The 84,215-nt window shown below is 67.7% G+C and carries 73 protein-coding genes, 1 tRNA gene and 1 pseudogene; 15 read left to right on the top strand and 60 right to left on the bottom strand.

Going from position 1 to position 84,215, the window contains the following annotated elements; translation table 11 throughout:
• The first annotated feature begins 454 nt into the window (after positions 1–454).
• Complete coding sequence (locus AC5RVS_RS17815) at positions 455–652, top strand: hypothetical protein (protein ID WP_493987452.1); 198 nt, start codon at positions 455–457, stop codon at positions 650–652.
• A 38-nt stretch (positions 653–690) separates the two neighbouring features.
• Here the strand turns inward: AC5RVS_RS17815 and AC5RVS_RS17810 are convergent, their stop codons facing one another.
• From AC5RVS_RS17810 to AC5RVS_RS17790, 5 genes are all read right to left on the bottom strand, one after another.
• Positions 691–1,023 (bottom strand): cupin domain-containing protein, encoded by a 333-nt coding sequence (locus AC5RVS_RS17810; RefSeq protein ID WP_494109129.1) that lies wholly within the window; start codon positions 1,021–1,023, stop codon positions 691–693.
• Positions 1,024–1,146: 123 nt separating this feature from the next.
• Positions 1,147–1,875: an amino acid ABC transporter ATP-binding protein gene (locus AC5RVS_RS17805; protein WP_493987454.1), complete on the bottom strand. Its 729-nt coding sequence runs from the start codon at positions 1,873–1,875 to the stop codon at positions 1,147–1,149.
• A complete protein-coding gene (locus tag AC5RVS_RS17800; protein ID WP_494109128.1) occupies positions 1,872–3,338 on the bottom strand; it encodes an amino acid ABC transporter substrate-binding protein/permease in 1,467 nt (488 codons plus the stop codon). The genes AC5RVS_RS17805 and AC5RVS_RS17800 overlap by 4 nt, the downstream gene beginning before the upstream one ends.
• 107 nt (positions 3,339–3,445) lie before the next feature.
• The gene (locus AC5RVS_RS17795) at positions 3,446–6,463 is read right to left on the bottom strand and encodes a bifunctional [glutamine synthetase] adenylyltransferase/[glutamine synthetase]-adenylyl-L-tyrosine phosphorylase (protein WP_494109127.1); all 3,018 of its coding nucleotides are present in this window, start codon (positions 6,461–6,463) and stop codon (positions 3,446–3,448) included.
• Positions 6,464–6,472: 9 nt separating this feature from the next.
• A complete protein-coding gene (locus tag AC5RVS_RS17790; protein ID WP_493977944.1) occupies positions 6,473–7,813 on the bottom strand; it encodes a glutamine synthetase family protein in 1,341 nt (446 codons plus the stop codon).
• Between the two features lie 166 nt (positions 7,814–7,979).
• On the opposite strand from AC5RVS_RS17790, the gene panB reads away from it, so the two are divergent.
• Positions 7,980–8,852: a 3-methyl-2-oxobutanoate hydroxymethyltransferase gene (gene panB / locus AC5RVS_RS17785; RefSeq protein ID WP_494109126.1), complete on the top strand. Its 873-nt coding sequence runs from the start codon at positions 7,980–7,982 to the stop codon at positions 8,850–8,852.
• A gap of 79 nt (positions 8,853–8,931) precedes the next feature.
• Here the strand turns inward: panB and AC5RVS_RS17780 are convergent, their stop codons facing one another.
• Positions 8,932–9,093: an SPOR domain-containing protein gene (locus AC5RVS_RS17780; protein ID WP_493967355.1), complete on the bottom strand. Its 162-nt coding sequence runs from the start codon at positions 9,091–9,093 to the stop codon at positions 8,932–8,934.
• Between the two features lie 94 nt (positions 9,094–9,187).
• Between AC5RVS_RS17780 and map the strand changes: the two genes are divergently transcribed.
• A complete protein-coding gene (gene map, locus AC5RVS_RS17775) occupies positions 9,188–10,066 on the top strand; it encodes a type I methionyl aminopeptidase (protein ID WP_494109125.1) in 879 nt (292 codons plus the stop codon).
• Between the two features lie 89 nt (positions 10,067–10,155).
• On the top strand, positions 10,156–10,974 hold the full coding sequence (gene ppgK / locus AC5RVS_RS17770) for a polyphosphate--glucose phosphotransferase (RefSeq protein ID WP_493987459.1): 819 nt from the start codon (positions 10,156–10,158) through the stop codon (positions 10,972–10,974).
• Between the two features lie 75 nt (positions 10,975–11,049).
• Here ppgK and nrdR read toward each other — a convergent pair whose 3' ends face one another.
• From nrdR to dinB, 25 genes are all read right to left on the bottom strand, one after another.
• Positions 11,050–11,550, bottom strand: coding sequence for a transcriptional regulator NrdR (gene nrdR / locus AC5RVS_RS17765; RefSeq protein ID WP_493987460.1), 501 nt, complete (start codon positions 11,548–11,550; stop codon positions 11,050–11,052).
• A 99-nt stretch (positions 11,551–11,649) separates the two neighbouring features.
• Entirely contained in the window at positions 11,650–12,999 is a 1,350-nt protein-coding gene (gene hisD, locus AC5RVS_RS17760; protein WP_494109124.1) for a histidinol dehydrogenase, read from the bottom strand.
• A 34-nt stretch (positions 13,000–13,033) separates the two neighbouring features.
• Complete coding sequence (gene dnaE / locus AC5RVS_RS17755) at positions 13,034–16,513, bottom strand: DNA polymerase III subunit alpha (protein ID WP_494109133.1); 3,480 nt, start codon at positions 16,511–16,513, stop codon at positions 13,034–13,036.
• 110 nt (positions 16,514–16,623) lie between these two features.
• Positions 16,624–17,559, bottom strand: coding sequence for an RluA family pseudouridine synthase (locus AC5RVS_RS17750; protein ID WP_493987462.1), 936 nt, complete (start codon positions 17,557–17,559; stop codon positions 16,624–16,626).
• Positions 17,552–18,163, bottom strand: coding sequence for a signal peptidase II (gene lspA, locus AC5RVS_RS17745; RefSeq protein ID WP_493987463.1), 612 nt, complete (start codon positions 18,161–18,163; stop codon positions 17,552–17,554). Before lspA ends, AC5RVS_RS17750 begins: the two co-directional genes overlap by 8 nt.
• 131 nt (positions 18,164–18,294) lie before the next feature.
• Positions 18,295–18,960 carry a DivIVA domain-containing protein gene (locus tag AC5RVS_RS17740; RefSeq protein ID WP_493987464.1) on the bottom strand — a complete coding sequence of 222 codons (666 nt, stop codon included), beginning with the start codon at positions 18,958–18,960 and terminating at the stop codon, positions 18,295–18,297.
• A 149-nt stretch (positions 18,961–19,109) separates the two neighbouring features.
• The gene (locus AC5RVS_RS17735; RefSeq protein ID WP_493987465.1) at positions 19,110–19,397 is read right to left on the bottom strand and encodes a YggT family protein; all 288 of its coding nucleotides are present in this window, start codon (positions 19,395–19,397) and stop codon (positions 19,110–19,112) included.
• 69 nt (positions 19,398–19,466) lie between these two features.
• Complete coding sequence (locus AC5RVS_RS17730; RefSeq protein ID WP_494109123.1) at positions 19,467–19,982, bottom strand: cell division protein SepF; 516 nt, start codon at positions 19,980–19,982, stop codon at positions 19,467–19,469.
• Positions 19,983–20,071: 89 nt separating this feature from the next.
• On the bottom strand, positions 20,072–20,821 hold the full coding sequence (locus AC5RVS_RS17725; protein ID WP_494109122.1) for a YggS family pyridoxal phosphate-dependent enzyme: 750 nt from the start codon (positions 20,819–20,821) through the stop codon (positions 20,072–20,074).
• On the bottom strand, positions 20,818–21,537 hold the full coding sequence (locus tag AC5RVS_RS17720; RefSeq protein WP_493987468.1) for a purine nucleoside phosphorylase YfiH/LACC1 family protein: 720 nt from the start codon (positions 21,535–21,537) through the stop codon (positions 20,818–20,820). Before AC5RVS_RS17720 ends, AC5RVS_RS17725 begins: the two co-directional genes overlap by 4 nt.
• Before the next feature lie 21 nt (positions 21,538–21,558).
• The gene (gene ftsZ, locus AC5RVS_RS17715; RefSeq protein WP_493987469.1) at positions 21,559–22,746 is read right to left on the bottom strand and encodes a cell division protein FtsZ; all 1,188 of its coding nucleotides are present in this window, start codon (positions 22,744–22,746) and stop codon (positions 21,559–21,561) included.
• Between the two features lie 217 nt (positions 22,747–22,963).
• A complete protein-coding gene (locus tag AC5RVS_RS17710; RefSeq protein ID WP_494109121.1) occupies positions 22,964–24,232 on the bottom strand; it encodes a cell division protein FtsQ/DivIB in 1,269 nt (422 codons plus the stop codon).
• The gene (gene murC, locus AC5RVS_RS17705) at positions 24,229–25,653 is read right to left on the bottom strand and encodes a UDP-N-acetylmuramate--L-alanine ligase (RefSeq protein ID WP_494109120.1); all 1,425 of its coding nucleotides are present in this window, start codon (positions 25,651–25,653) and stop codon (positions 24,229–24,231) included. The genes AC5RVS_RS17710 and murC overlap by 4 nt, the downstream gene beginning before the upstream one ends.
• On the bottom strand, positions 25,640–26,758 hold the full coding sequence (gene murG, locus AC5RVS_RS17700) for an undecaprenyldiphospho-muramoylpentapeptide beta-N-acetylglucosaminyltransferase (protein WP_494109119.1): 1,119 nt from the start codon (positions 26,756–26,758) through the stop codon (positions 25,640–25,642). The genes murC and murG overlap by 14 nt, the downstream gene beginning before the upstream one ends.
• Before the next feature lie 49 nt (positions 26,759–26,807).
• Positions 26,808–28,118 carry a putative lipid II flippase FtsW gene (gene ftsW, locus AC5RVS_RS17695; RefSeq protein ID WP_493987473.1) on the bottom strand — a complete coding sequence of 437 codons (1,311 nt, stop codon included), beginning with the start codon at positions 28,116–28,118 and terminating at the stop codon, positions 26,808–26,810.
• Entirely contained in the window at positions 28,118–29,650 is a 1,533-nt protein-coding gene (murD, locus tag AC5RVS_RS17690) for a UDP-N-acetylmuramoyl-L-alanine--D-glutamate ligase (protein ID WP_493987474.1), read from the bottom strand. The genes ftsW and murD overlap by 1 nt, the downstream gene beginning before the upstream one ends.
• Complete coding sequence (gene mraY, locus AC5RVS_RS17685) at positions 29,647–30,759, bottom strand: phospho-N-acetylmuramoyl-pentapeptide-transferase (protein WP_493987475.1); 1,113 nt, start codon at positions 30,757–30,759, stop codon at positions 29,647–29,649. The genes murD and mraY overlap by 4 nt, the downstream gene beginning before the upstream one ends.
• Entirely contained in the window at positions 30,756–32,279 is a 1,524-nt protein-coding gene (locus AC5RVS_RS17680; RefSeq protein ID WP_494109118.1) for a UDP-N-acetylmuramoyl-tripeptide--D-alanyl-D-alanine ligase, read from the bottom strand. Before AC5RVS_RS17680 ends, mraY begins: the two co-directional genes overlap by 4 nt.
• A gap of 6 nt (positions 32,280–32,285) precedes the next feature.
• Complete coding sequence (locus AC5RVS_RS17675) at positions 32,286–33,944, bottom strand: UDP-N-acetylmuramoyl-L-alanyl-D-glutamate--2,6-diaminopimelate ligase (protein ID WP_494109117.1); 1,659 nt, start codon at positions 33,942–33,944, stop codon at positions 32,286–32,288.
• A complete protein-coding gene (locus AC5RVS_RS17670) occupies positions 33,941–35,719 on the bottom strand; it encodes a peptidoglycan D,D-transpeptidase FtsI family protein (protein ID WP_493987478.1) in 1,779 nt (592 codons plus the stop codon). The genes AC5RVS_RS17675 and AC5RVS_RS17670 overlap by 4 nt, the downstream gene beginning before the upstream one ends.
• 27 nt (positions 35,720–35,746) lie before the next feature.
• Entirely contained in the window at positions 35,747–36,412 is a 666-nt protein-coding gene (ftsL, locus tag AC5RVS_RS17665) for a cell division protein FtsL (protein ID WP_494109116.1), read from the bottom strand.
• Positions 36,409–37,398 carry a 16S rRNA (cytosine(1402)-N(4))-methyltransferase RsmH gene (gene rsmH / locus AC5RVS_RS17660; RefSeq protein WP_493987480.1) on the bottom strand — a complete coding sequence of 330 codons (990 nt, stop codon included), beginning with the start codon at positions 37,396–37,398 and terminating at the stop codon, positions 36,409–36,411. The genes ftsL and rsmH overlap by 4 nt, the downstream gene beginning before the upstream one ends.
• A gap of 200 nt (positions 37,399–37,598) precedes the next feature.
• Positions 37,599–38,030 carry a division/cell wall cluster transcriptional repressor MraZ gene (gene mraZ / locus AC5RVS_RS17655; RefSeq protein WP_493987551.1) on the bottom strand — a complete coding sequence of 144 codons (432 nt, stop codon included), beginning with the start codon at positions 38,028–38,030 and terminating at the stop codon, positions 37,599–37,601.
• Between the two features lie 416 nt (positions 38,031–38,446).
• Positions 38,447–38,821 (bottom strand): SCO2097 family morphological protein, encoded by a 375-nt coding sequence (locus tag AC5RVS_RS17650; protein ID WP_493987481.1) that lies wholly within the window; start codon positions 38,819–38,821, stop codon positions 38,447–38,449.
• Between the two features lie 172 nt (positions 38,822–38,993).
• A complete protein-coding gene (gene dinB, locus AC5RVS_RS17645; protein WP_494109115.1) occupies positions 38,994–40,238 on the bottom strand; it encodes a DNA polymerase IV in 1,245 nt (414 codons plus the stop codon).
• Positions 40,239–40,417: 179 nt separating this feature from the next.
• Between dinB and AC5RVS_RS17640 the strand changes: the two genes are divergently transcribed.
• Entirely contained in the window at positions 40,418–41,518 is a 1,101-nt protein-coding gene (locus AC5RVS_RS17640) for a polyprenyl synthetase family protein (RefSeq protein WP_494109114.1), read from the top strand.
• Positions 41,519–41,580: 62 nt separating this feature from the next.
• Here the strand turns inward: AC5RVS_RS17640 and AC5RVS_RS17635 are convergent, their stop codons facing one another.
• A complete protein-coding gene (locus AC5RVS_RS17635; protein WP_493987484.1) occupies positions 41,581–41,934 on the bottom strand; it encodes an Rv2175c family DNA-binding protein in 354 nt (117 codons plus the stop codon).
• Between the two features lie 217 nt (positions 41,935–42,151).
• Here AC5RVS_RS17635 and AC5RVS_RS17630 point away from each other — a divergent pair, with 217 nt between their 5' ends.
• Both AC5RVS_RS17630 and pknB read left to right on the top strand, forming a co-directional pair.
• Complete coding sequence (locus AC5RVS_RS17630; RefSeq protein WP_494109113.1) at positions 42,152–43,912, top strand: LysM peptidoglycan-binding domain-containing protein; 1,761 nt, start codon at positions 42,152–42,154, stop codon at positions 43,910–43,912.
• A gap of 76 nt (positions 43,913–43,988) precedes the next feature.
• On the top strand, positions 43,989–45,971 hold the full coding sequence (gene pknB, locus AC5RVS_RS17625; protein ID WP_494109132.1) for a Stk1 family PASTA domain-containing Ser/Thr kinase: 1,983 nt from the start codon (positions 43,989–43,991) through the stop codon (positions 45,969–45,971).
• Between the two features lie 123 nt (positions 45,972–46,094).
• On the opposite strand, the gene AC5RVS_RS17620 is transcribed toward pknB, so the two are convergent.
• Both AC5RVS_RS17620 and AC5RVS_RS17615 read right to left on the bottom strand, forming a co-directional pair.
• Positions 46,095–47,480 (bottom strand): class II 3-deoxy-7-phosphoheptulonate synthase, encoded by a 1,386-nt coding sequence (locus tag AC5RVS_RS17620; RefSeq protein ID WP_494109112.1) that lies wholly within the window; start codon positions 47,478–47,480, stop codon positions 46,095–46,097.
• Between the two features lie 528 nt (positions 47,481–48,008).
• A pseudogene (locus AC5RVS_RS17615) lies at positions 48,009–48,681 on the bottom strand (lysophospholipid acyltransferase family protein); the annotation flags it as partial.
• 159 nt (positions 48,682–48,840) lie between these two features.
• Between AC5RVS_RS17615 and AC5RVS_RS17610 the strand changes: the two are divergent.
• Both AC5RVS_RS17610 and AC5RVS_RS17605 read left to right on the top strand, forming a co-directional pair.
• The gene (locus AC5RVS_RS17610; protein WP_494109111.1) at positions 48,841–49,629 is read left to right on the top strand and encodes an alpha/beta hydrolase; all 789 of its coding nucleotides are present in this window, start codon (positions 48,841–48,843) and stop codon (positions 49,627–49,629) included.
• Positions 49,616–50,086: a hypothetical protein gene (locus AC5RVS_RS17605; RefSeq protein WP_494109110.1), complete on the top strand. Its 471-nt coding sequence runs from the start codon at positions 49,616–49,618 to the stop codon at positions 50,084–50,086. The genes AC5RVS_RS17610 and AC5RVS_RS17605 overlap by 14 nt, the downstream gene beginning before the upstream one ends.
• Before the next feature lie 15 nt (positions 50,087–50,101).
• Here the strand turns inward: AC5RVS_RS17605 and AC5RVS_RS17600 are convergent, their stop codons facing one another.
• Positions 50,102–51,061: an ROK family glucokinase gene (locus AC5RVS_RS17600; RefSeq protein WP_494109109.1), complete on the bottom strand. Its 960-nt coding sequence runs from the start codon at positions 51,059–51,061 to the stop codon at positions 50,102–50,104.
• A gap of 176 nt (positions 51,062–51,237) precedes the next feature.
• On the opposite strand from AC5RVS_RS17600, the gene AC5RVS_RS17595 reads away from it, so the two are divergent.
• Positions 51,238–53,046 (top strand): AMP-dependent synthetase/ligase, encoded by a 1,809-nt coding sequence (locus AC5RVS_RS17595; protein WP_494109108.1) that lies wholly within the window; start codon positions 51,238–51,240, stop codon positions 53,044–53,046.
• 75 nt (positions 53,047–53,121) lie between these two features.
• On the opposite strand, the gene AC5RVS_RS17590 is transcribed toward AC5RVS_RS17595, so the two are convergent.
• On the bottom strand, positions 53,122–56,553 hold the full coding sequence (locus AC5RVS_RS17590; RefSeq protein ID WP_494109107.1) for a pyruvate carboxylase: 3,432 nt from the start codon (positions 56,551–56,553) through the stop codon (positions 53,122–53,124).
• Positions 56,554–56,856: 303 nt separating this feature from the next.
• Between AC5RVS_RS17590 and AC5RVS_RS17585 the strand changes: the two genes are divergently transcribed.
• Positions 56,857–57,696 carry a ParA family protein gene (locus AC5RVS_RS17585; RefSeq protein ID WP_494109106.1) on the top strand — a complete coding sequence of 280 codons (840 nt, stop codon included), beginning with the start codon at positions 56,857–56,859 and terminating at the stop codon, positions 57,694–57,696.
• 132 nt (positions 57,697–57,828) lie between these two features.
• On the opposite strand, the gene AC5RVS_RS17580 is transcribed toward AC5RVS_RS17585, so the two are convergent.
• The 13 genes from AC5RVS_RS17580 to AC5RVS_RS17520 form a co-directional block, all read right to left on the bottom strand.
• Positions 57,829–58,425, bottom strand: a complete 597-nt coding sequence (locus tag AC5RVS_RS17580; RefSeq protein ID WP_493999446.1) for a MerR family transcriptional regulator — start codon at positions 58,423–58,425, stop codon at positions 57,829–57,831.
• Positions 58,426–58,653: 228 nt separating this feature from the next.
• Positions 58,654–59,157 carry a bifunctional nuclease family protein gene (locus AC5RVS_RS17575; protein WP_493987494.1) on the bottom strand — a complete coding sequence of 168 codons (504 nt, stop codon included), beginning with the start codon at positions 59,155–59,157 and terminating at the stop codon, positions 58,654–58,656.
• Positions 59,158–59,168: 11 nt separating this feature from the next.
• On the bottom strand, positions 59,169–59,846 hold the full coding sequence (ftsR, locus tag AC5RVS_RS17570) for a transcriptional regulator FtsR (RefSeq protein WP_493987553.1): 678 nt from the start codon (positions 59,844–59,846) through the stop codon (positions 59,169–59,171).
• Positions 59,847–59,921: 75 nt separating this feature from the next.
• A complete protein-coding gene (locus AC5RVS_RS17565) occupies positions 59,922–60,401 on the bottom strand; it encodes an FHA domain-containing protein (protein WP_493987495.1) in 480 nt (159 codons plus the stop codon).
• A gap of 75 nt (positions 60,402–60,476) precedes the next feature.
• Positions 60,477–60,863: a glycine cleavage system protein GcvH gene (gcvH, locus tag AC5RVS_RS17560; protein ID WP_493977985.1), complete on the bottom strand. Its 387-nt coding sequence runs from the start codon at positions 60,861–60,863 to the stop codon at positions 60,477–60,479.
• 141 nt (positions 60,864–61,004) lie between these two features.
• Positions 61,005–61,078, bottom strand: a tRNA-Pro gene (locus AC5RVS_RS17555).
• 126 nt (positions 61,079–61,204) lie between these two features.
• On the bottom strand, positions 61,205–62,758 hold the full coding sequence (gene der / locus AC5RVS_RS17550) for a ribosome biogenesis GTPase Der (RefSeq protein WP_494109105.1): 1,554 nt from the start codon (positions 62,756–62,758) through the stop codon (positions 61,205–61,207).
• 273 nt (positions 62,759–63,031) lie between these two features.
• A complete protein-coding gene (gene cmk, locus AC5RVS_RS17545; RefSeq protein WP_494109104.1) occupies positions 63,032–63,736 on the bottom strand; it encodes a (d)CMP kinase in 705 nt (234 codons plus the stop codon).
• Positions 63,733–64,851, bottom strand: coding sequence for a prephenate dehydrogenase (locus AC5RVS_RS17540; protein WP_494109103.1), 1,119 nt, complete (start codon positions 64,849–64,851; stop codon positions 63,733–63,735). The genes cmk and AC5RVS_RS17540 overlap by 4 nt, the downstream gene beginning before the upstream one ends.
• 3 nt (positions 64,852–64,854) lie before the next feature.
• Positions 64,855–66,147: a pseudouridine synthase gene (locus AC5RVS_RS17535; protein WP_494109102.1), complete on the bottom strand. Its 1,293-nt coding sequence runs from the start codon at positions 66,145–66,147 to the stop codon at positions 64,855–64,857.
• Between the two features lie 59 nt (positions 66,148–66,206).
• Positions 66,207–66,833 carry an SMC-Scp complex subunit ScpB gene (gene scpB / locus AC5RVS_RS17530; protein ID WP_494109101.1) on the bottom strand — a complete coding sequence of 209 codons (627 nt, stop codon included), beginning with the start codon at positions 66,831–66,833 and terminating at the stop codon, positions 66,207–66,209.
• Positions 66,826–67,779, bottom strand: coding sequence for a segregation and condensation protein A (locus AC5RVS_RS17525; protein ID WP_494109100.1), 954 nt, complete (start codon positions 67,777–67,779; stop codon positions 66,826–66,828). The genes scpB and AC5RVS_RS17525 overlap by 8 nt, the downstream gene beginning before the upstream one ends.
• Positions 67,779–68,669: a ParA family protein gene (locus tag AC5RVS_RS17520; RefSeq protein ID WP_493987502.1), complete on the bottom strand. Its 891-nt coding sequence runs from the start codon at positions 68,667–68,669 to the stop codon at positions 67,779–67,781. Before AC5RVS_RS17520 ends, AC5RVS_RS17525 begins: the two co-directional genes overlap by 1 nt.
• Before the next feature lie 263 nt (positions 68,670–68,932).
• Here AC5RVS_RS17520 and AC5RVS_RS17515 point away from each other — a divergent pair, with 263 nt between their 5' ends.
• From AC5RVS_RS17515 to AC5RVS_RS17500, 4 genes are read left to right on the top strand one after another with little or no spacing between them, the layout of a single operon-like run.
• On the top strand, positions 68,933–69,604 hold the full coding sequence (locus AC5RVS_RS17515; protein WP_494109131.1) for a GntR family transcriptional regulator: 672 nt from the start codon (positions 68,933–68,935) through the stop codon (positions 69,602–69,604).
• Entirely contained in the window at positions 69,605–71,125 is a 1,521-nt protein-coding gene (locus AC5RVS_RS17510) for an MmgE/PrpD family protein (protein ID WP_494109099.1), read from the top strand.
• Positions 71,126–72,031 (top strand): methylisocitrate lyase, encoded by a 906-nt coding sequence (prpB, locus tag AC5RVS_RS17505; RefSeq protein ID WP_494109098.1) that lies wholly within the window; start codon positions 71,126–71,128, stop codon positions 72,029–72,031.
• Positions 72,032–72,052: 21 nt separating this feature from the next.
• Positions 72,053–73,213: a bifunctional 2-methylcitrate synthase/citrate synthase gene (locus AC5RVS_RS17500; protein WP_494109097.1), complete on the top strand. Its 1,161-nt coding sequence runs from the start codon at positions 72,053–72,055 to the stop codon at positions 73,211–73,213.
• On the opposite strand, the gene AC5RVS_RS17495 is transcribed toward AC5RVS_RS17500, so the two are convergent.
• The 11 genes from AC5RVS_RS17495 to AC5RVS_RS17445 form a co-directional block, all read right to left on the bottom strand.
• Positions 73,210–73,713, bottom strand: a complete 504-nt coding sequence (locus AC5RVS_RS17495) for an 8-oxo-dGTP diphosphatase (RefSeq protein ID WP_494109096.1) — start codon at positions 73,711–73,713, stop codon at positions 73,210–73,212. The two genes, AC5RVS_RS17500 and AC5RVS_RS17495, sit on opposite strands and share 4 nt — an antisense overlap.
• Positions 73,714–73,791: 78 nt before the next feature.
• Positions 73,792–74,685, bottom strand: a complete 894-nt coding sequence (gene xerD / locus AC5RVS_RS17490; protein ID WP_494109130.1) for a site-specific tyrosine recombinase XerD — start codon at positions 74,683–74,685, stop codon at positions 73,792–73,794.
• 93 nt (positions 74,686–74,778) lie between these two features.
• Positions 74,779–75,456, bottom strand: a complete 678-nt coding sequence (locus AC5RVS_RS17485; protein ID WP_494109095.1) for an NUDIX domain-containing protein — start codon at positions 75,454–75,456, stop codon at positions 74,779–74,781.
• On the bottom strand, positions 75,457–77,178 hold the full coding sequence (gene pyrG / locus AC5RVS_RS17480; RefSeq protein WP_494109094.1) for a CTP synthase: 1,722 nt from the start codon (positions 77,176–77,178) through the stop codon (positions 75,457–75,459).
• 120 nt (positions 77,179–77,298) lie between these two features.
• A complete protein-coding gene (gene recN, locus AC5RVS_RS17475) occupies positions 77,299–79,011 on the bottom strand; it encodes a DNA repair protein RecN (RefSeq protein ID WP_494109093.1) in 1,713 nt (570 codons plus the stop codon).
• Positions 79,008–80,003, bottom strand: coding sequence for an NAD kinase (locus AC5RVS_RS17470; RefSeq protein WP_494109092.1), 996 nt, complete (start codon positions 80,001–80,003; stop codon positions 79,008–79,010). Before AC5RVS_RS17470 ends, recN begins: the two co-directional genes overlap by 4 nt.
• The gene (locus AC5RVS_RS17465) at positions 80,000–80,872 is read right to left on the bottom strand and encodes a TlyA family RNA methyltransferase (RefSeq protein WP_494109091.1); all 873 of its coding nucleotides are present in this window, start codon (positions 80,870–80,872) and stop codon (positions 80,000–80,002) included. Before AC5RVS_RS17465 ends, AC5RVS_RS17470 begins: the two co-directional genes overlap by 4 nt.
• 5 nt (positions 80,873–80,877) lie before the next feature.
• Positions 80,878–81,081, bottom strand: a complete 204-nt coding sequence (locus AC5RVS_RS17460; protein WP_494109090.1) for a hypothetical protein — start codon at positions 81,079–81,081, stop codon at positions 80,878–80,880.
• A gap of 60 nt (positions 81,082–81,141) precedes the next feature.
• Positions 81,142–82,122, bottom strand: coding sequence for an HAD-IIA family hydrolase (locus AC5RVS_RS17455; RefSeq protein ID WP_494109089.1), 981 nt, complete (start codon positions 82,120–82,122; stop codon positions 81,142–81,144).
• Positions 82,112–82,963, bottom strand: coding sequence for a hypothetical protein (locus AC5RVS_RS17450; protein ID WP_494109088.1), 852 nt, complete (start codon positions 82,961–82,963; stop codon positions 82,112–82,114). Before AC5RVS_RS17450 ends, AC5RVS_RS17455 begins: the two co-directional genes overlap by 11 nt.
• Before the next feature lie 332 nt (positions 82,964–83,295).
• Positions 83,296–83,724 carry a hypothetical protein gene (locus tag AC5RVS_RS17445; RefSeq protein ID WP_494109087.1) on the bottom strand — a complete coding sequence of 143 codons (429 nt, stop codon included), beginning with the start codon at positions 83,722–83,724 and terminating at the stop codon, positions 83,296–83,298.
• Positions 83,725–84,215: the final 491 nt, after the last annotated feature.

Below are 84,215 nucleotides of genomic sequence, written 5' to 3'. Positions count from 1 at the left end.
AGCCCTCGGATTCCGCAACCTCACCAATTACATCGCGCGGTCATTGCTCGAAACCGGAGGATTCAGACCTCAATTACACTCTCGATTCCGATGAGCCTCCTTCGTTGAGCCATGGAGTTGGCTACTACTCGGCCTCCAGGCGGCGCTCACGATGATTTCCATCGTTCTGCTGTCACGTTTTGTTCTCCGCCAGCGGGACGAATACTGGCGAGAAAGGGGAAAAGACCCCAAACACCCTGAACTTTGAAGCGCGATGGAATGGCTGTACGGACTGGATGCCAGCATTCACTGCTGCCCAAGGATGTCGGTAGTAGCGACACCCTTTACTGTGTCGACCGCGGGGTGGGCCGGGTAGGCGTCAAATGCGCACCAAGGCCCGGGTTTCACTCACCTCGGTGGCGCCCATGTTTCGGATGCCTCGGCTGAAACGTCGAGGCATGGCAAAATGAACCCTATGGGCGAGAGCGGGGGGCCCGCACCTCAAAGCCGGACGCCGCGACCGGTCAGGGCCGCGCTCATCGGCGCTGCCGTCACCTTTTTGCTGTTTCTGGTCATCCTGCGCGTCGGAGTCGCCTATTCGCTGGTGCTGACCGCCACCGCGCTGCTGTTCGCGGGAGTCGTCGCGATCATCCGCAGCGCGCTGCGCGGGTAAGGAACGGCTAGCTGCGCGGGTAAGGCACGGCGCGCCGCTCAGCCGTCCCCGCGCGTCTCGGTGACGGCGGTCAGCAGGAAAACCGAGTCCTCGGACGCCTCCACCGAGTGCCGCTCCTGCGGGATCACGGCGAGCTGGTTCTCGTTGACGGCCATGCGGCCGGACGCGGACACCACGGTGACCGCCCCTTCCAGGACCAGCAGCGTGCCGGCCAGCGGAGCGTTGTGCTCCCCCAGCTCCGCGCCTGCCTTCAACGCCAACACCGTCTGGCGCAACGGACCGTCCTGGGCCACCAAGGCGGCACTGCGTCCGTGCGGGGCTCCGACGGCCACGGCCAGGTGTTCGCGTCCAAGCACATCGATGTCGGTCATGTCCGGCGCCTCCTTCGGTTGGGTTCCGGCCTCAGCCTAACCCGGCACCCTGTTCCGGGCCACACCGGCGGGGCGGGGCCCGACGGCGGCGCCCCCGCGCTGAGGCGCACCGCCGTCGGCCGGTCAGAGGACCTTGGCCAGGAAGTCCTGGGTACGTGCCTGCTGCGGAGCGCCGAAGAGTGCCTCCGGCCTGCCTTCTTCTACGATGTAGCCGTCGGCCATGAAGATGACGCGGTCGGAGACTTCGCGGGCGAAGCCCATCTCGTGGGTGACCACCACCATCGTCATGCCTTCCGCCGCCAGATCCTTGATGACCTGCAGCACCTCCCCCACCATTTCCGGGTCCAGGGCGCTGGTAGCCTCGTCGAAGAGCATGATGTCGGGGTTCATGGCCAGTGCCCGCGCGATGGCGACGCGCTGCTTCTGCCCGCCGGAGAGCTGGGCCGGGCGGGCGTCGGCTTTCTCGGACAGCCCGACCCTCTCCAGCAGTTCCAGGGCCTTGTTCCGTGCTTCGGCCTTGCCGAGCTTCTTAAGCTCCACCGGGGCCAGCATGATGTTCTCCAGCACTGACTTGTGCGGGAACAAGTTGAAGTGCTGGAAGACCATGCCGATGTGCTGGCGTACCTTGTCCAGGTCGACCTTCGGGTCGGTCAGGTCGAAACCGTCGACGACCACGGTTCCCCCGCTGATGTCCTCCAGCTTGTTCAGGCAGCGCAGGAAGGTCGACTTGCCCGAGCCGGACGGCCCGATCACGCAGACGACTTCGCCTTCGGCCACCTCGACGTCGAGGCCCTTGAGGACCTCGTTGCTGCCAAAGCTCTTTTTCAGTCCGGCGACGTGAATCTTGCTCACTTGTTGAACCTCTTATCCAGGATGTTGGAAAGCTTGATCAGCGCGGTGATCACCACGAAGTACAGCGCCGCCACGATCAGCAGGGTTTCGCCGGTGCGGAAGTTGGAGGCGTAGATCTGCTGGCCCTGGTAGGTCAGTTCGGCGAAACCGATGACCGCCAGCAGGGAGCTGTCCTTGAGGGTGATGACGAACTGGTTGATGAAGCTGGGGGTCATGATCTTGACCGCCTGCGGGATCACGACCTTCTGCATGGATTTGACGTAGCCGAGGCCCAGGCTGCGGCTGGCTTCCATCTGGCCTGGATCCACGGACTGGATGCCGCCGCGGACGATCTCCGTCATGTAGGCGCCGGCGTTCAGGCTCAGGGTCAGCACGCCTGCGGTGAGGACGTCGATCGGCGCGCCGGTCAGCTGCGGCAGGCCGAAGTAGAAGAAGAACGCCTGGACCAGCAGCGGCGTGCCGCGGAAGATGCCCACATAGGTGGTCGCGATCCCGCGCAGCACGATCCGGCGGGATACCTTCAGGAACCCGAAGGCGACGCCCAGGACCAGGGCGATGAGGATGGACAGCGCCGTGGCGAACAGCGTGAGCCCCAGGCCCTTCATCAGGGCGGGGAGGCTGTCTGTCAGCAGCTGCCAGAAGCTGCTCTTCCCGGCGGTCTCCGGCGAGGCGAGGTACTTGTCCAGGATCTGCTGGTATTCGCCGCTGGCCTTGAGTTCGGCCAGGCCGGCGTTGAAGGCCCGGATCAGTTCGGGATTCTGATCCTTGTTGACCGCGAAGCCGTAGGAACTTCCGCGTTCCTTCTCCGTGACGGCCTTCAGCCCGTTGTTCTGGGCTATGCCGTAGGCCAGCACCGGGTAGTCATCGAAGACTGCCACGGAGTTGCCGGCCTTGACGTCGTCGTACATCGTGGCCGACTGGTCCAGCGGCTTGACCGTGAACCCGTACTCTTCGGCGATGGAGTCGGCGAAAGCTTCACCCTCGCTGCCGCGCTTGACCGCGACTGTCTCGCCCGCGAGGTCCTCGTACGACGTGATCTCGTTGTTGCTCTGCGCCACGGCCATCTGCACGCCCGAGTCGAAGTACGGGTCGGAGAAGTCGAAGACCTGCCGGCGTTCGTCCGTGATGGACATGCCGGCAATGACCCCATCCACCTGGTTGGACTGCAGGGCCTGCAGGGCGGCGTCGAACCCGAGCGAACGGATTTCCACCTCGAAGCCCTGGTTCTCGGCGATCGCCCGCAGCAGGTCCATGTCGATGCCGACCAGTTCGCCGCCCTGGCGGAACTCGAAGGGCGCGAACGTCGTGTCGGTACCGATGACGTAGCTCTTGCCGCTGGCGCTCTGCGGCGCCTGGGCCGCAGCCGCGGCCGCGTTGCCGCCGAAGACCAGCGAGAGCACCGCCAGCAGCCCGGTCAGGGCCAGCAGGCGCCGTCCCAGCCCGGTGCGTTGGAGGGTGTGCAAACTAAACAGCTCCTAGATTTGTTTCAGGGCACGCCTGTACAAGGCGCAAAAGATCCTCAATGAGGGTACAGACCGGCGACCGGCGGCACCACTTGGCGTCCGGGAGGCTAGGTGCCGTAACCGTAGAAGTAGCGCTCGAAGATGGCCCGGGCGCGCCGGGTGAGGCGCAGGTAGTCTTCCTCGATCGCCGCAGCGTTCCCGGGCTCGTACCCGCACCAGCGTGCCACCGCTTCCAGGTCCCTGCGCGAGACGGGCAACACGTCGGAGTTCTTGCCCGCCCAGATCACATTGGCCGACCGGATCCGCGTGGCAAGGCTCCAGCTTCGGCCGAGCGTGGCGGCGTCGTCCCCCGGGAGCAACCCGGCGGCTCCGATGGCGGAAAGCGCTTCGAGCGTGTTGGTGGTGCGCAGCTCCGGGAGCTTCCGGGCGTGCTCCAGCTGCAGCAGCTGGACCAGCCACTCCACATCGCTGAGTCCCCCGCGGCCCAGCTTCAAATGGCGGGCTGGATCGGCGCCACGCGGGAGCCGCTCCGATTCCACCCGCGCCTTGATCCGCCGGATCTCGCGCACCTGATCGCTTCCGAGCCCGTCCGGGTAACGGATCGCATCCACGAGCGCAATGAACTCGTCCGCCAGGTTGTCGTCTCCGGCCATTGGCCGGGCGCGCAGCAAGGCCTGGGCCTCCCAGACCAGGGACCAGCGTTGGTAGTACTCGCGGTAGGAGTCCAGCGAGCGCACCATCGGCCCGTTCTTGCCTTCCGGCCGCAGCGCCGCGTCCACTTCGAGCACCCGTTCGGCCAGCACCGGAGGCGTGCAGGGCTGCTTCAGGAGGGGAGAGATCCGCGTGACGATGCGCTCCGCCTGCTGCTGGGCCCGGCCGGGGTCGGCCCCCGGCAACGGCCGGTGCACGTACATGACGTCGGCATCCGAGCCGTAGCTGATTTCGCGTCCGCCCTGTCGGCCCATGGCCACCACCAGCAGGGCCGTCAGCCGTTCCTCGGACTCCAGCACGGAGGTTTCCGCCACATGGAGTGCGCCGAGCACGGCGGCGCGGTCGGCGTCCGCCAGGGCGGCGCCGACCTGGGACTGGTCCAGCAGCCCGGAGGAGTCGGCGAGCGCGATGCGCAGCGTTTCCCGGCGGCGGATCAGCCGGATCAGCCGGATGGCCTCTTCGGGCACCGGATGGCGGGACATCTTGGACCGGATTTCCTGCCACTGGGCGTCGAAGCTGAGCGGTACGAGGTCCTTGTCGGTGCCCAGCCAGGCCGTGGACTCCGGCGAAACCTCCAGCAGGTCCGTGATGAAGCGGCTGCTGGAAAGAATGTGGCACAGGCGTTCGGCAGCCGAGCTTGAGTCCCGCAGCATGCCCAGGTACCAGTGGGAGTCTCCCAGGCGTTCGCTCAACCGGCGGAAGCCCAGCAGGCCCGCGTCCGGGTCCACGCCGGACGCGATCCATTCCAGCAAGACCGGAAGCAGCTGGCGCTGCAGCAACGCCTTCCTGCTGACCCCGCCGGTCAGGGCCTCGATATGACGCATCGCACCACGCGGATCTTGGTAGCCCAGCGCGGCCAGCCGGCCCTGTGCCGCTTCCGGGGTCAGCCGCACCTCGTCCAGGCTCAGGTTGGAGGCGGCCGCCAACAGCGGCCGGTAGAAGATGCGTTCATGCAGCGCCCGCACCCGGCGCTTGGTCTGCTGCCACTTCTCCAGCATCTCGGCCGGCGCCGGACGCCTCTCGAGCAGCGCCCCCTGCGCGGCTTTGGCCAGCACGCGCTGCGCCTGCTCGTCGTCGGGCATCAAGTGGGTCCGGCGCAGGTTCACCAGCTGGATCCGGTGCTCCAGCACGCGCAGGTACCGGTAGGCTTCGTCAAATTCCTGCGCGTCGGCGCGCGAGATGTAGCCCGCCGCGCTCAACGCGGCGATGGCCGACGTCGTGTCACGCTGGCGGATGGAATCGTCCACCCGGGCATGCACCAGCTGCAGCAATTGGACCGTGAATTCGACGTCGCGCAGCCCGCCGCGGCCCAGCTTGATCTGGCGGCCGCGCTCGTGGGCCGGAATGTTTTCGGTGACCCGGCGGCGCATGGCCTGCACCGACTCGACGAACCCTTCCCGTTCCGACGAGGACCACACCAGCGGCGACACCGCTTCCTCGTACCGGCGGCCCAGCCCGGGGTCCCCGGCCACGGCCCGGGCCTTCAGGAGCGCCTGGAACTCCCAGCTCTGCGCCCAACGCCGGTAGTACGTCAGGTGCGAGTCCAGCGTGCGGACCAGCGGTCCGTCCTTGCCCTCCGGGCGCAGGTTGGCGTCGACTTCCCAGAGCCCGGGCTCGGGGCCGGGTGAGTTGATGGCGCGGGCCGTTCCGGTGGCCAGCGCCGCGCCGATCGCCCCGGCATCGCCGTCCGCGAGTCCGTCGGCTTCCACGACGTAGACCACGTCGACGTCGGAAATATAGTTCAGTTCGCCGGCCCCGCACTTTCCCATGCCGATGATGGCCAGCCGCACCGCCGCGACGTCATCGGTGCCGTACCGTTCCGCTGCTTCGGCCCGGGCCACCGCCAGCCCGGCGTCCAGCGCGGCCGCGGCCAGGTCCGCCAGTTCCCGGGCGGCGTCCGGCAGGAAATCGACCGGGGAGGCTGCGGAGAGGTCGCGGATCGCCAGTGCGGACAGGTGCCGGCGGTACGTGCTCCGCAGGGCGACGTAGGCGTCCTTGCCCGACAAGGAGGCGACCGGTTGTCCCGCCAACGGGTCCGCCCCGACGGACCGGAGCAGCGAGCTGCGCAGCCGGGACGCCGGCACCCGGCCGGGTTCCGGTCCTATATCCGTGTCGAGGACGTCCAGGTGCTCCGGCCGGCGGAGCAGGAAGTCTGCCAGGGCCTCCGAAGCCCCGAGCAGCCGGAACAGGGCTTCGCTGCCGTCTCCGCCCATGTTGATGACGTCGGCCAGGGTCGGGTTCTTCTCCAGCAGCCGCACCAGTGACACCAGTGCCTGGTCCGGGTCGGCGCTGAACGCGAACCCGGCCTCCAGCCGGTCCTGGCTAATGCCGGACAATTCCTTGGCCTGGAGGAACCGGGTGCTGCGCTCCAGGTCGTGGAACCCTCGGGCGATCAACCGCCGGTTCGTCAGCACGTCCCCGCCCTAGAGGATTCCGATGTTGCGCTTCAGCTCGTGCGGGGTGACCTGCAGCCGGTAGTCGTGCCACTCGGCCCGCTTGTTGCGCAGGAAAATCTCGTACACCTGCTCGCCCAGGATCCCGGCCACCAGCTCCGACTCCTCCATGGTGCGGATGGCGTCGTGCAGGCTGGACGGCAGCGGGTCCAGGCCCATGGCCCGACGTTCGGCGGTGCTCAGGCTCCATACGTCGTCCTCGGCGGCCGGCGGCAACTCGTAGCCCTCCTCGATGCCCTTGAGCCCGGCGCCCAGCAGCACCGCGTAGGACAGGTACGGATTGGCCGCCGAGTCAATGCCCCGGTATTCCACCCGGGCGGATTGGCCCTTGCTCGGCTTGTACAACGGCACCCGCAGCAGCGCCGACCGGTTGTTGTGGCCCCAGGACACGTAGCTGGGTGCCTCTCCCCCGCCCCACAGGCGCTTGTAGGAGTTCACGAACTGGTTGGTGACGGCGGTGAATTCGGGCGCATGGCGCAGGATCCCGGCCATGAACTGGCGCGCGGTCTTGGAGAGCTGGAACTCGGCACCGGCTTCGAAAAATGCGTTCGAGTCGCCCTCGAACAACGAAAAGTGGGTGTGCATGCCGGAGCCGGGGTGGTCGGAGAACGGCTTGGGCATGAAGGTGGCGTAGATGCCCTCCATCAACGCCACTTCCTTGACCACCGTGCGGAAGGTCATGATGTTGTCCGCGGTCTGCAGGGCATCGGCGTAACGAAGGTCGATTTCGTTCTGGCCGGGGCCGTCCTCGTGGTGGCTGAACTCCACCGAGATGCCCACGTTTTCCAGCATCGTCACCGCGGTGCGGCGGAAGTCCTGGGCAACGCCACCGGGCACGTGGTCGAAATACCCGGCGTGGTCCACGGGTACCGGGACCCCGTCCGGACCCAACTGGTCGGACTTGAGCAGGTAGAACTCGATTTCGGGATGGGTGTAGCAGGTAAAGCCCATCTCCGCGGCTTTGCCCAGCGTCCGTTTGAGCACGTTCCGCGGGTCGGCGGTGGAGGGTTCGCCGTCGGGGGTGAGCACGTCGCAGAACATCCGGGATGTCTGCTCCGCTTCGCCCCGCCATGGCAGGATCTGGAACGTGGTGGGATCCGGCTGGACCAGCATGTCGGACTCGAAGACCCGGGCCAGGCCTTCGATCGAGGAGCCGTCGAAACCGAGGCCTTCCTCGAAGGCGCCTTCGACCTCGGCAGGGGCCAGCGCCACGGATTTCAGCGACCCGACGATGTCCGTGAACCAGAGCCGGACAAACCGCACGTCCCGTTCCTCGATGGTACGGAGGACGAATTCCTGCTGACGGTCCATGTGCTGCCTTTCGCTGAGTCCGGGCCCTGCATCCAAAACTGCATGCCAAAGCCTGCCGTGGTCTGCTTCCCTTTAGCCTACTGGCAGCACAACCGAAGTTGGCGCCCCGGTAACGCGTCCGCGTCGCAGTGGAGGAAGCGGACGCCTGAGGATTAGGCTCTATCACATGCCCACTTCACAGTCTTCCGGTGCAGAACAGCCGGCTCCTTACGGCACGTCGGCGGCGGCATCGGCTTCCCGCCCGGCGCGCCGCACCCGCATCCACCACCTGCAGCAGGCCAAGGACGAGGGCCGGCGCTTCGCCATGCTTACGGCGTACGACCAGTACACCGCGGAGATCTTCGACGCTGCCGGCATCGAGGTGCTGCTGATCGGCGATTCGGCGTCCAACAACGTCCTGGGCAACGAGACGTCCCTGCCGATCACGGTGGACGAGATGCTGCCGCTCTGCCGGGCGGTGGCCCGCTCGGCCCGCAGCGCGTTCGTCGTTGCCGACCTGCCCTTCGGCAGCTACGAGGTGTCGCCGGCGCAGGCGGTGGAAACTTCCGTGCGCTTCCTGAAGGAAACCGGCGTCCATGCGGTGAAGATGGAGGGCGGCGCCTACTATGCGGAGACCGTCCGGGCCATGGTGCAGGCCGGTGTTCCGGTGCTGGCGCACATCGGCTTCACCCCGCAGAGCGAACATGCGCTGGGCGGTTACCGGGTGCAGGGCCGCGGCGACGACGCCGAGCGGCTCATTGACGACGCCCTGGCACTGGAAGCAGCCGGGGCCTTCGCGGTGCTCATGGAGATGGTGCCGGCCGAGGCAGCCGCCAAGGTGGACCAGGCCCTGCGTGTTCCCACGATCGGGATCGGTGCCGGGCCGTCGACCACCGGCCAGGTCCTGGTCTGGCAGGACATGGTCGGCCTGCGCGGCGGCAAGATGGCGAAGTTCGTCAAACAGTATGCGGACGTGCGCACCATCATTTCCGACGCCGCCGCCGCCTTCCGCTCGGATGTCCAGGACGGCGCGTTCCCCGGCCCGGAGCACTCCTTCTAGGCGCCGCGGCCTTCAGTTCGCGGACGCCCGCGTCCGGGACCGGGCGCCGGCAGGATCAGTCGAACGGGCGCCGGCAGGATCAGTCGTCCTCCGCGTCCCACTCCTCGTTGCGCCGCTGCACCTTCTCCAACGCGTGCTCGGCTTCTTCGCGGGTCTCGTAGGGGCCGATCAACTGGGTCCAGTCGGACTGGGCGCCCACTTCCACCTGGTGGGTGACCACGTTGTACCAGAAATCCGCCATGCAGGCCTCCTTACGTTGACGGCGCCCGGCAGCGTTCGAAGGCTGTCGCAGCCTCGCTGTCGGGCACCTCTGCAGCACCTATATGATCGATACTATGCCCCACAACGCAGCAACAGCACCCGTCGGAACCCTCGTTCAAGGCACCGTCAGCCCCCCATTGCCCGTTCCCCCGTCGATCGCCCGGCCCGAATACGCGTGGAAGCCGGCGCCGGCCAAGTTCACGGGTTCGGAGGTCAAGACGCCGGAGACCATCGAGAAAATCCGCACCGCGGGACGAATCGCTGCGCAGGCCATCGTGGAGGTCGGCAAGCACATCGAACCGGGGGTGACCACCGACGAGTTGGACCGGATCGGCCATGAATTCCTGCTGGACCACCATGCGTATCCGTCCTGCCTCGGCTACCGCGGCTTCCCCAAGTCGATCTGTTCCTCGCTGAATGAAGTGATCTGCCACGGCATCCCGGACACCACCGTGCTGCAGGACGGCGACATCATCAACATCGATATCACCGCGTACCTGGACGGCGTCCACGGGGACACGAACTACACCTTCCTGGTCGGCGACGTCGATGAAGAGTCGCGCCTGCTGGTCGAGCGCACCCAGGAATCGCTGCGCCGCGGCATCAAGGCCGTGGCCCCGGGACGGGAAATCAATGTCATCGGCAGGACCATCGAGTCCTACGCCAAGCGTTTCGGCTACGGTGTGGTCCGTGACTTCACCGGCCATGGCGTCGGCGAGGCCTTCCACACCGGCCTGATCATCCCGCACTACGATGCCGCCCCGGCCTACAGCCGGGCGATCGAGCCGGGCATGGTCTTCACCATCGAGCCGATGCTGACCTTGGGCACCATCGAGTGGGAGATGTGGGACGACAACTGGACGGTTGTCACCAAGGACCGGAGGCGGACCGCCCAGTTCGAGCACACGCTGGTAGTCACCGATACCGGAGCGGAAATCCTTACCCTCCCCTAGCCCTTCGCGGCCTGACACCGCCGGGCACAGCGGGTAGGCTTCCGGTAGTCCGGCGAGGCACGCCGGGCCTGAGCGAGCACGGAGGTGGCATGGCGACCCGGGACACTGTGGTCAAGAAGGCAGCCAAGCGGGCAGCCCGGTCGGCGATCGGCATCGATATCGGCGGAACCGGTATCAAGGGCGGCATCGTCGACCTCAAAAAGGGCGTCCTGGTCGGCGACCGCATCCGCTATGACACGCCCCGTCCGTCCAGTCCGGAGGCCGTGGCCGACGTCGTCGCGCGCATCGTCAAAGAACTCAGTGCCCGGCCGGAAGGCCCCGAGCCCGACCGCCCGGTGGGGGTGACGTTCCCCGCCATTATCCGCCACGGGATCGCACGGTCGGCGGCCAACGTGGACGCGCGCTGGATCGGAACCGACGTCGACGCGCTGCTCACGCACCGGATGTCCCGCCCCGTCCAGGTGATGAACGACGCCGACGCGGCCGGGCTGGCGGAGGCCCGTTATGGCGCGGGTGCGGGGGTGAAGGGGACCGTCCTGGTCATCACCTTGGGCACCGGAATCGGGTCGGCGTTCATCTTCGACGGCAAGCTGGTGCCGAACGCCGAATTGGGCCATCTGGAGCTGGACGGGCACGACGCCGAGTCGAAGGCTTCAGCCGCGGCGCGCGAACGCGACGGCCTGGACTGGGCGGAGTATTCGCAGCGCCTGCAGCGGTACTTTTCGCACGTCGAATTCCTGTTCTCGCCGGAGATGTTCATCATCGGCGGCGGCATTTCCAAACGGAGCGAGGACTTCCTGCCCCGGCTTCAGCTCGCCACGCCGATCATCCCGGCCCAGCTGCGCAACAACGCCGGCATCGTGGGGGCGGCCCTGCAGGCGGCCCTGCACTTCGGCTTCGCCAAGTAGGTCGGCAACCGGTTGGTTGGTGCCGGTGGCGGCCTCGGCTTCCCCTCCGCAGCCGCCACCGGAGTCTTGGTCGCGCTACTGCGCTGTCAACGGCCGTTGCCGGCCTTCCGGCCCCTGTTGGCCGTTCCTGCTCGCGTCGTGGCGCAGCTGGTCGATGGCGGATTCAAAATCCTCCAGCGATTCGTAGCCCTGGTAGACACTGGCAAACCGCAGGTAGGCAATCAGGTCCAGCTTCTTCAGCGGGCCCAGAATGGCCAGGCCCACCTCATGCGCGTCGATTTCCGCGGCGCCGCTGGCGCGGACAGACTCTTCGACCTCCTGGGCCAGCATGGCCAGGTCGTCCTCCGTCACGGGACGGCCCTGGCAAGCCTTGCGCACGCCGTTGACGACCTTGGTCCGGCTGAACGGCTCGCTGACACCGGAGCGCTTGATCACGCTGAGGCTGGTGGTCTCCACGGTGGTGAAGCGGCGCCCGCAGGCCGGGCACTGGCGGCGCCGCCGGATCGCCGAACCGTCGTCGGTCAGCCGGCTGTCCACCACCCGGGAATCGGAGTTGCGGCAGAACGGACAGTACACGCCACACTCCTTCCCTCGGGACAGCCAACTCATTCATCCTAGAACCATATCTAGGTGAATTACAAGACTGTCATTACTACATGTTGGGGTTGGGCCGGCTCAGGCGAACCGGATGGCCACGGCGTCGCCATGGGCCGGGAGGTCCTCGGCGCGGGCCAGCGCGGCGATATGCCCGCTCACCTCCCGCAGCGCGTTGCTGCCGTAGTTGACCACCTGGACGGCACGCAGGAAGGTCGTCACGTTAAGGCCGCTGGCGAAGGTGGCGGTGCCGCTGGTGGGCAGCACGTGGTTGGAGCCGGCGCAGTAGTCGCCCAGGCTCACCGGGCTGTAGTCGCCCACGAAGATCGCTCCGGCGTTGCGGATCCGGGCGGCTACCGCGGCCGCGTCGGCGGTCTGGATCTCCAGGTGCTCGGCGGCGTAGGCATCGCAGACGGCGATGCCCTGTTCCAGCCCGTCCACCAGGATGGTCCCCGACTGCGGGCCGGAGAGCGCCTCGCGGACGCGGGCGGAGTGCTTGGTCCGGGGGATCTGCTCGCCGAGTTCCCGGCGCACTGCTTCCGCGAGTTCCTCCGAAGCCGTGATCAGCACGGAGGCCGCATGCGGGTCGTGCTCGGCCTGGCTGATGAGGTCGGCGGCCACGAACGCCGGATTGGCCGTCTCGTCGGCCAGGATGGCGATCTCGGTGGTGCCGGCCTCGGCGTCGATTCCCACCACACTCTTGACCAGCCTCTTGGCCGTGGCCACGAAGACATTGCCGGGTCCGGTGACGACGTCGACGGGCTCCAGCGCGGGGCCGTGCTCGTTCCCGGGCGCGCCGTAGGCGAACGCGGCAACCGCCTGCGCGCCGCCGATGGCGTACACCTCGTCGATGCCCAGCAGCTTGGCGGCGGCCAGGATCGTCGGGTGCGGGAGCGAGCCGAAGTCTTTCTGCGGCGGCGACGCCAGGGCGATGGACACCACGCCGGCGGCCTGGGCGGGAACCACGTTCATGACGACCGATGACGGGTACACCGCCAGCCCGCCGGGGACGTACAGCCCCACCCGGTTCACCGGGATCCACTTGTGCGTCACCACCGCTCCGTCACCGAGCTCGACGTCGGTGTCCCCCGGCTTTTGCGCCGCGGCGAAGCGCCGGGCGCGCGCGATCGACTCCTCCAGGCCGGCACGGACCTGCGGATCCAGCTGTTCCAGGGCCTCGTCCAGCGCCGCGGCAGGCACCCGGGGATGCAGTTGCTCCACCCCGTCGAACCGGCGGGCGAGTTCCGCCAAGGCGGCGAACCCGCCCGACCGCACCTGTCCGATGATCTCTTCTACGGCGCCGGTGGCGGCGTCGAAGGTGGTCTCCGCGCGCGGCATGGCCGCCTTGAGTTCGGCGCTGCCGAGCCGGCGGCCGCGCAGGTCCAGGGTGGGGAAATCGGTGAAGGTGTTGGCCGAGGCTGCAGAAGTCACCCACCCATTCTACTGACCCGGCACCGCCGCCTGGTCAGGCATCCAGGCAGGCGGGCCCCAGCAGGACTTTGAGGTCGCCGAACAGGGAGGGGTTCGGATTGACCCGCAGGTCCACGCCGAGCTTCATCACCTCGACCTTGCGCGAGCCGTTCAGCCGCACCTGCACCTCGGTGGTGCCCGGATGGGTGCGCAGCACGTCGCCCAGCGCGGTGACCACCGACTCGGTGGCCTTGAAGCTCGCCATCGAAATCACGACCGGCCCGGAGTGCCCGTCGCTCAGGTCCGGCACGGTGAGTTCCTGCGCATTCAGCGTGACGGCACCGTCGTCGCGGCGCTGCAGCCGGCCGCGGACCACCACGATCAGGTCTTCCGCGAGCACGGTGGCGATCGGCGCATAGGCCTGCCCGAAGAACATTACTTCCATCGAACCGCCCAGGTCCTCGACCTCGGCGCGGGCGTAGGCGTTGCCGCTGTTCTTGGCGATCCGGCGCTGCAGCGACGTGATCATGCCCGCGATGGTGATGATCTGCCCGTCCGGCGGGCCGTCTTCCCCGATCACCGACGTGATGGACATATCCGCGTGCTGGCTCAGGATCCCGTCCAGCCCCTGCAGGGGGTGGTCGGAGACATACAGGCCGAGCATGTCGCGCTCGAACGCGAGCTTGTCCTTCTTGTCCCACTCGGGCAGGTCCGGCACGTCGATCGAGAGCCCCCCGGCGGTTTCGCCGCCGTCGTCGAACGCGCTGAAGAGGTCGAACTGGTTGGCCGCCTCGTTGCGCTTGAGCACGATGACCGAGTCCACCGCTTCTTCGTGGATCATGGCGAGGGCGCGGCGCGGATGGCCCAGCGAGTCGAACGCGCCGGCCTTGACCAGCGATTCGATGGTGCGCTTGTTGCACACCACGGCCGGGACCTTCTGCAGGAAGTCGCTGAAGCTGGCGAAGTTGCCCTTCTCGTCGCGTGCGGCCACCATGGCGTGCACGACGTTGGCTCCGACGTTGCGGATGGCGCCCATGCCGAAGCGGATGTCCGTGCCGACGGGGGTGAAGTTCAGCGCCGACTCGTTCACATCCGGCGGCAGCACGGTGATGCCCATGTGCCGGCATTCGTTCAGGTACAGCGCCAGCTTGTCCTTGTCGTCGCCGACGGAGGTGAGCAGGGCGGCCATGTATTCGGCCGGGTAGTGCGCCTTCAGGTAGGCCGTCCAGTAGGACACCAGGCCGTAGGCGGCCGAGTGCGCCTTGTTGAACGCGTAGTCGGAGAAGGGCAGCAGGATGTCCCACAGCGCCTTGACTGCTGCCTCGGAGTAGCCGCGGTCCACCATGCCTTGGTGGAAGCCCGCATACTGCTTGTCCAGCTCGGACTTTTTCTTCTTGCCCATGGCGCGGCGCAGGATGTCAGCCTGGCCCAGCGAGAAGCCGGCCACTTTCTGCGCGATCGCCATCACCTGTTCCTGGTACACGATCAGGCCGTAGGTGGTATCCAGGATTTCCCGCAGCGGCTCTTCCAGCTCCGGATGGATCGGGGTGATTTCCTGGACGCCGGTCTTGCGCAGGGCGTAGTTGGTGTGCGAGTTCGCGCCCATCGGACCCGGCCGGTACAACGCGATGACGGCGGAGATGTCTTCGAAGTTGTCTGGGCGCATCATCTTCAGCAGGGACCGCATGGGGCCGCCGTCGAGCTGGAACACGCCGAGGGTATCGCCGCGGGCGAGCAGTTCGTAGGACGGGCGGTCGTCGAGGTCGAGCGTTTCAAGGTCCAGGTCGATGTCCTGGTTCATCTTGATGTTCTCGATGGCGTCCGTAATGATCGTCAGGTTGCGCAGGCCGAGGAAGTCCATCTTGATCAGGCCGAGGCCTTCACAGGTGGGATAGTCGAACTGCGTGATGACCTGGCCGTCCTGCTCCCGGCGCATGATCGGGATGATGTCGATCAGCGGCTCCGAGGACATGATGACGCCGGCCGCGTGCACGCCCCATTGGCGCTTCAGCCCCTCCAGGCCCAGCGCGGTTTCGAAGACCTTCGCGGATTCCTGGTCGGACTTGAGCAGTTCGCGCATCTCCTCGGCCTCGCCGTAGCGCTTGGCGTTGGGATCGTGGACTTCCTTCAGCGTCAGGCCCTTGCCCATGACGTCCGGCGGCATCGCCTTGGTCAGCCGCTCGCCGGTGGAGAACGGATAGCCCATGACGCGGGAGGAGTCCTTCAGCGCCTGCTTGGCCTTGATGGTGCCGTAGGTAACGATCATGGCGACGCGGTCGTCGCCGTACTTCTCGGTGACGTACTTGATCACTTCGGGACGGCGCCGATCATCAAAGTCGACGTCGAAGTCGGGCATCGAGACGCGGTCCGGGTTCAGGAAGCGCTCGAAGATCAGCCCGTGCTTGAGCGGGTTCAGGTCGGTGATGCGCATCGCGTAGGCCACCATGGAGCCGGCACCGGAGCCGCGGCCCGGACCGACGCGGATGCCGTGGTCCTTCGACCAGTTGATGAAGTCGGCGACCACCAGGAAGTAGCCGGGGAAGCCCATCTGGAGGATGATGCCGATCTCATATTCGGCCTGCTTCCGCACGTCGTCGGGAATCCCGTGGGGGAACCGGTAGTGCAGGCCCTTCTCGACTTCCTTGACGAACCAGGACTCCTCGTTCTCCCCCTCCGGCACCGGGAAGCGCGGCATGTAGGAGGCCTTGGTGTTGAACTCCACGTTGCAGCGCTCGGCGATCAGGAGCGTGTTGTCGCAGGCCTCCGGCACGTCGCGGAAGATGGCCCGCATTTCCGCCGGGGACTTCAGGTAGAACTCGTCGGCGTCGAACTTGAAGCGCTTCGGGTCGGCCAGCGTCGAGCCGGACTGCACGCACAGCAGCGCCGCGTGCGACTTGGCGTCTTCGGCATGGGTGTAGTGGAGGTCGTTGGTGGCGACGAACGGCAGCCCGAGTTCGCGGGCCAGTTTCCGCAGGTCGGCCTGCACGTTGCGCTCGATGTCCAGGCCGTGGTCCATCAGCTCGCAGAAAAAGTTTTCCTTGCCGAAGATGTCCCGGAAATCGGAGGCGGCCTGCTTGGCCTCGTCGTAGAGTCCCAGCCGCAGCTTGGTCTGGACCTCGCCGGACGGGCAGCCGGTGGTGGCGATCAGTCCCTTGCCGTAGGTCTGCAGCAGGTCGCGGTCCATCCGGGGCTTGTAGAGGTAGCCTTCCAGCGAGGCCAGCGACGAGGCGCGGAACAGGTTGTGCATGCCTTCGGTGGTCTCGGCCCACATGGTCATGTGGGTGTAGGCGCCGGCGCCGGAGACGTCGTTGCGCCCGCCGTCGCCCCACCGCACGCGCGTCTTGTCTGCCCGGGCGGTGCCGGGCGTCAGGTACGCTTCAACGCCGACGATCGGCTTGATTCCTGCGTTGCGGGCCTTGTTCCAAAAATCGAAGGCGCCGAAAACGAACCCGTGGTCGGTCGTCGCCACGGCGTTCATGCCCAGTTCGTCGGCGTGGCTGAACAAGTCGGTCAGCCGCGCGGCACCATCGAGCATCGAGTACTCGGTGTGGTTGTGAAGGTGGACGAAGGAATCGTTGCCGGTCTTGGATGAAGTCACTGCTGCCACCGTTTCATTCTAGGTGCCGGAGCCGGGCCGGTTCCGGCTTACACGCGGTGTTCGGCCAGCGCCTGCAGCGCATAGGCCAGGTCCCGCGGGTACCCGCTCTCGTATTCGACCCACTCCCCGCTGCCGGGGTGGTGGAAACCAAGCTTCTTGGCGTGCAGCCACTGCCGGGTCAGTCCCAGCGCAGCGGCAAGTTTGGGATCCGCGCCGTACGTCAGGTCGCCGGCGCACGGATGCCGGAGCGCGGAAAAGTGCACGCGGATCTGGTGCGTCCGGCCGGTCTCCAAGTGCACTTCGACCAGCGAAGCCCTGCCGAAGGCCTCGATCACCTCATAGTGGGTGATCGAGTTGCGGCCGTCTTCGACCACGGCGAATCGCCAGTCGTAGCCGGGATGCCGGCCGATCGGCGCATCGATGGTGCCCTCCAGCGGATCCGGCAGTCCCTGAACCAGTGCGTGGTAGACCTTGTCCACCGTACGTTCCTTGAACGCACGCTTCAGCAGCGTGTAGCCGTGTTCGGTCTTGGCGACCACCATGACGCCGGAGGTTCCCACGTCGAGGCGGTGGACGATGCCGGCCCGCTCGGCCGCTCCCGACGTCGAGATCCGGTATCCCCGGGCGGCCAGGGCGCCCACGACGGTCGGGCCGACCCAGCCCGGCGACGGATGCGCGGCCACGCCCACCGGTTTGTCGATGACGACGAAATCGTCCTCGTCTCCGAGAATCTTCAAATCCTCTACCTCTTCCACCACGACGGCGAGCGGATCCCGCTGTTCGGGTACGGCAATGCGCAGGCTCCCCTGCTGCGGAAGCTTCTCCGACTTGGCGATGGCCCGGCCGTCCAATTCCACGCGTCCGTCGCCGAAGAGTGCTGCGGCTGCCGAGCGGGACACTCCCAGCAGCGCGGCCACTGCGGTGTCGGCCCGCGCGCCGGCTGTCCGGCCGTCCAGTTCGACGACCCTGACCTCGTCAGTCACCGCTCTCGCCTGCCGCCTTGCCGTCGCCCGCCGGCTTGTCCCCGGCCTTGGCAGTCTCCCGGGTACCGTCCATGCCGATGCCCATGAACGTCAGCACGCACCACAGGATGACCGCTCCCACCACGGCGGAGTCGGCGATGTTGAAGATCGCGAAGTTGGGAAAAGCGATGAAGTCCACCACGTGGCCCACGCCGAAGCCGGGTTCGCGGAACAGCCGGTCGGTCAGGTTGCCCAGCGCGCCGCCGAGCAGGAAGCCGAGCGCCACGGACCACCACAAGGAGCGGACTTTGCGCGCGTAGACCAGGATCGCCGCGGAAACCGCCGTCATGACGATGGTGAACACCCACGTGTAGTCCTCACCGATCGAGAACGCGGCACCGGAATTGCGGATGAAATGCCAGTGCAGCAGCGGCGGCAGCACCGGGGTGATCTGGCCCTCGGTCATGGTGGACACGACCCACCATTTGGTCAGCTGGTCGAAGGCATAGGCGAAAGCAGCGCAGCCGGCCAGCAGCAGGATGAACCGGCCGCCGCCCTTGCGCTGTCCCGGTGCGGCCGGTGCCCCATCGTCGGGTCGATCGGCTGCCGGTGAAGTTTCTGACATGTCTCTCTCGTCTTCAGTGCCCGTCGGCGGCGCCGGAGCGCGGTGCCCAAAGCCAATGGCCGGCGGCAGGATAATCCCGGCGCCGGCCATTGGGAGCCCCGTGGCACAGGGCTGGCGGTTATCTTCCGCGCTTACGCGTCGGCGCTGTCCTTGACCTCGGGAGCAGCGAAGGAGCCGCGGGCTTCCAGGTCACGCAACTGGCCTTCGATGTACGCCTTCAGGCGGGCGCGGTAGTCGCGTTCGAAACCACGCAGCTGCTCCAGCTTGCGTTCCAGCACGGCCTTCTGCTGCTCGAGGTTGCCCAGGGTCTTGCGGCTCTTCTCTTCGGCGTCATTGACCAGGCTGCTGGCTTCCAGCTGTGCTTCGGCAATGATCTTGTCCCGCTGCTCCACGCCGGCGGTGACGTACTCGTCGTGGAGCTTCTGGGCCATTGCCAGCACGCCTGCGGCCGACTCGGCGGTTGCAGTGTGCCCGGTCCCGGCTGCCGGAGCGGCCACGGGAGCCGGCTTCGGCTCTTCCTTCGGCTTGGGCTCTTCCTTGGGCTCTTCCTTGACCGGTTCCCTGACCTGCTCGGTCTTGGGGGCGGCGGAGACCGGAGCCGGCACGGAGGCCTCCGGACCCTGGTTCGACGTGGCTTCAGCCAGCTTCTTGCGAAGTTCGTCGTTCTCCTGGTTCAGCCGGCGGAGTTCGACGACGATCTCATCTAGGAAATCGTCGACCTCGTCCTGGTCATAGCCTTCGCGAAACTTAGTCGGCTGGAACCGCTTGTTGACAACGTCTTCTGGCGTCAAAGCCATCTGGTCACCTCATACTGGTTCGTGGGTCATGAATGCAACGTGCTGGATTCATAACAACGGTAGCGAATATTCGCCGTGCAACGGACATCCGCCAGCTATATCTGAATCAGAATATATCGTTTCGGAGACGAACACTAACGCGCCCCCGGTCAAGCCAAACCCGCGACGATCGCCATCGCGATCGTTACGGCAAGGAACAACACCAGGAAGGCAAGATCGAGCGCGAATCCTCCGATCCTCAGCGGCGGAATGAGTCGTCGCAAAGCCTTCATGGGAGGGTCGGTTACGGAGTAGACCGCGGAAGCCGCTACCAGCGCGATGCCGCGCGGCCGCCAGCGCCGGGCAAAGGCCTGCACGATTTCAAAGACGATCCGCACGATCAAGGCCAGCTGGAACAACATCAAGATCAGGTAGAGCAGGACGAAAATGATGGACACTCCGGTTCCACGATTCCTAGCGCTAGAAGGAGTAATACTGGCGGCACGCCTGCCGGAAGTAGCGGCGGGCTAGCTCTGGTTGAAGAAGCTGGCCTGCTGGTCGCTGGATTTCCGGTCCTCGCCCAGCACTTCCACGGTTGACGGCGAGAGCAGGAAGACCTTGTTCGTGACGCGTTCAATGCTGCCGTGCAGGCCGAAGACCAAGCCGGCGGAAAAATCGACCAAACGCTTGGCTTCCGCTTCGCCCATGTCCGTGACGTTCATGATCACCGGAATGCCGTCGCGGAAACTTTCGCCAATGACCTTGGCATCATTGTACGACCGCGGATGCACGGTGGTGATCTGGTGCAGCACGGTGGCGTCCTCGCGGGCCGACGGAGCGCGCTTGATCGGCGTCACCGGCGCCCGGTATTCCTCGGCAGCCTGTTTCACCGGCGCTGCGGGCTCGGGGCGGCGCTCCTGGCGGGGCTGGTCCACAGGCTGCTCCTCATCTCGAGCGGGCGTGTCTGCCTGCTCGGCTTCATAGTGCTCGTCACCATCGGCGAGCCCAAGATAAATCATTGTCTTGCGCAGTGTGCCTGCCATGGTAGCTCCCATCCTGTCTTCAGCGCTGCTGTCCGCCTTGCCGGGTCGCAGAATATCGGGCCCGGCAAGGAGTCTGCCTAGCCAAAACGCTACCCCACGGCCGGTCGCGGGCCGAGGACATCGGAGCCGACACGGAGGTGTGTCGCGCCCGCAGCGACCGCTGCTTCGAGGTCCTGGCTCATGCCCGCCGACACCAGTCCGGCGCCCGGGTGCTCTTCCTGAAGCCGCTGCGAAAGCTCGACCAGCCTGCCGAAGGCCCGGGCGGGGTCTGCCCCCAGCGGAGCGACCGCCATCAGCCCGGCGGGGTTCAATCCCTTGGTGTCACCGAGGGCATCGGCCAGCGCCGGGATGTCCTCCGGTCGGGCACCGCCCCTGGCCCCTGTGCCGGCGGCCTGCCGCGTGCCGGTCTCGTCCAGGTCTACCTGGATCAGGCAGTCCAGGTGCGCCCGGGGTTCGAGCCCGGCCGACTCCCGCCGTTCCTGCTCAGCCGCCATGGCCTTGCCGAGGGCGGTGACGAGTTGCGGCCGGTCCACCGAATGGACCAGGTCCGCGTACCGCACCACGGATTTGGCCTTGTTCGTCTGCAGTTGCCCGATGAAATGCCAGCGGAGCCCCGCACCGGCAAGCTCGGCGGCCTTCGCGGCTGCTTCCTGGTCCCGGTTTTCGCCGACGTCCGTGACGCCCAGGTCATGCAGCAGCGCGACGTCGGAAGCCGGGAAAAACTTCGTCACCACGATCAATTCCGGCTCCGTGGAGCGTCCCGCGGCGGCCCGGGCGATCCGGGTCCGGACACGTTCCAGGTTCGCTGCCAGTTCGGACTTCCGGGTCTCGGTACTCATGCATCCTTCCAGACAAGGCCGGCGAACCGGCCGGTGCGTTGATCGCGCCGGTAGGAGTACAGCCTGTCGTCCTCCCGCGTGCAGCCGCCCACTTGGTGCACGTCCACACCGAGCCCGGCTAACTCTGCCCTGGCTCCCGCGGCAAGGTCCAGGGCCGGGGTCCCCCAGGCTGTCCTCGCCGACAGTTGGGGAATCCTGGCAACCGCCTCGGCCTGCATCTGCTCGGGGACCTCGTAGCAGGCCCCGCAGATGGAAGGCCCGATCCACGCCTGCAGTTCGCCGGAGCCGGCCTCCCGAAGCCGGGCGACGGTGTTGGCCAGCACCCCGTCAAGCAGTCCGCGGCGGCCGGCGTGCGCCACGGCGGTGGCGGCACCGCCGTCCGGCAGCGTCCCCGCCAGCACGACAGGCAGGCAGTCCGCCACCATTACCGCAAGCGGCGCCGCGCCGTCGGCACTGATCAGCGCATCGGCCGTCACTGCTCTTTCCGCCGTCTCGGCTTCCCCGCCCCCGGCCGGGATGACGGCGGCGACAGCAGAATGCACCTGGTTCATGAACCGCAGCGAACCGGCCGGTACGGACATGGCATCTTCCAGCGACGCGCGCCGCCGGAGCACGGTGTCGGAGTCGTCCCCGACATGCAGGCCAAGATTGCCGGTCGAGCGGTCGGTAAAAGCGGCCCACACGCCGGTGCGGACCCGCTGCTTCCACCAGAACACTGCCGGACCTGTCTTCGGGGGTTACTTCAGGAAGTCCGGTACGTCCAGGTCGTCGACGCGGCCTGCGCTCAGGTCCGGCTCCACGATGGCCGGCAGATCCATGTCGAAGCCGGCATCGGCGGGAACTTGCTGCGACTGCGGCACGGCGCCGCTGAAGCTGTGTTCCATGGGCTCCGAGACGGGCACCGAGGGCTGTGCGGCGGGAACGGCGGGCGTACCGGCCGGGGCGCCGGCGGGCTTCTGGGCCGGGGCGGAGGTGACGTCCACCTGGTCAAAGCCGGCGGCGATGACGGTAACCCGGGCCTCGTCGCCGAGCGCGTCGTCGATGACGGCGCCGAAGATGATGTTCGCCTCGGGGTGCGCGACTTCCTGCACCAGCCGTGCGGCCTCGTTGATTTCGAACAGGCCCAGGTCCGATCCGCCCTGGATCGACAGCAGCACGCCGTGCGCACCGTCGATGGATGCTTCCAACAGCGGAGACGCGATGGCCAGTTCGGCGGCCTTGACGGCACGGTCCTCGCCGCGGGCGGAGCCGATGCCCATCAGCGCGGAGCCGGCTCCCTGCATCACGGACTTCACGTCCGCGAAGTCGAGGTTGATCAGGCCCGGGGTGGTGATCAGGTCGGTGATGCCCTGCACGCCGGAGAGCAGCACCTGGTCGGCGGACCGGAAGGCATCGAGCATGGAAACGTTGCGGTCGCTGATGGACAGCAGGCGGTCGTTGGGGATCACGATGAGGGTGTCGACTTCGTCGCGAAGCGTCTCGATGCCGCTTTCGGCCTGGTTCGACCGGCGGCGGCCCTCGAACGTGAACGGGCGGGTGACAACGCCGATGGTCAGGGCGCCGAGCGACCGGGCGATCCGCGCCACCACCGGTGCGCCGCCGGTGCCGGTGCCGCCGCCTTCGCCGGCGGTCACGAAGACCATGTCCGCCCCGCGCAGCACCTCCTCGATCTCTTCGGCGTGGTCCTCGGCGGCCTTCCGGCCCACCTCAGGATCGGCGCCGGCGCCCAGACCACGGGTGAGTTCGCGCCCGACGTCGAGCTTGACGTCTGCGTCACTCATCAGCAGTGCCTGAGCATCGGTGTTGATGGCGATGAACTCCACGCCGCGGAGTCCCACCTCGATCATCCGGTTGACGGCATTCACGCCACCGCCGCCGATGCCGACGACCTTGATGACGGCCAAGTAATTCTGCGGTGCTGCCACGTCCTGTGTCCCTTGCTCGAGTCTGTGCACTGATCAGTTCTGCCGGAGCGGGCGGGTACCCTGTCCGGTAGTTTCACTTAACCTTAACCCTCAGCTTGAAGGTTAGAGTTATGTCAAGTAGTTCCTATTCGAGACGCTAGACGCAAGCCCCGGCTCACACAACGACCTTGCTCCGCGTGTCGCGCGATCCCGGAATGTTGCGCTTTTCCTCTCCCGCTCAACGGGTCACCGGACGCGTGGGGGTGCTCACGTCGATGACGCTCGCCTTGTCCTTGACACCCTTTGCCTGCAGCAGCGCCTGCAGCACGGTCGCCTTGAGTTCCTGCTCCCCCGCGTTGCCCCACAGCACTTTCTGGCCGCTGGCCAACTGGAGTTCCACCGAGTCCACCGACTGCGCGGACGCGTGCTTGAGCTGTTCCAGGACGTCGGGCGGCAGCGCGGCGAGCACGCCGGTGATGGACGCGAAGACATCCGGGTTTTCGGCGGCCTTGGCTCCGTCGATCAAGGGCAGTTTGGCCTCGCTGCGCTTGGCGACCGACGCCAGCTCCGTCCCCGATTCGTCGATCAGCACGAATTTCCTGCCGTCCTTGAGCACAGCCACGGGTGTGTGCTCGATGATCCGTACATGCAGTTCCGACGGCGGCCTGGCGATCACTTCCACCGACTCCACGGCCGGCAGGTGGCCGACCCGGTCATAGACGTCCCGCTCTCCGATCCGGGCCAGCGGCGTGCCCGTGAGCGGTTGCAGTGCCTCGGTGAGTGTTGCGGACTCGGTCAATTCGGCGCCTTCGACGGTGATGGTCTTCACGGCCAGCGCCGGCGACAGGAAGATGACCGACATCAACACCGCGAAGAGCACGACCACAACGCCGGCCGCGATCAACAGCCGGCGCCGCGTCTTGCGCGCTGCCGGTTCGGGGAAGCTGACAACGGTGGTATCGGCGGGGTCCGTCCCTCCCGCGGTGCCCTGTACCGTCCGCTGGTCCCGCCACCGCGCCAGCAGGGCAGCTGCCCCGCCCCGCTTGGTTTCGGGAGCGTGCCCGGTGCCCGTTGCCTTCCCCGGCGCGCGGGATGCTCTTCCGGCGAGGGACGAGGTGCGGGCGCCGGACTTGGGCGAACGCCGCGGCTGTGCCGCTCCCCCGGACCCGGGTGTCCGCGGCGGCGCCGCCGCCCCGGCCGCCGCCCTGACCGCGGTGGCGCCGCCCGCGCCGGAAGGCCTGCCCGCTCCGCGCGGGGTGGCGCGCGGGGCGGGCCTGGCCGCCGGCGCCGGCTTGGCTGCCGTGGCGGACTCAGCGGCGGGCATGGCCGACACCCTGCCGGTGTTGATCCGCACCCCCGGATCCCGGCCGGCGTCCGTACCCCGGCCCGCGTCCGCCGCCGCTGCCTGATGGGGCTGCTGCCCGGTGGCCTCCGGCCGGCGGGGGGCTTCCGGCTGCCGGGGGGCGGCGGGACGCGCAGCGGGAGTGCGTGGCTTGCGCGGACTCATCGCGCCGCCGCTGCGGCCTGCCCCAGGGCCTCGACCAAGACCGGCCCGTATTGGGTCACGTCTCCGGCGCCGACGGTCAGCACGATGTCCCCGGGTTGGGAGCGGGACACGATGTCTCTCACCGCCCGCCCCGGATCCGGTGCATAGCTGCCGGGCGCCAGCCGGCTGGTGATCAGTTCGCTGGTGACGCCCGGGATCGGATCTTCGCGGGAGGCGTAGATATCGAGGACGGCGGCCGAGTCGGCCAATTGCAGGGCCCGGGCGAATTCCGCCGCGAATTCCCGGGTGCGGGAAAACAGGTGCGGCTGGAACAGGACATGCACCGCGTGGCCGCCGGCCACCTTGCGCGCGGCCGTGAGGGCTGCGTGGACCTCGGTGGGATGGTGTGCGTAGTCGTCGAACACGCGTACGCCTGCCGCCGTGCCTTTGGCCTCGAACCGCCTGGCCGCCCCGGTGAACCCGGCCAGTCCATCGGCTGCGGCGGCCGGATCGATGTCCTGCGTGATGGCGACGGCGAGGGCGGCGGCGGCGTTGCGGATGTTGTGTTCGCCCGGCACCTGCAGCCGCAGCGTGCAACTGCCGCCGGGGTATTCGATCCTGCTGGTGCTCCCCGAGCCGGCGAATTCAGTCCCTTCGATGCGCACCTGGGCGTCGGCCGCGTAGCCGTAGCCCAGCACGCGGCCTCCTGCGCCGGACGCTGCCGCCCGCTCCGCCAAGGCGCGGGCGCCGTCGTCGTCGAGGCAGGCCACCAGGGTGCCGTCGGCAGGAAGCAGTGCGGCAAACCGGTCGAAGGAGGCGTACACGGCCTCGGCTGACCCGTAGTGGTCCAGATGGTCGGCCTCCACATTGGTCACCACGATGACCTGCGGCCGGTAGTTGAGGAACGAGCCGTCGGATTCGTCGGCTTCGGCGACAAACAATTCGCCCTGCCCGTGGGCGGCGTTGACGCCCAGCGCCGCCACATCGCCGCCGATGGCGAACGAAGGGTCGCATCCGGTTGCCTGCAGCATCACGGTAGCCATGGCCGTGGTGGTGGTCTTGCCGTGGGTGCCGCCGACGGCGATCAGCCGCTTCCCGTCCATCGCGGCGGCCAGCGCCACCGAGCGGTGCACGATGTTCAGGCCGGCGGCGGCGGCGGCCTGCAGTTCGGGGTTTTCCGGCCGGATGGCGGTGGAGACCACCACCGTGTCCGCGCCGGCGACATGGGCCGCCTCGTGGCCGACGAAGACGCGTGCACCGAGCGCCTCCAGCTGGCGCAGGACCGCTGAGTCGTTCGCATCCGAACCGGATACCGGCACGCCGCGGGCCAGCAGGATCCGGGCGATGGCGGACATTCCGGCGCCACCCAATCCAATGAAGTGCACGGCGCCGAGGTCGCCGAACGGCAGCCGGGCCGTGGTGTGGAAATCAGCGGCTTTCATCTGTGGTCCTCCCTGCTGCCTCGAGCACCAATTGTGCCATTCGGATGTCCGCGTCGCGGATTCCCAGGGCGTGTGCCGCCGCGGACATCTGCTGCAGCCGCTCCGGGCTTTTCAGCAACGGAATCAGCTCGTCCGTGACCCAGCGGGTTGTGAATTCGCCGTCGCGGACCAGCACGGCCCCGCCGGCCGCCACGAGGGAGGCCGCGTTCAGGGCCTGTTCGCCGTTGCCGTGCGGCAGCGGGACCAGCACGGACGGCAACCCCACGGCGGCTATCTCGCACACCGTGGCCGCGCCGGCGCGCGCCAGCAGGAGGTCGGCCGCCGCGTAGACATCCTGCATGCTGTCCACAAACTCCACCTGGTGGTAGCCGGGGGCGGCGAGCAGTTGCCCGTCGGCGTCCCGCAGCGCCTTGTTCCGCCCGGTGATGTGCAGCACCTGGACGCCTGCCGCGGCAAGCTCCTGCAGCGAAGCACCGATGGTGCGGTTGATGCTCAGCGCGCCCGAGGAGCCGCCGGTGACAATCAGGGTCGGTTGGTCCGGCGCCAGCCCCAGCCGCCGGCGCGCGGCTTCGCGTGAGGCTTCCCGGTCCAGGGTGGAAATTTCGGGCCGCATGGGCATGCCGACCCAGCGGGCGCCGGGCAGCTGGGTGTCCTTGAACGCGACCGCGACCCACCGGGTCAGCCGCGCCCCGACGCGGTTGGCCAGCCCCGGCCGGGCGTTGGCTTCATGGATCACGATCGGCACCCGGCGCAGCCGGGCGGCGATGTAGACCGGAGTGCTCACATACCCGCCCACGCCAACCACGACGTCGGCCCGCGCGCCGTCGAGGATGCCCGCGGCCTGGCGCACTGCCGCAGCGAACTTGAACGGCAGCTTCAGCAGGTCGAGGGACGGGCGGCGCGGCAGCGGCACCCGCCCGATGGTGGCGAGCCGGTAGCCGGCCGCGGGGACCAGCCGGGTCTCCATGCCGACGGCGGTGCCCACGGCGAGGATGCGGGCCGTGGGGGCGGCCTGGACGACGGCTCCGGCGATGGCCAGCAGCGGGCTGACGTGCCCGGCGGTGCCGCCGCCGGCCAGGACAACAGAGGGCTCGGAAGTGTTCATGGTGTTGCTGGAGTACCTTCTGCTCGACTGCTGGTGGTCTGGGATGGGGTCAGCGGTTCCCGGCCGGCGCTTGCTGACGCAGCCGGCCAAGGAGTCCCCCGGACTTCTTCCGGCCAGGCACATCGGTCCGGGCAAAGGACAAGAGTACACCGACGGCGGCCAGGGTCACCGTCAGGGCGGAACCGCCGTAGGAGATGAACGGCAGCGGCACGCCGATCACCGGAAGCAGGCCGGTGACCACCGCAATGTTCACGAACGCCTGGCCGATGATCCAGACCATGATGGAACCGGCGAGGATCCGTACGAACAGGGATTCCTGGCGCATCACGGTGCGGACCAGCGCGATGGCCAGGACACCAAACAGGGCCAGGATCACGGTGGTGCCGAGCAGGCCGAGCTCTTCGCCGATGATGGCGAAGATGTAGTCGTTGTGGGCTTCCGGGATCCAGTTGTATTTTTGCCGGCTCTGGCCAAGTCCCACACCCCACCAGCCGCCGGAGGCCAGCGCGAAGAGCCCGTTGCAGGACTGCATGTTCAGCCCGGTCGTCGCCTCACAGCTCTGGTCGGTCCACATGAGGATGCGGCCCATGCGGTTCGGGCTGACCACCACGAGCAGCAACACCAGCGCGCCGGCGGCGAGTCCGGCCAGGCCGAACAGCTTCAACGGGGCGCCGGCGAAAAACAGCCCGCCGGCGATGATGAGCATCAGGATCATCGCGGTGCCCAGGTCGTTGCCCAGCAGCACCGGGCCGACCACCAGGAGGGCACCGGGGAACACCACCGGGATCAGCAGGTGCTTGGATTGGCCCAGCAGCCGTTCCTTGGCCGCCAGCACCGTCGCCATCCATAGGGACATCCCCAGCTTGGCGACTTCCGAGGGCTGCAGGGAAACATTGCCGGGAAGGTGGATCCAGTTGCGGTTGCCGCCAACCGATTCGCCCAGCGGGGTGAAGACCAAGAGCAGCAGGAGCACCGACACCGCGAGGGCAGGCCAGGCCAGCTTTCGGTACGTGGAGACCTTCCACCGCGAGAGGACCAGCATCGCCGTGACGCCCAGGCCGGCGAACAGGGCCTGCCTCATGAACAGGCTGAACGGCGAGGTTTCATCGGCGATGGATTCCACCGCCGACGACGAGAGCACCATCAGCAGGCCGATGGCGGTCAGGGCGAGGGCGGAGCCGAGGATCAGGTAGTAGCTGGCCCCGCTGGACTGCGTTCCGGTGCCCTGGATGCGGTCCAACAGATCGGTGCCGCGCTGGCGGAGCTCGCGCAGGCGGCCGGCGGGGGCGGCCTTCGTCCCGGGAGCGGCGTGTCCGCGGGCAGCGGCCGGTGGCCGGCTTCCGCTGCGGGTGGTGGCCATTACTGCTCCTTAGTCGACGGTGCCTGTCCCTCTCCGTACCGGCGGACGGCTTCCATGAACGCGTTGCCGCGGTGAGCGTAGGAGGTGAACCGGTCCATCGAGGCGGCTGCCGGGGCCATCAGCACGGTGTCCCCGTCGGCGGCGATGCCGGCTGCTGCTTCCACGGCCGCCGTCATCACGGTTTCGCCGTCAACGTTCCCCGTCGTCGGCGGCCTGCCTCCAGTGTCCCCCGGGTACGCGTGGACGACGGGGACATCCGGTGCGTGTCGCTGCAACGAGGCCAGGAGGGCGGTGTTGTCCCTGCCGATCAGCACGACCGCTTTCAGCCTGCGCGCGTGGTCGGCGATCAGCTCGTCGTAGTTGACACCCTTGGACAGACCCCCGGCGATCCACACGACGGAGGAGAAAGAGGCCAGCGAGGCCGAAGCCGCATGCGGGTTCGTCGCCTTGGAGTCGTTGACCCACAGCACTCCGGCGCGCTCCAGCACCTTCTGGATCCGGTGTGCCCCCGGATCGAACCGCCGGAGTCCTTCGCGGACCGCGGCCGGTTCCACGCCATACGCCCGGACCAGGGCGGCGGCGGCCAGGGCGTTGGCCACCTGGTGCCGGGGCGCCGGTTCACCCAGGTCGCTGAGGCCGGCCAGCTCGGCCGCGGAGTCCCGGCGTTCTTCGATGTAGGCCCGGTCCACGAGCAGGTTCTCCACGACGCCGACCATGCTGACCGATGGCATGCCGGTGGTGAAGCCGATCGCCCGGCAGCCTTCGACGACGTCGGCCTCTTCGACCATCTCCTCGGTCTCGCGCTGCTCGGCGTTGTAGATGCACGCGATCCTGGTCCGCTCATAAATCCTGGCCTTGTCGGCCAGGTACGCCTCATAGGTTCCGTGCCAGTCCACGTGGTCTTCGGCCACGTTGAGCACCACGGAGGCCAGCGGGGACATCGTGTGGGTCCAGTGCAGCTGGAAGCTGGAAAGCTCGACGGCGATGACGTCGTAGCCGATGGGATCACGCACTGCGTCCAGGATCGGCGTGCCGACGTTGCCCGCGGCGATGGCGCGCAGCCCGGCCGCCTGCAGCATGGATTCGGCCATCCCCACCGTCGTGGTCTTACCGTTCGTACCGGTGATGGCCAGCCATTCGGCAGTGCGCCGGCCGGCGCGTTCGCGTACCCGCCACGCGAGTTCGACGTCGCCCCAGATCGGAATTCCTGCGTCGGCGGCGGCCGCCAGCAGCGGGGTCCGGGGCTGCCAGCCCGGCGAGGCGACCACCAGCTCGGCCGGCTCCCCGCCGACGTCGGGCAGTGCGCGGACGTGGTCTTCGCCCAGCAGGACCTGCCGGGCCCCGACAATCTTCAACGTGTCTGCCTTGGCCCGGTTTTCCTCCGTGTCGCTGCCGTCGACGACGACGACGGCGGCGCCCAATTCGATCAACGTGTCGGCGGCGGAGAAACCCGACAGCCCGATGCCGGCGACCACCACGCGCAGCCCGGACCAGTCCGCGTCCCAGGAGGTGAGTGAATCGAGCCGGCTCATGAGCCCAGGACCCATTCGGCGTAGAAGATGCCCAGCGCGGCAGCCACGCACAGCCCGGCGATGATCCAGAAGCGGACGACGACGGTGACTTCGGCCCAGCCCTTGAGCTCGAAGTGGTGCTGCAGGGGCGCCATCTTGAAGACGCGTTTGCCGCCGCTGAGCTTGAAGTAGACCACCTGGATGATCACGGACAGCGAGATGATCACGAACAGGCCCGCCATGACCACCAGCAGCAGCTGGCTGCGGGACAGGATGGCGAACCCGGCGATGGCGCCGCCGATCGCCAGCGACCCGGTGTCGCCCATGAAGATCTTGGCGGGCGCGGTGTTCCACCACAGGAACCCGATCAGCGCGCCGGCCATGGTCCCTGCCAGCAGCGCCAGGTCCAGCGGGTCGCGTACCTCGTAGCAGACCTCCCCGGGCACCTTGACCGAGCCGCAGCTCTGGTTGAACTGCCAGATGCCCATCAGCATGTAGGCGCCGCAGACCATCACCGACGCGCCCGCCGCGAGCCCGTCCAGCCCGTCGGTCAGGTTCACGCCGTTGGTAGCTGCCGTGACGATAATGTTCGACCAGATGATGAACAGGATAGTGCCGAGCACGGTGCCGCCGAAGGCGAGGTCCAGCCACGGGATGTCACGGGCGAAGGAAATGTTCATCGAGGCCGGGGTGCGGCCCATATTGTCAGGGAAGTTCAGGGCCAGGACGGCAAAGAGAATGCCGACGATGCCCTGCAGCACGATCTTCGCCCAGGCCCGCAGCCCGAGGCTGCGCTGCTTGGAGATTTTGATGAAGTCGTCCAGGAAACCCACCAGCCCCATGCCGGCCATCAGCAGCATGAGGACGCCGGCCGAGACGGTGGGCCCGGGGTGCGCGTCCCCGTTCATCAGCCACATCATCAGGTGCGTGGCAAAGTAGGAGAGCATCACCGAGGCCACGATGACCACGCCGCCCATGGTGGGCGTTCCGCGCTTGGTGTGGTGCGCCGTCGGGCCGTCGTCGCGGATGAACTGGCCGTAGCCCCTCCTCACCAACAGCTTGATGAACAAGGGAGTACCGAGCAGGGACAGGACCAGCGCCAGGGCAGAACCGATTAGCAGGGCTATCACTGCGCCTGGCCTTCCTCTTGGGCTTCGATTCCGCGCGCTGCCGCCGCCGCGGGGCCAGCCGTCGACGGATTTCCTAATGCTATCCGGTCGCCCAGGAACCGCAGCCCGGCTCCGTTGGAGGACTTGAACAGCACCAGATCGCCCGGTTCCAGCTTCTCCTCGAGCACCCGGCGGGCCTCCTCAGGCGTCCGCACCCAGAGCGATTCGTCGCCCCAGGAGCCTTCCAAGACGGCGGCGTTGTGCATGGCCTTGGCTCCCTCTCCCACCACGATCAGGTGCGAGATGTTCAACCGGACCACTATCCGTCCGATCGCGTCGTGCTCATGCACGGAGTCTTCGCCCAATTCCAGCATTTCGCCCAGCACCGCCCAGGTACGGCGGCCGCGGCCGAGTTCGGCCAGCGTGCGCAGCGCCGCCCGCATGGATTCCGGGTTGGCGTTGTAGGCATCGTTGATCACCGTGACGCCGTCCGCGCGCTCGGTCCGCTCCATCCGCCAGCGGCTGGCGGGGCCGGCCCCGTCCAGGCCGGCGGCGATGGTCTCCGCCGGCACGCCCAGCGCCCAGGCGGCGCCGGCGGCGGCCAGCAGGTTGGTCACGTGGTGGACGCCGATCAGCCCGGAGGTTACCCGGTGCTCGGAGCCGTCCGGGAAGCGAAGCGTGAAGTCGGGGTGCCCGGCGTCGTTAACACCGGAGCCGCGGGCCCGCAGCAACTGGGCCGCGCTCCCGTCGGGCAGGGTGAAGTCGTCGTCGGAGGTGAAGTACAGGATGCGGGCCCGGGTGCGGCCGGCCATGGCCTGGACGCGGGGATCGTCTGCGTTGAGCACGACGGTACCGCCGGGTGGCACCGCCTCGGCAAGCTCGCCCTTGGCGATCGCTATGTTCTCCACGCCGCCGAATTCCCCTGCGTGGGCGCTCCCGACGCCCAGCACCACGCCGACGCCTGGGTTGACCATGTCCGTCAGGTACCGGATGTGGCCGATGCCGGTGGCACCCATCTCCACCACCAGGTAGCGGGTGTTGAAGTCCGCGGCGAACACCGTCAGCGGGACGCCGACCTCGCCGTTGTACGAGCCGATGGGGGCCACGGTGGGCGCCACCCGGCGCAGGATGCCCGCCAGCAGGTCCTTGGTCGTGGTCTTGCCGGCGCTGCCGGTGATGCCCACGACCTCGAGTCCCGAGGCGGCGCGCAGCCGGGCCACGATGGCCGCGGCCACGGCGCCCATGGCCAGCACGGCGTCCGCCACCACGATCTGCGGCAGGAGGCGGCCGGCGGCGTCGGAGACCTCGCGTTCGGTCAGTGCCAGCACGGCACCGGCTTCAAACGCCGCAGCGACGAAGAAGTGCCCGTCTGCCGTCTCGCCCGGCTTGGCCACGAACAGGCCGCCGGGTTCAATCTCGCGGGAGTCTGTGGTGGCGGAACTCACGGTGATGCCGGCGGTCTCCCCCGCGGCACCGACGGGCTCCCCAACGATCCGTCCGCCGGTAATCGCCGCTATATCGGCTGCAGTTAGTTCAATCATGACGATCTAGGACTCTACCGCGTTCGGGGAGAGCACTTCGAATCCGTGCCGGTGCAGGGCCGCGCGCAGTTCCTCCCGGTCGTCGAGGGCCAGGTTCTCCCCGTTGACCTCCTGCCAGACCTCGTGGCCGCGGCCGGCGACGAGAACCGTGTCCCGGGGTTCCGCTAGGGCCACGGCGCGCTCGATGGCGTCCGCACGGGGGAAGACTTCGAGAATCTCGGCCGGCAGGTGCTCCTGTTCGGCCGCGGCACGGGCACCGGCCAGCACGTCGGCGCGGATGCGGGCCGCATCCTCGCCGTGCGGGTCGTCATCGCTGACAATGACGACGTCGGCGAGGCGGGCGGCGATGGCCCCCATCAGCGGGCGCTTGGTTTGGTCGCGTTCTCCCGTCGCCCCGAACACAACGATCACGCGGGCCCCGGGGTCGGGACGGCGCACCGAGGCCAGGGTTCTCTCGAGCGCGTCGGGATTGTGCGCGAAGTCGACGATCGCTGCCGGGTTCTCGCTGAGCACCTGCATCCGGCCGGGAACCTCGACGGTCAGCGGATCCGCCGCGTCCAGCGCCTGCTGGAGCTTGGCCGGGGATGTTCCGGAGGCCGCCACCATCGCCACCGCCAGTGCGGCGTTGGAGATGTTGAACGAGCCGGGCAGTCCGGTGTGCAGCCGCAGCAGCACGCCGCCGGGCCCGTGCAGTTCGAACCGGTGTCCCAGGCCGGCACGGACCGGGTTGCGGACGGACCAGTCGGCGCTGCCGCCCTGCGTGGCCACGGTGGCCACCGGGACTCCGGCGGCCCGGGCGTGGCCGGCGAGTCGACGGCCCCAGTCATCGTCGACGCAGACGACCGCCCGGCCGGACCGTTCCGGACTGAACAGGCGGGCCTTGGTCTCGAAGTACTCGTTCATGCTCCCGTGCAGGTCCAGATGGTCCTGGGTGAGGTTGGTGAAGCCGGCCACGTCGAACCGGACGGCGTCGACGCGCCGGAAGGAAATGGCATGCGAGGAGACCTCCATGGCCGCCGCGTCCAGCCCCCGTTCACGCATCAGCGCCAGCAACCCGTGCACCTCGGGCGATTCCGGCGTGGTCAGGGCGCTGGGAATGGGTTCGGAGCCGGCCGTGATCTCGATGGTTCCGATAAGTCCGGTGCTGAGGCCCAGCGCCTCCAGGAGGGACTTGATGAAGTAGGTGGTGGTGGTCTTGCCGTTGGTTCCGGTGACGCCAAAGAGCGCCGGCGCCCTGCCGCCCTCCGGCTGGCTGCCGTAGACGGCGGCCGCCAGCGGGCCCACGAGTGCGCGCAGGTCCCCGGAGCGCAGCACCGGCAGCCCGGGGGCGCAGCCGGCTGCCCGCCGGGCGCCGTCGTCGTCGGTCAAGATGGCCGCTGCTCCGGCCGCTTCGGCCTGGGCGGCGAAGTCGGCGCCGTGCCGGCGGGCCCCGGGCAGGCCTATGTACAGGTCCCCCGGCTCGACGGAACGCGAATCTATGGTGATACCGGTAAAGGCCAGGTCCTCCGTCGCCGGGCTCCCCACCGGTACGGGGAGCCCGCGGTGCTGCAGCATGCTGCTCAGCGCCGCCAACCGGACCGGCCTGACCGTTTGGGGCCGCAAGGGCGAGGCGGACCGGTGGGGCTGCTCGGCAGTGGAACTCACATATTCTCCAGGTTGGTTCATTCCAGCGGCAGGTCGACCCGTTTGCTGGTGGACGGCGGCACGTCGTAGGCGTTGAGGACCTGCGTCATGACCTTCTTGAACGTCGGTCCGGCAGACAGCGTCAGCACCCCGCCCTGCGGCCGCTGGATGGTCGCCACGACGACGAACTGCGGATCCTCCATCGGGGCGATGCCGGCCATCGAAATGGTGTAGCCGCTGAATCCCCCGTCAGCGGCCGGTGCTTCGGCTGTACCGGTCTTGACCCCGATCCGATACTCCTTAATGTTACCGGGCTTGCCGCTGTGGTACTTCGAGTTGGTTTCCAGCATGTCCTGCACCAGGTTGGCGGTCTTCTTGGACACCGCCCGGCTGCCCTTCTCGACCGGCACCTCGTGCTCGGTGCCGTTCGGGTCGATATAGGCGTCGATGAGCCGCGGCTGCATCAGCACGCCGTTGTTGGCGATGGTCCCGAAGGCAACGGCGGTGTGGAGGGCTGTCTGTGCGAGGCCCTGGCCGAACAGGACGGTGAACTCCTGCCGTCCGTCCCACGTCCCGGGCTCGGCCAGCAGGCCGGCGGTCGCCCCGTTGATGCCGATGTCGAAGCGCTGGCCGATGCCGAACCTCCGCAGGTAGTCGTAGCGCTGCTGACGCGTCAGCTGCTGCCCGATCATGGTGGTGCCGGTATTCAGCGACTGAGCGAAGATTCCGGCCGTCGTACGCGTCAGGGTGCCGTGCGGCGTCGCATCCTGGAAGGTCTGGCCGTTGACCGTGTACTTGGGCGGGATGGTGTATCGCGAAGCCGGGGTGGTGATGCCCTCTTCGATCGCGGCCGCCATGGTGATCATCTTGGTGGTCGACCCTGGCTCGAAGGCACGGGTCACCGCCATCGACTGCCGTTCGCTGTCGGGAGTGGCGCCCGGGTCGTTGGGGTCCACCGTCGTGGAATCCGCCAGCGCTATCAGGTCGCCGGTCTTGGCATTGAGGACGACGACGGTGCCGTAGTCGGCGCCGTAATCCTGCACGGTCTCGGCGATGACTTCCTGGGCGTACCACTGGATATCGGTATTCAGGGTCAGGCGCACGCTTTGGCCGTCCACGGCCGGGACTTCTTCGTTGGTCCCGACCGGAATGCGGATGCCGTCGGCACCGATTTCGTAGGTCCTCGAGCCCGGGGTTCCGGAGAGAACGTCGTTTTGCGAGGCCTCGATGCCTTCGAGCGGCACACCGTCCGACCGCATGAACCCGACCACGGAGCCGGCCACCGCCCCTGCCGGGTAGTTGCGGATGGTGGTTGCACGTGCGGACAGCCCGGGGAACGCCAGGTCCTCGATCTTCTGCTGCACTTCCGGGGTGACCGATTTGGCCACGTAATTAAAGGGCTTGTCGCCGATGACCGCTTCGGTGACGGTCTCCACGTCCTGGCCCAGGATGCCCGCCAGCTCGGCAATGGCGTCGGCGATTTTGACGTCCTCGGACTTCTGGCTGATCGGGTCGAACCTGGTGTAGTCCTCGACCAGGCGCTGGTCCACCACCACGTCGAACCGCTGCACGCTGCGGGCGAGCACGTTGTTGTTGGCGTCCAGGATCTCGCCGCGCAGCGCGGGCAGGTCGACGGTGCGCAGGCGCTTGTCCACCGCAGCCTGGGCCATGCCGGCTGTGTCGAGTCCCTGCAGCTGGAATAAACGGGCCCCGAGGATGACCAGCAGGACCAGCACGATCGCCAGCCCGGCCCGGAGCCTCCGTGTGGCCCTCGCCGTGCGGTTGGGGTGCTGCCGGTCGGCTGTTGGTGCTGCCACACGTACCTCGTTTGCGTTGCCGGGCGGTTACTGGCCTGTCTGTTGCTTCGGCGCCGGGATGCTGCCGCCGTTTAGCTGCTTCTCATCTGGTTTCCGTGCCGAGTCCCCTTCTGCGGCGGCTTCGGCAGCGGCAGCAGATTTCGCCGTTTCCTCCGCCGCGGCGGGGGCGTCGGCCTTCTTCCCGGCCCCGTCGTTGGCGGGCGGCTGGTGGCCCGGGTTTTCCGGCTGGGCCACCAGCAGCTCCGGCGCCGCGCCTGCTTCCGCGGCCTTTGGCTTCCCGGCGACCTTCCGGCTCTCCAGATTGATGGACCCCACCGACGGGGAGGTAACCATTCCCAATTCTGCCGCCTTGGCAGCCAGATTCTGGGGAGCCTGGTTGTTTTCGAGTTGCTGTGTCAGTTTTTCGTTCGCCTGGGCCAGGGACACCTGCTCGTTGCGCAGCTCCACCAGCTTGTACTGTCCGCTGGAGACCGAGATGTTCAGCATCAGTACGCTGCCGAGGGCGAGCACCAGGACGGTGAAGCAGAACAGGGCGAACGGCACCCGCTTGCGTGTCGGGCCGTTGGGCACAACGGAGAGCGGGGTACGGCGGGGCGCCTGCCGGGGCGCGGTTGCGGGACCTCGGGCCGGCGCAGCGCTGCCGTGCACGTACTGATGCTGGTCGGGACGGGCCGCGTGGGCACTGGCACTCATCTTGCGCTCCTGTTCCGGATCCGTTCTACCGCCCGCAGTTTGGCCGACGCGGCCCGCGGGTTCTCTTCAATCTCTGCTGCCGTAGGCACTTCGGTGCCCTTGGTCAGGGTCTTCAGCTGCGGCTTGTGTTCTTCCAGCTCCACGGGGAAGCCGCGGGGTGCGGATGACTTCGAAAGCTGGCCGAAGACGGCCTTGGTGATCTTGTCCTCCAGCGAGTGGTAAGACATCACGACAATCCGGCCCCCGAGGGCCAGCACGTCGATGGCGGCGGGCAGGGCACGCTCAAGCACGTCCAGCTCCTCGTTGACTTCGATGCGCAGCGCCTGGAAGGTGCGTTTCGCCGGGTGGCCGCCGGTCCGCGCCGCGGCAGCCGGCACGACCTTGCGGATAGCGTCCACGAGTTGGCCGGTGGTGGTCAGCGGGGCTTCATCGCGGGCCGCCACAATGCTGGACGCGATGCGTCCGGCAAACTTTTCTTCGCCCCAGCGCCGGATGATGCGCACCAGGTCCGCCTCGGCATAGGTGTTGACGATGTCCGCGGCAGTCATCCCCCTGCTGGTGTCCATCCGCATGTCCAGGGGTGCGTCGTAGGAATAGGCGAAACCGCGGTCCCGCTCGTCCAACTGGAGCGAGGAGACGCCCAGGTCGAACAGCGCGCCGTCGATCTGGCCGGCACCGAGGTCATGAACCGCGTCGGCGATCTCGTCGTAAACCGCGTGAACCAGATCGGTGCGCCCGGCGAAAGGCCGGAGCCGCTCTCCGGCCAGCGCCAGCGCCTGTTCGTCCCGGTCGATCCCGATCAGATGCAACTGCGGGAAACGCTGCAGCATGGCCTCCGAATGTCCGCCCATGCCGAGCGTCGCGTCGACGACGACGGCGCGGCCCCGTTCCGCCACCGCGCGCTCGATGGCCGGGGCGAGCAGGTTGATGCAGCGGTCGCGGAGCACCGGAATGTGGCGCTCCCCTGCCGGCCGCTCGCTGTCCATCCTGAAGCCTTCTTTCCTGCCGGTACATGGGACCGGTTAGTCACTGTCTTTTAAGGCCGAAGGTCCTTGAACCAGATCCCCATCCGCGCCTGGCCTGTCCCGCCTGGCTCCGGGGAAGGTGAGCCAGGTTGGACCTGCCGGGCGGCTGGAGATCTCATCCAAGAACGTCCGTGCCGCGTGTCGTGTTTGTCGTCCCGGGGTCAGAAGACTCCGGGCAGTACGTCTTCGTCTGTTTCGGAGAAGGCGGTTTCTTGCTCCTGGAGGTAGTCGTCCCAGGCCCGGGCATCCCAGATCTCCGCGCGGGTTCCCGCGCCGATGACCGCCAACTCCCTATCGAGCCCTGCATAGGTTCGCAGCGCCGGCGGGATGGTGACCCGGCCCTGCTTGTCCGGTACTTCGTCAGAGGCTCCGGACAGAAAGACCCGAATGTAGTCGCGGGCGTGGCGGGAAGATATCGGAGCCTTCCGCATCTCCTCGTGAACCCGTTCGAATTCCTTCTGGCTGAAGACGTAGATGCAACGCTCCTGGCCCCTCGTCAGGACGAGTCCATCGGCAAGCTCCTCGCGGAACTTTGCGGGAAGTATCAGGCGCCCCTTCTCGTCCAGCCGCGGCGAATGTGTCCCGAGGAACATCGCCACCGCCCTGCCGATTAGAGGAGACCGTCGCCCCCTGCGTCACCACTACCCTCTTATGTCCTCCACTTTACTCCACATCACGCCACAGTCAACTACTTCCGGTCCCTTTTGTAGCTGGAAATGTTCGGTGCCATCCGCATGAGGGCGCGGAAGTAGCCGGGTGGAGCGAAGTGGAAGGAAAGTGGAGGGTTTGGGGAGCCACCGGCAGCGGGAGATCCCGGTGGATCCTATCTAGGCCGGCCGAACCGGCCGTGGTGGGGCGGAATGGAGCGGATCGCCGCTTACCAGGCCCCCTTAAACACGAAAAGACCCGACGTTTGACGGGTCTTGCCTTCGTGCTGTCCGGCCGTTAGGCCCCGGGTGGGGCAAAGTGGAGGAGCCTCAGCGGCTGCTCCCGGTGGCCGGGTCTTGTGTCAGCGGTCTTCGCCGTGGTGCCGTTCGTCCCACCGCTCCTCGAGGCTCGCCATGAAGCCGCCCTTCGACGAGGAAGTCTGCTTGTTGCCGGTCGACCGCGGCGACCCTGCCCCGGCCCGACGCGTGGTGGCCCAGTAAACGCCGGCACCCATGATGACGAACCCCAGGACCCCGACGGCGATGATCTGGCTGAGGATGCCGGTGAGCAGGACCAGGATTCCGGCAATCGCGACGAGTGAGCCCACGACGATGTGGCGCGTCGACAACGATCGGCCGCTGGCCGATTCCATGTGGCTGGCAAACTTCGGGTCATCAGCATGCAACTGCTGCTCCAGTTGTTCCAGCAGCCGCTGTTCATGCTCTGAGAGTGGCATCTGAGCCTCCTTTGTTCCAGTCCCCCAGGGGTGCATAGCGTACAACGAACTCCGCGGGACAAGAGTTCCTGAAACAAACCGGAACCGAATTGACCTTTGCTACTAAGAATAGAGCGCAAAGCCTGCAATCGAAAGCTAAGATGACCCAACTGTGATCCCGTCCCCGGCGATTTCAAGCGCCCCGGCCCCGCCCCGGCCGGCGGCCGGATTCCGGGCCCTGCTCCGTCGGCTTGCGGGGCCCGGACTTGAGCAGCGAGGCAGGCACGATTCCCGCGCCGCCGAACTTCCGGTTTACTTCGTCCAGGGCCTGTTCGGCACTGTGCCAAGTATCCTCGTGGCCGTCAAAGCTCAACTGCTGGCCGCCCCGGCCGGCGTCCTCCAGCTGCTCCGCCCGCAATCCGATGAGCCGGACCGCCTGCGGACGCTCGCCGATGGCCGCCAGGAGCCCCGCCGCTGCGGCCTGCAGCTGCTGGGCGCTGTTCGATGGCGCCGGCAGCTTCCGTGACCGGTTCAGGGTTGTGAAGTCGGAATACCGAAGTTTCAGCGCTATGGTCCCGGCGCGCATGTTCCCGGCGCGGAGCCTGGCGGCGGTCCGATAGGCCAGCCGCAGGAGTTCGCGCTCCAGCAGCTCGTCGTCGTCGACGTCCTTTTCAAAGGTTTCTTCGGCACCGATGCTCTTCTCCACCCGTTCCGGGGTGACCGTCCGGTCGTCGATTCCCCAGGCCAGCCGATGGACGTGGTCGCCGGTGGCTCCCAGGACGCGGTGCAGCGCCGCGGGCGGAGTCTGTGCCACATCGGCAACGGTACGGATGCCGAGGCGGGCCAGGACCTCCCGCGTTTTGGCGCCGACTCCCCACAGGGCTCCTACCGGCAGGGAATGCAGGAACTCGACCGTCTCGGCCTCGGGTATGAGCAGCAGTCCGTCCGGCTTGGCATGCGTGGAAGCTATTTTTGCCACGAACTTGGTGGCGGCGATGCCTACCGTCGCGGTCAGGCCCAACTCGGTCGAGATCCTGCGGCGGATGAGCGCGCCGATTTCCAGCGGTTCACCCAGCCGCCGGCGCGCACCGGCCACGTCGAGGAAAGCTTCGTCGACGCTGAGAGGTTCCACGTACGGCGTGATTTCCCGGAAGATCGCCATGATCCGGGCCGAGGCCTGCTGGTACTTGGTGTGGCTGGGTTCAATGATGAGCGCCTGCGGACACAGCATGCGGGCCCGCGCCATCGGCATCGCCGAGCGGACGCCGTATTTGCGGGCCTCATACGATGCCGAGAGCACCACCGCCCGGCCGGAGGCGGATCCCACGATGACCGGCTGCCCGACCAGCTCCGGCCGCTCCAGCAACTCCACGCCGACGAAAAAGGCGTCCATGTCCACGTGGAGAATGGTGCAGTTCTGCTGGTCCGGGGAGGTCACAGCACTATCGTAGGCTGGCCGTCGCCCTGCCGTGCCGCGCCGCCGCAGCCGCCGCCCCAGCGGCCTCACCATATTGTCTAGACTGGGCTGGAGACATCAGTACCACCGCGAGGAGCTCCGCCGCATGCTGTACCGCCCTGAAGAATTCCGCCCCGCACGGGCAGACCGGAGGTAGCGGCGTGGAGCCCTCATTGACGACGACGGTCGCTGCCGAACAGGAGGACTTCCGGCAGGCCGTTGCCGGATTGCTCCGGGAGTTCCTCGCCGGGCAGAAGGACCTGCTGCAGGAGGCGGCCCCGGACGCGGCACCGCTGGTGGAGGCGATCACCGACCTCACCGCGGGCGGCAAGCGCCTGCGGGCGCTGCTGGCCTACTGGGGCTGGCGCGGGGCAGGGGGTCCCGTGCTCGCAGCCCAGTCCGTTCAGGCAGGAGTCGCGCTGGAACTTTTCCAGGCCGCGGCACTGATCCACGACGACATCATCGACCGCTCGGATACCCGGCGGGGCAGCCCGAGCGTCCACCGGCGGTTCGAACAGCAGCACAGGCTCAACGGCTGGGCGCTGGACGCCGAACGGTACGGGCAAGCCGCCGCCCTGCTGGCCGGCGACCTCTGCCTGTCCCTCAGCGAAGAAGTCTTTGCCGGGATCGGGGTGGAGTCCGCGTCCGGGACGCCCGCCCGCGCGATTTTCAACCGGATGCGCGCGGAGGTCATGGCCGGGCAGTACCTGGACCTGCTGGAGGAAGCGGCGGGACCGGGCCGCCCGGCGGAAGCCGCCGTGGACCGCGCCCTGCAGATCCTGCGCTACAAGTCGGCCAAGTACTCCACCGTGCATCCCCTGTGCGTGGGCGGCGCACTGGCGGGCGCTTCGGCCGGCCTGCTGGAGGCCTACGAGGCGTTCTCGCTGCCCCTGGGCGAGGCCTTCCAGATCCGCGACGATGTCCTGGGGGTGTTCGGAGATCCGGCCACGACCGGCAAGCCGGCCGGGGACGACCTGCGGGAGGGCAAGCGCACCGTGCTGATTGCACACACGCTCAACCACTGCACGCCGGCCGAACGCACCCTGCTGGAGGCCCGGCTGGGCTCACCGGAGCTCTCCGACGTGGCGGTGGAAGAGCTGCGGGGCCTGATCACCAGCAGCGGCGCCCTGGCTGCCGCCGAGCAGATGATTTCCGACCGGACCGCTGCGGTGGACGCAGCCTTGGCAGCCCTGCCGGTACCGGACGGCGTGCGCCAGGCCCTGGGCAGGCTGGCCGACTCGGCGGTCCGCCGCAGCGCCTGAGCCGGTTGCCCTGAGCCCGGCCCCGGCGCGTAGCCGGCGGCGTGCCGCAGGGGGCCGGACGCCTACCAGCCGAGCGCTTGGGCGCGGCGGCGGATCTCGGTCTTGCGGCCCTCGCGCAGCGCGTCGATGGGCCGGCCGGGCAGGGAATCATCGGCGGTGAAGAGCCAGACCAGTGCTTGCTCGTCGCTGTAGCCGGCATCGGACAGGACCGCCAACGTCCCCTTGAGGCTTTCGAGCACGGTTCCGCCGACCAGGAACGCCGCCGGCACCGAGCGGATCCGGCGGTCCCCCACTCGTGCCTCGATCAAGGCGCGTTCTTCAAGCAGGGCGTGCACCTTTTTAATGGAGACGTCCAGTTGCTCGGCAACGTCCGGCAGCGGCAGCCAATCGGCAATCAGTTCTTCAAGTTCACTCACCGTATAAGGGTGCCACGGCGGCCCCCGCTGAGCCATTTCCTTTTCGACACGCCGCCTTCATTCTTCATTCGCACGCTGTGGCTTTTGTGTTATGCGTCAATAGTGTAAATTCACTTGAGTAACAGTTTTCACATCGATAACAAATGGCACACCAGTACCACTGCGCGGCCCGTTGGGGGACGCTCGCCAGGCCGTAAAACGAGGATGAGGGACACCAATGACCGATCAGCGCCCGATCACGCGCACCGACCGCAGCCAGCCCCGCCGGGTGCTGCTGTCCGCGGCAGCAACCGCGGCGATTCCCGCCGTCGTGCTGTCCTCCGCTGCTTTGGCCATGCCGGCCCAGGCCGCCGACCTGCCTCCGCGCTCGGCGCTGCAGCCCAAGGCGGCGATTCCGGGCGTCACTGTTCCGGCGACTGCTTTCATTCCCGCTTCCCAGGTTGTTGCCCAGTTGCCCGCGTCGCTGCGGGCGCAGACCGCTCCCGCCGCCCACACGGTTCGGGCCGGTGAGACGGTCAGCGGCATCGCGGCCCGTTACGGCTTGTCCGTGCAGAAAGTGCTGTCGCTGAACAGCCTGGGTGCCAGCACCATCATCCACCCGGGGCAGAAGATCAAGCTGGGCGGCTCGGCCGCGAAGTCCTCCGGCAATGCGGCGACGCAGTCCTCGTCCGGTTCCGGCAGCTACACGGTCAAGTCCGGCGACACCCTGTCCGGCATCGCAGCCAAGCACGGCATGAGGCTGGGCGCCCTCCTCTCCGCCAACAACCTCAAGATCAGCTCGATCATCTATCCGGGCCAGAATATCTCGGTCAACGGCGGAGCCGCCCGCGTCTCCACCGCCTCGGCCGCGGGCCAGGCAAAAGCTTCCACCAAAACCAGCGCCGGCAGCTACACGGTCAGGTCCGGCGACACGCTCTCCGGCATCGCAGCCAAGCACGGCATGAGCCTGGGCGCCCTCCTCTCCGCCAACAACCTCAAGATCAGCTCGATCATCTACCCCGGCCAGAATATCTCGGTCAACGGCGGAGCCAAGGCTTCCAGCGTCCCGTCCGCCTCTCAGGCTAAACTTTCCACCCGGACCAGCGCCCCCTCGGGCACCGGCAGTTACACGGTCAAGCCGGGTGACACCCTCTCCGGAATTGCCGCCCGCCACGGCATGAGCCTGGGCGCCGTCCTCGCCGCCAACAACCTCAAGGTCACCTCGGTCATCCACCCCGGTCAGAAGATCAAGGTGAGCGGTTCGTCCGTGACCAACGCGTCGGCGTCGTCCAAGGCGCCGGCCAGCAGCACCGCAGCCACGGGCACGGGCAGCTATACGGTCAAGTCCGGCGACACGCTTTCCGGCATCGCCGGCAAGCTCAACGTGACGCTGTCCAGCCTGCTGCAGTCCAGCGGCCTGAAGTCGACCTCGATCATCTACCCTGGCCAGAAGATCAGCGTCCCCGGCGGTGCGCAAACCACGACGTCGAGCGTCGGCACCGCGTCGGCCCAGCCGCTGGTGCCCAGTACCTTCCTGCACTACACGTATCCGGCCGCGGTGGTGGGCAAAGCCAATGAGAACAAGCGCCTGCTGCTCTCCACGCCGCAGCCCACCCCGGCCCAGATGAAGGACATCATCGCCCAAACGGCGGCCAAGATGGGCGTGGATCCGCGGCTCGCCCTGGCGCACGCCTACCAGGAATCCGGCTTTCAGCAGGACGCCGTGTCGCCGGCCAACGCGATTGGCGCCATGCAGGTCATTCCGTCCTCGGGCGAGTGGGCCTCGACCCTGGTGGGCCGCAAGCTCAACCTGCTCGATCCCTACGACAACGCGACCGCCGGCGTAGCGATCATCCGCTCCCTGGTGAGCACCAGCCCGTCCCTGGACATCGCTATTGCGTCCTACTACCAGGGCCAGTACGGCGTGATGACCTACGGAATGTACAGCGACACGAAGGCCTACGTGGCCGCGGTGAAATCGCACATGAAGAAGTTCTAGCCGGCGGCCGCCCCTGGCAAAGGACCCGAACCACGGTGTGGATTCGGGTCCTTTCGCTGTGAGGACTTAGGATCGTATAGTGCAACCGGCAACTGATTCACTGGTCGGCGCCCTGATCGATGGGCGCTACCGGGTTGCCTCGCGCCTGGCGCGCGGCGGGATGTCCACGGTTTACCTGGCGTCCGACACCCGGCTGGACCGCAATGTGGCGCTCAAGGTGCTCTATCCCTACCTGGCCGAAGACGCCGGCTTCCTGGAACGGTTCGAACGCGAGGCCAAGTCCGCGGCCCGGCTCTCGCACCCCCATGTGGTGGGCGTCTACGACCAGGGCATCGACGGCAACGTCGCCTACCTCGCGATGGAATACGTGCCCGGGCACACGCTGCGGGACCTGCTCGACGAGTCCGCTCCGCTGACGCCGCGGCACGCCCTGGCAGTCCTTGATCCTGTCATCGAAGGACTGGCCGCCGCACACGCCGCAGGTTTGGTGCACCGCGACATCAAGCCGGAGAACGTGCTGATGTCCGACGACGGGCGGGTCAAGCTCGGCGATTTTGGCCTGGCGCGCGCCGTGACCACCAGCACCAGCACCGGGTCCTTGATCGGGACCGTCGCATACCTGCCGCCCGAATTGGTCACCGGCACCGCGGCCGATGAACGCAGCGATGTCTACTCGGTGGGCATCATGCTGTTCGAGATGCTGACCGGGCGCCAGCCGTTCACCGGCGACGTGCCGATCCAGGTAGCGTTCCAGCACGTCAATTCCACCGTGCCCGCGCCGTCAACCCTGGTTCCCGGGCTGGCTCCCGACCTCGACGAGCTGGTGCTCTGGTGCACGGGGTCGGATCCGGACCAGCGGCCGGTGGACGCCGCAGCGCTGCTGGGCGAACTGCGGCACGTGCACAAGTCGCTCAGCGATGCCCAGCTGGATGCCCAGGCAGCCCGGACCGAGCCGGCGGCGACCTCATCCACCCAGGTCATCCCTTCCGATCCGCAGCGCACTACCGTCATTTCCCGCTCCGCACATCACACGCAGGTTTTCAGCGCCGGCGAGGGCGCCGCGGCACCGGCCGGGCAGCAGCGGCCGCTGTCCGCCCGCGAATCGAAGAAACGCCAGCGGGAAGTGGCCCGCCGCTCGCGGCGCCCTGAACAAAACCTGCGCCGTGGCAATCCCCGGCGCCGAGGCATCATCTGGATTGTCGTGCTGGCCATCGTGGCCGCCTTGGTCGCAGCCGCAGGGTGGTTCTTCGGCATCGGGCCCGGCGCCATCGTTTCCGTTCCCGACGTGACCGGCAAGCCGGTAGCCGAAGCTGAGGGCATGCTCCGGGAACAGGGGCTGGAGTTCACGCTTGAGGAAGTCTTCGACGAGAAGGTAGCCGCGGGGCTCGCCGTCGGCACGGAACCCGATGCGCCCGCCGAAATCCGCCGCTTCGAGCAGGTGGCCCTCGTGGTATCGAAGGGCCCGGAGCTCTTCGGCGTGCCGCCGCTGGCGGGCATGAGCGTGAAGGAGGCCACCGCCGCGCTGGAAGAAGCAGGGCTTGCCGCCGGGGATGTCAAGGAAGCGTACGACGAGGAAGCAGCGGCAGGTACCGTCCTCAGCCACAAACCCGCCGAGGGCGAACAGCTGCGGCGCGGCACCGCCGTCGGGCTCACGGTCTCCAAGGGGCCGAAGCCGTTCAGCGTGCCGCAGGTGGTGGGCCAGCCGCAGTCCGACGCCGCCGCAGCCTTGGAAGGCGCCGGCCTGAAGGTGGAGGTGGCACCGGAGGCCGTGTTCGACCGCAACGTTCCGGCGGGCTCGGTGGCGGCGCAGACGCCGGCCGAAGGCCAGGTCGTCCGCGGCGACACCGTCACCCTGACGCTCTCCAAGGGCCCGCGGATGGTCGAGGTCCCGGACACTGTGGGCCAGCAGGTGGACGAGGCGAAGCGTGCGCTGGAGGAACTGGGCTTCGAGGTGAAGGTCAAGGAGTTCCTCGGCGGCTTCTTCGGCACCGTGCGGACACAGGACCCGGACAATGGGTCCCTGCCGGAGGGCTCGGTCATCACGCTGACCGTGGTCTGATGCTGCCAGCCGCCGGCGGCGCCCGCGTCCCGTGACGGCCGGAAGGCCCGGAACCTGTTCACCTGGTTCCGGGCCTTCCGTGTCCCCGCTCTGAGCAGCGCCGGGCGGCAAGCGTGGGTTGGGCTACCGCTGGCGGGAGAGCGCCCCCGCCACCAGGAACGCCATTTCCAGGGACTGCATGTGGTTCAGCCGCGGGTCGCAGACGGACTCGTAGCGGTCCAGGAAGGCGTTCTGATCGATGGGATCGGCGCCGCCGAGGCACTCCGCCACGTCGTCGCCGGTCATCTCCACGTGCAGGCCGCCCGGGAACGTGCCCAGTTCGTGGTGCACGTCGAAGAAACCGCGCACCTCCTCGATGACGTCGTCGAAGTTCCGGGTCTTGTAACCGTTGGGCGAGGTGACCGTGTTGCCGTGCATGGGGTCGGTCACCCAGAGCACCTTGGCGCCGCTCTCGGTGACCCGCTTCACGAGCTCCGGCAGCTTGTGGCGGATGTTGCCGGCACCCATCCGGGTGATGAAGGTCAGCCGGCCCGGCTCGCGCTGGGGATCCAGTTTGTCGATCAGCCGCAGGGCGTCGTCGGCGGACGTGGTCGGGCCCAGCTTGACTCCGATGGGGTTTCGCACCCTGGACAGGAAGTCCACGTGGGCGCCGTCCAGCTGGCGGGTACGTTCACCGATCCAGAGGAAATGCCCCGAGGTGTTGTAGGGCAGGCCGGTCCGCGAATCGATGCGGGTCAGCGCGCGCTCGTAGTCCAGCACCAGCGCTTCATGGCTGGCGAAGAACTCGACCCGCTTGAGGGCGTCGAAGTCGGCGCCGCAGGCGTCCATGAACTTCACGGCGCGGTCGATTTCGCGTGCCAGTGACTCGTAGCGTGAATGTGCCGGATTGGCCGTGAAGCCCTTGTTCCAGTGGTGCACCAGGCGCAGGTCGGCGAAACCGCCCTGGGTGAAAGCCCGGATCAGGTTCAGCGTGGAGGCGGACGTATGGTACGCCTGCACCATCCGGCTGGCATCGTGGGCCCGGGACTCGGGGGTGAATTCAAAGCCGTTGACCATGTCGCCGCGGTAGGCCGGCAGCGTCACGCCTTCACGGGTTTCGTCGTTGGACGAGCGGGGCTTCGCAAACTGTCCGGCCATCCGGCCCATCTTGATCACGGGCAGCGAGGCGCCGTAGGTGAGCACCACGGCCATTTGCAGGATGGTCTTGACGCGGGCACTGATCTTGTCGGCGGTGGCTCCGCCGAAGGTTTCGGCGCAGTCCCCGCCCTGGAGCAGGAACGCTTTACCGTCGGCGGCCAGGGCCAGACGCTCCCGCAGGACGTCGACTTCCCCGGCAAAGACCAGCGGCGGCAGGGAGTTCAGCTCGGCAACGGAGGACGCGTAGACCGAGGGATCGTGCCAGGTGGGCTGCTGCACTACCGGCAGCTCTCGCCAGTCATCCAGACCGGGATAGTCCGCTGCCGTCGGCAGCTGGTCGGGAACGGAAGCAATGAAGGTTGTATCGGTCACCCTTCAATCGTAGACCTGCGGCTTCGCTGGCTTCACGTGAAGAGGTCATGGGCCGCCACATGGGCGTCACATTCCGACGGCGTCAGCGCCGGCCCTTCCGGCCGGACCCGCGGACCGCTCCCCCGGCGTCCGGGAGGCCGGCCGGAGCCGCTCCGTCCCCCGCGGCTTCGCCGGCTGCGCCGCTCTGCCCGGCCGCGCTGTCGGCCACGCTCTCGGCCGCGCTGTCGCCAGCACTGTCGGGCAGGGCGCTGGAGGGTGTGGCGGCTGCGGCCTGGCCGGCAGCCTTCTCGTCCGTCCCGGACTGCGCCTCCCCCGGTCCCGCGGCGGCGGGTGCCGGTCCGGCGGCGGGTGCCGAATCGGCGGCGGGTGCCGGTCCGGCGGCGGCGGGTGCCGGACTGGCGGCGGGTGCCGGTCCGCCGATAACCGTGATGGCTCCCGGTGCTTTGGCCTTCGGAGGCTCCGGTTGCTCCGGCGGCAGGCCGACGGCGGCGTGGCGCTGGCTTTCCGCCTTGGCCGGTTTGCGTGCGGTCAGCCTGGCCTTGACCGTGCTGGCGTACGAATCGACGTACTCCTGGCCGGAGAGCCGCATGATCTCGTACATGATCTCGTCGGTGACCGAACGCTGGATGAACCGGTCGTCTTCCAGCCCCTTGTAGCGGGAAAAATCCAAAGGCTTGCCAATGATGATGCCCACCCGGCGGATGTTGGGGATGCGCCGGCCGATGGGCTGCACCTTGTCCGTGCCGATCATCGCCACCGGGATCACCGGCACGCCGGTGTGCAGCACCAACTTCGCCACACCGGTCTTGCCCCGGTACAGCTTTCCGTCCGGGGACCTGGTGCCCTCCGGGTAGATGCCCAGCAGGCCGCCGTCCTGCAGCGCGTCCCTTCCCGCCAGCAGGGACGTGGCCGAGGCCGCTCCGCCGGATCGGTCCATCGGAAGCTGGTTGGTCATCCTGAAGAAGGCCGCGGTGAGCTTGCCCTTGGCGCCTTTGCCGGTGAAGTACTCGCTCTTGGCCAGGAACACCACTGGCCGGGGCACCGCGAGGGGCAGGAAAATCGAATCGGAGAAGGAAAGGTGGTTGCTGGCCAGCACCGCCGGGCCGCTGTCCGGAATGTTGTCCAGCCCCTTGACCCATGGCCGGAAGAGTAGCCGGACCACCGGTCCTACGACGATGGTCTTCATGAACCAGTAGAACACGTGTGCCTTTCCGTTCCGCCGCCGCCGGCCGCTTTACCAATACCGCTTGAGACTCTACTCCAGCTTTGCGTCTGCGTGGCTGCGCAGGATGGGGGTACCGGAGAAGGAACCGGCCGGCTATCGATGGCCGAACGGCTCCCGTAATGACACGATAGTGCCATGACTTCTGTTGCCGACGGCGTCTTTTCCAGCCCCGGGCACGGCCCGAATTCCCGCGTCGGCGTCGTCCTGCTTCATGGTTTCACCGGTTCCCCGCGCAGTATGCGGGGGTGGGCGGAGAGCCTGGCCGATGCCGGCTACGCGGTACGGTTGCCGCTGCTGCCCGGTCACGGCACCACGTGGCAGGATCTGGCCACATCCCGTTGGCAAAGCTGGTACGGGGCGGCCGAGCAGGCCTTTTCGGAGCTCGCCCGCGAGCGCAGCCACGTCTTCGTGGCCGGGCTGTCCATGGGCGGTGCCTTGGCGCTGCGGCTGGCCGCGCACCGCCCGGTCTCCGGCGTGCTGCTGGTCAACCCGGGTCTCACCATCGCGGACCCGCGGGCGCCGCTCACGGGCGTGTTGAAGTACGTCCTGCGCTCGGTGCCGGCCATTGGCAACGACATCAACAAGCCGGGCATGGATGAGGGCGCCTACGAACGCACCCCGGTGGCTGCCGCCCACCAGCTGGGCCAGCTCTTCAAGACGGTCGTGGCCGATCTGCCCCGCGTCACCGCTCCGACACTCGTTTTCCGCTCCGCGGTGGACCATATTGTCCCGGAATCTTCCATGCATGTACTCCGGCGGCGGATTGGCACGGACCGGCTGGAGATGGTGCCGCTGGCGGACAGCTATCACGTGGCCACCATGGACCACGACGCCGACCTGATCTACCGCCGGTCGGCCGAATTCATCCAGGCCACTGCGGCCACATCGCCGGGGCAGACGGGAGCCACGCATGCCCGGGCATGACCAGGACCGGGACGACGCCGCCTGGCAGGATCTCGTGGCCCGGCTGGAAGAGACAGACTCCGGGAGCGCGGACGGCATGCCTCCGGACCGGCCCGCTGCCGGCAACGGCGCCGATCCCCAACGCCTGCGCGGGATTTTCGAGAACCGCCTGCCGGAGGTCCCGGCGGATGGAGCCCCGACCGGCCCGCGGGATTACACCGTCGCGGAACCGGACGACGACGAGGGCTACGTGCCGCCGGAACCTGCTCCACTGGGCGCAGGCGAACCGCTACTGGTACTGGCGTGGATCGGGGCTGTGGGGGCTCCGCTGGGTTTGTTGCTGACCGCCATGTTCTGGCGGGGCGCACCCTTCACTGCGGTACTGGCGCTGGTGGCCCTGTTCGTGGCCTCTGCCGTCTATCTGGTCTTCCGGCTGCCGAAGGAACGCGACGGGCACGACGACGGGGCGCGGGTCTAGCGCTTGGCCGTGGAATCAGGTGGAATCGCCGCGGGCCAGGTCCGCGGCGCCGATCATTCCGGCCTTCGGCCCCAGGCCAGCCAACCGCACGTCCGCCACCGGCCGGAACCCGCGGCCCGTCAGGTTCCGCTCCAGCGCATGGCGGGCCGGCTCCAACAGCAGGTCGCCGGCTTCGCACAGCCCGCCGCCGATCACGAACAGGCCCGGATCCAGCGCCGCGGCAAGATTGGCCAGCCCCAGCCCCAGCCATTCCCCGGCCTCTTCCAGCAGCCGGACGCTGGCAGGGTCGGCCCGTTTCGCCTGTTCCGTCACCACCGCACCCGTGATGTCATCCACCACCCCGCCCGCGGCCTGCAGCCAGCGCTGGGCCACCGGGGAGTTCGCCGCGGCCAGCTCCCGGGCCTCGCGTCCCAAGGCATTGCCCGAGGCGTATTGTTCCCAGCAGCCGCGGTTTCCACACGCGCAGCGGTGCCCGCCGGGCATAATGACCTGGTGCCCGAATTCCCCGGCAACACCCCACCGGCCCCGCTCCAGCCGGCCATCCATCACCATGGCTCCGCCGATGCCGGTGCCCAGGGTAATGCAGACCAAACGTCGCTCTCCCGTTCCGGCACCAAAGCGGAACTCGCCCCAGGCGGCGGCATCGGCGTCGTTGACCACGGTGACGGGCCGGCCCAGCAGCCGCTCCAGGTTGTCCCGCAGCGGTTCGTTCCGCCACGCCAGGTGCGGGCTGAACAGCACGGTCCCGCCGGCGAGGTCCATCCACCCCGCCGCTCCGACGCCCACTGCGGCAATGTTGTGTTCCGACGCCAACTCCCGCACCAGCGTTGCGATGAGGTGTTCCACGTGCCGCGGATCGCGTCCCGGCGTGGGGCGGACCAGCTCAGCGACGACGCGCCCGGACCGGTCGACGGCCCCGGCCGCCACCTTGGTGCCGCCGATGTCTATCCCCACCGCCAGGGCGCTGTTCTCCACCAGACCATCTTAAGCAGCCCATCCCGGCGGGGCTGCTTAGGCGGGGAGCGGGCCGACCGTTACCGTTTCGTAGGTTACCTGCCAGTATCCGCTGTGATTTAGGTTATAGGCTAAAAGGAACCTCCGTCAGGGAGGCTATCCGGAGCTGGCCACAGCTGAAGAAGTGAGGAGCTATCGTGCGCGAATACAGCGTGCCCGTCCTGGTTGACGTTCCGCGGGATGCCAATATCGCCGGCCTGGTGGTTGAGCAGGCGCAGAAGGGATCGAATCCGGCCTTGTTTTCCCGCAAGGACTCGTCCGGGACGTGGCAGGACATCCGTGCCACTGAGTTCCTCGCGGACGTGACCCGGTTGGCCAAGGGGCTGGTCTCCAGCGGTGTCCAGCCAGGCGACCGGGTGGGCATCATGGCCCGCACCCGCTACGAATGGTCCCTGGTGGACTTCGCGATCTGGTTCGCCGGAGCCGTGTCGGTGCCGATTTACGAGACCTCCTCCCCCAGCCAGATCGCCTGGATCCTCGGCGATTCCGGTGCCGTGGGGGTCTTCGCGGAGAGCGCCTCCCATGAAGCGAAGGTCCGCCAGGCCGCCCTCAACGAAGGCTTGGAAGACCTGAAACACGTGTGGCAGCTGGGCGAGGAGTCACTCGACGCTCTCCGCGCCGCCGGCCGGGATGTTCCCGACGCCACCGTGGAGGAACGCCGTACGGCCGCAGGCCTGGACGACCTGGCCACGATCATCTACACCTCCGGTACCACCGGTCGGCCCAAGGGCTGTGAACTGACCCACGGAAATTTCGTGGAGCTATCCAAGAACGCCGCGGCGGCGCTGCCGGAAGTGGCCCACGAGGGCGCGCAGACCATCATGTTCCTGCCGCTGGCCCACGTCTTCGCGCGGTTTGTCTCCGTCCTGTGCGTCGCCGCGGGTGCCACCGTGGCGCATACTCCGGACATCAAGAACCTGCTGCCGGATCTGCAAAGCTATCGGCCAACCTTCATCCTGGCGGTCCCGCGGGTGTTCGAGAAGGTCTACAACAGCTCCATGCTCAAGGCGGAGGACGGCGGCAAGGGCAAGATCTTCCACGCCGCCGCGGACACGGCCGTCGCCTGGTCCCGGGCCGATGAAGCCGGCAAGGTACCGCTGATGCTCAAGCTCAAGCACAAGCTCTTCGACAAGCTGGTGTACCACAAGATCCGTGAGGCGATGGGCGGCCGGGTCGAGCACGCGGTCTCCGGCGGCGGTCCGTTGGGCGAACGGCTGGGGCACTTCTTCCACGGCATCGGCCTCCTGGTGCTGGAAGGCTACGGCCTGACCGAAACCACGGCCCCGGTGTCGGTTAACACCCCCAAACTGGTCAAGATCGGCTCGGTCGGGGCCCCGCTGCCCGGAAACGCCGTCAAGATCGCCGACGACGGCGAGATCCTCGCCAAGGGCGTCTGTGTGCTTCGCGGCTACTTCAACCGTCCCGACCTCTCCTCCGAGGCCTTCGAAGACGGCTGGTTCCGCACCGGTGACATCGGCGAACTGGACGCGGACGGTTTCCTGCGCGTCACCGGCCGGAAGAAGGAAATCATCGTCACGGCCAGTGGCAAAAACGTTGTCCCGGCCCAGCTTGAGGATCAAATCCGCGCCGATGCGCTGGTTTCCCAATGTGTGGTGATTGGCGACAACCGGCCGTTTATCTCCGCGCTCATCACCTTGGACGAGGAGGCGCTGCCCGGCTGGCTGGACCGCCACAACCTCCCGGCCGGCACCACGATGGACCAGGCAGCTGACCACGAAGTGGTGAAGGCGGCGATCCAGGCGCTCATCGACCGGGCCAACCAGACCGTCTCCCAGGCGGAAGGGATTAAGTCCTTCCGGATCATCCCGTCCGACTTCACTGAAGCATCGGGGCACCTGACACCGTCGCTGAAGATCAAGCGGGCGCAGGTGCTGGCCGATTTCGACGAGTACGTGGAGCAGATTTACGCCGGCGTGCGTCAGTAACCTTGCCGGAAACGCAGGGCCGCGGCTTCACAGCCACGGCCCTGCGTTTCTCTTCCCGAGTATTTGCCTCCGGCCCTAGGCCGGGTCGATGACCAGGAGCAGGTCTCCGCCCTGGACCTGTTCGACGGCCGAGACCGCCAGCCGCGTGACGGTGCCTCCGGCGGGAGCCGTGATGCCGGCCTCCATCTTCATGGCCTCGATGGTGGCCACGGTGTCGCCCGCCTTAATGGTGTCGCCGACCTTGACGATGACCGTGACTGCGCCGGCGAACGGAGCCGCCACGTGCCCCGGCTGGGCAGGATCGGCCTTCTCCGCGACCTTGACCTCGGATTCCACGCTGGCGTCGCGCACCATCACATTGCGCTGCTGGCCGTTGAGCGTGCAGTGCACGGTGCGCATGCCCTTCTCATCCGGCTCGGAGATGGCCCCCAGCATGGCGATCAGGCGGACGCCCTTCTCGAGCTCGATCACGTGTTCGGTTCCCGGCTGCAGCCCGTACAGGTAGTCCAGCGTGTCCAGCACGGACACGTCGCCGTACATGTCCCGGATTTTCTCGAACTCCTTGGCAGGGCCGGCAAACAGCAGCCGGTTCAGGGCCGCACGCCGGGTGGCCGGGTCCGCGGCCAGCGCTGCCGAGTCCTCGGCCGTCAGCTCCTCGTTGCGCGGCTTGATATTGCGCCCGGCCAAGGCCTTGGTGCGGAACGGCTCCGGCCAGCCGCCGGGAGGATCGCCCAGCTCGCCGGAGAGGAAGCCGATGACGGAATCGGGGATATCGTACTTCCCCGGATCGGACGCGAACTCCTCAGGATCAACGTTTGCACCGACCAGCTGGAGGGCCAGGTCGCCCACCACCTTGGACGACGGGGTCACCTTCACCAAGCGGCCCAGGATCTTGTCCGCGGCGGAGTACATGTCCTCGATCGCCTCGAACCTCTCCCCGAGTCCCAGCGCGATAGCCTGCTGCCTGAGGTTGGAGAGCTGGCCGCCCGGAATCTCGTGCGCATACACGCGGCCGGTCGGCCCCGGCAACCCCGACTCGAACGGTGCATAGACGCGGCGGACCGCTTCCCAGTAGGGCTCCAGCGAGCCAACGGCGGCCAGGTCCAGGCCGGTGTCGCGTTCGGTGTGCGCCAACGCCGCAACCAGCGCCGACATGGGCGGCTGGCTGGTGGTGCCGGCCATGGCCGCGCTGGCGACGTCCACCGCATCTGCACCGGCATCGACGGCGGCCAGCAGCGTCGCCAGCTGACCCCCGGCCGTGTCGTGGGTGTGCACGTGCACCGGGAGATCGAAACGCTCGCGCAGCGCCGTGACCAGCTTCGCCGCGGCCGCCGGACGCAACAGACCGGCCATATCCTTGATCGCCAGGATATGCGCCCCGGCGTCAACAATCCGCCCGGCCAGCTCCAGGTAGTAGTCCAGCGTATACAGGTCCTCCGCCGGATCCAGCAGGTCTCCGGTGTAGCAGAGCGCGACTTCGGCCACGGCCGTTCCGGTCTCCCGCACGGCGCGGATCGCAGGTTCCATCTGGGAGACATCGTTGAGCGCGTCGAAAATCCTGAAGATGTCGATGCCGGTGGCGGCAGCTTCCCGGACGAACGCCGTGGTGACTTCCTCCGGGTACGGGGTATAGCCGACCGTGTTCCGTCCGCGCAGCAGCATCTGCAGGCAGATGTTCGGCATCGCCTGGCGCAGCGCCGCCAAACGCTCCCACGGGTCCTCGCCCAAGAAGCGCAGCGCGACATCGTAGGTTGCGCCGCCCCACGCCTCGACCGAGAGCAGCTGCGGGGTGAGTGCCGAGACGGCGGGTGCGGCGTTGAGCAGGTCCTTGGTGCGCACCCGGGTAGCCAGCAGCGACTGGTGAGCGTCACGGAAGGTCGTGTCCGTGACCGCCACGGCTGTCTGGGCCCGCAGCGCGGCCGCAAACTTCTCCGGGCCCAGTTGCTGCAGCCGCTGCCGGGAGCCGGACGCCGGAACGGCTGTCAGGGCACCGGTGGCCTCCAGCGCCTTCCTGGCGGGTTCGGGCAGCTTCGCCACCGGTGCCGTGGACACCGGCAGCTCGCCGTGCGGTTTGTTGACGGTGATGTCCGCCAGCCAGGTGAGCAGCTTGGTGCCGCGGTCGGCCGAAATACGGGCCTTGAGCAGTTCCGGCCGCTCGTCGATGAACGAGGTGGCGACGTTGCCGGCCAGGAAGTCCGGGTCCTCCAGCACCGCCTGCAGGAACGCGATGTTGGTGGAGACGCCGCGGATGCGGAACTCGGCCAGGGCACGCTTGGCGCGGGCGGCCGCCGTCGCAAAGTCGCGGCCACGGCAGGTGAGCTTGACCAGCATCGAGTCAAAGTGCGGACTGATTTCGGCACCGGTGTAGATGGTGCCGCCGTCCAGCCGGACTCCGGCGCCGCCGGCCGACCGGTAGGCGGTGATCTTGCCCACGTCCGGACGGAATCCGTTGGCCGGGTCCTCCGTGGTGATACGGGACTGCATGGCGGTGCCGTTGACGGACACGGCCTGCTGGGACAAGCCCAGGTCGGCAAGGGTCTCACCGGCGGCAATGCGCAGCTGGGACTGCACCAGATCGACGTCGGTGATCTCCTCGGTCACCGTGTGCTCGACCTGGATGCGGGGGTTCATCTCGATGAAGACATGCTGCCCGGCCCGTTCACCGACCGTGTCCACCAGGAACTCAACCGTGCCGGCGTTGGTGTAGCCGAGCGCTTGCGCGAACTTGACCGCGTCCCGGTACAGTGCCTGCCGGATGCCCTCGTCCAGGTTGGGTGCGGGGGCGATTTCAATGACCTTCTGGTGTCGGCGCTGGAGCGAGCAGTCGCGTTCGAAGAGGTGCATGACGTTGCCCTGCCCGTCGGCCAGGATCTGCACTTCGATGTGGCGCGGCCGCAGCACGGCCTGTTCAAGGAATACGGTGGGATCCCCGAAGGCCGTGTCGGCTTCCCGCATGGCAGCCGCGAGGGCTTCCGGAAGTTCGTTGCGGCTGTCGACCCGCCGCATGCCGCGGCCGCCGCCGCCGGCGACGGCCTTGACGAAGATCGGGAAGCCGATCTCCTCGGCTTCGACCAGCAATTTTTCCGGATCCGCACTGGGTTCGGTGGACTTCAGCACCGGGATCCCCGCCTTGCGGGCTGCGTGCAGGGCGTGGACCTTGTGCCCCGCGAGCTCCAGCACCTCGGCCTTTGGGCCGACAAAGGCTATGCCGGCACCGGCAGCGGCGCGGGCCAGCTCGGGATTCTCGGACAGGAATCCGTAGCCGGGGTAGATGGCGTCCGCGCCCGACTCCTTGGCGACCCGGATGATCTCGTTGACGTCGAGGTAAGCCCGGACCGGATGTCCCTTCTCACCGATCAAATACGCTTCGTCGGCCTTCTGGCGGTGGATCGAGTTGCGGTCCTCATACGGGAACACCGCCACGGTTTTGGCGCCCAGCTCATAGGCCGCGCGGAATGCCCTGATGGCGATTTCGCCACGGTTGGCTACCAGGATCTTTTCGAACATTTCACTCCTGCATCGTTGCCGGGTCCGGACTTTGGGTGTGAAGCACGACCGTCCGGCGCCGGTGCCGGCGGACTCCGTGAGCCAAGTCTCACGGACGGCCCGTTGCACTGGCAAGCCAGTGTTGCACAGATCACGCACCATGGCGGATCTTGCGGTCCGCATGTTACGGCGCTGGCGGCGAAACGCCCCGGCGGCGCGGGTGGCACGGTGTGCTGCGGCGCTCCACTTATGATGAATAGGGTGCCGTGAAGACAGGTCCGGCGCAGAAGCCCCACACTCGATACGTTAGGTTTTGGTTTTTACGTGCAAGTAGTGAGCATCAGCAGCCTCAAGGGCGGGGTTGGCAAGACCTCGGTCACGCTGGGCCTGGCCTCTGCGGCGCTGGCAGCGGGAATCCCCACCCTGGTCATCGACTTGGATCCGCATGCTGACGCCACGACGGGACTCGGCGTCAAGCCGTCCCGCCAGACCGACGTCGGCCGCCTCCTCAAGAACGCGCGCAAAGCCGATCTACGGGCCAACGTCGCCCCGAGCGGCTGGGTGGCCTCAGCGGATCCCGGCAGCGCGCCGGCTGCCGGGCGGCAGGTTCTCGACGTCGCCATCGGTTCTGCCTACTCCGGCATCTACGACCGGCCCGATCTGAGCCGCCGGGACCTGCGCAGGCTCTCCACCGTGCTCTCACGGGTGAATGATTACTCTCTGGTGCTCATCGACTGCCCGCCGTCGCTCAACGGACTGACGCGCATGGCCTGGACGGCGAGCACCCGGGTGCTGCTCGTGGCCGAGCCGAGCCTCTTCTCGGTGGCCGGCACCGAACGCACCATGCGGGCCATCGATTTGTTCCGGGAAGAATTCGCCCCGGACCTGAAGACGGCCGGGGTGGTGGCCAACCGTGTCCGGACCAGCTCCAATGAGCACGGTTACCGGCTGGCTGAAATGAAAACCATGTTCGGCGACCTGCTGCTCTCCCCCACCATCGCGGAGCAGGCGAACTGGCAGCAGATCCAGGGTGCGGCGCATTCCGTCCACCAGTGGCCGGGTGAATCGGCACGGCAGGCGGCCGCGCTTTTCGACGAACTGCTCAGGAACCTGACCGATTCCGGGCGGATGCGCAGCCGCGCGCTCCGCCGCCAGCCCAGCTGACGGCCCGGCTGGCGGCCCGGCTGACAGCGGGTCCCGGCCCGGCAGCAGAAACGGCCTGGATCGCACCTTAAAGTGCGGGAGGGGCTCCGGTTTCCCCGGAGCCCCTCCCGCTGTTTAAGCCTTTGTGATCGCTCAGCTGATCTTGCGCGCAGCGCGCCGGCGGCTCAGCTCGTCGTCGGGAAAGTCCTGCTCCTCTGCGGCATGTTCGCTGGGGAGCTCCGCAAGGCTGCCTTCGACCTCTCGCCACACCCGGCCGACAGCGATGCCGAAGACACCCTGTCCGCCCTGGACCAAGTCGATGACCTCGTCTGCGGAGGTGCACTCGTACACGCTGGCCCCGTCGCTCATGAGCGTGATCTGGGCCAGGTCTTCCACGCCGCGTTCGCGCAGGTGGCCAACGGCGGAGCGGATCTGCTGCAGCGAGACGCCGGTATCGAGCAGGCGCTTTACCACCTTCAGGACCAGGATGTCGCGGAAGCTGTAAAGGCGCTGGGAGCCTGAGCCGGACGCGCCGCGCACGGCGGGTTCCACCAGCCCGGTGCGTGCCCAGTAGTCCAACTGCCGGTAGGTGATGCCGGCCGCTTTGCAGGCTGTGGGACCGCGGTAGCCGGCGTCCTCGTCCAGCACGGGCAGGTCTTCGGTGAACAGCAAGCCCTGGGCACTTGCGGGTATGGCAGCGCCGGTCTGCAGAGCGTGCGGCATCTCGCCCGCATCACCTTTAGGACTCACGTGAACCCTCCTTGTCGAAGTTCCCTGTGGGGAATGAGCATCGCAGTCAGCCCAGAGGTCTGGTCTAAGTCTGCCCTGAGTTGGCCTGCGCTGCAATGGGAACTGTATGCTTCGACGTTAGAACGGCGGGGGCCGCCGGTCAAAGACGCTGGCATTTTTGCTGCGGCGTGTCGGACGCCCGGCCCCCGGGCCGGCCGATTCGGGTGCGGGGCCAGAGCCCGGCGACGGCTATTTTTCGAAGTCCTCGGGCTCCACGTCGGCGAGGAATTCCCTGAACTCGCGCAACTGGCTTTCCGCGGTCTCCTGCGCCTGGCCGTCGGATTCCTCATCTTCGGCGGCTTCGGCGATCTTGACCCCGGCCTCGTCCATCACTTCGTCCGCGCAGTAGATCGGGCAGGGCACACGCAGTGCCACGGCGATGGCGTCCGAGGCGCGGGAGCTGACGGTTGCACCGCCGTCGAACACGAGCTCGGCAAAGAAGACGGTGTCCTGGACGGTCACCAGGCGGACTTCAGTGATGCGCCGGCCGAGCACGTCGACGACGTCACGCAGCAGGTCGTGGGTCATGGGGCGCGGCGGTTTGATGCCCTGCTGGGCGAACGCAATCGCGCTGGCTTCCGGCGCGCCGATCCAGATGGGTATGTGCCGTTCGCCGTCGGTTTCCTTGAGCAGCACCAGCGGCTGGTTCGACGGGAGTTCAATGCGGACTCCGACAACCTCGAGTTCGAGCATGGCTTCTCCGTTCAGCGGTCCATTTGGGCCAGGTGCCCGTGAACCAGCGCAGTGTGCAGGTTCAGACACAGATCGCTGATTTCCTTGGCGGCTTCCGCGGCACGCGCCCGGGAGGCGACATCGCGCCGGGACGCCAGCGGTGCCACGGCACGCTCCACCAGCCCGACCTCGCGGTCCGCGGCGGCCCGGAACGGACGAAGGTGCCGCGGTTCGATGCCATGGCTGCCCAGCTGCCTGCAGGCGCGCACGACCTTGAGTGCGTGTTCGTCAAAACAGGCGTCGTGGGCGTTGATCAGTCCGTAGGCGAGAAGGTCGTCCACGAGTTCCGCGGAGGCTCCGCTGATCTGCAGCAGTTCGGCCCGGGTGAGCGCCCGCCCCCTTCCGTTGAGTTCTGCCGCCAGCGGTTCCGAGACCATCCGGGGGGCCAGGGTCATGCCGCCGGGAAGGGCTTCCGGCCGCTCGCCACGGTCGATCGCGTCGAGGTAATCCTTGATGACCTTGAGCGGCAGGTACTGGTCGCGCTGCAGGGCCAGCACAAAGCGGAGGCGTTCGACGTCCTGCGTGGTGTACTTCCGGTAGCCGGCCGGCGTGCGTTGGGGGCTGATCAGCCCTTTTTCCTCCAGGAAGCGGATCTTGGAGGCCGTGATCTGCGGGAACTCCTCCGTCAGCTGTTGCAGCACCTCGCCGATATTGAGGACGCTGCTGCGGTACCCCTCCCGGGACGACCCGAGGGTGCGCCGTGCTGGCTGGGACCCGGGCACAGGTTAGCCCTGCCCCTTTGCCGCCGTGCCTGCGTAGTAGGTCAGGCGGAACTTGCCAATCTGCACCTCGTTGCCTGTCCGCAACTGCAGGCTGTCCACGCGGTCGTTGTTGACGTAGGTGCCGTTAAGGCTGCCGGAGTCCACCACCATGAAGCCGTCGCCGGAGCGGCGGAATTCCGCGTGCTTGCGCGACACCGTGACGTCGTCAAGGAAGATGTCCGCCTCCGGGTGCCGGCCGGCCGTGGTGACGTCCTGGTCCAGCAGGAACCGCGCCCCGGCGTTCGGGCCGCCGTGGGCTATCAGCAGCGCCGACCCCGCAGGCAGCGCGAACACCGATGCTTCCTCCTCGGAGGAAAGCCTCGGCTTGGCGACGTTAACCAGCGTCTGCGGCGGCAAAGAGATGGATGTGGTTTCCGCGTTCGCCTCCGGGTTCCGGCCGTCGCCGTTCCCGTTGTTTGTGGCGTTGCGAGCTTCGCCCACCATCAATAGTTCCTCCCGTAGAAATGTAGCGGCCAACCGGTTCAGGACCGGTTGGCCGTCGAATGGCTCCGGTAGCTCCTAGCCTACCTGCTGTTCATACTCCGGGGCACTGAGCAGAGTCTCCAGCGCTGCCGGATCCGAAAGCTTGACCTCCAGCAGCCACCCCTCCCCGTACGGGTCGGAGTTGATCAGGGCGGGGTCGGACTCCAGCGCGTCGTTGACGGCTGCGACTTCGCCGCTGACGGGAGCGTAGATGTCGCTGACGCTCTTGGTCGATTCCACCTCGCCGATGACCTCGTTGGCGGTAATGGAAGAGCCGGCTTCCGGCATCTGCACGTAGACCACGTCGCCGAGGGCGTCCTGTGCAAAGTCGGTGATACCCAGGCGCACCGTGCCCTCGGCATCCGCGGCAGCCACCCACTCATGCTCGGCTGTGTACTTCAGGTCGGCAGGAATATTGCTCATCGGTTGCCTTTCTCGCACCATGGACGGCCAGTTGCTGCGGCAAGGATCCGTTCCCCGCCATCGCTGAAAGTATAGGCATACAGGGCCTTGCACAAGCCAATGGAAAAGGGACCCGGCCCTCGCGGACCGGATCCCTTGCTGTCGGGTTGACAGGATTTGAACCTGCGACCCCTTGACCCCCAGTCAAGTGCGCTACCAAGCTGCGCCACAACCCGAAGTTCCGCCTTCATGCAACCGGCGGAACCACCTCAAATACTGTACAGCATTTTTCCTTGCGTCATGACCACCGGCGCCCCCGCGGGGCGGTGGCGCCGGTGCCCGGACCGCGGGCCGGGGCCGGATCAGTGCTTGCGCGACCGCTTCTCGCGCACCCGCATGCTGACCTCGATCGGGGTGCCTTCGAAGCCGAATGTTTCCCGCAGCCGGCGGGTGATGAACCGGCGGTAGCCGGGGTCCAGGAAACCGGTGGTGAACAGCACGAACTTTGGCGGCCGGGAGGTAGCCTGCGTGCCGAACAGGATGCGCGGCTGCTTGCCGCCGCGCACCGGGTGCGGGTGGGCCGCGACCAGTTCGCCGAGGAAGGCGTTCAGGCGGCCGGTGGGGATGCGCTTGTCCCAGGACTCGAGGGCGCGGTCCAGCGCCGGAACCAGCCTGTCCTTGTGCCAGCCGGTCTTGGCCGAAATGTTCACCCGGGGCGCCCAGTCCACGTGGGCCAGGTCCTGCTCGATCTCGCGTTCCAGGTACCGGCGGCGGTCGTCGTCCAGCAGGTCCCACTTGTTGAAGGCAAGCACCAGCGCCCGGCCGGAATCGATGGCCAACTGCAGGATGCGCACGTCCTGTTCGCTGAGCACCTCGTCCACGGCCAGCAGCACGACGGCGACCTCCGCCTTTTCGAGCGCTGCCTGCGTGCGGAGCGAAGCATAGAAGTCGGCACCTTGCTGCATGTGCACGCGGCGGCGGATCCCGGCCGTGTCGACGAAGCGCCATGTGCGCCCGCCCAGTTCGATCATTTCGTCGACCGGATCGCGGGTGGTGCCGGCGATCGAGTCGACCACTACCCGCTCGCTGCCGGCCAGCTTGTTCAGCAGCGACGATTTGCCCACGTTCGGGCGGCCGATCAGCGCCACCCGGCGGGGCCCCCCGGTGCGTTCCAGTCCCCCATACGCGGAGAACTCCGGCAGCACCTCCATGACGGCGTCCAACATGTCGGCCGTGCCACGGCCGTGCAGCGCCGATACCGGGTACGGTTCGCCAAAGCCGAGGCCCCAGAGGGTGGCGGCTTCGGCTTCCTGGGCCATGTCGTCCACCTTGTTGGCCACGAGGATGACCGGCTTCTTCTTGCGCCGGAGCATCTTCACCACTGCTTCGTCGGTGGCGGTGGCGCCCACGTTGGCGTCGACGACCAGCAGGACGGCGTCGGCCATGTCCACCGCGATTTCCGCCTGGTCGGCGACGCGGGCATGGATGCCGCGGGCGTCGTGCTCCCAGCCGCCGGTGTCCACCAGGGTGAACGGGCGTCCGTTCCAGTGGGCCGAGTAGGAGACACGGTCGCGGGTGACGCCGGGGGTGTCTTCGACCACTGCCTCGCGCCGGCCCAGGATCCTGTTCACCAGCGTCGACTTGCCCACATTGGGCCGGCCGACGATGGCCAGCACGGGCGCCACCCGCAGCGGTTCGTCTTCGGGGACGGGCTCTCCGGCCGCGGCCAGCAGCGCGGTGTCCTCGTCGTCAAGGTCGTAGTCGGCCAGGCCGGCGCGCAGCGACGCGGCGCGCAACTCGGCTTCGGCGTCGTCGAGCTCCATCATGTGCTCGGCGATCTGGTCCTCGCCCGCCGGACGGTATTCCTCGTCGGCCGGCCGGTCCGCCGGGGAGGTTCCGGGCTGGGTGTCACTCATCGTCTGTTCCTTCTGGGTAGGCAGCAAGCCGATTGTCGTCGCGGGCATGGTTGGCCGGAAGCGGCTGCCCGGTGAACGCCACGCTGCCGGACATGGCCGGACAGCTGCCGGCGGATCTCTTCGGCTGCAGTGTCCATTGAAACACGGCCGGCCACCGAGGGCAGCCGCCGGCAGGTCTCCGGGGAGCCGAACGCCACGTGGAAAACGCGGCCGGGGCGAGGGATGGCATCCCGCTGCCGCCGGTGATCCGCACCGGTGCCGGCGCTGGCCGGTTCAGTGCGCGGCATGCCGCACGACGGCGAGCACCGCCTCGACGGTTTGTTCGAAATCCAGATCGGAGGAATCCACGGTGAAGACGCCGTCGGCGGCCTCGGAGAAGTTCACGACGGTCGAATCCTTGGCGTCGCGGGCCAGCACCTGCTCGTGCAGGTCGGCGTCGCTCTGCGTCCCGCCCAGCTGGAGGCCGCGCCGGCGCAGCCTCGCCTCTTCGCTGGCGGTCAGCAGCAGCCGCACCTCGGCGTCGGGAGCAACCACCGTGGTGATATCGCGGCCCTCGGCAACGATCCGGCGGCCGGAATCGGCGATGATCTGCTGCTGGCGCCGGACCAGCTCGGCCCGCGCTCCCAGCGTGGTGGCCACGGCGCTCACGGATGCGGAAATTGACGGCTCGCGGATCTCGTCGGTGATGTCCGTGGAGCCGATGCGCACATATTCGTCGTCCGGATGGGTGCTGATCTGCAGGTCGACGTCCTTGCTGGCCTGCTCGACGGCCGCCGCATCCGCCAGGTCCACACCGGTGTTGACGCAGTACCAGGTCACGGCCCGGTACATGGCGCCGGTGTCCAGATAGGACGCGTGCAGCCGGCGTGCGGCTTCCTTGCTGACGGACGACTTGCCGGAGCCCGACGGCCCGTCGATGGCAACCACCAGCGCCTTGCCCTGCCGGTAACGAGCCATGTCCACTTCCGCCGCGCTCATTGCACAACCTTCCATCCGTGTGAGGTCAAATAATCAATCAATTCGTGTCGCTTGCTGGGCAGCACGGCGAGCTCCGCCAGCCCCACCGGCTGGCCGGCCGAGTGCTCCAGGCGCAGGTCTTCCAGGTTGATGCCCACCTCGCCGATCTCGGTAAGCAGGCGGGCGATTTGGCCCGGCGTATCGTCGACCAGGACGGTCAGCCACGCGAAAGCCTGCGGAGGAGCACCGTGCTTGCCGGGAATCCGCGCCTGGCCGGCGTTGCCTTCGCTGATCAGCTGGGCCAGATCCAACCGGGAGCCGTCGGCCTCGGGGTGCTCAAGCGTCCTGATCAGCCGTTCCAGGTCCTCGCGGACGCCGTACAGGATGTGCACGAGCCGGGACGCGTTCGCGCCGAGGATCTGCACCCACAACGCCGGGTCGCTGGCCGCGATCCGCGTGACGTCGCGCAGGCCTTGGCCGGACAGGGACAAGGCGTGCGCCGGCGTGTCCTGCAGCCGGCTGGCCAGCAGCGACGACATCACTTGCGGCAGGTGTGAGATCAACGCCACGGAGGCGTCATGCTCGTCGGCCGACATTTGGGAAACCACCGCGCCCAGGTCGATCGCCAGCGCGTGCGCGGTCTTCACCGCGCCCGGCAGGGACAATTCCGACGGGCACAGGACCCACGGCATCGACGTGAAGATCTCGCCGCGGGCCGCGACCGGGCCCGATTTTTCCCGTCCCGCCATCGGGTGGGTGCCCACGTAACGGCCAAGGTCCGCCTCCCCCAGGTCCGGATCCTTGGCCAGCGCCTCGAAGACGGCCGTCTTGACGCTGGCAATATCCACGACGACGGCGTCCGGGAAGTCGCGCAGGGCCCGCGACACGACGGCGGCGGTGACGTCCGGCGGCGCCGCGACGACGACCAGCTGGGGTTCCACCTTCTCCCCGGCGGGCAGGATCCGTCCGGCACCGATGTCCTGCGCCACGGCCTGGGCCGAAGGCGATGGGTCCGAGAGCAGGACGTCGATACCGCGGGCACGCAGGCCAAGCCCGATGCTGGCTCCAAGCAGCCCGGTCCCGATCACCAGGACCGGGCCGGACAGAAGGGTAGCCTGCGCGTGTGCTGGGTTCACCGGCTACATCCCCACCAAGGCCAGCAGATGCCCTGCTTCCTGGCGGCCCAGGGCGCGGATGCTGCCCTGTCGCTGATCACCCAGCCGGATGGGGCCGAACTGGATCCGGACGAGCCGTTCCACGGGGTGGCCGACCGCGTCGAACAACCGGCGCACGACGCGGTTCTTGCCCGAATGCAGCACGACTTCCACCAGGACATGTCCTGGCGTCGAGTCGACCAGCTTGAACGAATCGACCGAGGACACGCCGTCTTCCAGTTCGATTCCGGATTTCATCCGTGCCCCGACACCGTGCGGCATGGGTCCGCGGACCTGCACCAGATACGTTTTGGGGACCTCGTAGGACGGGTGGGTGAGGCGGTTGGCGAGTTCGCCGTCGTTGGTCAGCAGCAGCAGGCCTTCGGTGGCCTGGTCCAGCCGGCCCACATGGAACAGCCGCTGGCCCTGTTGCGGCTTGAGGTAGTCGCTGATGCAGGGGCGTCCTTCCGGATCCTCCATGGTGGAGACAACGCCCTTGGGTTTGTTGAAGACCAGGTACGTGAGCGTTTCGTCCATCTGGACGCGGATACCGTCCACATGGATCACGGCGCGGGACGGGTCGACGCGCACGCCAAGTTCGCGCACGGTCACGCCGTCCACTTCGACCCGGCCGGCCTGGATCAATTCTTCGCACACGCGGCGGGAGGCTACACCGGCCCCGGCGAGGACCTTTTGCAGGCGCACTCCCTCCGGATCGTGCAGCTCGGAGGACGCTCCCGCCCCCGCCCGCGAGGGACGGCCCGGACGGCTGACCGGTCCGAGGTTCTGGCCGAAGCGCTCCCGTCCGAAGGGCTGCGGGCCGGCCGGGCGCTGCGGCTTCCCGCCGCGTGACTTGCCGGCCCCTGCCTTGCCCGCTGCCTTGCCTGCGGCCTTGCCGCCGGCCGGTTTGCCAGGCTTTCCTGCGCCCGGACCGGCCGTCGACGGCTTGCGGCTGCCGTGCTTGGCCGCACCGGGGTCGGCCGGACCGCGGTCGGCCGGACCGCGGTCGGCCGGACCGCGGCGCGCACCCGGCTGACCGGAGCTCTTGCCGAACTCGTTACGGCCCTGGTCCCGTCCGGCCGCGCCGGAGCGGTCGCCGCCCGGCTTGCCGGCACCGGTCCGGCCCGCGCCGCCGGACCCCTGACCGGGCCGGCCACGTCCCTGGGCGGAACCGCCCTGCGGACGGCGCTCAACATCGTCCGGCCGGCGGCCGTCGCCCGGACGTTTTCCGCCGCGGGGGTTGTTCCGTCCGGAACCGGAACGAGGCGGTTGTGTCATGGTGGATCCTTACCCGTGGAAACTACTGCAATGGTCTGGTGCTGCCGGAGGCCGGCAGCCTAGAGCGAAGCGTCGTCGTACTCGGACAGGTTTTCCAGCCCCGGCAGATGCGGGGCGATCTCCGGCAGTTCGCCGATGCTTCCTATACCCAATCTTTCCAGAAAATAAGAGGTGGTCCGGTACAGGATGGCTCCGGTCTCCGGATCGGTGCCGGAATCCTCGATGAGTCCGCGCTGGGTCAGCGTGCGCACGACGGAATCGACGTTGACCCCTCGAATGGCCGAGACGCGGGCCCGGGAGACCGGCTGCCGGTACGCGATGACGGCCAGCGTCTCCAACGCGGCCTGGGTCAACCGTGCGGTCTGGCCTTCCAGCACGAAGCGGGACACCAGCGGCGCGAAATCGCTGCGCGAAAAGATCCGCCAACCGCCGGCGATGTTGCGCAGCTCAAAGCCCCGCGGCTCCGCGGCGGGACCGCCGGCTGCGCCGCCGTCGTACTCCCGTTGCAGGTCCAGCAGGAGGGCCTGGACGGTGTCCACCGGCAGGGCCAGTGCTGTGGCCAATTCAACATCGGTGGCCGGTTCGTCGATAACCATCAGGACCGCTTCCAAGGCGGCGCGGGCACCGCCCGGCAACCGCTCCACGTCGATCTGAGGCCCGGCCGATTCCTCCAGCGGATCAGTCATCGCGTCCCTCCGTTCCGTCCGTGGCCGTGTCGGCCGCCGGTGCGTTGTCATATTCTTCGCTGAGGTTATCGCCGGTCCATTCCGTGTCCGGGCCGGTCCAACGGACCGTCAGCTCCCCGAGCGGCGCAACCTGTTCGAACGCGATGACGCCGTCGCGAAACATCTCCAACAGCGCCAGGAACCGAGCAACCACCACCAGCGCGCCGTCCGCATCATCGGTGAGCGCACGGAACGACAGCGGCCGGCCCGCCTGCAGGCGTGCCCCCAGGATGGCCGCCTGCTCCTTCACGCTGACCGGCGGCGCATGCAGGTGCGCGAGCCCCACCTGGGTCGGCGCGGGCTCCTTGGGCTCCAGCGCTTTGGCCGCAAGGGCGGCAAACTCCGCCAGGGGCGTGCGCCACACGAGCTCGGGCAGCAGCGCAGCGAACTGCGGCTCCAGCGCGACCTGCCGCGGGAAGCGTTCTGCCTCCCGCGCCAGGCGCTGGCCCAGCAGGGCCGCGATTTCCTTGAAGGCCTTGTACTGCAGCAGCCGGGCGAAGAGCAAGTCCCGGGCCTCGAGCAGGGCGATGTCTTCGTCGTCCTCCACCTCGCCGGTAGGCAGCAGCCGGGCGGCCTTGAGGTCCAGCAGGGTCGCCGCGATCACGAGGAATTCGCTGGCTTCGTCCAAGGCCTTGTCGTTGCCGTCGGCCTGCAGGCGGCGGATGTAGGAGATGAACTCGTCGGTGACGCGGGCAAGCGCCACTTCGGTGATGTCCAGTTCGTGCTTGGAAATGAGTCCCAACAGCAAATCGAACGGTCCGCTGAAATTGTCCAGGGTGACGGCGAAGCCCGCCGGCTTCCGGTCGCCCTCCTCCCCCGGGACGCCTGGCACGGGGTCCTGCCGTGCCGGGATACCGCCTGCCGGCCCTGTCCCTGCCGGCACCGTCCCTGCCGGCGAGGGCCTCATCAGGGGGCGCCGCCGCGGGCGATGAGCTCCTTGGCCAGGTCGCGGTAGGCGGTTGCGCCGGCGTGGTTGCCCGCGTAGCTGGTGATCGGTTCGGCGGCGACGGTGGCATCGGCGAACTTGATGGTGCGCTTGATCACGGTTTCGAAGACCTTGTCGCCGAACGCTTCCAGCAGTCGGCCGATGACCTCGCGGCTGTGCAGGGTGCGGGCATCGTACATGGTGGCCAACACGCCGTCGATCTGCAGGCGCGGGTTGAGCCGGTCCTGGACCTTTTCGATGGTCTCCACCAACAGCGCCACCGCGCGCAGGGCGAAGAACTCGCAGATGAGCGGAATGATCACGCCATGGGCTGCGGTGAGCGCGTTAACGGTCAGCAGGCCCAGCGAGGGCTGGCAGTCAATCAGGATGACGTCGTAGTCGTCCTCGACCTTGCGCAGCGCGTGGGCCAGGACCTGTTCGCGCGCCACCTCGTTGACCAGTTGCACCTCCGCGGCCGAGAGGTCGATGTTGGCCGGCAGCAGGTCGATGTTTTCCACGTCCGTGGCTTGGATCGCCTCGCGGATGTCGGTCTTGCGGTCCATCAGCACGTTGTAGACGGTCAGGTCCAACTCATGCGGATTGGTGCCCAGCCCCGCCGACAGGGCGCCCTGCGGGTCGAAATCGACCAGCAGGACCTTGCGGCCGACCTCGGCCAGGGCTGCGCCGAGGTTGATGGTGGACGTGGTCTTGCCGACGCCGCCCTTTTGGTTGACCATTGCCACGATTCGCGCGGGACCATGGGACGTCAGGACGGGCGGTTCAGGGAACTCGGTCAGCGGCCGCCCGGTCGGGCCCAGGACATCCTCGTCCGCTTGCCGCAGAGTGGTTGTCGAACCTTGTTCGCTGCTCACGTATCTAACCCAGCTTCCATCGTTTCGCTGCCGTTCTTCTTCCTGACAAGGTTACAGTGACCGTCCTGTTATCGATCGACAGGCGGCTGATGACCGGCGAGCCTTTAGCTTCAAGTAGAGGTCTAAGGTTCAACGCCCTACGCGGCGCGGAAGACTCGCTTTGAGGGCACGACGGCGAACTTATGTATACAAAGGGGACGCTTTTTCCGCTTTTCGCGCACGGCAGGCGCAACTGTGTATACACTGGCACCATGAAGCAGAACTTGCGTGCCGGCGAACGCGCGTATTGGTCGCTGCGCGAGGACATCGTGGAATGGCGACTGCCTCCGGGTACTGTCCTGGCCGAGGTGGAACAAGCCGCCCGGCTGGGCATCTCCCGCACCCCGCTCCGCGAGGCGTTGGGCCGGCTGACCGCGGAAGGGCTGACCACGCCCCACACCGGACGCGGCGTCGTCGTCGCCGACGTCTCGCTGGAGAACGTCACCGAGCTCTTCGAACTGCGCACGGCATTGGAGTGCCAGGCGACGGCTTTGGCCGCCAAACGCGGCGAACCGGCCGAGTTCCGGCGGCTGCAGCAGGAATTCCTTGCGGCTGCCGAGGCCATGCGCGGCGCCGTGCCGGATCCCCGGGCATACTACGAGTTGGCCGGCAGGCTGGACGCCGCAGTGGACCGCGCCGCTGCCAACACCTACCTCCGTCAAGCGATGGCCAACCTGCGCGTCCACTTGGTGAGGATCCGCCGGCTCGCGCGGGACAACCCGGCCCGGCTGCTGGCGTCGGCGGCCGAACACGCCAACATCGCCGGCGCCATCGCCGACGGCGACAGCCAGGTGGCGGCCGCGGCCACCCGCATCCATCTCCACCAGAGCCTGGAACACTTCAAGACCACCGATCCGAAACACCGGACCGACCTGCCAGCCGAGAGGACAGCCTGAATGACCGTCAAGCACCACGTACGCGTCTACCGCAGCGAAGAGAACCTGCCGCGCGAGGACCAGCTAGCCCAGAAGATCGCCCGGGTAGCCACCGACCCGGTGGAGGTTACCGACGATGTAGCCGAGATGGTGATCAACCGGATCATCGACAATGCCTCGGTGGCGGTCGCCTCCCTGAACCGTGGGCCGATTATCGCCGCACGGGCGCAGGCGCTGAGCCACCCGGTCTCCGGCGGCGGTCAAGGCGCCGGGATCTTTGGCATCGTGCAGAAGACTTCCCCGGAGTGGGCGGCGTGGGCCAATGGCGTGGCCGTGCGCGAACTGGATTACCACGACACGTTCCTGGCCGCCGAATACTCGCACCCCGGCGACAACATCCCGCCCATCCTCGCGGTGGCCCAGCACGTCGGCGCGAACGGCCGGGATTTGATGCGCGGCATCGCCACCGGTTACGAAATCCAGGTCGATCTGGCCAAGGCCATCTGCCTGCACAAACACAAGATCGACCATGTGGCCCATTTGGGACCGTCGGCCGCCGCCGGCATCGGCACGCTGCTGGGCCTGGATACGGAGACCATCTTCCAGGCCGTCGGCCAGGCGCTGCACACGACGACGGCGACACGCCAATCGCGCAAGGGCGAAATCTCCACCTGGAAGGCCCACGCACCGGCATTCGCCGGCAAGATGGCGGTGGAAGCCGTGGACCGGGCGATGCGCGGCCAGACCTCTCCCGTGCCGATCTACGAGGGCGAAGACGGCGTCATCGCCTGGCTGCTGGACGGCCCGGATGCCTCCTACGACGTGCCGCTGCCGGCCCCGGGCGAACCCAAGCGCGCCATCCTGGACACCTACACCAAGGAACACTCGGCCGAGTACCAGGCACAGGCCTGGATCGATCTGGCCCGCAGGCTGCACCGCATGCATCCGGAAGCCACCGACGCGGAGAACGTGAAGTCGGTGCTGATCAAGAGCAGCCACCATACGCACTACGTGATCGGCTCCGGCGCGAACGATCCGCAGAAGTACAGCCCCGCGGCCTCCCGCGAAACACTCGACCATTCGATCCCCTATATCTTCACGGTGGCCCTGCAGGATGGCACCTGGCACCACGTTGACTCGTACGCCCCCGAGCGTGCGGCCCGCCCGGACACCGTGGCGCTGTGGCAGAAGGTCACCACCGAAGAAGACCCCGAGTGGACCCGCCGCTACCATTCGCTGGACGTCTCGGAGAAGGCATTCGGCGGCTCCGTGGAGATCACCCTGGCCGACGGAACGGTCATCACCGACGAAATCGCCGTGGCCGATGCCCACCCGCTGGGCGCCCGCCCGTTCTCCCGGGAACAGTACGTCAACAAGCTGCGCACGCTGGCGGCCGGAATCGTTGACGAGGCTGAAATCGAGAGGTTCCTGGCCGCCGCCGAGCGCCTGCCGGAACTCGCCGCCGGTGAGCTCGACCAGCTGAATATCCAGGCCGCCGGCGGGGTCATCGATCTCGCGGCCGGACCGAAGGGGCTGTTCTAGATGCTTTACTCTGCGACCACCCCGGAGCAGAAGCGCCGGACCCTGCGCGAGGGGCTGGCGTCCGGGGAGCTGCAGCAGTTCCCGGGCGCGTTCAATCCCCTCTCGGCGCGGCTGATCCAGGAGAAGGGGTTCGACGGCGTCTACATCTCCGGCGCCGTGCTGGCCAACGACCTGGGAATGCCGGACATCGGGCTGACCACGCTGACCGAAGTCGCCACCCGGGCCGGCCAGATCGCCCGGATGACCGACCTGCCGGCCCTGGTGGACGCCGACACCGGCTTCGGCGAGCCGATGAACGTGGCCCGCACCGTGCAGGAGCTGGAGAACGCGGGCCTGGCCGGCTGCCACATCGAGGACCAGTTCAATCCCAAGCGCTGCGGCCATTTGGACGGCAAGAACGTGGTGGACCTGGAGACCGCCAGCAAGCGGATACGGGCCGCCGCGGACGCCCGCCGGGACGAAAACTTCCTGATCATGGCGCGGACCGATATCCGCGCCGTCGACGGCCTGGCTGCCGCCCAGGACCGTGCCCGCGCGCTGGTCGATGCCGGCGCGGACGCGATCTTCCCAGAAGCCATGAGGACGCTGGAGGAATTCGCTGCCATCCGCGAGGCCGTTGACGTGCCCGTGCTGGCCAACATGACCGAGTTCGGCAAGAGTGACCTGTTCACGGTGGACCAGCTGTCGTCCGCCGGGGTCAACATGGTGATCTATCCGGTCACCCTGCTGCGCAGCGCGATGGGCGCGGCCGAGCGGACCCTCGACGCCATCAAGGCCGACGGGACCCAGCAGTCACGGGTCGCGGACATGCTGACCCGTGCGCGTTTGTACGAATTGGTGGATTATGAGGCGTATAACCAATTCGACACCTCTGTATTCAATTTCCAGGTGCCCGGCCGGCACTGACCACAAGACATAGGAGTCGCCATGAGCACCGATGCATCAACCGAAGCACCGCAGATCCGCAAGGGGCTGGCCGGCGTCGTCGTCGACACCACGAAGATCTCGAAGGTCAACGCGGAGACGAACTCGCTGCTGTACCGCGGCTACCCGGTCCAGGACCTGGCCGCGCACTGCAGCTTCGAAGAAGTGGCGTATCTGCTCTGGAACGCAGAGCTGCCGGACAGCGGCCAGTTGCGGGACTTCACGGCGGCCGAACGCGGCGGACGAGCCCTGGACCCGGTGGTGAAATCGGTCATCGATGTGCTGCCGCTCGAGGCCCACCCGATGGATGTCTGCCGGACGGCCGCCAGCGTGATCGGAGCCCGACACCCGCTGGCCGGGGATTCCTCTCCGGAAGCGAACATGGCCAAAGCCGTGGAGCTGCTGGCAGCCTTCCCGGCGGTCGTCGCCTACGACCAGCGCCGCCGCCGCGGCCAGGAGCTGGTGGAACCGCGCGAAGACCTGGGCTACGCGGCGAACTTCCTCTGGATGTCCTTCGGTGAAGAGGCCGCCCCGGAAGTCGTGGACGCCTTTAATGTGTCCATGATCCTGTACGCGGAGCACTCTTTCAACGCGTCCACGTTCGCGGCGCGCGTGATCACTTCCACGCTGTCCGACCTGCATTCGGCCGTGACCGGTGCGATCGGCGCGCTGAAGGGCCCGCTGCACGGCGGAGCGAATGAGGCGGTCATGCACACCTTCGAGCAGATCGGCATCCGCCTTGATGAGCCCCGCGAGGAGGCCGCCGCCCGCGCCCGGACCTGGATGGAGCAGGCTCTGGCCGACAAGCAGAAGGTGATGGGCTTCGGCCACCGGGTCTACAAGCACGGCGATTCCCGCGTGCCGACCATGAAGGCCGCCCTGGACAAGATGATCGAACACTATGGACGGCCCGAAATACTCGGCCTCTACGACGGCCTTGAGCACGCGATGGCCGAGGCCAAGAACATCAAACCGAACCTGGATTATCCCGCCGGGCCCACCTACCACCTGATGGGGTTCGACACGGAGATGTTCACCCCGCTGTTCGTGGCCAGCCGCATCACCGGCTGGACCGCCCACATTATGGAGCAGCTGGAGTCGAACTCGCTGATCCGTCCACTCAGTGAATACAACGGGCCCGCCCAGCGGGAGCTGGGCCGCTAGGTCTGCCAGGCCACGCGGTGGCCGGTGTCGAGATTCTCGACGCCGGCCACTGTTTCGTTATCCGGCTGCATCAGCACCCGCAGCCGAGGCCGCTGCCCCGACAGCGCCAGCGGCAGCCAATGGCCGGCGTCCTGCCACATCTGCCCCAGCGGCAGCCGGTCCACGCGGTACCAGGCCGGGGCGATTTCCGCAGACTCGACCGGGACGCCCTCCCACCGCCGGGCCACGAAGAGCGCGGTGTCCATATTCCACGCGGGCTGCTCCGGGAAATCGAAAAAAATCCGTCCGGCCTGCTCCAGCGCCTCGGGCCCGACGCGGACTCCGGTCTCTTCCTGCATCTCCCGGCAGGCCGCGTCGTCGTCGCCCTCCCCCGGCTCCACTTTGCCGCCGACTCCCACGACCTTCCCGGTGCCGAACCCGGTCTTCTTCCGGCCGAGGAGCACGTAACGGCGCCCCGCGTCCTCCCGGAGCAGGAAGCACAGGGCAACGGCGACAGTCATGGCAGCGAGTCTAGCCCGGCGCCACGGCTCCAAGGGTCATGTTCCGCTGCAGCAAGCCCGCGCTCCACGGTTACCCCGTCAGCCCCGGGCCCGCGGATGTGCCGCCGCGTAAACCTCGCGGAGGGTATCGGCGGTGACGAGCGTGTAGATCTGCGTCGTGGTCACGGACGCATGGCCCAGCAGCTCCTGCACCACCCGGACGTCCGCGCCGCCCTCCAGCAGGTGGGTGGCGAAGGAGTGGCGCAGGGTGTGGGGGGAAACGGGCTGGGTGATCCCGGCCTTTTCCGCGGCAGTCTTCAGAATGGTCCAGGCGCTTTGGCGGCTCAGCCGGCCACCGCGGGCGTTCAGGAACAACGCCGGTGTGCCGTGTCCCTTCGCGGCCAGAGCAGGACGTCCCCGGACCAGGTACGCGTCCGCCGCCTGGGCAGCAAAGGAGCCCAGCGGCACCAGCCGCTCCTTGGACCCTTTGCCGAACAAGCGGACGACGGCGGGACCGTCGCCTTGCGGTTCGACGCTGACATCGTCGACGTCCAGGCCAACCGCTTCGCTGATCCGCGCGCCGGTCGCGTACAGGAACTCCAAGAGCGCCCGGTCGCGCAGCCCGGTGGGGGTGTCTGCCCCCGCCGATTCCAGGATCCGGGTGACAGCGGCTACGGAAATCGCCTTCGGCAGGCGTTTGCCGGGCATCGGCGGGTGCACGTCAGTGGCGGGGTCGGTTTCCGTGATCGCCTCAAGCGTCCAAAACTTATGCAGCCCCCGCACGGCCACGATGGTCCGCGCCGCGGACCTGACGCTCAGCGCGGCGGCGCCGTCGGACCCATCGGTGATGGCTTGGGCAAACGCCGTGACATCGTGTCGGGTCACCGTGGCCGGCTCGCCGACCCCGCGCGCCTGCAGGAAACGCAGGTAACGGCCCAGGTCCCTGCGGTAGGCCGCTACGGTGTTGGCGGCCAGCCCGCGTTCCACCGCCATGTGCTGCAAGTAGTCGCCCGCCGCGCGCCCCAGCGGCGTTGCGGTGAATTCGTCTCCTTTGGCTGACGGGGCCTGCACGGGCGCGATGGCGGATCAGTCCCGGCCGGTTCCAGCGGCACCGTCCGGGCGCTGGCTGGGATGCTCGGGCCAGGGAGCATCCGCCGGGCGCAGGTTCTCGAAGCCGGTGGCCGCAGCCCTGGCGGCGGCGAGCACCCCGGTCACGGCCGACGGATTGTGCAGCCGTCCGGCCATGACCGCGTCCACGGCGTCGTCCAGATCCACCCAGAGGTGCTCGATTTCGGCTTCCTCATCGGTGCGCTGATGCCGCTGGGCTTCCGGAACCTCGGAGAGGTCACGGGCCAGGTAGATCCGGATTGCCTCGCTGGAGGACCCGGGCGAATTAAAGAAGTCCACCAGCACGTTCCAGCGACCGGCCACCAGGTCCGCTTCCTCGGCCAGTTCCCGCACCGCGGCATCCACGAAGTCCTCGCCGTCCACGTCCAGCAGCCCCGCGGGGATCTCCCACAGCGACATCCTGGTGGGCTGCCGGTACTGCCTCAGCAGCAGGACCCGTCCCTGCGTGTCCATCGCCAGGATGGCCACCGCCCCCGGATGTGCGATGTAGTCGCGCACTAGCGTCTCGCCGGTGCCGGGGCCCAGGGTGAACGTGTCGCTGACCACGTCCCAGATGCGTCCCCGATACACCGTACGGCTGTCGACCAGCGGACGCGGATCAGGGACGTCGGCGAAGACCTCGGGGTGTGCCGACACTCAGGCTCCGGACTTTGCCGGTGCCTTGGCCTTGCCCTGTTCCAGGGCGGCGGCAACGAGGCCCGCGAACAGCGGGTGCGGCCGCGTGGGGCGCGAGCTGAGTTCCGGATGCGCCTGGGTGGAGACGTAGTAAGGGTGCACGTCACGGGGCAGTTCAACGAACTCCACCAGCTTGCCGTCCGGGGAGGTACCCGAGAAAACCAGGCCCGCCGCAGCCAGCTGGTCGCGGTATTCGTTGTTGACCTCGTAGCGATGCCGGTGACGTTCGCTGACCTTGGTGCTGCCGTAGGTCTCTGCAACGACGGAACCGGACTGCAGGGCCGCCTCGTACAGGCCCAGGCGCATGGTGCCGCCCAAATCGCCCTTGCCGTCGACGATGTCCAGCTGCTCGGCCATGGTGGCGATCACCGGGTGCTTGGTGTCCGGATCAAACTCGGTGGAGGAAGCGTCTTCCAGTCCCACGATGTTGCGGGCGTACTCCATCACCATCGACTGCAGGCCCAGGCACAGGCCAAGGGTGGGCAGCTTGTGTTCGCGGGCGTACCTGAGTGCGCCGAGTTTGCCCTCCAGGCCACGGATGCCGAAGCCACCGGGCACGCACATGGCGTGCACGCCGTCGAGTGCGGCGGCCGCACCCTCTTCGGTGGCGCAGTCATCCGAGGGAACCCAACGGATCTTCACCCGGGTCTGGTTGGCGAAGCCGCCGGCGCGCAGCGCTTCGGTCACCGACAGGTAGGCGTCGGGCAGGTCGATGTACTTGCCCACCAGCGCCACCTCGACGTGGTGCTTCGGGTTGTGGACCGCCGACAGCAGCCGGTCCCACTTGGTCCAGTTGACATCCTTGAACTTCAGGTCAAGGTGCTGCACGATGTACGCGTCCAGGTTCTGCGAGTGCAGGGTCTTGGGGATGTCGTAGATGCTCGGCGCGTCCGGGCAGCCAATGACTGCGTCGATGTCCACGTCGCACATGCGGCCGATCTTCTCCCGCATCGCCGCGGGGACTTCCCGGTCGGACCGGATCACGATGGCGTCCGGCTGGATGCCGATGGAGCGAAGCGCGGCGACGGAATGCTGTGTCGGCTTGGTCTTCAACTCATGCGACGGGCCGATGTACGGCACCAGCGAGACATGCAGGAAGAACACGTTGTTCCGCCCGACATCCTGACGGACTTGGCGGGCGGATTCCAGGAACGGCTGCGATTCGATATCGCCGACGGTGCCGCCGATCTCGGTGATGATCACGTCCGGAACCTTCTTGCCCGCGACGGGCTCGGCGGGCAAGCGCATGCGGCGCTTGATCTCGTCGGTGATGTGCGGGATGACCTGAACGGTGTCGCCGAGGTATTCGCCGCGGCGTTCCTTGGCGATCACCGTGGAGTAAACCTGGCCGGTGGTCACGTTTGCCGAACCGTCCAGGTTCTCGTCCAGGAACCGCTCGTAGTGTCCGATATCCAGATCGGTCTCCGCGCCGTCGTCCGTGACGAAGACTTCACCGTGCTGGAAGGGATTCATCGTGCCCGGATCCACGTTCAGATAGGGATCGAGCTTCTGCATCGTCACGGAGAGGCCGCGGGCACGGAGCAGGTGGCCGAGGCTTGAAGCCGTCAGTCCCTTCCCGAGCGAGGACGCCACGCCGCCGGTGACGAAGATATGTTTGGTCGTCTTGGACGACTTGGAAAACCGGGAATTAGTTCGCTGCACCACGGAATTCGAGCCTATCACCTTTCTGGACGCCCTCGGATCTCAAGGCCGTTCCGACCGCTGCCGGGTGTGCGAACACACACCCGCCGGTCAACTCCTCCCCCGCCGGCGGCGGGGGGCTGGTCGTGCCTGTAGCCGATGCTACAGCGCCCTCGCTCCGTCGATCAGTTCCTGGGCGTGGGCCCGGGCGGAATGGGATTCTTCCTGGCCCGCAAGCATGCGGGCCAGTTCGGTCACCCGTTCCTCGTCGTCGAGCAACCGGACGTCACTGGCGGTCATCCCGCCGTCATCCCCGCCGGCCGTCTTGATCACGCGGATGTGCTGGTCCGCGAAAGCCGCCACCTGCGGCAGGTGCGTCACCACAATGACCTGCACATAGCGCCCCAGCATGGCCAGGCGACGGCCTATCTCGACGGCTGCCTTGCCGCCGACGCCGGCATCCACTTCATCGAAGACGAAGGTAGGCACAGGATCCACCTCCGCCAGCACCACTTCGATGGCAAGCATCACGCGGGACAGTTCACCGCCGGAGGCACCCTTGCCCAGCGGGCGCGGCGGGGCGCCCCGGTGCGGCTTCAGCAAGAACGTGATGACGTCGGCGCCGTGCACCGTCAGGGCCGGCGCGGGTTCGATATCGATCAACAGTTCGGCCTCGGCCATGGCCAGCGCCGACAGTTCTGCGCCGACCCGGCGGCCAAGTTCGGCAGCGGCTTCACGCCGCAGCGCCGTCACGGCGGCGGACTGGACGGCCAAAGCGGAGTCCAGTTCGGCGATTTCTGCCTCCAACCGCTCGATCCGGCTGGAGTCGTCGGTCAGGTCCTCCAGGCGGCTGCGGGCCTGAACGGCCCACTCGAGCACTTCGTCGATGCTGGGCGCGTATTTGCGCACAAGCCGTGCCAGGTCGGCCCGGCGCGCCTCGACCTCCTCCAGCCGGCCCGGGCCCTCGCTGTCCAGCGAGGCGCCGTAGCTCGCCAACTCCGCGGCGACGTCGGCGAGGATGATTCCGACCTCGGCCAGCCGGGCCGCAGCACGGCCCAGTTCGGCGTCTTCGTCCTGGACCTGCTCCAGCGACCGCTTCGCCGCGTCCACCAGGGCCGTCGCGTCCGGAGAATCGGTGTACTCCTCGGCCACGAGTGCCTGGTGAGCCAAGGTGGCAGCAGCCCGCAGTTCCTCGACATTCGCCAGCTTTACGGCTTCGGCCTTGAGGGCGTCGTCTTCACCGGGCTGGGGGTCCAGCCCATCAATTTCCTCCAGCGCCTGCTGCAGCGCCTCGGCTTCGCGCAGCCGTTCGCGGGCTTCGGTGCGCAGGGTCTCCAGCTCGGCGCTGGCTTCCTTCCAACGGGCGAACGATGCTGCGTAACCGGACAGCGCCGTGGTGAGGGCTTCACCGGCAAACTTGTCCAGCGCTTCCCGCTGCGCCTGCTGGCTCTTGAGCCGCAGCTGGTCTGTTTGGCCGTGGACCGCCACCAGGTGGCCGCCTATTTCGGCCAGCGTTCCCACCGGCGCTCCCCGGCCGCCGACGTGCGCGCGGCTGCGGCCGTCGGCGTTCACCGTACGGGCGAGCATTAGTTCGGCTCCGCCGTCGAACTCGTCGATGTCCGCCCCCGCTTCACCGGCGCGGGCCAGGGCAGGACTTCCCGCGGCAAGCCGAACCACGGCCTCGGTCACGGCGTTGGGTGCCCCGGTCCGCACCGCCCCGGCATCGGCGCGGGCTCCCAGCAGCAGGCCAAGCGCGGTGACCACCATGGTCTTGCCGGCTCCGGTCTCGCCCGTCACCACCGACAGCCCCGGCCCCAACGGAAGCGTGGCCTCGGTGATGACGCCCAGGTTGCGGATCCGGATTTCTTCGATCACTTTGGCGCCTCCTGGCTTGGCTGGGCGTATCGTGGTTCCACTGTTCGCACGGTAGGCAGGGACGAGGTCGGCGGTTGTTCTTCCGAGGGGCTGACGGGGCCGCGCCATCCCGACGTCGGTAGTTCGAATTTGCGGACCAAACGTTCCGAGAACGGCGTCCTCCGGGTGCGGGCCAGCCGCACGGGTTTGTTGGAGCGGGTCACTTCGATCCGGGATCCGGGCGGCAGCTCCAGGCTGCGGCGGCCGTCGCACCACAATACGCCGTTGGCATCGCTGCGGCTGAGCACTTCCACCGCCATGATCGAATCCGGGGCCACCACCAGCGGTTTGGCGAACAGCGCGTGGGCGCTGATCGGTGTCATCAGCAGGGCTTCCACCTGCGGCCAAACCACCGGGCCGCCCGCCGAGAAGGCATAGGCCGTGGACCCGGTGGGGGTGGCCATCACCACGCCGTCGCAGCCGAACGAGCTGATGGGCAGGGCATCGACCTCGACCACTACCTCCAGCATCCGCTGCCGGTCGCCTTTCTCCACCGCTGCCTCGTTCAGCGCCCAGGTATGGCCGATCTTGCGCTTGTCCAGCCACACCTGCACGTCAATGGTCAGGCGCTCTTCAACTGTGTATTCGCGGTTTACCACCCAGTGGACCGTCTGGGCCAGGTCCGCCCGCTCGCTCTCGGCCAGGAAGCCGACATGTCCCAGGTTGACGCCAAGCAGCGGGACGTCCGATTCCCGGACCAGCTCAGCGGCGCGCAGGATGGTGCCGTCACCGCCGAGCACCATGCCCAGATCGACACCGTTCAGGCTGATGTCCTCGTCCAGGATCTCGGTGGGAACGGCCAGCTCGCCATAGGTCTCTTGGAGGTGTCCGACCTCCTCCCTTCGCATGACCGGCACCAGGCCGGACGAGTGGAGTTGGGCGCACGTTTCCTGCGCGGCCGCCAAGGCGTCTGCCCGCCCGGTATGCGCGAGCACCAATATCCGCCGGCTCATCGCTCCACTTCCGGTTCCTGACCTCTCGGTTCATCCAACTGGTCCGGCCGTGCTCCCCGCTCCTGCGGAAAATCGGCCATTGCTGCGTCCACTGCCCCCTGCAGCACCCTACCCGTTCTGCGCTCCGGAGCCCCCGGCGGCACACTTATCCACAGGAAATATTCGACGTTCCCGTCCTGGCCCGGGAGCGGACTGGCCGCCAATCCGCGGACGTCCAGCCCCGTTTCCAGGGCCGCGGCGACAACGTTGCGTACGGCCCTGTGCCGTTCCGCGTGTGAACTTACGACGCCGGTGCGCGCCAGCCGTTCGCGGCCAACCTCGAACTGCGGCTTGACCATCAGCAGGAGATTCCCGGCCGGACGGGTGGCGCCGGCCAAGGGTTCGATGACCATGGTGAGGGAGATGAACGACAAATCCGCGACGGTCAGATCCACCGGGCCGCCGATCGCTGCCGGGTCGAGATACCGGACGTTCATGCCTTCAAACACCCTGACCCTGCTGTCCGTGCGAATCGCGTCGACGAGCTGGCCGTGCCCGACGTCCACGGCGACGACCTCCCGCGCGCCGGCGCGCAGCAGTACATCGGTGAAACCGCCGGTAGAAGCTCCCGCATCGAGGCAGCGCAGGCCGGCCGGATCAACCGCGGGGAAGGCCGCCAGTGCTCCGGCCAGTTTGTGTCCGGCCCTGCTGACGTAGTCGGGGCCTCCGTCGGCGGCCACAACCAGCGGGTCGTCAAGGCCGACGGCGGCCGACGCCTTGGTCAGAACAGTTCCGGCACGGCTGACCCGTCCGGACGCTATGAGCTTGGCTGCATGGGTACGGGACCGTGCCAATCCGCGGGATACAAGCTCCTGGTCCAGTCTGGGCATCGGGCTCAATCAGCCTCGGTCTCCAGGTCGGCCAACAAATCGTCATGGATCTGCTGGTACACGGCTTGGTGCTCGCGTACCGGGAGATCCGGAACATGGGTCAGGGCGGAGATGATGGTGTCGACTGACTCGTCGGCCGTGGAGTCACCGGGGACTGGCCACTGCGGCTGCATCTGGCCGCCGCTTTCCCCTGTTTCTGGCAGGTGCAAGCTTTCCTCCCTTGCGTCGGCGGATGTACCCAACCGCATGAGTCAGTCTAATATCGGCGTTCAGCCGGAAAGGTCAGGCGTGGCCGCGGATGCCTGGTGCGGATAGGCATCCCACCAGGCCGCGCAGGCAGCCCGCCAGGTGTCCACATCCTCCCGGCTGCCGGAGACGTTGAGCTTTCCGTTTTCGACGGCGGCCAGCGCTGCACCGCAGCGGAACCCCGAGCCGTCAGGGGTGACGGCAGGATAGGGCCGGTACAGTTCCGCCAGGCTGCCCAGCAGATACCGTGGCCGTTCCGCGGTGCGCGCGGCGAGCACCGTTTCGACCCCGTCGATGCCGGTCAGTACGACTGCCGTGTCCATGCCTGCGTTGTTGCCGCCCAGGATGTCGGTGTCGAGCCGGTCCCCCACCACCAACGGCCGGTGCGCTCCCAACGCCGCAGCCGCCGTCGTGAAGATGCCCGCTTCCGGCTTTCCCGCGACCAGAGGTGCCACACCGGTGGCCGCCTGGACGGCGGCCACCAACGACCCGTTTCCGGGGGCGATGCCACGCTCCCGGGGGATGGTCAGGTCTGTGTTGGTGGCGATCCAGACGGCGCCGGCGGCGACGGCGAATGACGCCTCCGCCAAATCCTTCCAGCCCAGCTCCGGGTCGAACCCCTGGATCACGGCGACCGGAGCATCGAGGGCGGAGCGGACCGGGACGAAGCCCTGGGCCGCTGTTTCATCCGCCAGCGTCTGGCTGCCCGTGACCAGAACTTTTGAGCCCGTGGGAACGTGCCGCGCAAGCATCAGCGCACCGGCGCGTGCCGATCCGAAGACCTGATCGGCGGTGGCCGGGGCACCGAGCTCACGCAAATGAGCGGCCACCTGCGCCGGTGACCGTGACGCGTTGTTGGTGATGTAGCCCAGTGCGGTCCGGGTCTCCGCGAGGCGCCTCAACGCTTCGACGGCTCCGGGGATAGCCTTTTGCCCGGCGTAGACAACACCGTCCAGGTCCGACAGCACGGCGTCATAGCCGGAGATCAGGGGGTTACCCGTCATTGTCCCTGCTGGCCGGCGCAGGCGCAGCGCCGGTGTCTTCGGCGTCCGCGTCCTCGGCGTCCACCGCAGCTGGAGCAGCCACTTCCTCTGAGCCTGCCGGAGAGCCGTCCACAGGTTCGGTTTCACCGTCGTCCGGCATGCCCTCTTCAGATTCAGCCGGCCCGGTCATCCCTGCGTCGCCGACCAGAGCTGGCTCTTCAGCAACGGATCCTGCCTCGCGCGGGCCGTCGACCGGTTCCATGTCATCGCCGACCAAGTCGACAATCTCAGGTTCGGCAAAATCTCCCACACCCAGAGCGTTTTCGGCCACCATCGCCTGGCGTCTCCACTGCTGTGCTTCCTCGCCGCGGTTAGCGGCATCCAAAGCGTCCGCATACGCGCGGAAGAGCCGCGGGCTGTAGGAGAAGGCCCGGTTCCGGTCCAGTTGCGGAATCTCCAAGGCTGCAACCGCCGCATCATACTGCTGCAGATCGGAGCGGGCACCGGAAGCCACAATCGCCAGTTCCACCTTGCCCGTCGTATCCAGAGTTTCGGCGTCCTCTGATCGCGTCAGCTCCAACGCCCTGTCCGGCCGTCCGAGGCCACGTTCGCAGTCGGCCATGATCGGCAGGTGCTCGTTGGAACCGCTGATCCGGCGGAAGGTGCGGAATTCCCTCAGGGCTTCACCGTAGTGACCGGCCGCGTAGGCCGTCAGGCCGACGGCCTCTCGCACCGGTGCCATACGCCCACCCCTGCGGCTTGCCGCCAAGGCGTGCTGGAAGGCCAGTTCCGGTTCCTCGTCGAGTAGTCGTCCGGCCATCACCAAGTGCTTGGCAACCCATTCAGCGTTCTTGGACTCCAAGGTCCGCAGCTGGGCGCGAGTGACGCGGTCCAGTTCTGCCCCTGTGACGTCGGGGTCAATCTCCGGCGAACGCGGGCGGTCGACCCGGTTGGAGCTGCGCAGGTCCCTGGCGTTGTGTTCGGGGGCTGCGCCGGCACGGTCGAATGACCTGTCACCACGATCCTGACGCGGCCGATCGCCAAAGTCCCGGCGCTCACCTCGATCCTGGCGGGGACGGTCACCAAAGTCCCGACGCTCGCCGCGGTCATCCCGTGACCGGAAGCCGCCGGCGTTACCTGATGCGCTGCCGCCACGGTCCTGACGGGGACGGTCACCCTGCGGACGACGATCGCTTAAGTCCCGACGCTCACCACGATCCTGACGGGGACGATCACCAAAGTCCCGACGCTCACCACGATCCTGACGGGGACGATCACCAAAGTCCCGACGCTCACCACGATCCTGACGGGGACGGTCACCAAAGTCCCGACGCTCACCACGATCCTGACGGGGACGGTCACCCTGCGGACGACGGTCACCAAAGTCCCGACGCTCACCACGATCCTGACGGGGACGGTCACCAAAGTCCCGACGCTCACCACGATCCTGACGGGGACGATCACCCTGCGGACGACGGTCACCAAAGTCCCGACGCTCACCACGATCCTCACGCGGCCGATCATCCCGCGAACGGAAGCCGCCGCTACCTGATCCGCTGCCGCCACGGTCCTGGCGAGGACGGCCACCCTGCGGACGACGATCGCCGAAGTCCCGACGCTCACCACGATCCTCACGCGGCCGATCATCCCGCGAACGGAAGCCGCCGGCGTTACCGGAGGCGCTGCTACGCCGGTCCTGGTTGTCGGGGCGCTTTCTCTGGCCACCCTCGCTGGAGCGCTCGGCTCCTGACCGGTTGCCAAAGTTGCCTCTGCCTGCACCCCTGTCGTCTCGTCCTTCACGACCCCGGAAATCAGCCATGCCGGAACTCCTCTCAGTGCGGGCCAAGGTCGAACCAGCCAACCACAGCCATCAAAATCCCTATAAAATGCATGTCTTGTTGTGGGCGCCATTCTCTGTGGCGCGCCCATACCATCGATCCATTCTAGTCCAGCCGACTGTTCCGCTACTTGCAGACAACCGCCGGCGGGCTGTGACTCCACTAACGAATCGGCACTCTGGTTAAACGCGGGAAGGCCCCGCCATCGTTGGCGGGGCCTTCCCGTGTTCAAAGAATGTCCGGCGGCGACCTACTCTCCCACACCCTCCCGAGTGC

The organism is Arthrobacter sp. Y3221048, from assembly GCF_059092685.1.
This window is presented reverse-complemented; position numbering and strand designations above follow the sequence as displayed.

What these genes read in the sequence shown, in the direction of transcription:
- AC5RVS_RS17815 (WP_493987452.1), top strand. Translation starts at nt 455, where the DNA reads ATGGGCGAGAGCGGGGGGCCCGCACCTCAAAGCCGGACGCCGCGACCG.
- AC5RVS_RS17810 (WP_494109129.1), bottom strand. Translation starts at nt 1,023, where the DNA reads ATGACCGACATCGATGTGCTTGGACGCGAACACCTGGCCGTGGCCGTC.
- AC5RVS_RS17790 (WP_493977944.1), bottom strand. Translation starts at nt 7,813, where the DNA reads ATGGACCGTCAGCAGGAATTCGTCCTCCGTACCATCGAGGAACGGGAC.
- panB (WP_494109126.1), top strand. Translation starts at nt 7,980, where the DNA reads ATGCCCACTTCACAGTCTTCCGGTGCAGAACAGCCGGCTCCTTACGGC.
- AC5RVS_RS17780 (WP_493967355.1), bottom strand. Translation starts at nt 9,093, where the DNA reads ATGGCGGATTTCTGGTACAACGTGGTCACCCACCAGGTGGAAGTGGGC.
- map (WP_494109125.1), top strand. Translation starts at nt 9,188, where the DNA reads ATGCCCCACAACGCAGCAACAGCACCCGTCGGAACCCTCGTTCAAGGC.
- ppgK (WP_493987459.1), top strand. Translation starts at nt 10,156, where the DNA reads ATGGCGACCCGGGACACTGTGGTCAAGAAGGCAGCCAAGCGGGCAGCC.
- dnaE (WP_494109133.1), bottom strand. Translation starts at nt 16,513, where the DNA reads ATGCTCGATGGTGCCGCGCGGCTGACCGACTTGTTCAGCCACGCCGAC.
- lspA (WP_493987463.1), bottom strand. Translation starts at nt 18,163, where the DNA reads ATGTCAGAAACTTCACCGGCAGCCGATCGACCCGACGATGGGGCACCG.
- AC5RVS_RS17740 (WP_493987464.1), bottom strand. Translation starts at nt 18,960, where the DNA reads ATGGCTTTGACGCCAGAAGACGTTGTCAACAAGCGGTTCCAGCCGACT.
- AC5RVS_RS17730 (WP_494109123.1), bottom strand. Translation starts at nt 19,982, where the DNA reads ATGGCAGGCACACTGCGCAAGACAATGATTTATCTTGGGCTCGCCGAT.
- AC5RVS_RS17725 (WP_494109122.1), bottom strand. Translation starts at nt 20,821, where the DNA reads ATGAGTACCGAGACCCGGAAGTCCGAACTGGCAGCGAACCTGGAACGT.
- AC5RVS_RS17710 (WP_494109121.1), bottom strand. Translation starts at nt 24,232, where the DNA reads ATGAGTCCGCGCAAGCCACGCACTCCCGCTGCGCGTCCCGCCGCCCCC.
- murC (WP_494109120.1), bottom strand. Translation starts at nt 25,653, where the DNA reads ATGAAAGCCGCTGATTTCCACACCACGGCCCGGCTGCCGTTCGGCGAC.
- murG (WP_494109119.1), bottom strand. Translation starts at nt 26,758, where the DNA reads ATGAACACTTCCGAGCCCTCTGTTGTCCTGGCCGGCGGCGGCACCGCC.
- ftsW (WP_493987473.1), bottom strand. Translation starts at nt 28,118, where the DNA reads ATGGCCACCACCCGCAGCGGAAGCCGGCCACCGGCCGCTGCCCGCGGA.
- murD (WP_493987474.1), bottom strand. Translation starts at nt 29,650, where the DNA reads ATGAGCCGGCTCGATTCACTCACCTCCTGGGACGCGGACTGGTCCGGG.
- AC5RVS_RS17680 (WP_494109118.1), bottom strand. Translation starts at nt 32,279, where the DNA reads ATGATTGAACTAACTGCAGCCGATATAGCGGCGATTACCGGCGGACGG.
- AC5RVS_RS17675 (WP_494109117.1), bottom strand. Translation starts at nt 33,944, where the DNA reads ATGAACCAACCTGGAGAATATGTGAGTTCCACTGCCGAGCAGCCCCAC.
- ftsL (WP_494109116.1), bottom strand. Translation starts at nt 36,412, where the DNA reads ATGAGTGCCAGTGCCCACGCGGCCCGTCCCGACCAGCATCAGTACGTG.
- rsmH (WP_493987480.1), bottom strand. Translation starts at nt 37,398, where the DNA reads ATGGACAGCGAGCGGCCGGCAGGGGAGCGCCACATTCCGGTGCTCCGC.
- mraZ (WP_493987551.1), bottom strand. Translation starts at nt 38,030, where the DNA reads ATGTTCCTCGGGACACATTCGCCGCGGCTGGACGAGAAGGGGCGCCTG.
- AC5RVS_RS17650 (WP_493987481.1), bottom strand. Translation starts at nt 38,821, where the DNA reads ATGCCACTCTCAGAGCATGAACAGCGGCTGCTGGAACAACTGGAGCAG.
- AC5RVS_RS17630 (WP_494109113.1), top strand. Translation starts at nt 42,152, where the DNA reads ATGACCGATCAGCGCCCGATCACGCGCACCGACCGCAGCCAGCCCCGC.
- AC5RVS_RS17610 (WP_494109111.1), top strand. Translation starts at nt 48,841, where the DNA reads ATGACTTCTGTTGCCGACGGCGTCTTTTCCAGCCCCGGGCACGGCCCG.
- AC5RVS_RS17605 (WP_494109110.1), top strand. Translation starts at nt 49,616, where the DNA reads ATGCCCGGGCATGACCAGGACCGGGACGACGCCGCCTGGCAGGATCTC.
- AC5RVS_RS17590 (WP_494109107.1), bottom strand. Translation starts at nt 56,553, where the DNA reads ATGTTCGAAAAGATCCTGGTAGCCAACCGTGGCGAAATCGCCATCAGG.
- AC5RVS_RS17575 (WP_493987494.1), bottom strand. Translation starts at nt 59,157, where the DNA reads ATGCTCGAACTCGAGGTTGTCGGAGTCCGCATTGAACTCCCGTCGAAC.
- AC5RVS_RS17565 (WP_493987495.1), bottom strand. Translation starts at nt 60,401, where the DNA reads ATGGTGGGCGAAGCTCGCAACGCCACAAACAACGGGAACGGCGACGGC.
- gcvH (WP_493977985.1), bottom strand. Translation starts at nt 60,863, where the DNA reads ATGAGCAATATTCCTGCCGACCTGAAGTACACAGCCGAGCATGAGTGG.
- der (WP_494109105.1), bottom strand. Translation starts at nt 62,758, where the DNA reads ATGAGTGACACCCAGCCCGGAACCTCCCCGGCGGACCGGCCGGCCGAC.
- cmk (WP_494109104.1), bottom strand. Translation starts at nt 63,736, where the DNA reads ATGAGCGCGGCGGAAGTGGACATGGCTCGTTACCGGCAGGGCAAGGCG.
- AC5RVS_RS17535 (WP_494109102.1), bottom strand. Translation starts at nt 66,147, where the DNA reads ATGACACAACCGCCTCGTTCCGGTTCCGGACGGAACAACCCCCGCGGC.
- scpB (WP_494109101.1), bottom strand. Translation starts at nt 66,833, where the DNA reads ATGACTGATCCGCTGGAGGAATCGGCCGGGCCTCAGATCGACGTGGAG.
- AC5RVS_RS17525 (WP_494109100.1), bottom strand. Translation starts at nt 67,779, where the DNA reads ATGAGGCCCTCGCCGGCAGGGACGGTGCCGGCAGGGACAGGGCCGGCA.
- AC5RVS_RS17510 (WP_494109099.1), top strand. Translation starts at nt 69,605, where the DNA reads ATGACCGTCAAGCACCACGTACGCGTCTACCGCAGCGAAGAGAACCTG.
- prpB (WP_494109098.1), top strand. Translation starts at nt 71,126, where the DNA reads ATGCTTTACTCTGCGACCACCCCGGAGCAGAAGCGCCGGACCCTGCGC.
- AC5RVS_RS17500 (WP_494109097.1), top strand. Translation starts at nt 72,053, where the DNA reads ATGAGCACCGATGCATCAACCGAAGCACCGCAGATCCGCAAGGGGCTG.
- AC5RVS_RS17495 (WP_494109096.1), bottom strand. Translation starts at nt 73,713, where the DNA reads ATGACTGTCGCCGTTGCCCTGTGCTTCCTGCTCCGGGAGGACGCGGGG.
- xerD (WP_494109130.1), bottom strand. Translation starts at nt 74,685, where the DNA reads ATGGCGGTGGAACGCGGGCTGGCCGCCAACACCGTAGCGGCCTACCGC.
- AC5RVS_RS17470 (WP_494109092.1), bottom strand. Translation starts at nt 80,003, where the DNA reads ATGAGCCGGCGGATATTGGTGCTCGCGCATACCGGGCGGGCAGACGCC.
- AC5RVS_RS17465 (WP_494109091.1), bottom strand. Translation starts at nt 80,872, where the DNA reads ATGCCCAGACTGGACCAGGAGCTTGTATCCCGCGGATTGGCACGGTCC.
- AC5RVS_RS17455 (WP_494109089.1), bottom strand. Translation starts at nt 82,122, where the DNA reads ATGACGGGTAACCCCCTGATCTCCGGCTATGACGCCGTGCTGTCGGAC.